The sequence below is a fragment of the Antribacter soli genome, from assembly GCF_021568775.1.
GTDB lineage: Bacteria > Actinomycetota > Actinomycetes > Actinomycetales > Cellulomonadaceae > Antribacter > Antribacter soli.
Window position 1 is genome coordinate 284,249 of record NZ_JAKGSG010000025.1, and the last position, 90,391, is coordinate 374,639.

Below are 90,391 nucleotides of genomic sequence, written 5' to 3' on the forward strand. Positions count from 1 at the left end.
GCGGGGTCGTCAGCGCCGAAGAGCTCCTGCAACGCGCCTGGGACGAGAACGCCGACCCGTTCACCAACGCCGTGCGCATCACCGTCTCGGCACTGCGCAAACGGCTCGGCGAACCCTGGCTCATCGCCACCGAGCCGGGTGTCGGCTACCGCATCGACACCCGGCCCGGCACCGGGCACGAGGGAGGAGGCCGTGGATAGAAGGCCTGGTTTGAGCGTGCGCCTCAAGCTCACCCTCAGCTACGCGGGGTTCGTCATGCTCGCGGGTGCCCTGCTGCTCGCGGCCGTGTGGGCATTCCTCCTGCGTCGCACGCCTGCCGGTCGGATCTGGGAGATCACCGACTGGTGGCCAAGCCCCCAGCTCCTGCTCGGGGGTTGGGGGCCGGCTGCCTTCGTTCCGGCAGCCGTCGCAGTGATGGCGTTCCTGCTGGTGTTCGGTCTCGTGGGCGGCTGGTTTCTCGCCGGCCGCATGCTCAGCCCGCTGACCCGCATCACCGACGCCATCCGCACAGCCGCGACCCGGTCCCTCTCCCACCGCATCCGGCTGCCGGGCCGCAGCGACGAGTTCCGCGAGCTCGCGGACGCCTTCGACGCCATGCTCGCCCAGCTCGAAGCGCACGTCGCCGAGCAACGGAGGTTCGCGGCCAACGCCTCCCACGAGCTGCGTACTCCGCTGGCGACCACCCAGGCGCTCCTCGACGTCGCGCGCAACGATCCCGGCCGCGACACCGGCGAGCTCGTCGAACGCCTGCACGCCGTCAACACCCGGGCCATCGACCTCACCGAAGCGTTGCTCCTGCTCAGCCGCGCCGACCAGCGATCCTTCACCCGAGAATCCGTCGACCTCTCCCTCCTGGCGGAAGAAGCCACCGAGACGCTCCTGCCCCTCGCCGAGAAGCGCGGCGTCACCCTCGAGACCTCCGGGGACGTCACCCCGGCCATCGGGTCGCAGGCGCTCCTTCTGCAGATGACCACGAACCTCGTGCACAACGCGATCGTCCACAACCTCCCCGCCGGCGGCACCGTGACGGTCCACACCGAGGCGCACGGCGACACGAGCGTGCTGCGGGTCGAGAGCACGGGCAGTCCGCTCCCACCGGAACTGCTACCGACCCTCACCGAACCCTTCCGGCGCGGAACGGAACGCGTACGCACCGACGAGCACGCCGCCGTCGGCCTCGGCCTGGCCATCGTGCACAGCATCGTCCGCGCCCACGACGGGACCCTCGACCTCGTCCCCCGCCCGGCCGGCGGTCTCCTCGTCATGGTCCGGCTTCCCGGTACGCCGTAGGCATCGTCCCCGAGCGAGGCCCACTGGGCCTGTGTCTGAAGTCAGCGGCGGGTGACCAGACCTTGACTTGTATGTGCCCTTTGCTCCAACCTGGCAGGGTTTGCACCGTCGGCAGTCTTGGTATCCAGGAAACTTTCTTGCAGACGCACCAAGGGGGAGCTTGTCGTGACGTCGCTGGATGAACAGAACCAACGAATCGCGCAGTGGGAGCCGCGCCGGGACCGGATCCGCCGTGCGCTCGTCTTCGCGACGGCGTTTGCCCTCACTGCCGCCGCCGTGCTTGTGCCGGTGGACGAGGTGCAGGGCGCACCGCGGTTCAACGTCCAGTGCGACGAGCTCATCGACGGGATCGAAGGCATCGCCGACCTCGAGGAGCTGCCCGGCGGAGGGTTGGACAGCGGGTACGACGAGCGGATCGACGACTACGAGTACGACAACCCGGCCGAGCAGCTCCGTCCCCGTCAGAAGCCCACCCAGGCGGAGCTCGATGCACTGCAGGGCAGCTACGAGGACTTCGAACCGGGCACCGAGGACCACATGCTCCGGCGCTGGAAGGTCTACGAGGGCGACTACGAGTGGGAGCGCTGGCGGAACACCTACATCCCCGCAGTGTCCAACGACTTCCGGGGTGACGGCTTCCACCGCAACGTCGCGCGGCGACTCAAGCTCGGCGGGGACCAGTGGATCTGCGAGGACAACAAGCTCTGGGAAGAGGAGAAGCTCGAGACGAGGCGCCGGTACGACTCGGTCAACCGCACCCTGAAGATCGCCTACGAGCTGAAGTCCGGGAACTCCCCGCTCAAGATCGAACAGCTGAGGGCCGACGCCGCGCTGCGCGCCAAGGGCTGGCGCGTCGTCTACATCTTCAGCCAGGACCCGAAGCCGGGACAGCTCCGGCTCCTGCAGCAGTACGGCGTCGAGCACACCAAGCTCCGCTCCACGGCTGTCCCGAGGAACCCGCCCCAGCCGATCAACAACGCGCTGAGCCCCAACCCGCAGCGACCGACGGGCGGTGCGGTCAAGGATCTCGCCCAGCGCTCGGGCGGGAACGCGAACGCCGCGCGGGAGGGGCAGCGGATCCAGAACCAGATCGCGGGCGACACCCGCCGACCGGGCTTCTCGCCCGGTCGCCCGGGCGGTATCGACTGGACCTCGCTCGAGCTGCGGTACGTCTCCGAGAACCCCGCGAACAAGGACTTCGAGTACGCCTTCTCGGCCGCGGAGCTCGCGGACGAGGGGGAGGCCGAGCCGTCGTACGGCGGCGAGGCGCCGCTCGATCTCTCCTCCGACGCCCTGTTCACGTGGCTGGCGCTGGACCCGAACCAGTTCTGGGTCAACCTCAACCCGGACACGCCGGAGACCATCATCGACGAGCAGTTCGCCACCACCGACGCCGGCCGGGTGCTGCTCGAGGCGGACCTCGCGTTCAAGCGCACGATCGCCGACCACATGAACCCGGAGACGGAGACGGGCCAGGCCTTCTGGGACTCGGTGGAGCGGACGGACGACGGCCTGATCTGCCATGGCTGGTACCGGTTCTGGGTCGACCCGAAGCCTGCCACGGTCCGCGAGGACGGCGACCAGCTGTACATCCTCGACGCGCCGCTGCGTGCCCAGATCGAGCCCATCGAGGTCGACTGGGAGCTGCCGGGCGAGGACCTGTGCGCGGACGCCCCCGAGGACCTCGTCGACCGCAACACCCAGCTCCTCGCCGACACCTTCGCGCCCCTTCTCGAGCAGGCGGTGAACACCGCCCCCGAGTACGCCGACCTGCGTCGCGTCTACACCGCGCGCGTCGCCGCCGAGTGGCTCAAGCAGCGCGACGCCGAGCGTCCCGGCGCCTTCCACGACGTCATCGGCTCGGGCGACGTCTCCGGTTGGCCCGCCCGGACGGAGTGGGACCCGCAGGACGTCTTCGACGCCTACCTGGAGCGGCTGCAGACGCCGCTGTACCGGTACGAGTGGACCCACGGCGACATGGAGTACTGGCTCGAGATCACCGGGGGCATCCAGTTCCCCGACGCGCCGCGGGACCCGATGCCCGCGGAGCGGTTCGAGAGCGAGCACCCCACGCTGCCGAAGACCGTGCGCAGCGCGGCCTACGAGGCAGTGAGCGTGCCGGTGGCCGCCCAGACGGGCGACGCGATCGGCACTCTCGCAGAGGACACGGAGAGCATGGCGTGGCTCGGTGGAGGCCCGGTCGTGCAGCTGCCGGGCCCGGATCCCACCGACCCACCGGACCCCGGCCCGACCGATCCGCCGAACCCCGGCCCCACCGACCCCGGCCCGGGCCCCGGGCCTGGCAACCCGCCGGACGACGGGCCGGCCGGCGGCGATCAGCCGACGGTGCCGGAGGCCGACCTCGCACGGAACGTCGTGCCCGCGTCGGGGCCACTGCCCGCCACGGGATACTCCCAGCCTTGGATCATCCCCACCGCGATAGCACTCGTCCTCGCCGGGCTGGTGCTCGTGGCGCTGCGCCACCGTTGGCCACGACGCCAGTGAGCGCGGTGAGCGCCGGCGAGGCTGGGCGCTGAACCGCGCGCACGTCTCAGGATGTCGGTGCTGCGGTGCCGTGGCCGGCCGCGGACCGGGCGATCCGTTCCTCCCCGAGGCGGACGGTCACCACGCCGGCCAGGATGAGCAGGCCGCCCAGGAGCTGGACCGGGCGGGGCAGCTCGCCGAGCAGGAGCCACGCGAATCCGATCGCCGCGACGACCTCGAGCAGCGACACGAAGGACGACAGGCGCGAGCCCAGCCGGCGCCCGGCCGCGATCCCCGCCACGTAGGCGACGCCCGCCGTGACGACGCCGAGCCCGATCATGGGGAGCCACCAGGGGACCGACGTCCCGGCGTAGACCGGCGGCACTGTCGACGCGGTGAGCGGCAGGAGGCCCGAGAGCCCGAGGAGACCCAGCACCAGGGTGCCCACGACGAGTCCGCCGGCGGCGAGTGCCAGCGGAGGCAGGCCCGTGGTCTCGTCGCCGTTGATCACGAAGTACGTTGCCGCGCCGACCATCGCGCCGAGGGACCAGGCGACGCCGACCGGGCTGAGCTGCGCACCGGACAGCAGGTCCAGCACGAGCACCAGGCCGAGGGCGGCGAGTCCCGCGCCGACGAGCGTGACGGGCCCGGGGCGCTGGCCGTGGCGCAGCCAGAACCAGACGACGACGGCCGCCGGGGCCGTGTACTCGATGAGCAGCGCGGGGCCCACCTGCATGTGCTGCACGGCGGAGAAGTAGCAGAACTGCGCGCCCGCGACGGCGAGCGTCCCGTAGGCGGCGATCAGCCCGACGTTTCGGCGCACGGCCTCCCAGCGGCCCAGCAGCGAGATGATCCCTGCGGGCAGCACCACGAGGGCGCCGATCGCGACGCGGACCAGCACCACGGCGCCCGGGCTCCAGCCGGTGTCGAACAGGCCGCTGGCCAGCGTGCCGGACAGGCTGAAGGCGACGGCCGAGAGCAGCGCGAAGGCAAGCCCTGTCACGAGGCGGCGGTCTCCGGCAGCATCCCGTGCGTCGGCGGGTACGCCCGAACCCGGTCGGGCGTGGGTGGTGTCAGGAGTCACGGCACTCATGGCTCATGACGGTACGGATCGGGAGGTAATGTGTCAACGTGATCTTCGCTCATGACACCGAGATGTCGCTCCTGGCTGCGGTGGCGCTGGTCAACTCGGCCGAGCCGCCCGAGACGCTGACGACAGTGGCCGAGCTCGACGACTTCTTCGAGCAGTACGAGTACACGGGCCGCCACGACCGGACCGTCGCGGAGCTCGTCCACGTGCGAGCGCTCCGGCCCCGCCTGCGCGCGCTGCTCACGGCCGACCGGGACATGGCGGCAGGCCTGGTCAACGACATGCTGGCCGAGTTCCGGGCGGTGCCGCGGCTGGTGCGACACGACCGCGCGGACTGGCACGTGCACGCGGTGGCGGACGACGCCCCCTGGGCCACCCGCATCGTCGTCGAGACGGCCATGGCGATGATCGACGTGATCCGCGAGGGCGAGTCCTCCCGGCTGGGCGTCTGTGCCGACGACGACTGCGCCGGGTTGGTCCTCGACCTGTCGCGCAACCGGTCACGCCGCTTCTGCTCCGTCGCGTGCACCAACCGAAATGCCGCAGCGGCCTACCGGGCGCGCCGCCGGGCCTGAGCGCCCGGCGTCAGGGCCGGTCCGACCAGCGTGAGGATGACGCCGGCGCCGGCCGCGGCGGAGGCTCCCGCGAGCCGCGCTGGACGCCGCGCTCGCGCGCGTCCCGGACGTGTTCACTAGATTGGCTCGGGTGGAGGTTGCGATCGAGGTCCGCGACCTACGGATGCGGTACGGCGACAACGACGTGCTCACCGGGGTCGACTTCGACGTCCACACCGACGAGGTGGTCTGCCTGCTGGGCCCCAACGGCGCGGGCAAGACCACCACCATCGAGATCCTGGAGGGCTTCCGGATCCGCTCCGGCGGCCAGGTGAGCGTCCTCGGCCAGGACCCGGCACACGCCGACGAGGACTGGCGGGCGCACACCGGTGTGGTGCTCCAGTCGTGGCGTGACCACCCGCGGTGGACGCCGCGCCGGCTTCTGACCCTCTTGGGCGATTACTTCGAGCCCTACTCGACGCCCGGCCACCCGAGGCCGTGGGACGTCGAGGACCTGCTGGAGACCGTCGGGCTGACCGAGCTGGCGGACCGTAAGCTCACCGCCCTCTCGGGTGGTCAGCGGCGCCGGCTTGACGTGGCCATCGGCATCGTCGGGCGCCCGGAGCTGTTGTTTCTCGATGAGCCGACCGCGGGGTTCGACCCGCAGGCCCGCCGAGAGTTCCACCGGCTCGTACACCGGCTGGTGAGCCTGGAGCACACGACGGTCCTGCTCACGACGCACGACCTGGACGAGGCCGAAAAGCTCGCCGACCGGGTGCTGATCCTGGCCGGAGGTCGCATCGTCGCCGACGATACGCCGGACGGTCTGGCGCAGCGGGTCGCGGGCGCCGCGGAAGTGCGGTGGTCGATTGACGGGGAGCGGTTCGTGCATCAGACGGACAACCCGACCGGGTTCGTCCGCGACCTGTTCGCCCAGGGCGGCGACGAGGTGAACGACCTCGACATCCGGCGGGCGAGCCTGGAGGACGCCTACCTCTCCCTGGTCCAACAGCATGAGGCGGGCCATGCCGAGGCAGCGGCCCGGTCGTTCAGGGAGGTGACCCGGTGAAGGCGCAGCACGCCGTGCGCCTCGGCTTGCGCCGCGGGTGGATCGAGTTCGTCCAGAGCGTCCGCAGCAGCCAGGATCAAGGGTTCTACCTGTTCACCGCGTTCCTCGCGGTCGGCTACCTGTTCCTGGGCCGCAACACCGAGGTCGACGGAACCGACCTGCTGTTCCCCTCGGTGGCGCTGCCGAGCATCCTCGGAGCGCTCGTCGCCTTCGGCGTCGTGGTCGGCCCGGCGTACGCCCTTGCCATGGAGAAGGAGGATGGCACCCTGTTGCGGCACAAGGCGGTGCCCCATGGGTTGGCCGGCTACTTCACCGGTCAGCTGGTCTTCCAGACCCTGAGTCTGCTTCCGCAGATGGTCGTGATCCTGCTTCCGAGCTTCTTGCTGTTCGAGAACTTGATGGCCGACAGCTCGGGCTGGCTCACCGTGGCGTGGGTGCTGCTGCTCGGCCTGCTCGCCGCCATGCCGATCGGCATGGTGATCGGGGCGCTCGTGCCCAGCGCGCAGAAGGTCGGCACCTGGGGGATGCTGCCGGTGATGGTGCTGGCCGGGATCTCCGGCATCTTCTACCCGATCCAGCAGCTGTGGGGCTGGGTGCAGGTGGTCGCCCAGCTGTTCCCGATGTACTGGCTCGGCCTGGGGATGCGGTCCGCGTTCCTCCCTGACTCGGCCGCCGCCCTCGAGCTCGGCGGGAGCTGGCGCACACTCGAGACGGTGCTGGTCCTCGGCGCCTGGGCGGTCGTGGGCGCCGTCGTGACGCCACGCGTGCTGCGTCGGATGTCGCGCCGCTCGACCGGCTCCCAGGTGCAGGCCGCACGCGAGGCCGCCGTCCAGTGGGTACGGTGAGACACATGACCGGTCACCGGATCGAGGTCGAACGCCTGGTACGGGCACCCGCCGAACGGGTGTGGGCGGTCCTCACCGACATCGCGCATGCCGACCAGACGCTGGCCGGAGTGACGAAGGTGGAGCAGGTCACCGAGGGGCCTTACCGCGTGGGCACCACGTGGCGCGAGACCCGCCGGATGTTCGGCAGGGAGGACACCCAGCAGATGGAGGTCACCCTCGCCGAGGAGCCGACACGCACCGTGGTCGAGTCGGACTCCTCGGGCGTCCACTACGTCACCGAGTTCACGCTGACCCCCACCGGGGATGCCACCCGCCTCAGGATGAGCTTCACCGCCGTCCAGGCGCGGACCAACCCGATGCAGAAGGCGCTGTGGGCCCTGTTCGGCACGCTCGGCGCCAAGGCCACCGAGAAGATGATGGCGAACGACCTGCACGACATCGCCGCGAGGGCCGAGTCCCGCTGAGCGCGGTACGCGGGCGCGTGTCAGCGATTCTGCGTGGCCAGGTCGCGCTCACACCGCAGGAGCACCGGGTGCGGCTCGAACGACGAGGTCGTCGGCCCGCCCGCCTCACGCCAGCCGTTCTTCTCGTAGAAGCGGCGGGCGCTGACTGACGCCGGAGTGGCATTCGGGGCCCGGTGGTCACAGAGTGGCCACAAGAACGCCCCTGCGCCGTGGTGCTTTCCCGTGCGAGGCGTGAGCATCGAGTCAGGCACGGAAGCAGGTCGAGCGGATGGAACCCGTCGGAGAAGGCCTCAGCACAACTGACGAGGCTGTGAGATGGTCACGCCTGGCACGCGCGACGGGAATCACAGGCCTGGTTTCGGCGGTCGTGATCTTTACCCCGATCATCGCGATCAGCTCGTTGGGCGAGCCGCCGCTCGAGGCGGACAGCGCCGACATCGCCACGTTCTTCCGTACCGCGGACGCGGGCTGGGTGGATGCGGCGGAGGCGACGGCGAGCCTGGGCATCCTGGCCTTCCTCTGGTTCGTCGTCGGGCTCGCGCTGTTGCTTCGGCGCGCCGAGGGGCAGCCGGCGTGGCGTTCGACCATCGCTCTCGTCTCGGGCGTCCTCCTTGCTGCGTACGGTGTGCTGGACGCCAGCTGGGATGCTGCGATCCACCGGGGTACCGAGATCGATGAGACGCTCGCGGCGTACGCCTTCGACCTCGGGAACATCGGGTTCGCCAACTCCTGGCTCGCCTTGGCCAGCTTGAGCCTGTCAGCCGGATCGGTCTTCATCAGCACCGGCGCCCAGCCACGCTGGACCGGCTGGAGCGCGATAGGCATCGGGATCGCCCTGGTGCTCGCGCGATACCTCTGGTTCGTCGAGGGACTCTGGTTCGTGCCCTACGGGCTGTTCTGGGTGTGGGTCATCACCGTCTGCGTGCGGCTGATCAGTGGGTCGCGTGCCTCCACGGCTCGAGGACGATGAGCGGCGACACGCGCACACGCGATGTACTCCCAGCAGCGCTGAGCGAACGTCCTCGGGCGGGGACCAGGTGACGACTGGTCCGCGCCCGAGGCGGTCACCTGAGCTGGTGGGTGTCGCTGCGGGCCACCAGCCAGACCACCCCGGCCATGACCGCCGCGGCCAGGCCGAGGACGCCCAGGGCGGGGCGCAGCCCGCCCGCGCCTGCGCCGATCGCGGCGATGAGCAGCGGTGAGAGGAACTCGCCGAGGAAGAGCGCTCCGGTCCACAGGCCGGTGCCCCGGCCGCGCTGCTCGAAGGTGAGCCGGTTGACCGCCCACAGCAGGAGCGTCGGCAGGAGCAGACCGGTGCCGAACCCGGTGATCACCGCGCCGACGACGATCACCGGAACGGCGCCGCCGCTGAGCGAGATGACCCCCAGCCCGACGGCGGCGAGGCCGAACTCGACCGGCACCAGGACACGCGGCGAGGACGACGACAGCCGCCCCATCAGACCGGCGCCGACGGCGGTGGCCAGCGACATGACCGCAGTGATGCCGCCGATCGCCGCGGTGGAGCCCATGCCCACCTCGGTGAGTACGAACGACAGCTGCACGATCAGGGCGTAGAACACCGCGCCGCCGAACAGCGTCACCAGGCACGGCCGCAGGATCTGCCGCCAGGCCAGCGGTTCGAGCCGGGCCACCGCTGTCTGCGTGTCTCCCTGCGGATCCCACAGCAGCCGTGCCATCGGCACGACGAGCACGGCGGCGACGGCGTAGACCCCGAACGGGGCGCGCCAGCCGACCTCGCCGAGCGCGCCGCCCAGGGCGAGGAACACCGTCGCGGCGATCGCGGCGACGAGGGTCTGCATGCCCAGGTAACGGGCACGCTGGTGACCGGCCCAGTAGTCGCCGATGAGGGTGGTCACGCACGTCATGATCGCCGCCTCGCACACGCCGAGCAGGACCCGGCTGCCGATGATCGCCTCGAGCGACTCGAGGTACAGCGGTGCGGTGCCTGCCACCGCATAGGCGGCCATCGCAACCAGAAGGATGCGCTTGCGGTTGATCCTGTCCGCGATGATCCCCGCGAACGGGGCGGTGATGCCGATGAGCAACGCGGGCACGGCCAGCGCCAAGGGAGTCAGCACGACGACGCCCCGAGTAGCGGCGAAGTGGCCGGCCATCTGGGGCAGGACCGGCGCGATCAGCACCGCACCGAGGACGGGGAAGCAGGACGCCGCGAGCAGGAGCACCAGCTGCGGGAGGCCCGCTGCGCGGCTCTCGGGAGCCTCGGCCGGTGAGGCCACCGGGGCCCGGGTGAGTGGAGGGTTGTCGGACACGGAACCACCTCGTCGTGGTCGGGAAGGACTGGTCGCAGAAAGCGTGCCGTTCAGCCGTAGCGTTCGAGAAGACGAGATGAGTGATGTCGGGCATCCACGGCGTCGATGCGGGAGTCAGCCGCGCACGGCGTCGGAGATGGACTTCACCCCGCCGTGGGCCGTCATGCCGCCGTCGACCGGGATCTCGGCACCGCTGACGTAGGACGATTCGTCGCTCAGCAGGAAGACGACGAGCCTGGCGACGTCGGCCGTCGTCCCGGAGCGCCCGAGCGGGGTCTCAGCCAGGTTCGCGGCGCGGAAGGCGGGAGAAGCGGACGCGGTCATCGGCGTCTCGATGTAGCCCGGGTGGACGAGGTTGACGCGGATGCCGGCTGGGCCCAGCTCGAGGCTCGCTGCCTGACTCAGCCCGCGCAGCGCCCACTTGCTGGACGTGTACGCGACCGGGAAGTGCGCGGTCCGGGCGGCGACGGACCCGATGTTGACGATCGACCCGCCCGATCTCATCAGCGGGCTCAGGTGCTGCATGCCGAGCAGCGGGCCGACGACGTTCACCGCGTGCACGAGCCGGAAGTCCTCCACGGTGACCTCCGCCAGCCGGGCGCGGCGTGTGATCCCCGCGTTGTTGACCAGCCCGTCGACCCGGCCGTGCCGGTCCCGCAGCAGGTCGGCGAGGGACCGCCACGCGGCGGCGTCCGTGACGTCCAGCGTGCGCAGCTCGAGCTCGCCGTCGTCGAGGCCAGGCGCCAGCTCCGGGCCAGGCTCGCCGACGTCGACCGCGACGACCCGTGCGCCCTCGCGCGCCGCAGCGACGGCGATCGCCGCCCCCTGACCACCCGCCGCCCCGGTGACGACGACGATCTTGCCGGCGAGGCGTCCGATCGCCTGCGGTCCCACCACGCCACTCACTGCGGGTCCCGATAGAGCAGAAGGGCCTCGCCCTGGCCTCCCCCGCCGCACAGCGCGACGGCGGCGCGGCCGGATCCACGCCGGGCCAGCGAGAGCGCCGCGTGACCGGCGAGCCGCGCCCCTGAGGCCCCGATCGGGTGGCCGAGCGCGATGGCGCCGCCGTGCACGTTCGTGCGCTCGAGCGGGTAGCCGAGCTCGGCCAAGGACTGCACCAGCACGGACGCGAAGGCCTCGTTGATCTCGACGAAGTCCAGCGAGTCCAGCTCCCAGCCGGCCCGTGCGAGCGCCGCAGCCACCGCGACGGCCGGCTGGGAGTGCAGCGAGTTGTCCGGGCCGGCGACCTGCCCGGACGCGCCCACGGCGGCCAGCCAGGGCAGGCCGTTGGTCTCGACGAACTCCCGGCTCGCCACGACGACGGCGGCTGCCCCGTCGGTGAGCGGGGAGGCGTTGCCGGCGGTGATGGTGCCGTCCGGCGCGAACACGGGACGGAGCGCCGCCAGTGACTCCACCGTCGTGCCGGCCCGGATGCCCTCGTCGGCGGTGACTGCGACGGGCCGCCCCCTGCGCTGGGGCACCTCGACGGCTGCGATCTCGTCGTCGAACAGCCCTGACGCGGCGGCGGCCGCCGCCCGCTGGTGGCTGAGGGAAGCCACCTCGTCCTGCGCCTCGCGGCTGATGCCCCGGGCGGCGTTGCCGCGCTCGGTCGCGGACCCCATCGACTCCTGGTCGAACGCGTCGGTGAGCCCGTCGTGGGCGAGCGAGTCCACCGCATGGATGTCGCCGTAGGTCCAGCCCTGCCGGGAGCCGGGCAGCACGTGCGGGGCGCGGCTCATCGACTCCTGTCCCCCGGCGACCACGACGTCGGCGTCGCCGTGCCGGATCGCCCGGGCGGCGTCGATGATCGCACTGAGGCCGCTGAGGCAGACCTTGTTGACGGTGACGGCCGGCACCCGCCACGGCAGGCCGGCCGCCACGGCGGTCTGGCGGGCGGGGTTCTGGCCCGCGCCGGCCTGCAGCACCTGGCCCATCACGACCTGGTCCACCTGCTCGGGCGCGACTCCGCCGCCCTCGAGTGCGGCCCTGACGGCGGCGGCGCCCAGGTCGACGGCGGTCAGCGTCGACAGCGCGCCGCCGAGGCGCCCGTTCGGCGTCCGCGCGAACGAGACGATCACGACGTCGCGGCCGGTCACGGCAGCACCATCTCGGGGACCTCGCCCAGGACCGTGAGCGGCGCGCCGGTCGCGCGACCGATCTCCTCGACGGTCACGCCAGGTGCTCGTTCCCGCAGCAGGAGGCCGTGCGGCGTCACGTCGACCACCGCAAGGTCGGTGATCACCCGGTCGACGACCGCCTTGCCGGTCAGCGGGAGGGTGCACTCGCGCAGGATCTTCGGGGAGCCGTCCTTCGCGACGTGTTCCATGAGCACCACGATCCGCCGCGCGCCGTGCACGAGGTCCATCGCGCCGCCCATGCCCTTGACCATCTTTCCGGGGATCATCCAGTTGGCGATGTCGCCGGAGGCGGAGACCTGCATGGCGCCCAGCACCGCGACGTCGACCTTGCCGGACCGGATCATCGCGAAGCTGGTCGCGGAGTCGAAGAAGCTCGCGCCGGGGCCTACCGTGATGGTCTCCTTGCCGGCGTTGATGAGGTCAGGGTCGACGTCGGCGTCGGCCGGGTACGCGCCGACCCCGAGCACCCCGTTCTCGGACTGCAGGACGAGCGTGACGCCGTCGGGCACGAAGCTGGGGACGAGCGTGGGCAGGCCGATGCCGAGGTTCACGTAGCTGCCGTCCTCGAGCTCGGCCGCCGCGCGGGCCGCCATCTGGTGCCGGGTCAGCCCGCCCGTCGGTGCGTCGCTGGTCATGCCGCCTCCCTCACGGTGCGCTTCTCGATCCGCTTGTCGGCCGCCTGCTCGGGTGTCAGCTCGACCACCCTGTCGACGAAGACCCCGGGCAGGTGCACGGCGTCTGGGTCGAGCGTGCCGGTCGGCACCAGGTGCTCGACCTCCGCGACTGCGACGCGCCCGGCCGCCGCGCACAGCGGGTTGAAGTTGCGCGCCGACGACCGGAACACGAGGTTGCCCGCCCGGTCGCCCTTCCAGGCCCGGACGAGGGCGACGTCGGCGGTGATCGCGTGCTCCAGCACGAACTCCCGCTCCACACCGCGCACGGTGAACCGCGCGGTCGGCTTCGGCGGGGACGCGACGGCCACCGAGCCGTCGGCGTCGTGCCGCCACGGCAGGCCGCCGTCGGCCACCTGCGTGCCGACGCCGGTCGCGGTGTAGAAGGCCGGGATGCCGCTGCCGCCCGCCCGCAGGCGCTCGGCGAGCGTGCCCTGCGGCGTGAGCTCGACCTCCAGCTCGCCGGCGAGGTACTGGCGGGCGAACTCCTTGTTCTCTCCGACGTACGAGGCGATGACCCGGCGCACCCGCCGCTCGCGCAGCAGGATCCCGAGCCCCCAGTCGTCCACGCCGCAGTTGTTGCTGACGATCTCCAGGTCCTGCGCGCCGGACTCGAGCAGCGCGGCGATGAGCGTGCTCGGGATCCCGCACAGGCCGAAGCCGCCGACGGCGACCGTCGCCCCGTCGGGGATGCCGGCCACCGCGAGCGCGGCCGACGCCATGACCTTGTCCATCCAGACCTCCTTCGGTGCGCGCGTCTGTGCGCGCTTCAGACAGTGCGGGTGCGCGTGCGGGGACGGACGCGGGCCGGTGCGGGCGCCGGGAGGTCGCGCCCGGCGACGACCGTGTTCTCGATGACGCCGATCCGCTCGACCTCCATCCGCACGGTGTCCCCGGGGGCGAGCGGCGGTGGTGTCTGGCTGCCGGCGCGCCCCCAGGCCTCGGCGAGGCAGCCGCCGGCCGAGGTGCCCGAGCCGAGCACGTCACCCGGGGCGACGCGCGAGCTCCGGGACGCGTAGGCCACCAGCTCGGCGAACGGCCAGCCCATGTTGGACAGCAGGTCGCGTCCGAAGGTGACGCCGTTGATCGCGACGGACAGCTCCAGCGCGAGGAACCCGTCGTCGTCGTGCAGGTCCTCGACCTCGTCGGCGGTGACGATCCACGGGCCCAGGGTGTTCGCGAAGTCCTTTCCCTTGCAGGGGCCCAGGCTCACTCTCATCTCCCGCCGCTGCAGGTCCCGCGCGGACCAGTCGTTGAGGATCGTGTAGCCGAAGATGTGCTCGCGCCCCGCCACCGGGTCCAGGTCGCGGCCGTCGCTGCCGTCCACCGCGCCGATGACCGCAGCCACCTCGAGCTCGAAGTCCAGGGCGTGGCTGCCCGACGGCACGGCGACGTCGTCGCCGGTAGCCACGAGCGTGTGCGGGTTGGTGAAGTAGAACGTCGGGGCCTGATACCACTCGGGTACCACGCCGGCGCCTCCGGAGACGCTCTTCACGACGCCCTCGACGTGCTCCTCGAAGGCGACGAAGTCCCGCATCGCCGGGGGCTGGATCGGCGGCAGCAGCCGCACCTCGGACAGCGGTACGCCGGTGCCGTCGGCGACGACGCGGCGTCCGGCGTCGAGGGTGCGCTCCAGGCCGTCCCTGACCAGGTCGAGCGTCGTCGCGCCGTCGGGTAGCGCGAACACGCGGCCACCGTCGACGAAGCCCGCACCGGTGCTGCCCCGGTGCTCCCAGGTGGCGATCCTCACGCCGCACCTCCCGTCCCGGAGAGGCTGGTGAGGCCCAGCCGCTCCGCGTTGCCACCCAGGACGGCGGCGACGTCGTCCGGGGCCAGGCCTGCCTCCCGAGCGCGCTCGACGGGGTCGTCGACCCCCATGTCGAACGGGTAGTCCGAGCCGAGCAGCACCCGGTCGGCGCCCGCCGCCTCGACCAGTGCCCTCAGCGCCTGCGGGGTGTGGACCAGCGAGTCGAAGTACAGCCGACGCAGGTAGGCCGACGGCGGCTCGGCGCAGCCGTGCGCCTCCGGGCGCACCTGCCACGCGTGGTCGCTGCGGCCGAGGAACGTCGGCAGGTAGCCGCCGCCGTGGGCGGCGACCAGGGTGAGGCCGGGGTGACGGTCCAGAACCCCGGAGAAGATGACGTGCGAGAGGGCCACGGCGTTCTCCGTCGGTTGCCCGACCGTGTTGGACAGGTAGAAGCGGTCCAGGCGCTCGTCCAGCGAGCAGCCGAAGGGGTGGAGGAACACGACGGCGTCGAGCTCGGCGGCTCGAGCCCAGAACGGCTCCAGCGCGGGGTCGGAGAGCTCCACCCCGCGCCCGCCGTCGGCCGCCGGGGCGAAGGACGAGATCTCCACCCCGCGGAGCCCGCACCGCACGACGGCATGGTCGAGGAGCTCCACGAGCAGGTCCGGGTGCTGCAGCGGCACCAGCCCGAGGCCGTGCAGCCGGTCGGGCGCCCCAGCGACGAGGGCCTCGATGGCGCGGTTCGCCTCCCGGGCCACGTGCGCGGCCAGGTCGCGGGCCAGGAACGGGTAGTAGTGCGACGGCGACGGGGAGACGACCTGCACGTCGACGCCCGCCGCGTCCATGTCCGCGAGCCTGCGGTCCAGCGAGGTGAGCTGCTCGAACCGAGCACCCACCATCGCGCCGGACGCCGCGAGGGACTCGGGCCCGTTGCGCCGCGCCTCGAGTCCCTGGTGCGCCGCGAACCCCTCGGGGTCGCCCGCGACGACCATGGCCTGCAGCGTGGGGAGCACCGCGTGGGCGTGGACGTCCACGGTGCGGCTGGTCACCGGGCGGCTCATGCCGGCACCGACACCAGGGCGTTGACCCGGGCCATCAGGCCGGGCACGTCGGCGTCCCGCTCGTGGTCCAGCAGCCACCGGCCGAGCTGGACCGAGGCGCCGACCACCTCCCGTGCCCGGCCGAGCCGACGTGCCGTGAACGACTCCCACAGCGCCGGCGACAGGTCGTCGACAGCGTGCAGCAGCTCGGCCAGGACGGCGGCGTCCTCGAGGGCCTGCGCGGCCCCCTGCGCGAGGGTGGGCGGGCAGGAGTGCGCGGCGTCGCCGATGATCACGACGCGACCGCGGTTCCAGGCGCCCTCGACCAGGTGGGTCTCGAAGAACGTGTAGTTCACCCCGCGGTCCTCGGTGATGTACGGGCGGATGTCGTCCCACGGCCCGTGGTAGGCCTCGCTGAGCTGCCGCATGCGGGCCACCCGTTCCGCCGCGGTGAGCTGGAAGTTGGCCACGTCGGCGTCCTCGACGAGATAGGCGTAGAGGGAGTCCTCGCCGGCCGGGCAGTACCCCGCGATGTAGCACGGACCGCCGTAGTAGAGGTCCGTCCGCGCGACGCTGGCGGGCCGGGGCGTGAACACGCGCCAGATCGCCATACCGGTCCCGGCCGGGCGCTCGGGGATCCCGATGATCTCCCGGACCCGCGAGTGCAGCCCGTCGGCGCCCACGACCAGGTCGTACCGCTCCGTCGTGCCGTCGGCGAGGTCGACGTCGACGCCGTCGTCGTCCTGGCGCAGCCCGGTCAGCTCCGTGCCCATCCGGACGTGCGCGCCCGCCGACGCCGCGCGCTCGATCAGGATGCGGGCCAGCTCCGGGCGCGGGATCCCGACCGTTGCCGGCAGGTCCGGACCGCCCGTGCGGGCGTCCGGCATCTCCACGAGCAGCGTCCCCGCCGGGTCCGGCGCTCGCAGGCCGAGCGTGGTGAACGCGAAGCCGTGCCGCTGCACGTCCTCCCCCACGCCGAGGTCATGCAGCACCCGCAACGCGTTGCCCTGCAGGGTGATGCCGGAGCCGGTGGCGGTGACCTCTCCCTTGGCGTCGATGAGGTCGACGTCGACCCCCCGCTCGGCCAGGAAGATGGCGGCAGCGGTTCCGGCGACGCCGGCACCGACGACAAGGACTCGCTGGACTGCAGGCATACGGGGCTCCTTGAGGCTCATCGAACCGCTACTTGACGGCGAGGGGGTTGACGGGTGCCCCGACGGCACCGGTGACCTGGATCGGAGCGGCCGCGAGGAAGAAGTCCCAGCGGCCGTCCGCGTGGCAGTCCCGGGCCAGCTCGTCGAGGTCCCACAGCTCCCCGACGAACAGGCCCATGTTGGGGATCGCGATCTGGTGCAGCGGCTGGAAGGCGTCGTCGAACTCGTTGGGGCGGACCTCGAAGCCCCACGTGTCGGTAGCGATCGCCGCGATCTCGCGGGAGTGCAACCACCCGGCGCTTGTGAAGGAGAGCCCGGCCGAGGGGCCGCCGGCGTAGCCGTTCCAGCCCTCGCGCCGGGCCCGCGCCAGCCGCCCGGTGCGCACGAGGACGATGTCGCCGCGCCCGACGTCGGCCGTGGCACCCTGCGCCTCGATGGTCAGGTCGAGGTGCTCCGGGGTGATGGCGAAGCCGTCCGGCAGCTCGTCTCCGGTGCCCAGCCCGGCGCCGAGCACGGCCCCGACGTCGAGCAGGACGCCGCGGCTGACGAACCGGTCACGCGTGGTCTCGATGCCCGTGACGAGGTCGCCCTCGCTGGTGACGACGTCCTGGGCACGCCGGCCGTTCCACGCCAAGCCCCGGTCGAAGATGTGCCCGAGCCCGTCCCACTGCGTCGAGGCCTGCAGCGGCATGAACACGACGTCGTCCGCTCCGCCGATGCCGTGCGGGAACCCCTGGCTGCCCAGCGCCGCGTCGACGCCCGTGTCGAGCATCGTGTGCACCGGGTTGGTACGGCGCCGCCAGCCGTTCTGCGGGCCGTGGGAGTCGAACGCCTGGGACAGGGAGAACGTCGCGCCGCGCCGGACGAGCCCCGCCGCCTGGAGCCGCTTCGCGTCGTCGACGAAGTTGAGGGTGCCCAGGACGTCGTCGTCGCCCCAGCGGCCCCAGTTCCGGTAGGCCGCTGCCGCGGACTCGATCGCGGCGACCGCGGCGGTCCGGTCGAGCGGTGCCAGGTGGGGCGCGCTCATGCGCGTGAAGCCTCGGCGACGACGCGCGTGCGCTGGGTGCCCAGCCCTGTGATCGTCGACTCCATGACGTCGCCGTCGCGCAGCAGGCGGCCCCAGTGGGCCCCGTTTCCGGCCGGGCTGCCGGTGAGCACGAGGTCCCCCGGGAGCAGGGGCGTGGTCTGCGACGCGGCGGAGACCAGCTCGGCGACGGTGAAGAGCATGTCCGCGGCGGACTCGTCCTGCATGACCTGCCCGTTGAGGGTCAGCGTCAGGTGCACGGACTGCGGGTCGGGGACGAAGGCGCTGGAGACCAGCCACGGCCCCAGCGGCAGGAAGCCGGGCGCGTTCTTCGACCGGAACCAGTCCGTGCCGATCTCGGGCATGTCCCGCCGGAACACCAGGTCCCGAGTGGTCAGGTCGTTGACGACGACGAACGCGGCGACGTGGTCGAGCGCCGCCTCCGGACCGACACGGAACGTCTCCCGGCCGATGACGGCGGCCAGCTCCAGCTCCCAGTCGTGCCGGTCGGAGTAACCGGGCAGGGTGACGTCGTCGTACGGCCCGGTGATCGCAGACGGGAGGCCGATGAAGAAGTAGGGGATCCCCTCGGCCCTGCGGGCGTCCATCATCGCCGCGGTCTGCTCGCGGACCTCGTCCTCGGTGCGGCCGTTCGCGATGTCGGCGTGCGAGACCGCGAGGTCGATGACGTGCTTGCGGTAGTTCGCGCCGGCCTGCAGGATCTGGCGCGGCTGCAGGGGGGCGAGCACGCGGAGGTCGTCGAGCGGGTGCCAGCGTCCGGTGTCGCGCTCGGTCGCCAGGTGCTCCAGCACCGGCCGGGCGGTGTCCCACGTCTCCAGCAGCCCCCGAGTGGCGGTGCGAGCCGTCAGGTCGACTCCGGGGAAGTGCTCGGCGTCGGCACGCAGGTCGCGGACCGCGGCCCCGACGACGACCCCGACGAACGAACCGTCGTCGGAGGAGAGCTGGCCGAGCGCCCAGGGCGCGAGGTCGGTCATGGGATTCGGGCTCCTTCGCCGGTGGTCCGGGCGCGCCGTCGCGCCGGTGTTGTCGATCACTGTCGCGCCCCGCGCTCTTATTCGGCAAGCGGATGATCTTGATAACCGGTATTGACGCCAGCGATACTGTGGCGCCATGCAGCTGCACAACATCGACTTCAACCTGCTGCTCCCGCTCCGGGTCCTGCTCGAGGAGCGGAGCGTCAGCCGGGCTGCCGAGCGCATGCACATGAGCCAGCCGGCGCTCTCGGCCTCGCTGGCACGGCTGCGCCGGCACTTCAACGACGAGCTGCTGGAGCGGCGCGGCAACGCCTACACCCTCACACCGCTCGCGGCGCAGCTGCTCGAGCGCTCGTACTCGGCCCTCGCAGGGCTGGAGCGGATCTTCCTCGCCCAGGCCGAGTTCGACCCGACGACCACCACGCGCGAGTTCACCGTCGTCAGCTCGGACTACGGCATCTCCGTCCTCGGCGGCCCGCTGGCCACGGTGCTCACCCAGGAGGCGCCGCGCGCACGCCTGCGGTTCCACCCCATCACGACCGCCGCCGTCAACAACGCCCCGGACTCGTTGCGCGACCTCGACGGCCTGCTCATGCCGCACGGCTTCATCACCGACGGGAGCCACGAGGACCTCTTCGCCGACCGCTGGGTGTGCGTGGTCGCCGCCGACAACACCGTGGTGGGCGACAGGCTCGAGCTCGAGCAGCTCTCGACCCTGCCGTGGGTCTACACGCTCAGCGGGCCCAGCGAGTACACGCCGGCGGCGAAGCACATGCAGCTGCTCGGCGTGGAGCCGCGCGTCGACGTGGTGACCGGGAGCTTCCTCGTCGTCCCGGCTTTGCTGCGGGGCAGCGACCGCATCGCGTTGGTGCAGGAGTCGCTGGCGACGCAGATGGGCGCGGGCGGCGGCGTCCGGATCCTCGAGGCGCCGTTCGACGTCGTCCCGCTCGTCGAGGCGTTCTGGTGGAACCCCGTGTACGACCGGGATCCCGAGCACCAGTGGTTTCGCAGCAAGCTGCACGAGGCGGTGACCCGCGCCGGCCTCCGCCCCCCGCGCGAGACATAATCGTCGTCGATATCTGTTATCGCCAGATCAGCGTTCCCAATACCTCCTGCCGTCGGCACAGTGGTCCGTGGCAATGACCCACCGTCCGGAGGATCAACGATGATCAAGCTGCTCTCACACCTGTCGCACGTGCGGCTCGCTACCCACGACGTCGAGGGAACCACCCGCTTCTACGAGGACCAGGTCGGCGTACGCACCATCCACACCGACGACGAGGGCGCGGTGTACCTGCGTACCTGGGGCGACTACTACCAGTACAGCCTCGTCCTGGAGCACGGCGACGAGCCCTCGCTCGTGAGCATGGCGTGGCGCACCACGAGCGCCGAGGCCCTCGACGAGGCCGCCCGACGCATCGAGGCGGCCGGCATCACGGGCACCTGGAAGGACTCCTCGTTCGGGCACGGGCGCTCGTACACGTTCACCGGCCCCTACGGCCACACCATGGAGCTCTTCTGGGATGTGGACAAGTACCAGGGCGAGGGCGAGCTAAGGTCGATCTACCCCGACCGTCCCGAGCGCCGCAGCCGCCACGCCGTCGCCCCGCGCCAGCTGGACCACGTCACGATCGCGGCGAGCGACGTCGTCGGGTTCGCGACCTGGTACCGGGACGTCCTGGGCTTCCGCATCATGGCCCACACCGTCCTCGAGCACGCGAACATCAACGTGTTCAGCGTGCTGACGACGAACGAGAAGTCCCACGACCTCGGCGTCGTCCTCGACAGCTCCCAGCGTCCCGGCCGGGTCAACCACTTCGCCTACTGGGTCGACACCCGCGAGGACCTGCTGCAGGCCGCGGACATCCTCATGGAGAACGGCACGCCCATCGAGTACGGGCCGAGCATCCACGGCATCGGCGAGCAGAACTTCCTGTACTTCCGCGACCCGAGCTCGATGCGCGTGGAGGTGAACACCGGCGGGTACCGCAACTACGTGCCGGACTGGGAGCCGAACACCTGGACGCCGTCGCAGGGCTCGAACAACTTCTACCGCAACAGCCAGATGCCGATGTCGATGACGGAGTGCTTCCCGCCGGACGCCAAGCCGTCCGCGACCGAAGAGGGCGTGCTGCCCGGGACCGAGGAGGACCTCCTCAATCCGTACAACAAGCACGGCCTGGGCTGAGCCGCGGGTACGGAGGCGTCCGAGCTCCGCCGAGCATGTAGGTGTTCACGCCCTGGGTTCGAGAAGATGAACACAACTACATGGTCGTGGAGCCCGGACGCCGCGTCCGTCTCGCAGCGCGTCGGCTTCATCTCCGGGAAACTTGGGTGGCGTTACGATCGGCGCCCTGTCGAGAGGGGAGAGGCCGTGGCTGAGCGCGTCGCGTTCGAGAGCACTACAGGACCGCGCCTGGCGGGCATCATCGATCTGCCCGACGGCGAGGTGCGCGGCTGGGGCTTGTTCTCCCATGGGTTCACGCTGGGCAAGGACTCGCCGGCCGCCGCGCGGATCTGCAAGCAGCTCGCGAGCGAGGGCATCGGGATGCTCCGCTTCGACAACCTGGGCCTGGGCGACTCCGAGGGCGACTGGGGCGACGGCTCGTTCACGCACAAGGTCGCGGACACCGTGCAGGCCGCCCGGTTCATGGCTGACCAAGGGCGGCCGGTGCATCTCCTGGTGGGGCACTCGTTCGGCGGTGCGGCCGTGATCGCGGCCGCCGGTGACGTCACGGGCGTGGAGGCCGTCGCCACGATCGGCGCACCTGTCCAGCCGCGGCACGCGGAGCACAACTACGACGCCATCCTCGGTCGCGTGTTCGACGAGGGCCACGCCCCGTGGATGGTGGGCGGGCGTGCGCTGACGCTGAAGCGGCACTTCGTCGAGGATGTCCGCCGGGCCGAGCTGCGGTCGAAGATCCGGGAGCTGGGGCTGCCACTGCTGGTGATGCACTCACCGACCGACAACACCGTGGACATCTCGAACGCCGGCGAGATCTTCCGGGAGGCCCGGCACCCGCGCTCGTTCGTGTCCCTCGAGGGTGCCGACCACCTGCTCACCGCGCCCGGTCAGGCCAAGCGCGCGGCCCGCATCATCAGCGCCTGGGCAGACCAGTACTTGACGGCGTGAGAGCCAGGCTTGCGCGAACCTCGCCCGCCGGGGGCACCGACCGGCTGCGGGCCACTTCGGCGTGTCGTAGAGTCGGCGTGTCAGCGTGGGAGGGGGCCCCGATCTGATGGAGCTCAAGACCGAGGTGCTCGGCAAGGACATCACGCTGGTTCACGGGAACGGACGCCTCAACATGATCCCCGCCCCGAGCCTGCGGAGCGTGGTGGCGTACGCCGTCGCCGAGACAGCGTTCGATGACTGACGCCCGGCTCGAGCTGTCCTCGCCCCCCAGCGACGTCGACGACGTGCACGACTGGCTGGAGGACGTCTGGAAGCGGCACCCCGAGGTCGACGGGGAGGCCCGGTTCGCGTTCGAGACCGCGCTCATCGAGCTCATCACGAACTCCCTGCGGCACGGCCGCACCGCCAGCGACATCAGGTGCACCGTCGAGCTCGACATCACCGACACCTCCCTGACCGCGCTGCTGACCGACACGGGAGGCCCTGTGAAGCTGCCGGCAGAGCCGTGGGTGATGCCGGACGACGAGGCCGAGGGGGGCCGTGGCCTCGCGCTCATCCACCTGCTCACCGACTCGCTGGAGTACCGGCGCGCCGGTGACCGCAACGTCTGGACGGTCCGGCGCAACACTCACGCGTAGCCGCCGTGACGCCCAGGCCGCGGTCGGCCGGCTGGGCCGCGGGGCCGTCAGCGCACGTCAGTGGAATGTCGTCGCGTAGTACGTCTGACGGTCCACGGTCTCCACGGTGACGTCCTGCGTGCGCTCAAGGCGGCGGCGCAAGTTGTCGGCGAACCGCAGCGCGTCGTCGTTGAACCGGGAGACGTCGTAGGCGCACACCACCCGGTGCTCGGCAAGGTGGGCGACGAGAGCGTCGATCATGTCCATGAAGGTGCGCGTGGAGCGCCGGCTCGGGTGCGCGAGCGTGAACCCGATGTACCAGACGGCCCCCCGCGCCGCGTGCTCGGGGTAGCGGACGGCGAAGAACTCGGGGCTCACCCACGGCACGGCGGCGAGGTCCGTCGCCAGCGTGGTCAGCCCTACCGCCTGACCCCGGTCGTCGTGGGCGAGGATCTTGGTCACCCGGGGGTCGGCCATCTCCTCGTCGAACTCGTTGCGACGCAGGACGTGCCGGGCAGCGGCCCGCGTGCGCAACGGCTCGAAGGCCTCGAGATACAGCTCCCAGAAGCGATCGGCCACGTCGCCGGCCAGGGTCCTCTCGAAGGCCACGTCAGCGCTCATGGTCGGGCTCCTCCCAGCCCACGCGCCGGAAGGTTGCGACGACCACGGCGCACACGGGCAGCGTGTCGCACCTGATGCCGACGACCCGCCGGCCTTCCGGCTCGTAGGCGCCGCCCCGTGTGGCCGAGAGGTCCTCGAGACTGTGCGTGAGATCGCTGGAGACCTGCTCGTGCGAGGGGCCTTCGTGCTCGACGAAGAGCCCCGCCCCGCTGCCGTCGTCGCGTCGCGACCAGGCGACTCCCGCCCAGGCTTCGTGCCCCGGGAGCGAGGCATGCGCCCGCGCGTACACGCAGAACAGGGCGTCCCCGTGGTCGCCCCGCAGCTGCTCTGGACCGTCCACTTCAAGGATCCGGCTGCCGGGAGGGACGATGGAGCTCAGCCGGACGAGATTGAAGTCGCTCACGCCCGCATCGGCGAGGGCGGCGTCGAAAGCGGCGAGCGTGGTCCGCCCGGTGCCGGTACCGGCGCTCACGCGAATCGTCAGGGGTTGGGTCATCAGGTCCTCGAGGACGGGAGTTCTCGGAGTTCGTCGGCGTCGTCGGTGCGACCGGCGACCGCGTCCAGGAGGTCGAGCACGGAACCCAGGACGGCGTCCGGCGCCGTGCGACCCTTGGCGAGGAAGACGGTTCTCCCCAGGCGAAGGTCCTCAAGTTCCTCCGAGCCGACATCCGCGCCAGAATAGACGACGAGAGGGACCCGCCGCAGGCGGCCGTCACGGCGCAGGTCGGCCACGAGCTCGTGGCCGGAGCCACCGGGCAGGACGAGGTCGAGGACGACAAGGTCCGGCTCGGCGCCGTGGGCGAGAGCGTCCCGCGCCTCGGCCACCGAGCGCGCCTGCGTGACGACGAACCCGCCACGTTCAAGGGTCGTCACCACCACCGTCCGCAGGTCGTCGTCGTCCTCGACGACGAGGACGCGGTCGTGGTGCGGCTGCCGCCGGATGACGTCCCGGGCGGTCGCCGCAAGGCGCGCGGGGTCCACGGGCTTGACCAGCCAGCCGTCGGCGAGCGCGGCGGTCTCCCGCGCGTCCGCCGGGCGCGCCCCTGACACGACGACGACCGGGACATCGGCGGTCGCGGCTGAGCGCCGCAGCCGAGTCAGCACCTCCGCCCCGCTGGTGCCCGGCATCGCAAGGTCGAGCACGACCGCGGCGGGGTGCTCGGCCTCGACCACCTCGATCGCCGTCCCTCCATCCGTGACGCCGACGACCACGTACCCTCGCTGCTCCAGCACCGTGCGCAGCACGTCGACGACGTGCGGGTCGTCGTCCACCACAACCACCCGCATCGTCGCGGACGTGCTCTCCTGGGGCCGTTCTGCCGCGGGAGTCGTGTGCGGGGTGACACGGCGAAGGGTGAGCCGGAAGCTCGATCCCCTGCCCTCGCCCTCGCTGACCGCCCACAGCCGCCCGCCGTGCCGCTCGACGATGCTGCGGGCGATGGCCAGCCCGAGCCCGGTGCCGCCCCGCTCGCGCGTGTCGGAGGCGTCGACCTGTTCGAACCGGCGGAAGACCGTCTCGAGCTTGTCCGCCGGGACGCCGCGGCCCTCGTCGTCGACGCGCAGCTCGACCAGGTCACCGACCGGGACGGTCGCCACACGGACGGTGCTGCCGCGGGGGGAGAACTTCACGGCGTTGCCCAGCAGATTGGTCAGTGTCTGCACGATGCGCTCACCGTCCGCACGGACGACCTCCGAGGAGCGGGCGGGCCTCAGGACGATGCCGGCCTCCTCCGCCAGGACGGAGACCTGGTCCACCGCCGCGGCCACGAGCGCATCGACCCGGTGATCTGCCAGCTCGAGCCGTGTCGTGCCTCCGTTCAAGCGCTCGATGTCGAGGATGTCATCGACGAGCCGGCCGAGCCGCTCGCTGCTCGTGAGCGCGATGCTGACCATGCGAGACCTCTGCTCGGACGAGCCGTCGAGAGCGCCGCTGTTGATGAGCCCGAGCGCGCCGCGGATCGCGGTCAGCGGGGTTCGCAGCTCGTGGCTCACCACGGACACGAACTCGTCCTTGATGCGCTCCATCTCACGCCGCTCGGTGACGTCGCGGAAGACGACGACCGCACCCTGGATCCCCTCGTCGTCGCGTACTGGGCTCGCCGTGACCTCGACGGGCACGGTCCTCCCGTCCAGGCGCCGGTAGACGTCCTGCTCGGCGGTGGCGGTGATCCCGTCCCGCAGGGCCCCGGTGATGTAGCAGAACTCCGCCGGATACGGGGTGCCGTCCTCGGCCGGCGCGTGAAAGGTAGCGTGCGCGTCGCGCCCGACGAGGTCCGCGGCGGACGCGGCGAGCGTGTGCGCCGCGGCCGCGTTGACGAAGGTGACCCGCCCTTCGGGGTCCACCCCGTAGATCCCGTCGGCCACGGACTCGAGCGTCCGCTCGCGTTCGCTCGCGAGCGAGCGCAGCTGCGTTGTGCGCTCCTCCACGCGCCGCTCCAGCCCGTGGCGCAGCGACTCGTTGTCCGCGACGACGATGATCTGGCGGACGACGACGGCGACGAGCACGGCGACCCACAGCGCGTTCGCCACCCACGGGATCCCGTGCCCGGACTGGCCGACGCGCACCAGCGCTGAGGCGAGGAACAGGCAGAACGTCACGACCGTGCCGAGCAGTGGTGTCCCGTCCCCGGGGCGGCCGACGACCGGGCTGCCGGACGCAGCCGGGTGGCGCGCGGCGAGCGCGATGGCCAGGTAGCCGCCGACCCAGCCCGCGTCGACGGGGCTGCCGAACGTGAACCCACCTCCCGCGGACAGGAGCGCGAATGCGACGTCAGCCACGGCGTACAGCACGAACCCGCTGCCCACGAGCACGAGCGGCACACGTTCGGCGGCGCTCGAGCGCGTCATGACGAGAACCGCGAGGGTGGCGAGCAGGGCATCCACCACCGGCAAGGCGTAGGCGGTGAGCGCCGGCTGCGCCTCCCAGACGTCTCCCTCCAGAACAACGGCGAACAGGGCGATGTACAGGACAGAGCCGCCGACGACGACGCTGTCCAGGAGCATGCGCACGAGCTCCTGGCCGCGTGGGCGGACAGCGGGGAAGAGCGAGAGCCCCACCACGCCGAGCAGGAGAGCTGCGATGTAGGCGGCGTCTCCCGTCTCCGGGTCGCCGACGAGCCCCGCGTAGACGTTACCGGCCAGGCCGACGACCCCACCCAGAGAGAGGATCCCCCACGCCCGCCGGCGACGGCCCGTCGACCGCGCCGCGCGCCACCCGCAGCTCGCCGCCGTGATGACGCCCGCGGCAGCGATAGCCGACATGGAGATCAGCTCACGCGTCGCCTGGTCGACCGGACCAGAAAGAGCGACGACGAACAGGAGGACCGCGATGCCGGCCACCCAGCACCAACGCACGAACCTGTCCCGTGACCGCGCAGCAGCGCGTCGCGCCCCCATATGCCCGAGCGTAGGAGACTATCGCCGTCCCCGCAGTTCAGGCCCCGATCGAGGGCCTCGGTGGCCGGCCTCGACCACGCCGGATCACCGCGTTGACGACCACGACGCACGCCCGGGGGTCACCGGCGCCATCCGAGGATGTGGGCGACCTGGTCCGGCAGGACGAGCGGGTCGAACGGCTTGGCGAGCACGCCGGCGACGGCGAGGTCGTCATATCGGCGCCGCTCCGCGGGCTGCACCTTTGCGGTCAGCAGGATCACGGGGATGCTGCGTGCGCGGGGGTCCTCCTGGAGCTGGGCGAACGTGGTGGGACCGTCCATCGCGGGCATCATGACGTCCAGCAGGATCGCGTCCGGAGGATCCGACCTGCACAAGGCGACCGCCTCGGCTCCGCCTGAGGCGACCTCCACCTTCCATCCCGCGAGGACCTCCAGGCCGGTCCGCACGACCTCCCGGACGGCATCGTCGTCGTCCACCACCAGTATCCGGCGGCTCATCGGGCCGCACCCGTGACCAGCGTCTCGAGCAGTTTCAGCATCTGCCGTTCTACCTCCTCGCGGTTGGTTCGCGGCGGAGGGCGACGACGGTCAGGTCGTCCTCCTGGGTGCCCTGGGCGGCGACGGCCTTCAGCACCCTCTCGACCACTTCGGTGGCGCTCGTGGCGGACCGGACGACCGGCTCGAGCGGGCGCAGGTCGGCGATCGAGCCGCCGGCGGCGTCCAGGACGCCGTCGGACAGGATGAGGAGTACGTCGCCGGGCGCCAGGACGGCATGCCGGGCAGTGCGGGGCACGTCGACGGCGATGCCGAGCGGAAGGCCTGTGGCGACGAGCCGGTCGGTGGTGCCGTCGGCCCGGATCAGGAAGCTCAGGCCATGGCCGGCGTCGGCGTGCGTCAGGCGCCCTGACGAGGCGTGCAGCCGGGTGCGGACGATGGTCACGAACGCCCCAGAGTTCGCAAGGTCCTCGGACAGGGCGCGCTCGGCGGCGATCACCGTGGCCACGACGTCGTCATCCTCCTGCTGGGATCGCAGCACCGAGCGCGTCGTGGCGGCCAGGATCGCTGCGCCGGTTCCTTTGCCCATGACGTCGGCGAGCGTTACCACCACCCCGCCGGCGACCTCCTGCCAGTCGTAGAAGTCGCCACCGACCGAGCCCGCGGGCACGACCTGGGCGGCGAGGTCATACCCCGGTAGGTTGGGCGGGCGGGTCGGTAGCAGGCTGGCCTGGACGAGGGCCGCGCGACGCAGCTCCTGTCGCTCGGCGGTCACGTCCCGCATCACGGTGACGGCCCCGCCACCGTACGCGTCAGGGATGCGCGTGGTCGTAAACGCGACGACCCGCGGCTCGGTCGTTCCTGGCGGCTGCACGAGCAGGTCCAGCGCGCCTCCGCCGTCGCCGCGCGGCGCACCACCGTAGAGGATCCGGTCGTCGGTGACGGGCGATCCGTCGAGGGTCCGCAGATCGGCAAGGTCGGCGAGCTGTGCTCCGGCGTCAAGTCCGTGGCCTTGGGCGGTGTTGGTCGTGCCCGTCAGCAGCCGTCGCGCCGAAGGATTGCGGATCAGGACCTGCCCGTCGATGTCCACGGCCTGCACACCCTCTGACATCGTCTCGAGGATCGCGGTGAGCAACCCGGCCTGCGCCGTCGTGCCGTCGGATGCCACGGTCAGCGCGGCGACGAGGCGGGAGCGCTCCTCCCCGGCGAGTGACAGACCGAGCCCGAGGATGCACACGAGGCCGACGTAGACGTGTGCGACGGCGACGGACTGGGTCAGCGTCGGGGACTGGACGAAGGGTCCGGCACCGAGGGTCGTCTGCGCCACGACCACGATGCTCACCAGGAGCACGTGCACGACGACCAGCCGTGAGGGCAGCCGGGTCCCGGCCCAGACCGTGAGTGTCAGCAGCAGGAAGGCGACCGCGCGCTCGTCGACCCAGGCGAACCACGCGACATAGAGGATCGGCGTGGACAGCAGGCACGCGACGCGCTCCGCGGTCGACGACGGCCTCTGGCCGGGCCCGCCGTCAGGTCTCCACCGCCGGCGTCGGACGGCCTCGCCGACCACCAACCCTGCCGACCCGAGCACGAGGACGCTCACGGTGTTGCGGACGCACCAGAGGATCGCGTCTTCCCCAGGCATGCCGGCGCCGTTCAACGTGCCGGCGAGGGCGATCACCGGCGCGGACGCGAGTGCGCCGCACAGCGCCGCCGCGACGAACCAGACGAACTCGTTCAGACGCAACGCCTGGCCGCCCCGCGCAAGCCACACACGACGGATCCGGCGGGCAACGACCACAGCACACACCACCGCCTGCAACGACGCGGCGATCCCGCTCATGGCGGCCTGTGCGAGCGGCATGGCGCTCCCGTAGGAAACCGCCACAGTCACAACGGCGATCAGGGCAGGGTCGACCCACCGCCACGGCCGGCCCGCTCGTGCGACCAGCCAGAGCACGGAGACTCCGGCGGCCGGCCAGACGACGCTCACGCCCGCCTCGTCAGGGACGCGCCCGAGATAGGCCGCCACCCCATAGGCGACGGCGAACCACAGGACCATGCGCAGGTCGCGTGAAGTCACGGCCGGCCCGCGCCCGACGACGGGCGCCGAGTCCCCTCGTGCACTCACTCCTGCACCCTCCGCCCCCTGGAGACGTTCCTTGCAGGCCCGTCTCAGCAGGCTACGGCGTTCCCGGGGGACGCGCGACGTGGCGGTGCAGGCGGATGGTTTGGCGGCTACGTTCGGTCCATGGGGGCACTGCCGACCTGCTCGTGCTGAGCGTCATCGTCCAAGCGCTTCACTACCGGGGCCACCCGGCCGGCCGGGAAGGAGCGACCTGACGTGGAGTACGAGACCCGAGTAGTAAACGGTGTGGCCGCCGTGATCGTGCCGCGGGGGCGGCTGACGATGGCGTCGGCCCCCGAGCTCAAGGCGCTCATCGAGCGGGCCGTTGGTGCCGGGCGGACGCTGGTGGTCGTAGACCTGGGCGCGACGGCCTTCATGGACTCGTCGGGGTTGGGAGCGCTCATCAGCGGCCTGCGCAGCACCCGTACCGCAGGCGGCGACCTGCGGATCGCGCGGCCCACCGAGCAGGTGTCCATGGTGCTGGAGCTGACAACCGTGGACCTTGTGCTGGGGCCATTCGGCAGCGTCGAGGAGGCGCTCATTGGCTGACGCCGTTCGATCTCCGCTTGACATCGGGCGGGAGCGCGCCCGGCCGTGGCACGATGAATGGCCAGCCGCGCTCGTGCCCGTCTCGCTGAATCCGGTGGGCAGTGGGATCCCGTTCGTCGTCGAAATCGGCCGCGGCTGTTGCCCGCGGAGTTCTCACGCCAAGGCACGAACCAACCGCGAGGAGGTAGAACGGCTGATGCTGAGTCTGCTCGAGACGGTGGTCAAGGAGGCGACCCGATGAGCCGCCGGATCCTGGTGGTCGACGACGACGACACCATCCGCGAAGTCGTGCGGACCGGCCTGGAGGTCGTGGCCGGATGGGAAGTCCAGGTCGCGTCCAACGGGGCCGAAGCGATCGACCTGTGCCGCGCCGATCCGCCCGACGCGGTCATCCTCGACGTCATGATGCCCACGATGGACGGGCCCACCACCGTCGCCCGGCTCCTCGGAGACCCGCGCACCCGCTACGTCCCCGTGGTGCTGCTTACCGCGAAAGCACAGGCTGCCGACCTGCGCCATTGGAGTGACCTCGGGGTTGCCGGCGTGATCGCCAAGCCGTTCGACCCGCTCAGACTTCCTCACCAGGTCGCCGATCTCCTGGGATGGAGCCGTTGATGAGCCGGTGGCGATGCGATTGCCGGCGGGCGACTTCGTCTTGAGCCTGTGCGCGGCCTGCAGGCGCGAGTCGCCGGCCGCCCGGGCTCACACGGCCCGGCGAAGGTGCGCTCGGACGCTTGTGAGCAAGAGGTCGCACCGGGCGACGGTCGACAGACTGTCGCCAAGCTTGCTCCGATCCAGGATCTCCTGAGTCGTCACGACGGATCCGGGCGGGAACTGCTGCCACGTGAGGTCGATCGCGATCTCACCCTGCTCGATCGGCAGTTCGTTCCAGAAGTGAACCTCATGTCGTGTGCCGGTCCAGACCGTTCCTCGGACGATCTCACTCGCTGGAAGGAAGTGCTGTACGACGCGTGCCGTGGGATAGCACTGACCGAGGGCGGGGTTGCCTTCCTCCCACACACCGCCGTACGACGTCTGTGCGCTCCACGAAGCCTCGAGTGCTTCGCGTAGTGCGATCAGGTTGATGCGGTGTGTCAGCGGCACGTCCTCATCCTCTCTGAATGCCTGGACGTTCTGGTGGGACTGGAGGGAGCCCACAGTGGTGACGCGCGGTGCCGGCGGCGGGACGATGGGCGCATGCCCTCACCTGTCCGCCCCGGTCTTGCGGTCACCCCCGCGCTGACCATCCCCCAGGCCGAGCTCAAGGAGCGGTTCTCCCGCTCCTCCGGCCCGGGAGGCCAGGGCGTGAACACGACAGACTCGCGCGTCGAGCTGTCCTGGGACGTCGGCCGGTCGACGGTCCTGAGCGACGTGCAACGTCACCGCGTCATGGAGCGGCTCGTGGACCGCCTCGTCGACGGCGCCCTCACCGTCGTCGCCTCGGAACACCGGGAGCAGCGGCGCAACCGCGACGCCGCCGCTCGGCGCCTGGCAGTCCTCGTGGCCGACGCCCTGGCCCCTCCCCCTCGGAGCCGTCGCGCCACCCGCGCCACTCGCGGTTCGCACGAGCGGCGCTTGAACGCCAAGAAGCAACGGTCCGCGACCAAGCGGCTGCGCTCGTCGAGGCAGCGGCGCGAGGACTGACCGAGCCCGCTCCCTCGTGCCAAGCGCAAGCTCGCCGTTGACAAGATTTCTTGTCAATGGCACGGTGGAGTCATGCAGGACGTCGAGGTCATCGAGAGCGCCGAGGCAGCCGCCGCCGCGTTGGATCCGGTCCGGGCCCGGCTGCTCGGCGAGCTGGCCGTCCCGGCCTCCGCCGCCGGGCTCGCCGCCCGGGTCGGCATCGCGCGCCAGAAGGTCAACTACCACCTCAAGGCGCTCGAGGCGCACGGCCTGGTGGAGCTGTCCGAGGAGCGCCGGCACGGGGGCATCACCGAGCGGGTGCTGCAGGCGTCGGCGGCGTCGTACGTCGTGTCGCCAGGGGCCGTCAGCGCGTCCGCGGCCGACCCGGACGCCAACGCCGACCACCTGTCGGCGGGCTACCTCGTCGCGCTGGCCGGCCGGCTGGTGCGCGAGGTCGGCGCCCTGGCGCGCCGGGCCGGCGCGTCCGGCAAGCGCCTGCCGACGCTGACCATCGACACGCAGATCGGCTTCCGGTCGGCAGCCGACCGGGCTGCCTTCGCGGACGACCTGACCGCCGCGGTGCTCGACCTGGCCGCTCGCTACCACCACGACGACGGGCGCCCGCACCGGCTCGTCGTCGCCGCCCACCCCCTTCCTGAGGAGAGGTCATGAGCACGACACCGAACGTCCCGTACCGCCTGGAGTTCAGCGTCGAGGTCCCCGGTACCCCGGAGCAGGTCTGGCAGGCCATCGCCACCGCCAAGGGCATGAGTGCCTGGTTCGCGCCGACCGAGATGGAGGAGCGCGAGGGCGGCTCCCTGCACTTCACCATGGGCCCCGAGATGGGCTCGGACGGCCACGTCACCGGCTGGGACCCGCCGCGCCGCCTCGTCTACGAGGAGGACTGGGCCGCCCTCATGGGCAAGGACCCGGATGCGCTCAGCCCGCTGACGTCGGAGTTCCTCGTCGAGGCGCAGTCCGGTGGCACCTGCGTCGTGCACGTGACCACCAGCGGCTTCGGGACCGGCGCCGCCTGGGAGTCGGAGTTCTGGGACGACCTGGGCCCCGGCTGGATGCCGTTCTTCGACAACCTGCGCCTCTACCTGGCGCACTTCCCGGGCCAGGAGGCCACGCAGCTGGAGGTCAGCGCCTCCCACCCCGGCGACGCGGAGACGCTCTGGTCGGCCCTGCACGACGCACTCGGGCTGGGCGACGAGGGCACGGCGGCCGAGGTGCGCGGCGCCACCGGCACGGTCGAGCGGGTCGGCGAACGGCAGACGCTGGTCCGGCTCACCGCTCCGGTGCCGGGGATGCTCAACGTCTTCGCGTGGGACGAGGGCGACGGCAAGGCGACGGCGGGCGTACGGGCGTACCTGTTCTCCGCCGACGCCGCGGACTACGTGCAGCGCGAGGCGCCGGCCTGGCAGGCCTGGCTGCAGGAACTCTCCATCCCGGCCTGATCTGCAGCGCTGCCTACCCGTCGCGGCCCCCCTGCGCACGCAGGAGGACTCCGCGAGCGGTGCCCTCCTGGGGATCGGCAGCCGGTCGGACGTGCCCTTCGGCGAAGGCACGCGACAGGGTGCCGCGCAGGAGCTCCGCACGGGTCAGGTCGCCGTCGTCGTTCGGGCGTGCGTCCAGAGCCTGCACGGGTCGCACCGCAAGGACCGCGACCTCCGCCGGGTCGGCGGGACTGTGCACCTCGACATATCCGCCGTCGGCGAGGCGCACGATCCGGCCGGTCTCGTGACCGTGCAGGGCGACCTCTCGGTCGCGGCGCTGCAGGCCGATGCAGATCCGTCGGGTGATCTCGAAGGCGAGCGGCGGGCCGACGACCAGGGCGACCTGCAGGAACCCGATGACCGACCCGAAGGTGACCCGGAACGCGGTGTCGATGACGTCGGCGCCCGCCGCGCCCCACAGCACCCCGTAGAAGACGATGCCGGCGACACCGATCCCGGTGCGGACGGGGACGTTCCGCGGGCGGTCCAGGAGCCGGGACGGACCGGCATCCTGGGTGACCCATGACTCGAGGAACGGGTAGGCGATGACGGCGAGGAAGTAGCCGCCGACCACGGCGAGCGGGACCAGGATGGCGAACGTCCACGTGTAGCCGAACCATTCGGCCTCCCAGCCAGGAGGAACGAGCCGCAGGGCCCCGTCGAGGAAGCCCATGTACCAGTCCGGCTGGCTCCCCGCAGAGACCTCGCCCACGGAGGCCGGTCCGTAGGACCAGACGGGGCTGATGGTCGACGTCGCTCCGAGCAGCACGAGCAGCCCGGCGGTGATCATGACCAGTCCGGCGGCGCGGACAGCGACGTCGGGCCACAGCCGCAGGCCGAGGGTGGGCCGCACGGGACGGGGTAGCTCGGCCGGCGGGAAGGCCACGGCCAGGGCGGCACGCACCGCGAGGAGCAGTGCGAGGAGCGTGGGGACGATCTGAACGTGCACCGGGTAGAGGTGCTCGATGATCTCGCCGGGGAAAGGTCCCCCGAAGAGCCAGCTCGCGAGGGGTCCACCGATGACGGGGATGGCCCAGGTCACACCCTCGACGATCCGCAGCCCGGTCCCCGAGAGCATGTCGTCGGGCAGCGCGTACCCGCTCCAGCCACCAACGAGGACGACGACGAACAGTGCGACGAGGACGACCCAGCTGAGCCGGCGTGGCCCTCGGAAGGCGCCGGTGAAGAACATGACGAGAATCTGCATGACGATCGCGGCCGGCATCACCAGGGCCGCCCAGTGGTGCGTCTGGCGCAGCAGCAAGCCGCCCGGCTGCTCGAACGAGATCTCCATCATCGACCGGAACGCGGCCGTGACCTGAGTTCCTTCGAGCGGCGCGTACGGCCCCCGGTAGGTGACGGGGTCGCTGGAGGGTGTGTAGGAGAACGAGAGCAGCACCCCGGTCACGGCCAGGACGAGCAGGCACGCGAAGGCGATGACGCCGAACAGGCTGGTCCAGTGCAGGTGGACGCGGCGTCGACCCAGGCCGAGGAAGGCCGCCGCGCAGGTGCGCCAGACCACGCTCCGGCCAAGGGCCCGGGCGATCCGACGTCGTCCGACGTCGTCCGCTCCATGACCGCCTCCCACGATGAGGGTCCTGCTCATGGTGTCTCCGTCCGTCTCGCGAACTGGTGTCACCACTAAGACCCCGGCAGTCGGTCAGGCGTGACACCCGACGCCCGCGTCGTCGATCACACATCCGTCCCGAGCGGCAGCTCACGTCGCCCGACGCTGTGGTTAGGTCCGTCAGGGCGGGAATCGTGAGGCGAGCCAGATCGTCAGCGTGACGGCACGGCGGGCCTACGGCGTCGTGGTCGCCGGGGGTGTCATCCGCCCTGGGCCACCGACAAGCCGGCGCGCTGAGGCGGCACGGCCGAAGCCGTGCCGCGATCCGTGGGGTCGTCAGCTGCAATATCCGTTCTCACACTCGGCACCGGGGATACCACCGGTGTACTGGGGGTGGTAGGTGATGTCGTCGCGGACCGGCGTGCGGTCCCAGTCGAGCTTCGCCGTCGCGTTCGCCGGGTCGATCAGGACGGCCGGGGCCATGTAGTCCGGGTCGACGAGGATGAGCACGGCCGGGTCCTTGACGGGATCCCCGTCCCAGTCGACGGCCGGGACCGTGCCCGGTTCGACCGTGCGCACGTTCTGTCCCTCGACCATCAGGACACGAGCGAAGTCCTCTGCCGTGATCGGGACGGTGGTCTCCTCGCCGGTAGTACGGGTCTCCTCTTCGTCCTCGTCGCCCTCCGGTTCCGTACCGGCAGATGCGCTCGGCTGTGGCTGCGCCGTCGAGCCACCGCTCGGCTGCGGCGCAGGCGTCGAACCACCGCTCGGCTGCGGCGCAGGGGTCGAGCCGGACGTCGGCTGAGGGTTCGGGTTGGTCGTCGTCGAGCTGGTCGTGGTCGTCGTCGTGGTCGTCGTCGTGGTCGTCGAGCCGTCCGGGTTGGTGGTTGTCGTAGTGGTGGTCTGGTTCCGCTTCTCGACGACGAGCGTCGTGTTCCCCACGGCGTCCTGATAGGTCGTCGTGACGGTCGTCGCGCCTGTCTTCAGGTCGGTCTGCGTGCGGGTCGTCTTCGTGCCCGTCACCCCGCCCCACGGGTCGGTCGACTTCTCCACGGTGATGCCCGTACCGGCGCTGATCCAGCTCTTGGCGATGCCCGCCACCTTCGCCTCGAACGTCGGCCCGCCCGAGGAGGACGACGGGCCGAACCCCAGGGTCAGCCCCTGCTCGGTCGACAGGCCGAAGTCGCTGAGCCGGCCGACGTCGATTCCTACCTTCTCGAGCCGGTCGACACGGCTCGGGATCGGGAACGCGAGATCCTCGGTAAGCTTCTCCAGCCCGCCGGCCAGCTTGATGTTGATCTCCACAACCTCGTCAGGCAGCAGGATCCAGGCACCGAGGCCGTACTCGGCGGACGGCAGCGCGCGACCCAGCGTGAGGTCGGCCAGCTGCGGCAGGCCCGGGTGGCTGGCGGCGTCGAACGGGTCCGTGCCGGCGGCGCGCTCGTCGGCATCGGCGTACCCGTCGTCGTCCGAGTCGACGACCCGCCACGCCACATAGCACGCGCTCGGGTCACACGCCAGCAAGCTCTTGAGCCGCGCCTCCTCGTCGCCAGCGACGACGGGGCTCACCGGCCCGGCGAGCACACCGACCAGAGCGAGAGACCCGGCCGCCGCCAGCGCCCTGGTCACGAACCTGCGACTGCGACCTCCATGAGTGTCCATGCCCGTAGCGAGGCTGCTAACGCCCGGTTCGGACACTCACGAGCCGTGCGCCGGTCAAGGTCACCCGTGCGGGCGGAGGCGTTTCTGAAGGGCCGCGACCACCATGTCGTAGGAGATGTCGACCAGCTCGCGCAGCTCCTCGGGCGGCACGACGCCATCGTCGGACCGGACGGTGATCCACCCGTGCCGGCCGATGTAGGCCATGGTGGAGACGTGGTCCGGATAGCGCTGGTACCACTCCTGGGCCTCGTCGGTGCTGCTCGCGACCTTGACGCCGAGCGTCGCCTCACCGACGAACGCGAAGATCTTGCCTCCCACCTTCATCACGCCCCCGCCCTCGTCCCACGGGTCGGTCTCCTCGGCGCCGAGCTTGGCGAGGCAGTACGTCAGCAGGTCTGCCTGTCCCATGCCCGTGACAGTAGCGCCCGGCCGCACACGGCGCAGACGCGGTAGCGGCGCAGAAGGCAGCCGTCGGCCGGGCTGTCGCGGTGCTCAACCGACACAGGTACGCGTAGAGGAAGGCTTGCTGTGCTACGTCGCGGTGCCGAGGTGTCGTTCGAGCCGGGGAGCTGTCAGTCCGGCTTTGCGCCGTGTCAGTGCCGTGTCAGGGCCGTGTTTGCGGACCGGGCCAACATCTTCGGCATGGAGAACACACACAGGCTCAGGGCCACAGAAGACACTCGAACCAACCGAATAGTCGAGCGGCTGCTCGCCGACCGGCACTCCGTGGCGCTGTCGATCGCGCTGCACCTCGTGCCCGGCGCCCTGATCGTCGCGGTCTACGCGCTGATCGGTGCACCGTTCACCCGAGCGATCGGCTACCCGATCTTCCTCGCCTGGGCGATTGCTCTGGCCGTGGTCCTCTTCCCGCTCCAGTTCGGCCTCCTGTGGCTGGGCCGCAGGCGCAACGGCCACTACTCACTGCGCGGCGTGCTGCGCTACCTGGACAAGCCGTTCTCGCGCGGGAAGGTCACCGCCATCGGCATCGGCCTCTTGGTGTACATGACCGTGGTGTCGCTCGCGCTCATCCCACTGGACAACCTCGTCTTCGACACGTTCTTCACCTGGATCCCCTACGAAGGCGCCGGCGGCTCTGCAACCACCTACCTCGACAACTACTCCCAGAAGTTCCTTGTGATCACCCTGCTGATCTGCCTGCCGTTCACCGGCTTCACCCTGCCGCTGATCGAGGAGTACTACTTCCGTGGGTTCCTGCTACCCCGCCTGCCCCAGCTGGGTCGGTGGGCACCGCTGTTCAACACGGTCCTGTTCTCCGTGTACCACTTCTGGGCGCCCTGGACGATCCTGTCGAAGATCGTCTTCCTGTTCCCGGGGGTCTGGTTCGTCTGGAGCAGGCACGACATCCGGGCATCGATCTGGATGCACCCCGGATCGGCACTCCTTGCGACCACCGTCGGCGTCATTGCCATCGCGCTGGGCGTCGTGTAGCAACACGCCAACGAAGATGGGGGCGCCGTCCATGGTCAACGACAAGGCTGCTCGCCGGCGCACCGGACACGGCACCGCTATCACCGCGTCGCCTGGTGCGTCGGGATCGCTCTCGCCGGCTACCTGTGGGCGTCGTCCATGTTCACGAAGCGAGCGTGACCGCGACCAGCTGATCCCAGCTCGTCTCGGTCCCCTCCCGAGCTGCCTCGGCGAACCCCGCGTCGCCGAGGCGGCTCCGCACTGCCTCCTCGATCCGGGCCACGTCCAGGTCGGAACGATCGGCCAGTCCGCGCATGCGGGTGCTCGCCGCGAGCAGCCGTGCGGCCTGGTCGTACTGGTCGCACCGCAGCGCCAGGTCCGCGACCCCGACGAGTGTCTGCGCGATCATGGGCGCGTGCCCCGCCTCGGCCGCCGCCCGGCAGGCCGCGGCGTGGTGTTCGCGAGCCTCGTCGAGATCGACGGCGAGACAGCCGAGCAGGTGGTGCGTCAGCGAGTCGAGGTTCGCCGCCCTGTCGCCCAGCATGGTCGTCGCGAGATCGAGCTGGCGGCGAGCTTCCTCGGCGTCGCCGCCCCAGCGAGCGAGCTCCGCCTTCGACAGGGCAACCTCCGCCAGCGCCTCCGGCCACGTGACCCGCTCCGCGAGCCGCTCCGCCTCGGCCAGCGCGGCCGCGCTCGCGTCCTGGTCGCCCAGCAGCCAGTACAGCCGCGCCTGTCCCGACCGCATCCGGATCACGTCCTCGACTGCACCGACCTCGGCCACGACAGCGATTGCCTGTTCGTAGTACTCGCACGCGGCGGCGAACTCGCCACGCGTGGCGATACGGTCCGCCAGCTCGGTCAGGGCGAAGGAGATCCCGAACCTCTCGCCGAGCGCCCGGAACTCGGCGAGCGCCTGCTCGAAGCATTCGTCCGCATCCCGCCCGGCGTGGCCGAGCATGACCCGCATCTTGCCGAGCTGCAGCCGCGCCAGTGCGCGTGCCCACGGGTCGTCGTTGTCCAGCACCGGTTCCCACGCGCTCAAGGGGTCCGACCCCTGCAGCATGTGTTCCAGCGGGACGACCAGCCCCAGCAGCGGGCTGTGGGACCGGCTGCGCCGGCTGAGCTCGTAGGCCTTGTGGATCCACTCCGCCACCTGGCGCTCGTCAGCGGCCCGCCCGGAGCTGGCGAACATCACGACGAGCGAGTACACGGCGGCCCGGATCTCGTCGTCCACCTCGCCGGGGATCTCAGCGGCCGCGGTGATCAGCTCGATGCCCTCGGCTCGGTAACCGCTGAGCCACCAGTACCAGCCGGCGGCCGCCGCGAGCCGCATGGCCGCCTGCGCTTCGCCGGTCGCGAGCGCACCGCGCATCGCGGAGCTGAGGTTGTCGCGCTCGGCATCGAGCGTGGCGAGCCTTTGCAGCTGCCCGGCGCGGCGAAGCTGCGGCTCCGCGGTCTCGGCGAGCTCGGTGAACCAGGCGAGGTGCGCGCGGCGCGCGAGGTCCAGCTCCCCCGCCTCCGCGAGGCGTTGCGCGGCGTACTCCTTGATCGTGCCGAGCATCCGGTAGCGCGGGGAACCGCCGGGCTCGGCGACCAGCAGCGACTTTTCGGTCAGCGCCGTGAGCAGGTCGAGCACCTGCTCCTGCTCGACGGCGTCGCCGGCGCAGACCCGTTCGGCCGCCTCCGCGCTCGCTCCGCCTGCGAACACCGACAGCCTGCGCAGCGTCGTCCGTTCGGCGTCGGTCAGCAGCTCCCAGCTCCAGTCGACCATCGCGCGCAGCGTGCGGTGCCGTGGCAGCGCGGTGCGGCTGCCTCCGGTCAGCAGACGAAACCTGTCGTCGAGCCGGTTGGCGAGCTGATCGATGGACATGGTGCGCAGCCTGGTCGCGGCCAGCTCGATCGCCAGCGGCATCCCGTCCAGCGCCCGGCAGATCCGCCCCATCGTCGCCAACGTGGAGGCGTCGTCCGCGAGGTCCTTGCGCACCGCGCTCGCTCGCTCTCGTAGCAGACGAACGGCCGGCGCGGACGCGATCTCGCTGAGGCTGGCATCCGCATCCGGCAGGACCAGCGGCAAAACCGGCCACAGCGCCTCACCGGTGATGCCGAGCGGTTCCCTGCTCGTCGCCAGGATCCGCAGCCGCCGGCACTCCCCGAGGAGGCGATGGGCGAACACCGCCGCCGACTCGATCACGTGCTCGCAGTTGTCCAGGATCAGGAGCATCTCCCGCTCGCGGACTGCGGCGATGAGCCGGTCCGTCGGCTCCATGTCCGGCGCCTCACCGAGCAGTGCGTCCCGCAGGCCGAGCCCGGCGAGCGTGGCCTGCGCCACGTCACCGTCGGCGCCGATGGCCGCGAGCTCGACCAGCCGGGCCCCGTCCGGCAGGTCACCGAGCAGCGTGCGCGCGGTCTCCGTGGCCAGCCTGGTCTTTCCCGCGCCGCCCGGCCCGATCAGGGTGGTCAGCCGATGCTCCCCGACGAGGTCGCGGACCGCGGCGACGTCGGCGTCCTTGCCGACGTAGCTGGTCAGCTCGGCACGCAGGTTGGTCTTGCGGTTCTCATCCCGCCGCCCCACCTCGCCCCGCAGCAGCGCGACGTGCAGTGCGGACAGCTCCGGTGAGGGGTCGACGCCCAACGCGTCGGCCAGGGCCTCTCTCGTGCGCTGGTACAGGAGCAGCGCCTCGGTGTCGCGACCGGCTGCAGCAAGGGAACGCATCAGTGCGCCGACAAGCCGTTCCCGCATCGGATGCGCGGCCACCAGGTCGGTCAGTTGCGGGACCAGCTCCGCACCGTGGCCGAGGCTGATCTCCGCGTCGAACCGGTCCTCCATGACGGTCAGGCGCAGCCCTTCGAGCCGGTTGGCCGCCGCGTCCAGCGCCGTGCTGCCCTCAAGACCGACGTCCTGCATGGCCGCACCGCGCCACAATGCGAGGGCCTCGCGCAGCAGCACCACTCGCTGTGGGCCTTCGTCGGCGCGGGCCTGCGCGATCAGGCGTTCGAACCGCACGGCGTCGACAGCGTCGGGTTCCACCAGCAACTTGTAGCCGCTCGTCTGCCCCTCGACCGACCCGTCCGGCAGCGCCTTCCGCAGCCGGGAGACCAAGCGCTGCAGGGCATTCGTCGCATCGGAAGGCGGCCGTTCACCCCAGATCCAGTCGACGAGAGTCGCCCTCTGGACCGCTCGACCGGGGTTGAGCGCGAGGGCGATCAGAAGCGCGCGCAGCCGCGCGCCCGGCACATCGGCGAAGGCGCCGTCGTCCAGCCGAACCTCGAACGGTCCGAACATCCCGATTTGCACCCGGCTGATCTTGCCACGGGCGAGCGTCACAGCATCCAACCGTCGGTTCGTGGAGACGCCACCGCCGCCCGGCTCGGTCCACTCCCCCGACGTCGCCGTCCGGCCGTGAGGACCGGCGCGGGCGCCCGGCAGCCGGCGGGCCACCACCTCCAGCCGGACGGCTGCGGAGCGCGTGACGCCCCGGTGCACCCTGGGGGTGCTCCCGGCGGGACGGACCGCGCGGACCCTGGAGAATCTCCTCATGACCACCACCGGCGCGCTCCTGCCTGACCCGCCCGCCCGGGTGCCCGACCTCGACGACCGGTTCACGGGCCCGGGGCTCCGCCGCGAACTGTGGGTGGACCACTACCTCCCGCACTGGACCACCCCCGACCGCTCCCTGGCCCGGTACGACCTCGATGGAGACGGCCTCCGGCTGCGGATCGACGGCGATCAGCCGGACTGGCGCGAGGAAGACGCGCCGCTGCGTGTGTCGAACCTCCAGACAGGGACGTACTCGGGCGGGCCGGGGTCGGTCCGCGGCACGCACCGCCACCGCCCGGACGGGCTCGTGGTCCGGACACCCACCCCGACGAAGTTGCTGTGGGCGCCCTCCGGGGGGCGGGTCGACGTCACGGTGAGCGCGAGCCGCGACCAGGGATCAATGCTGGCCGCCTGGCTGGTCGGCACCGAGCACCTCTCCGAAACCCATGCCGGCGAGGTGTGCCTGTTCGAGATCGACGCCGCGGCGATCGGCCCCGGCGGGACGCGGGCCCGGTGCGGCGTCAAGGCGCACGGCGATCCGTCGCTGACCACGGACATGGCGGAGGTCGCCGTCCCTCTCGACGCATCGCGCCCGCACACCTGGACCGCGATCTGGGGCGGCGGCGAGACGGTCATCGGGTGCGAGGGGCGGGTGGTCCGGCGCATCCCCCAGTCCCCCGGATACCCGGTGTTCCTGCTGCTCGACCTGTTCGAGGTCGAGCCCCGCGGCGGCACGTACCCGAAGACGGCCCGGGTGCACCACGTCCGCGGCTGGAGCGCGTGAGCCCACCGGGCTGGACCCGCCTCGGTGCGTCGCCCGACCGTGAAGCCGAGCATGAGGGTCGGTCTGGCCACAAGAGTGCATGGCCGCCCCGCCGGACGACTCGCGATTCGAGTACCTCGACGGCGGGCCGGCCGCCGTCGTGGACGACGCCGAGTACTTCGACCCGGCCGAGGCCAACCGGGCCCTCGCCCGGCCGTGGTTCACACTGCGGGCACGCAGCTTCTCACCGCGACTGCTGGAGCTCGTGAACGCCCTGTCGTCCCGGGACGAGGGCGCCAACCTGGGCGCCCGCCTGGCCGCTCTACCATCGGCTCCCCCGTTCTCCGACGACGATCCGCAGCTGGCCGAGGCGCTCGGCGCGTTCCTGTGGTTCCTGGACCAGGCGACCGACGACGGCATCCCGCTCACCGCTGCCGGGTGGATGCGTCCTGCGGTCGTCGAGCAGGCGGCCGAGCGGATTCCGCAGATGGCCCACCTCCGACGGGTTCTCGAGATCGGCGACGGCCTGGGTGATGCGTCCGAAGTCCTGTAAATACTTTTCGTACTACTTGTCTCCAAGGATCTCCACCTCACATACTGCAGTTGGTCTTCGAGTCGCACGACGAGCTCCTGCGCGCCGTCATCTCCACGGTCACGGAGGAGGATCCGGCCCGACCCAAGGAGTCGTCATGAAGTCTCGCTCAGCTCGCGCCGGCGCCGCACTCTTCTCCGTGGTCCTCGCCCTGATTCCCGCCATTGCTACTGGCTCGGACGAGCCCCTCGCCGCCGGCCTCCACGGAGGCTGCTATCTCCTGCGCGTCACCACGACCGGCACCACCTCCGGCACCTCCAACTACATCGAGGCGTCGACGGTGGGCTATGGCACTCGCGGCACCGCCGCGAGTGCCGAGCCGATCGCCTTCGAGGCGACGCAGCTCGGCCGCTACCGGTTGTACGACACCGTCGGCGGCATCCTCTACCAGAGCATCGCGGACTACGTGTGGGCCGGTTCCTCGTACGGGGACGCCGCGGACTGGACGATCACCCGGGCGGGCTCGGGCTACCGCATCGCCGCGACTGCGACCGGGGACGTCATCGGCAGCCGCTCCGGCACACTCACCGTCTCGGACGCGACGTTCGCGCTCGAGCCTGCGACCGGCTGCTTCGCCCCGGCGAGCGCCGCCACCGGGCTCGTGAGCGCCGCGAGCGTGCCCGCCGTCGGCGAGGACGGCGCCCTCTACGGGTTCATCGACGGGCACGCGCACCCTGTCTCGAACGCAGGGTTCGGCGGCAGGCTCTTCTGCGGCGAACCGTTCGCCGAGGGCGGCATCGAGGTGGCCCTCTCGGGGTGCGCCTCCCACGCCGTCGGCGCAGGGGCGCTGTTCGAGTCGATCATCGGCGGGACCGACGTCGACGCCTCCGACGACGGGTGGCCGACCTTCACCGACTGGCCGACGACGACGAGCCTGCTCCACCAGGGGGCGTACTTCACGGGGATCGAGCGCGCGTGGCAGTCGGGTCTGCGTGTCTTCAACGCGCTGCTCGTGGGCAACCGGGTCATCTGTGAGATCTACCCCTCTCGGGTGACGAGCTGCGACGAGATGGAGCAGGTCCGGGTGCAGGCGGAGCTGCTGTCCGAGATGCAGGACTACATCGACGCGCAGAGCGGCGGCGAGGGACGCGGCTGGTTCCGTATCGCCACCACCCCGGAGCAGGTGCGCGAGATCGCGGCTGACGGCAAGCTCGCCGTCACGATCGGCGTCGAGGTGAGCGAGCTGTTCGGCTGCCGCGAGACCAACGACGTCCCGCAGTGCGACGAGAGCGACATCGATGCCGGGCTCGACGACCTCGAAGGGCTCGGTGTCAGCGGGCTCTACCCCGTCCACAAGTTCGACAACGCCTTCGGCGGCACGCGCTTCGACGGCGGCGTCACGGGTGCAGCGCTCAATATCGGCAACTATCTGAGCACCGGGCACTGGTGGACCGCGGAGAGCTGCACCGGCCCGTCCGACAACGAGCAGGTGATCCAGAGCGACGTGATCGCCGACCTCCTCGCCGAGATCACCGAGCTCCCCGCCGGCACGGTGGCGCCCGTCTACCCGACCGGCCCCATCTGCAACACCCGCGGTCTCACCGGCCTCGGCGAGTACCTGATCGGGCAGATGATGGAGCGCGGCATGGTCATCCACATCGACCACATGGGGGTCCGTACCGCCCAGGCCGTGCTCGACCTGGCCGAGGAGGCCGGCTATGTGGGAGTCACGTCCGTCCATACCTGGTCCGACCGCGAGATCGTCGGGCAGATCGCCCGGCTCGGCGGCTTCGTCGCGAGCTTCGCGTACGCGGCCTCCGACGCCGGCCATGGCGAGCCCGACTTCCTGTCCGAGTGGGAGGCGAACCGCGCCGCGGCCGGCGAGGGCGGCCTGAGCGCGTACGGCTTCGGCTCCGACGTGAACGGACTCGCCGTGCAGCCAGGAGTACGCCTGGACGCCGCGGCGGACCCCCTCGAGTACCCCTTCACCGCACCCAACGGCGCGGTGTTCGACCGGCAGGTGCTCGGTGCGCGCACGTGGGACCTCAACACGGACGGGGTCGCGCAGTACGGGCTCTACGCCGACTGGATGGCCGACATCCTCGCGCAGGCCGGCGAGGACGGTCCCGAGCTGGAGGAAGAGCTGATGAGAGGCGCCGAAGCCTACGTGCGCATGTGGGAGGACGCGGTCGCGTGGAGTGAATGACCGAGGCCGTCACGGTGGCCGATCAGCCTCCACCGCGCGACCCGGGCCACGTCCACTCCCGAACCTGGAGGACCAGATGCCCACCGCACCCATCGCGGTCACCGGTGTCGCGGGCGGCGAACGAGCGCACCAGCCCGGTCGACGGCCAGAGCTCGAGGTCGATCACGTCGCGCATCGCCTCTTCGACGTCCACCACGGTGGTGGGCGACGGGCCCATTCCCTCAGCGGGAGGGGCCGCGACTTCCTGCCCGACGCTTCTCCAGGGTGTGGACCGAGACACCCAGCAACTCCGCGGCCTGTTGCGGCGTGAAGCAACCCATCACGGGAAGCGTGAGGTGCCGAGCAGGCTGCCGGTTCGAATGGTGCCAGCGGCTCATGCACCTCAGGTACTCAGGTCGGGCCGCAGCGGCTCGGCTCCCGCCGCCCCGTCGGGGCCATGCCCCGCACCGAGCCCGTGAAAGCGTGTCCAATTCGCGTCACCCCCAAGGGGTCACGAACCGGTTGCTGCAGGTCACGGGCTCGTTACTTGGGAACGAAGTACTCTCGGTGTGAGGTTTCTCGGCCGGATGATCACCCGCCCGAACCCCATCGTGTTGTCCGTTCAGCCGCCGTTGACGGCTCCGTCCAGTGCGGTGGTCCGGGCCTGGAGGAAGGCCTGCGAGACGACGGCCGAGGCCGGGCCGAAGCCGGCAGGCCTACTTCTCAGCCCAGGAACCTGCGGGCGTTCTGGATGCCCTGTTACTCCACGACCGGACGGATGGCGACCGATCGGCTCTCTCCGCCACGCGGTCTCCCTTGACAATTTTTCTGAGTCCGCTCATGATTGAGCCAACTCGGCTTCATCAAGCCGGACGAGACCCAGGAGAGCGACATGTCGCAGCAAGGAACGGCGCAGGGCTACGCGGAAGCACCGACGCGCACGGTCGCGGCGGCGGGCGCCCTGTTCGCCTATCGCGAGCTCGGCCCGCAGACGGGCACTGCGCTGGTCCTGCTGACGCACCTCGGGGCGAACCTCGACGGCTGGGACCCGCGCATCGTCGACGGGCTCGCACAGGATCACCGCGTCATCGCTGTCGACTACCGCGGCGTCGGCGGATCCACAGGACGAGTTCGCTCCTCGATGGAGGAGATGGCCGACGACGTCGTGGCTCTGCTCGGGGCGCTCGGCCACGACCGCGTGGACATGCTCGGCCTGGCGGTCGGCGGGATGGTCGCCCAAGCGGTCGCCGCGCGGGCACCGCGGCTGATCGCCCGGCTCATCCTCGCCAGCACAGGACCGGCAGGCGGGCCCGGCCTTGCCGCGATGACCGGCACCGCGATCACCACGGGGCTGCGCGCAGCACTCACGCTCAATGACCCGAAGACGCCGCTGTTCTTCACCTCCACGGCCACCGGGAAGAGCGCCGCCCGCGCCTACCTCGCGCGCCTGAAGGAACGCACGACGGGGCGCGACAAGGCCGTGAGCCCGGGGACGTACCACGCGCAGCTGACCGCGATCCGCCGCTGGGGGCTGCAGGCTCCCGCCGAGCTGTCGGCGGCCGTCGGCCGGGTGCTCATCGTCCACGGCGACAGCGACCGGCTGGTGCCACCCGCGAACGCCACCGAGCTGGCCCGGCTCCTACCCGCCGCGACCGTGACGGTGTACCCGGACTCCGGCCACGGCGCCGTCTTCCAGTACCACCGCGAGTTCGTCGACGCCGCGCGCGACTTCCTCCACCGCTAGCTCCCGCCGCGGCACTCATCCGCCAGCAGAACAAGCCAACAGCACACACCATCAAACCCAGAAGGAAACCCACCATGCGCGCGTTCGTCATGACCAAGTACAAGGAGCCGCTGCAGGAAGCGGACGTCCCGGAGCCCGTCGTCGGCGAGCACGACGTGCTGGTCCAGGTCCAGGCCGCCGGGCTCAACACCGTCGACGAGAAGATCCGGTCGGGAGCGTTCAAGTCGTTCCTGCCGTACGAGCTGCCGCAGGTCATGGGCAGCGACGTGGCCGGAACGGTGATCCGCGTCGGCGCGAAGGTGCGGGAGTTCGCCCTCGGCGACCAGGTGTATGCCCAGCCCCGCATGGACCGCATCGGGACCTTCGCCGAGCGCATCGCAGTGCACGAGGCCGACCTGGCGCTCAAGCCTGAGACGGCTTCGCTCGAGGAGGCGGGCTCGCTGCCGATGGTCGCTCTGACCGCGTGGCAGGCGCTCGTCGAGAGGGGCGACGTGCAGCCCGGGCAGCGGGTGCTCATCCACGGCGGCGCGGGCGGTGTCGGGAGCATAGCCATCCAGCTCGCCAAGCATCTCGGCGCCACCGTCGCGACCACGGCCAGCGCCGGCAACGCCGACTTCGTCCGGGAGCTCGGCGCGGACAGCGTCGTCGACTACCGCAACCAGGACTTCGAAGAGCTCCTGGACGGGTACGACCTGGTGCTGGACAGCGTCGGCGGTCAGAACCTCGAGAAGTCCCTGCGGGTGCTGCGCCCCGGCGGCAAGGCGATCGGGATCGTCGGACCGCCCGACGCCGCGTTCGCCCGCGAGAAGGGCCTGAACCCGGTGCTGCGCCTCGCGATGACCGCGCTCAGCAGCAAGATCCGCCGGCAGGCGCGCAAGCTCGGGGTGACCTACGAGTTCCTCTTCATGCGCGCCAGCGGCGACCAGCTCCGCCAGATCAGCGCCCTCGTCGACAAGGGCGTGCTGCGCCCCGTCGTCGGACGGGTCTTCGACTTCGACCAGACCGCGGCGGCCGTGCAGTCGCTCGGCAAGGGCGGCATCCGCGGCAAGGCCGTCATCACCAGGGCCTGACAGCCCTTCACACCATCCGCAAGACATCCGCAGGACCAGAAAGCAGGAGAACATCATGAGCAGCAACGACACCTCGAACGAACCCGTCATCACCTCGTACGCGCAGGCCCCGGCCCGCACCGTCAACGCCGGCGGCGTCACGTACGCCTACCGGGAGCTGGGGCCGAAGGGCGGGATCCCCGTCGTCTTCTTCGTGCACCTTGCCGCGACCCTGGACAACTGGGACCCGCGGATCGTCGACCCCATCGCCGCCGGCCGTCACGTCATCACGTTCGACAACCGCGGCGTCGGGGCCTCGACCGGGAAGGTCCCGGACAGCGTCGAGGCGATGGCCGACGACGCCTACACCTTCATCAAGGCCCTCGGCTTCGAGAAGGTCGACGTCTTCTCGTTCTCCCTCGGTGGCATGGTCGCCCAGGACCTCGTGGTCAAGCACCCCGAGCTGGTCCGCAAGCTGGTCCTGACCGGCACCGGCCCCAGGGGCGGCAAGGACATCGACAAGGTCGTTGCCACCACCTACTGGGACATCCTGCGCGCGACGCTGACACGGTCCGACCCGAAGGAGTTCCTCTTCTTCAACCGCAATGCCACCGGTAAGCCCGCCGCCCGTGCGTTCGTTGAGCGCCTGCAGGAACGCACCGTCGACCGCGACGCGGACATCTCGGTGAAGGCGTTCCGGACCCAGCTGACGGCGATCCAGAAGTATGGACGGTCTGCCCCGTCCGACCTGTCGAAGCTCACTCAGCCCACCCTGATCGCGAACGGTGACAACGACCGGATGGTTCCCTCGGTGCTCTCCGACGACCTGCACCGCCGCATCAAGGGCTCCGAGCTGGTCATCTACCCCGACTCCGGGCACGGCGGCATCTTCCAGTTCCACCAGGAGTTCGCCCCCGTCGCGGTCGAGTTCCTCGCCCGCTGACCCCGCCCACGATCCGACCGACCATCCGACCGACCGAAGGCAAGAAGATGACTGCCATCCGCCCCTTCGCAACGAAGCCGTTCGTCTCCTCGATCCTGCTGTGGATGCGCACCGACCAGCCACGGCAGACAGGCATGGACCACTGGAAGGGCCCGCACTCCAAGATCATCTCCGCGACCCCGGGGTTCGAGGAGTACCGCCAGATCCACCTCGCCGAGGACAACCCCGGGCTGTGGCCCGCGACCCGCGGCATCGAGACCACCATCCCCGCAGACCGCCGGATCGACGGTGTCGCCGAGGTGACGTTCCGGTCGGTGCTGTCTCCGCTCTTGGGCCGCAAGCAGACCCGTCTGGCGTTCAAGGACGAGGTGAACGTCTTCCGGCGGACCCTGCTCTACGCCGGGCCGCCGAGCTCGGCGCGCTGGTACGACGTCGCCGGGCCCGGCGAGAAGGCCGACGCCCGAGCCCTGGTCTACCTCCGACGACGGGACGGGGTCCGCACCGGCGAGTTCCGCAAGCACGTCAACGAGCTCGCCCGCACGCTCGCCGGCACGGGCCTGCTGAAGGAACTGCGGACCCAGGTCTTCATGCCCTGGAACGAGAAGCTCTGGGACACCCCGAACGTCGCGCACGACAACCCGGCCGACCAGCGGTTCCACGCCTCCCTCATCCTGGGCTTCACGGATCCGGCGGCGCGGGCGGCCTTCTTCAAGGGCCCCGAGGTCGAGAGCCTGTCGGACACGCTGGCTTCGTTTACCTCCGCCGTCCACGCCTACGAGGTCACCGACGCACTGACCTACGTGAAAGACGGCAAGGAGCTCCCGCACTACCAGCGATAACGACATCGCTCGCACTGCGGCCGGTGGATCCACCCGCCGCACGCGGCGATCCACCAGCACAGCGATCCACCAGCAGAAAGTTCATGAACATGCCGTCACTCAACGGAGCAGTCGTCCTGGTCACCGGAGCAAACGGTGGCATCGGCACCCACTTCGTCCACGATGCTCTCGCCCGCGGCGCCGCGAAGGTCTACGCCACCGCCCGCACACCCCGCACGTGGGACGACGAGCGCATCGTCCCCCTCACGCTCGATGTCACCGACCCCGCGTCGATCGACGCGGCCGTCGTCGCCGCGCCGGACGTCACCGTGCTCATCAACAACGCGGGCGCGAACCCGCCGAGCGCGAGCCTGCTGGCGGTGACCGATGCGGACATCAGGGCGAACATGGAGACCAACTTCTTCGGGCCTGTCTTCCTCGCCCGCGCCTTCGCGCCGGTCCTGGCCGCCAACCCTCGGTCGATCCTCGTGGACGTGCACTCCGTCGCGAGCTGGCTGGGCTTCGGCGGCATCTACAGCGCCGCCAAGGCCGCACTCTGGTCAGCCACCAACTCCCTGCGTCTGGAGCTCGCACCCCAGGGCGTCCACGTGACCGGGGTGCACATGGGCTACGTCGAGACCCGGATGGCCGCGCACGCCGACGGGCCCAAGATGGCGCCGGCCGACCTTGTGACGAAGGTCTACGACGCCGTCGAGGCCGACGAGTACGAGGTCATCGGCGACGAGCTGACCGCCCAGGTCAAGGCGGCGCTGAGCGCTCCGGTCGAGGCGCTCTACCCGGAGCTTCGCGACGCCGGGGCACCGCTGGCCGTCGTGGAAGAATGAGCGCCGGCAGATCCGAGCCCGCTCAGCAACGAAGGAGGCCAGCCATGCCACTCACCTCCAGGTCGCCCGCCAAGTCGCCCGGACGGCGCGAGCGGAACAAGCAGGAGAAGCTTGACCGCATCACCTCCGCCGCCAGTGAGCTGTTCGCCGAGCGCGGCGTCGACGAGGTCACCACCCAGGAGATCGCCGACAAGGCCGACATCGGCGCAGGCACCCTGTTCCTCTACGCCAAGACCAAGGGCGAGCTCCTCCTGCTCGTGCAGAACTCCACCTACGCCGACGCGCTCGAACAGGGCAGGTCGGCGGCCGAGGGCATCACCGACACGCTCGACGCGGTGATGGCGATCGTCCGCCCGGTCGTGGAGTGCAACCGCAAGCAGGTCGACAACGGGCGGACCTACCTGCGCGAGATCGTCTTCGGCGACCCCGCCGAACCCCACCACCGCGACGCCCTCACCCTGACCGTGCAGACCGAGGAAGCGATCGCCGCCGTCCTGCAGCGCGACGGGCGCACCAGCCCGCAGGACGCCGCGGCCCGGGCGCACATCGTCTCGGCCATCATGTTCATCAGCATGGCCGCGACCATCACCATCGCCAACCCGGTCGAGGACGTCGTGCAGGAGATCCGCAACCAGGTGCGGCTGGTCCTGCCGGAGTAACACCTCGGACCCAGGGTCAGGGCTCGTACGGCGCGGTCAGGGCCCTGTGGGTCGACTCCAGGATCTTCTCCGACAGCTCCGTCCCCGCCGTCGCCCGGGCAAGGAGGATCGCACCGACCAGGGTGGCCACCATCGGCAGGCCCCCGTCGGTGTCGGCGGACAGCCATGCGGCGAAGTCTTCCACTCCGGCCGCGTACGTCTCACGCACCTTCCCGGCCGTGGGCATACGAGCCATGTCCCCTGCGAATCCCGCGTTGGGACAGCCGGTGCCGGGCTGGTCGCGGTGCTCGGCAGACAGGTAGAAATCGATGAGGGCGCCGCGCGCGGTGTCGCGATCGCCGTGGGCCTCATCGAACCCCGCCAGGAGTCGGTCCAGGTCCCCGAAAGCAGCCTGGGCCGCTTCGCCCACCAGGGCCTCCTTGGAGGGGAACTGCTTGTAGAAGCCGCCCGTGGTCAGGCCGATCGACTTCATGAGATCGGCGACGCTGATGCCGTTCACGCCGCGCTCCCGGAAGAGCTGGGACGCCGCGGCGACCGCTCGCCTGCGGTTCTCGATCGCCTCTGCCTGCGAAACGCGACTCATCGGCCACCCGCCCAGTTTAGATAGTTAGTCGCATCTATCATACGGGACGCGTCAAGCGACGGTTCCGTAGCTCGATCGCCACGCTGTTGACGGCTCCGCTTTAGATACTTATCGTAATCTAACCAGGTCGGCGCTTCTCCCGGCCACGCATCCACCAGAGACGAGATCCACCCATGACCACGCAGAACAAGAGCGCCGTCGTCACCGGCGCATCCGCCGGCCTGGGCGCCGCCTACGCACAGCGCCTTGCCGACCGGGGCTACGACCTGATCCTGGTGGCCCGCAACACCGCGCGGCTGGAAGCGCTGGCGTCGGACCTCCGCAGCCGCACCGACCGCACGGTGGACGTTGTCACCGCCGACCTCACCGATGCGTCGCAGATCGCCGTGGTCGAGGAGCGGCTACGGACCGACGCGAGCATCGAGGTGCTGGTCAACAACGCCGGCGGGTCGCTGTTCGCCCCGGTGGCAGCCTCTGACGCCGCAATCTCCGAGGCGCTGATCAACCTCAACGTGACTTCGCTGACCAGGCTGACCACCGCCGTCCTGCCGGGCCTGATCGCCCGCGGGCGCGGCACCGTGGTGAACGTCTCGTCCGCCCTGGCGCTCAACATCCTGCCCGTCAGCGCCGTCTACAGCGGCACCAAGAGCTACGTCCTGACGTTCACCCAGGCCCTGCAGCAGGAGCTCGCCGAGAGTCCCGTCACGGTGCAGGCCGTGCTGCCCGGCGCTGTCCGCACGGAGTTCTGGGACGGCTCCGGCCTCGACCTCGCGGCACTTCCCGACGAGTGGATCATGAGCGCGGACGACGCCGTCGACGCAGCCCTCGCCGGCCTTGACGCCGGGGAGCCCGTCACCATCCCGTCACTGCCGGAGATCGGCGACTGGGAGTCGTTCGAGAAGGCGCGCCAGGCGCTCGTCCCGAACCTCTCGCAGCGAACCCCGGCCGCTCGCTACCGCGGCTGACCGCCGCTCCGATGCGCCGTCGAACACCCCCGACCTGCCCACCTGTACTGCCTGACAAACACCGGCGATACCGGTCCTGGCGAGCCGGCACGCCCCCATGGCCCCTGGAGGTGCCACGTGTCTGAACACACTGTTGTTGAGCTGAGCCCCGAAGCGATCGAGTTCGCGGACTTCATGGCCGGACTGGCGATTCCCGAGTCCGAGGTGGAGGCGATGCGCATCGTGACGGAGAGCGTCCATCTCACGGCCCGCGAGCCGGAAGGTGTCACCTATCGGGAGGTGGACGCGGGCGGCGTCCCGGGCATCTGGTGCGAACCCGTCGGCTCCAACACCGACCACGTCCTCCTGCACGGTCACGCCGGCGGCTCCGTCCTGTCGTCGGCGTTCGTCGACCGCAAGCTCGCCGGCCACATTGCCAAGGCCGCCGGGGCCCCCGTGCTGGTCCTGGACTTCCGGCGCGCTCCGGAACACAAGTACCCCGCTCAGGTGGACGACGCCGAGACGGCCTTCAACTGGCTGCTGTCCGAGGGGTACGAGCCTGGAAACATCATCACGACCGGGCACTCGATCGGCGGGTTCATCGCCGTCGCCCTGGCGCTTCGCCTCCGCGACAAGAAGCAGCCGCTGCCCGGTGCCATCGTGTCGATCTCTCCCTGGTGCGACCTCGAGATCGCCAACGAGACGATCGCGACGAACGCCGAGACGGACAAGATTCTCAGCAAGGATCTGCTGGAGCTCTTCCGGGACGCCTGGATCGGCGGCACGGGCATCGAGTTCACGGACACCAGGATCAACCTGAACCGGTCCGACCTGACCGGCCTGCCCCCGACCCTCGTCTCCTGGGGGACGTACGAGGTCCTGGCCGGCGAGGACGAGGAGTTCGCCGCTCGCGTCAAGGACGCCGGGATCGACACGGCGACCGTCGTGGTCCCGGGAGGCCAGCACTCGTACGTCTACGGTGCAGGCCGGGTCCCGGAGGCCGACGCCGCCATCGCACAGATCGGCGCGTGGGTCCGCGAGAAGGCGAAGACCTGACCGGTCCGGCTTCAGCGCCACCTGTGCGGCCACCGCACCTGCACCGCAGAGGGGTAGGTGCGGTGGCGCTCACCGCACCGGCGACGGCGCGGCCCGGAAGGTGCGCCGGTAGGCGAGCGGTGAGACCCCGATCGCAGCGTGCAGGTGTTCCCGTAGCGATGTGCCGCCGGCGAAGCCGACCTGGCCGGCAATCTCGTCCACCGGCTGGTCGGTGGTTTCCAGGAGGTGTCGTGCCCGGTCGACGCGCTGCTGGATCAGCCAGCGTCCCGGGCTCATGCCCACCTCTTCGGTGAAGCGGCGGGCGAAGGTGCGCAAGCTCATGTGGGAGTGCTCGGCGAGGTCCGTCAGAGTCATGGGCTCGTGGAGGTTCTCCAGGGCCCACTGGCGGGAGGCGGCCGTTCCGCTGGCCGTGATCTCGGGCACCGGGTGCTGGATGTACTGCGCCTGCCCTCCGTCGCGCCACGGGGGTACGACGCACATGCGGGCCACCTGGTTGGCGATCTCGCTGCCGTGGTCCTTGCGGAGGATGTGCAGGCAGACGTCGAGCCCGGAGGCGGCACCGGCCGAGGTCAGCACGTCCCCGTCGTCGACGAACAGGACGTCCGGGTCGAGCGCGACCTGCGGGAACCACTCGCGGAAGAGGTCCGCGACCACCCAGTGGGTGGTGGCCGGCCGGCCGTCGAGGAGCCCGGCGGCGGCGAGGACGAAGGCGCCGGTGCAGATCGACACGAGGCGTGTTCCGGGACGCACGGACCCGAGCGCCTCCAACAACACACCCGGCACCTCCCGGGTGACGGCGGTGGTGACGAAGGGCGGGATGACGACGGTGTCGGCCGTGCGCAGCGCCTCCGGACCGTGCTCGACGGTGATCGAGAAGTCGGAGTTGGTGCGGACCGGCCGGCCGTCGACCGAGCAGGTCAGAACCTCGTAGCGGCCGCCCACGTCGCCGAAGACCCGGCTGGGTATGCCCAGGTCGAAGGGATAGACCCCGTCGATGGCGAGGACGACCACTCGATGAACACGTGCCATGGCAGGATCCCGTCGAAAGTTGGCGATCCCGCCATGGTACTCGACGGCGGCGACGACGACGCTGGAGGCATGACAAACACCGCCACCATGCGCGCCATCCAGCAGGACACCCACGGTTCCCCCGAGGTGCTCAACGAGGTGGAGCTGCCCAGGCCCGTGCCGGGCATGAGCGAGATCCTGGTCGCCGTCCGCGCGGCCGGCGTCAACCCGACCGACTGGGGCAACCGGGCCCAGGTCAGGACCATCAACCGCTTGCCGCTCGTCCTTGGCTGGGACGTCTCCGGAGTCGTCGAGGCCGTCGGCGTGGGCGTCACCGTGTTCAAGCCGGGCGACGAGGTCTTCGGCATGCTGCCCTACCCGCACGGGGTCGGTTCCCACGCCGAGTACGTCACCGCCCCGGCCCGCGTCTTCGCCCACAAGCCCGCCGGGATCGACCACGTCCAGGCGGGTGCCTTGCCGCTCGCCGCCCTGACCGCCTACCAGGCGCTCGTCGACACCGCCGACGTCCAGCCCGGACAGCGGGTCTTCATCCACGCGGCGGCCGGCGGCGTCGGCCATCTCGCCGTCCAGATCGCCAAGTCCCGCGGTGCGTACGTCATCGGCACCGCCAGCGCAGCCAAGCACGACTTCCTGCGTTCCTTGGGGGTGGACGAGGCCATCGACTACCACACGGTCGACATCGCCGAGGCCGTCACGGACGTCGACGTGGTCCTCGACCCGCTCTCGTTCGACGCCGCCGGCCGCGCCCGCTCCCTTGCCGTGCTGCGCCCGGGCGGCACCCTCGTCACACTCCTTCCCGTACCCGTCGACCCCGCCGAGCTGGCCGACATCGCCGAGCGCGGCATCCGCTTCGAGGCCCTCCTCGTCGAGGCCGACGGCGCCGGCATGCAAGCCATCGCCGACCTCGCCGAGACCGGCGCCCTTCGCGCCCACATCGAGGCCACCTTCCCGCTCGCCGAGGCCGCCAAGGCCCACGCCCTCGGCGAGACCGGCCGCACGACCGGCAAGATCGTGCTGACCGTGGAGGAGACTCGGCAGGCACAGGTCGCCGTCGACGCCCTCGGGGCCGTGTTCGCCGGGGGCGACGCGACAATCGTCGACAGCGTCGTGCGGCCGGACTACATCCAGCACAACCCGCTCGCCCCCGACGGCCGCGATCTACAACGCGGTGGCCTTGCCGATCGCGGCTCGGAGTGTTAGAACCCAGCCTCGGGCTCGTGCTGCGACCGGCCTCGACCTCCATGGGATGCAGTGGTCCTGCCGCCCGAGCTGTTGCGTGCCGAGTCTCAGATCCTCTACCGGGGCCAGCGGGTCAGGGTCGAGCTCAGCCCGCGCCTGGCTCGGCTGCGGCTGCAGGTCTGCGCCGAGCAAACGGGCTCTACGAGGCCTCGCACGCGGTGTGGTTGGCCTCAACGTTGCCGTGAACTGCTGGCTCGATCGACGGTGTGCGGTCGATCACCCGTGGCGTGAGCTCGTCGGGCAAAGGGGAGAGTCCTGGTCCGCCGCGGTCGAGCCAGCGGGCCAGGGCGGTGGTTGCCTCTTCGCCCGCGAGGCGCTGGAACCAGACGGGCTTTGCGCCGCGGGCGCGGCCGGTGGTGCTGGGGCGGGCGACGACGACGTCACCGCGGTTGCACTCGTCGAGGCACTCGGACAGCGTCAGCCGTGCCGTGCCGTGTGCTTGAAGCCGCCGGAGCCGTGCGAGTTGGCCGCCAGGCAGCGGGTCGCGCTCGCCGAGGGTCTCACCGGCGCAGAGGCTGCAGGCGGTGAGGCCCGGGGTCGAGTCGGCGGAACGTTCGGCGGGATCGTGGGTACTGGTCACCGAAGAAGGATACCCCCATAGGGTATCTGGCCGTGTGTCGGGCGCCCGTGGGAACGCCCAGGGCCACCACCTCGGCCCGGTGACCCGGGGGTCGCGTATGGGAGGGTTCCTGGTGTGTCCGGCGGCGTCGGGTAGACCTGGCACTACACGTCGGTCGACGCCCCGACCAGCCAGCCGGTGATGAGCACGATCGCGATCATCAGCGCCGTCTCGGGCGTCGCGCTGCGGCGCAGCGCGTCACCGGAGGATCGGCCGTGCCGGCGTCGGGAGGTCGCAGCTGCCAGGAGCGGAACTATGTGGAAGTGGCTGTAGGCGCCGACGATCCCCACGACGGCCACGACCGCGACCTTGGCGAGCAGGGCCAGGCCCCAGTCGGTCTCCCAGAGCTGCGCGGGACGGTCCAGGATCGCGATAGCGAGAAGTGTGCCGGTCACGCCCACGACGGCCAGGGTCACCGCGCCGATCACGGAGAACCGTGCTCCCATCAGCGCGGCGTCCAGGTCGCGACCGTCCTGCTGCCGGCGGCGCAGGACGACCGAGAGCATGACCACTCCGCCGAGCCAGGTGGCGGCGGCTGCCAGGTGGGCGATGTCGGCCGTCAGCACCAGCCACCGGGGTTCCATGGTGTTGCTGTGCCCGTCGAGGACGAATCCGGCCCCGGCAGACAGCACGCCGGCCGCGGCGATCGCGGATCCGGGTACGGTGCGGCCAGTCCCGGCCAGGACGGCGAGCGCCCCGGCCGCCTGCAGGCCGATCACCCATCCCGTCGTTCCGGCGAGGGCGTCGGCGACCGCTGACGGCGCGACCGCGGCCGCGATGTCGCCGTTCACCAGCGTGACCGATCGTGCGGCGACACGCAGTGCCAGGCCGGCGAGGATCAGCGCCCCGGTCCAGCGCACGCCGGCGAGCACCACGGGGACGTCGACGAGGTCGCGCCCGCGCAGGGCCAGCCCTGCGAAGGCGAGACCGCCTGCGGCGACGAGCCATCCCCAGAGCGTCGCGGCGTTCCCGAACCGTCCGGCGGCATCGACGAAGGGTGGCGTCTCGTGGTCCTGCATCGATCCCATCACGTGCGCCGAGTGCGATGTCGGCGGGTCGGCATCGGTGCTGGCGCCCGGGGTGGCGCCAGGCTGGGTGGCGTCTTCGGCCACGGTGAATGCGAGGGTCCCCTCCAGCGGGTGACCGTCCTGGGCTGTCACGGTCCAGCTGACGGCATAGCTGCCGTCCGTCAGCGGCTGGCCCGGCGTGGCGACGACGGCGGTGCCGTCCTGTGCTTGCGTGATCTCGGCGTCGACGATTCCCTGTGGTCCTTCGATCACGACCGTGTCGCCGAGGGGTGTCACCGGCAGGGTGAAGGTCAGGGTGACGGCGGCGACTGCACCGCTGGACGTCGACCCGCCCGCGGGGTCGGACGAGGCGAGCTTGGTATGGGCGGCGGCCGGCGTCGCACAGTAGATCGAGATCATGATCGCTAGGAGCAGGGTGCGCGCGAACCTGGGCGCGAGAGCGCTTGTCATGGGCGGGAGGTCTTCCGTCTCGTAGTGGTGGGCACACAGCGTCGCGCCCCTGGGACGGCGACTCGGTCGCGGTCCTGCGGGGTTGATCGGTGTGCGTTCTACGTGCGGGAGATGCCCAGAGCGTGCAAGGACGGCTCTCTCGCCGGTCTCGCGCGGGGTTCGACCGAGAAGTTGAGCTGAGCGAGTGGGGCGATGAGCCGGTTGAGGGCACTGTCGGGGGGCGTGGCCAGGGTCGGCAGGTTCGCGACCACCATGAAGCACCTCGCCGTGGTCCCGTGGCACCCACAGCTGTCCTCGTGGTGATGCATGGGTAGTCCGGCCGTCCGGTCCGGTACGTCCTGGACGCAGCCCGCCGGATCGGTGGCCTGCTCTGTGACCGCCGTGGCCCGCGAGGCGTGGGTGCTCGGCGAGCCGCTCATGGTGTGCATCGAGATCACGCCCGCGATCACGACGGTGATCAGGAGCACGCAGATCGTTCCTCGCCGCTGTGCGGGGAGGAACGATCGAAGCGCGGTGATCACCAGCATGACTCGGGCAGCGTAGCCGCTGCGCCGACGGCGCGAAGGAGCGCGCTTGGTGCCCTACGACGACCTGGCCAGCATCACCTGCGACGACAGACCGGATGAGAGTGAATGGGTGACGGTAGAACGAGTGCACCTCCGCGGGCTGCTGCCCGTGGCCGGCGCGTTGCGGGTGCGCCGCGCTGCTCTCGTGGTACTCGTTGCGAGCCTGGCCGTCGCCTGAGGATGCCCGACGGTCGTGGGGGGGGGGGGGGGGGGGGCCGGCCGCCCGCCCCCGCCGGGCGGGGCGCCCCCCGGCGGGGGGGGGGGTGGCGCGGCCTGGTGCCGCGGGCGCTGCGGCGGCCCGCCCCCCCCCGCCCCCCCCCCCCCCCCCCCCCCCCCCCACGACCGTGTGTCAGCCGACCCGGATGAAGGTCGGGCTTGACTGCCAGATGCGACTGTACTTCACGGTGGACCCGGGGACCGGGGCCTCGATCTGCATGCCGTCGCCGGCGTAGATCGCGATGTGCCCTGGGCTCCAGATGAGGTCGCCCGGCTGGGCTTCCGAGCGGGAGATGACCGTTCCGGCGTACCGCTGCTCGGACGACGTGCGCGGCAGGTCGATACCGACCTGGGCGTAGACGTACGAGGTGAAGCCGGAGCAGTCGAATCCCTCCGGGCTGGATCCGCCCCACAGGTAGGGCACACCGAGGTAGCGAGCAGCGATGGACACCACAGCGGAGCCCGACGCGAACGCCGGCACGTCCCGCACGGTCGTGCGCGACGTCGTCGAGGTCCGCTGGGCCGCCGGGGCCGGCTCGGGCGCCGGTGTCACGCTCACGGTGGCCTGTTCGACCACCAGCTTGGCGTCGGGCGCCACGGTCACGACGGGGGCCGAACGGAGTGACTCCCGCGCTGCGCTGGTGAGCGCGTCGAGGTCCACGGTCGACAACCGCTGCGGAGTGTTCGCGGTCGTCGTCTCTGCTCCGGCGGGTGACGCCAGCGCCGAGAGCAGGACACCCGATGCGGCGACCATGATGGCGCCGCGCCGTGTCGAACCCTCGAGGCCCTGCGCCACGGTGCGGGCGACTGCCAGCGCCTCCTGTCCGGGACGGCGCACCGCCCGGTGCCGGCTGCGTCCTGTTCGTGTCATCTTGGCGCCGCTCACACGGCCTCCGTGATGCGCCTCGGGGTCACGTTCTGTGCTGCGGCCCGCCTCAGGGCAGCAGCAATCGCCAACTTGGTCAAGGTCTTGCCTTTCAGTCGGTGGGACTCGGTCTGCAGGCACGCCGGTGCGCATCCGCATGAACAGCCGATGGACATGGGCACCGGCAACCGAGACCTCTACGTCCGACTGATTCCCAGGGCGTGCAGGGATGGGCGCACGCCGGCAGCGTGCGACGCAGGCAACCACGATGCGATCCGGAGCCCGCCTAGAAGAGCGGGCGCCAGTCGCCACTTTGCGATGCCGGGAAGTCGCAGCGCGAGCAAGACCGTCAACATCATCGCGCACATCGCTTCAGCAGCTCCGTGCTCATGCCCGGCACACTCGCTCGCGCACGGCTCGTGCAAGCCGTCGCCCGCCGGCTCGATAGGACGTTCTCCCATCGACTTCGCAGCGCTGTGGGCGGGTTCGAGGACTGCCGCCGGGCCGACGTGCACCGTCACCGACCCGCTCATGGCGTGCATGACCAGCACTCCGAGCACCAGAGTCAGCACCGCCATCGCCACGGCGAGACCTCGCCGCGGCGCGGTGAGGACCGCTCTGAGCGTGCTGACCATGTCCGGCACGATACCCCAGTCGTGCGGCGACGGGACAGGATCGGGTCGTGACTCCGGCCTCAGGCTCGCGGACGCTCGAGCGTCGACGTGCCGGTGCGTTGGGGGTCAGTTGCGTGGTCGGCTCACACACGCTGTTCCTGTTTGCGGCGCCAGCCGTAGCGGGTCATCCCGCGGGGCTTGTAGATGTTCAGCGCACGTCGCGGCGCTCGTTCACGTCCTGGACGACGCGGTGCGGGACGGTCTGCTGCCGAGGAACCCACCCAAGGTCCGCGCCCGCCGCAAGCGGCCGGGGCAGGTCAAAGACGGTCGGACACGAACCCGCGTGATCTGGCGCTGCCGGACGTGGCGACGCTCAACCGGCTCGTGGCGACAGTGGTGGAGAAGGGCGGCACCAGTCGTGGGGTGACATGGTGCTTATGCTCGCGACGACGGGCATGCGGATCAGTGAGGTTGCCGGTCTCACTGTCGGTGACGTCGACCTGGAGCGCGGCCGCGCATCGGTCGCTCGCAGGGCAACGGGGTCTCCCGCACCGTGGGGCCCGGCGAACTTCACGCCACGCTCCGCACCTGCTCCGCGCAGGCCGCACACGGGGACGCAGGAAACACGAAAGTTACAGCAGAGGAACGGGACCGACACCTCCATGCATTTAGGTTCATCTGAACCTAACCAGTCGGCCCGCCCGGGCAGGCCGCCACGAACGGAGCATCCCCCATGCGTCTTCGGTCCACGTCGCCTCACGGCGCGATGCGCCTGAGCACCGTCTCACTCGCTGTCCTCTGTGTCGTCGGCCTGAGCGCCTGCGGGGCGCGGGTCGATGGCGGGAGTGACACGTCAGCCTCGGCCGAGAGCTGCGTCGACACGTCGGGCGACACGGTCAAGATCGGCTTCCTGAACTCGCTGTCCGGCACGATGGCAATCTCGGAGCAGACCGTCCACGACTCCCTCCAGCTCGCCGCGAAGGAGATCAACGCCGACGGAGGCGTGCTCGGCAAGGAGCTCGAGATCGTGTCGGAGGACGGCCAGTCCGAGCCCACCGTCTTCGCCGAGAAGGCCAGCAAGCTCATCACCAGCGACTGCGTCGCCGCCGTGTTCGGCGGCTGGACCTCGGCCTCGCGCAAGGCGATGCTGCCGGTTTTTGAGTCCCAGGACTCCCTGCTGTTCTACCCGGTGCAGTACGAGGGCCTCGAGTCCTCGCCGAACATCTTCTACACCGGCGCCACGACCAACCAGCAGATCGTGCCCGCGCTCGACTACCTCGTCGAGCAGGGCGCGAAGTCGCTGTTCCTGGTCGGCTCGGACTACGTCTTCCCCCGGACGGCGAACAAGATCATCAACGCCTACGCCGAGGCCCACGGCATCGAGATCGTCGGCGAGGAGTACGCGCCGCTCGGTCACACCGACTTCTCCACGATCGTCAACAAGGTGAGGTCCGCCGACGCCGACGCCGTGTTCAACACGCTGAACGGCGACTCCAACGTGGCGTTCTTCAAGGAGTACAACAACGCCGGGATGTCCGCCGACGACATGCCCGTCGTCTCGGTGTCGATCGCCGAGGAAGAGGTCGGCGGCATCGGCGTCGAGAACATCGAAGGCCAGCTCACCGCCTGGAACTACTACCAGACCGTGGACAGCCCCGAGAACACGGCGTTCGTCGAAGCCTTCAAGGCGGAGTACGGCGAGGACCGGCCCACGTCGGACCCGATGGAGGCCGCCTACACCTCGCTCTACCTCTGGAAGGCGATGGTCGAGAAGGCCGACTCGTTCGCCGTCGACGACGTTGTCGCCGCGGCCGACGGCATCACCTACGACGCACCTGAGGGCAAGGTCGTGGTGAACGGCGAGAACCACCACATCGCCAAGACCGCGCTGATCGGGAAGATCGGCGCGGACGGCCTGATCCACACCGAGTGGAGCTCCGAGGAGCCCATCGAGCCCGACCCGTACCTCGAGGGCTACGACTGGGCCGACGGCCTGTCCTGACCCGCGCCGAGACGAAACGGACCGAACAGGCCTTCGATGGACATCATCGCCCAGCTCTTCGCCGGACTGAGCCTCGGCTCCGTCCTCCTGCTCGCCGCCCTGGGGCTCTCTTTGACCTTCGGCCAGATGGGCGTCATCAACATGGCCCACGGCGAGTTCATGATGGCCGGCGCCTACACGGCGTTCGTCGTCCAGGGTGTTGTCGGCGATGCCGGCGTGAGCCTGCTCCTCGCGCTCCCGCTGGGGTTTGTCGTCGGCGGCCTGCTCGGCCTGCTCCTGGAGGCGACGCTCATCCACCGCATGTACCGGCGGCCGCTGGACACGCTGCTCGTCACCTGGGGTGTCGCGCTCGTGCTCCAGCAGGTCGCGCGGGACGTGTTCGGCGCGCCCAACGTGGACGTCAGGGCGCCGGCGTGGCTGTCGGGCGCCGTCCAGATCGGCGGGCTCGCCCTGCCCAGGACCCGCCTGTTCATCCTGACGCTCGCCATCGTGTGCGTGGTCGCCCTGGCGCTGGCCCTGCGCGCCACACCGCTCGGCCGGCGGATCCGCGCCGTCGTGCAGAACCGGGACCTGGCCGAAGCGTCTGGGATCTCTTCGCGCGCGACCGACCGGGTCACGTTCTTCATCGGGTCAGGGCTGGCCGGCGTCGCCGGCGTCGCGCTCACTCTGCTCGGCTCGATCGGGCCGACGCTCGGGACCAACTACATCGTCGACGCGTTCCTGGTGGTCGTGGCCGGCGGCATCGGGCAGATCAAGGGCACCGTGATCGCGGCGACGGCCCTGGGCCTGATGCAGTCGTTCTTCGAGTACTCGACCACGGCCTCGGTCGCGAAGGTGCTCGTCTTCGTCACGATCGTTGCCTTCCTGCAGCTACGACCCCAGGGGCTGGTCTCGGTCCGGACGAGGAGCCTCGCATGAACGTCTTCACCGCCCTGCTGCGACCGGGACGGGCCCGGACCCTCGCGGCGTTCGGCCTCGCCGCCGCCGTCCTGCTCCTGGCGCCCATGGTGCTCAGCCCGTTCCGCCTCGACCTGCTCGCGAAGTTCCTCTGCCTCGCGATGGTCGCCGTCGGGATCGGCCTGGCGTGGGGCCGGGGCGGGCTGCTCACCCTGGGCCAGGGCGTCTATTTCGGCCTCGGCGCCTACCTGATGGCCATGCACCTCAAGCTGGCCGACGCCGGCCCGGGCGGCGTCCCGGACTTCATGCTCCTGTACGGGACCGGTCAGGTGCCGGGCTGGTGGGAGCCGCTGCGATCACCGGTCTCGGCGATCGTTCTGATCCTGCTGGTGCCGGCGGGGCTCGCCGCGCTCCTCGGCTGGGCGGTGTTCACCCGCCGGGTGCGGGGTGCGTACTTCGCGATCCTGTCCCAGGCGCTGGCCGCGGCCTTCGCCATCCTGCTCATCGGTCAGCAGCAGACCACTGGCGGAACGAACGGGCTCAACGGGTTCCGCGCCTTCTTCGGCTATGACCTGGCCGACCCGCTCAACAAGCAGATGCTCTACCTGATCGCCGCCGGCGCCCTGCTCGTGATGGTGGCCGTCGTGCGCCAGCTCTCCGTCTCCCGGTTCGGCGAGCTGCTGGTCGCCGTTCGCGACCAGGAGGACCGCGTCCGGTTCCTCGGCTACGACCCGGCCGCTGTGAAGGTCGTCGCGTACGCCGTCGCCGCAGTGATGGCGGCGGTCGGCGGCGCGCTCTTCGTGCCGATCGCGGGGATCGTCTCCCCGGCCGACGTCGGCGTCGTGCCGTCGATCGGCTTCCTCATCGGGGTCGCGATCGGCGGGCGCGCGACGCTGCTCGGCCCGGTGCTCGGGTCGATCGCGGTGAGCTGGGCCCAGACCTCGATCTCCGAGCAGTTCCCGTCGGGGTGGATCTACTTCCAGGGGGCGCTGTTCATCCTGGTCATCGCGTTCCTGCCCGGCGGCCTCGCGTCGTTCGCCGGGAAGCTGCGCCGTCGTCGGGCCGCGGCCGCCCCCGGCGACGCGGGTGCCTCGGGCGACGCGGCGCGCGATCACGAGCTCGTTCCGGAGAGGAGCCCAGCGTGAGCGACATGTTCTCGACCCAGGAGCAGCCGCAGACCGAGATCGACCTGGCCGCGGCCGAGGCGCTGCTCGGGACCGATGCCGATCGCTTCCGGCACGACTACCTGGAGGTGCGCGGCCTGCGCGTCGAGTTCGACGGTTTCGTCGCGGTGCGCGACGTCGACCTGACGGTCACGCAGGGCGACCTGCGGTTCCTCGTCGGCCCCAACGGCGCGGGCAAGACGACGCTCATCGACGCGGTGACCGGGCTCGTCCGGGCTACCGGCTCCGTCAGCTTCGGCCGGACGGAGCTGCTAGGGCGCAGCACACACCGCATCGCCCGCGCCGGCGTCGGACGCACGTTCCAGACCGCCAGCGTCTTCGAGGAGCTGACCGTGCTGCAGAACCTCGACATCGCTGCGGGCGCACGTCGACGGCCGCTGACGTTGCTGCGGCGTCGGCAGGACACGCCGGAGGCCGTCGAGCGCGCGCTGGAGACGGTAGGGCTGACGGCGCTGCGCGACGTACCGGCCGGTGTGCTCGCGCACGGCCAGAAGCAGTGGCTGGAGATCGGGATGCTGCTGGTCCAGGACGCCCACCTGCTCCTGCTCGACGAGCCGGTGGCCGGGATGACCCAGGCCGAGCGCGAGGAGACCGGGGCCCTGCTGCGCCGCATCGGGTCCCAGCGGGTGGTCGTCGTCGTCGAGCACGACATGGAGTTCCTCCGCTCCTTCGCCGACTCCGTGACCGTGATGCACCAGGGGCGGGTGCTGGCGGAGGGCACGGTGAACGAGGTGCAGAACGACCCGGCGGTCGTCGAGGTCTACCTCGGCGCCCCGGCGGCGGAGTCGGGCGCTGCCCCGGCGAAGCCCGCCACGACAGAAGGAGACCTCCCGTGATGCTGGAGCTGAGCGGCGTGACCACGGGCTACGGGCGGACGATGGTGGTGCACGACGTCGACCTGACCGTCCCCGACGGCGCGCTGACCGCCGTGCTGGGCCACAACGGCGCGGGCAAGACGACCCTGCTGCGCGCCGTGCTGGGCCTGTTGCCCGTCCGCGGCGGGACGGTACGTCTCGCCGGTGAGGACGTCACCGCGCTCGCGCCCCACAAGCGGGTGCGGCGCGGCATCGCCTACGTGCCGCAGGGCCAGCAGTCCTTCGGCCAGCTCAGCGCGCGAGAGAACCTGCAGGTGGTCGCCGACGCGCACGGGCGGGCCGGACGGCGCAGGACGGACGAGGCGCTCGACCTCTTCCCCGCGCTGCGAGAACTGTTGGGGCGCCAGGCCGGGCTGCTGTCCGGCGGGCAGCGCCAGCAGCTCGCGATCGCCCGCGCGCTGGTCACCGGGCCGCGCCTGCTCGTCCTCGACGAGCCGGTTGAGGGCATCCAGCCCAACGTCGTCACCGAGATCTACGACGCGATCTCGACGCTCACCGCCGCGGGGAGCCTGTCGGTGCTCCTCGTCGAGCAGCACATCGGCTACGCCGTGGAGCACGCCGCCGAGTTCGCCGTGCTCACCTCTGGCCGCGTCGCCCACCGCGGGCAAGGCGGCGGGGAAGGCGCCTCCGCCGACGCCCGCAAGGCGCTTGCCCTGTGACCGCCCCGACGCCCGAGGAGTGCTCGTGCACCTGACCCCCGCCGATACCGAGAAGCTGCTCCTGGCCACTGCCGGGATGGTCGCACGCGACCGCCTTGCGCGCGGCGTGCGGCTCAACTACCCGGAGTCCGTGGCGCTGCTGTCCTGCTGGGTGATCGAGCGGGCGCGCGACGGCGCCGACGTCGCGACGCTCATGGACACAGGCCGCGAGGTCCTCGTCCGCGAGCAGGTCATGGACGGCGTCCCCGAGATGCTCGTCGACGTACAGGTCGAGGCCACGTTCCCCGACGGGCGCAAGCTCGTCACCCTGCACCACCCGGTCCAGTAGGAGGCCTCATGTCAGCTCACACGTCCACCGGGCCGGGTGCGGTCCGGGTCGCCCCCGGCCGCATCGAGATCAACGCGGACCGCGCGCCGCACGAGCGCCTGCGCCTCGTCGTCCTGAACACCGGCGACCGGCCCGTCCAGATCGGCTCCCACCTGCACCTGCCCGACGCGAACAGCGCCCTCGAGTTCGACCGGGAGGCCGCGCACGGGTTCCGCCTCGACGTGCCCGCCGGCACGTCGCAGCGGTTCGAGCCGGGCGCGAGCCGCCGGGTCGACGCCGTGGCCATCCGCGGGGCGCGGCGCGTGCCGGGGCTCCAGCGCGGCAAGATCGACGACGGCGCGCTCGGGCCGGTCGCCGAGCGCCCGGCCCTCGGCGACTCCGGCCCCCGAAGCCCGTCGTCCCACGACGAGCAGGGGGAACGCTGATGGCCTGGGTGGACCGCGAGCGGTACGCCGCCCTGTTCGGCCCGACCGTCGGCGACCAGGTCCGCCTCGGCGACACCGACCTGTGGATCGAGGTCACCGAAGACCGCACGGCCGGCGGCGAGGAAGCCGTGTTCGGCGGGGGCAAGTCGATCCGGGAGTCGATGGCGCAGTCGACCCGCACCCGCGCGCAGGGCGCCCTGGACACGGTCATCACCAACGCCGTCGTATTGGACTGGTGGGGCGTGGTCCGGGCCGACGTCGGGGTACGCGACGGGCGCATCGTCGCCCTGGGCCGGTCGGGCAACCCGGACATCGCCGACGGCGTCCACCCCGACCTGGTGATCGGGCCGTCGACCGACGTCATCTCCGGCGAGGGCAGGATCCTCACGGCCGGGGCCTTCGACGCCCACGTCCACCTGCTCTCGCCGTCGCAGCTGCACGAGGCGCTGGCCACCGGCATCACGACGGTCGCCGGCGGCGGCACGGGGCCGTCCGAGGGGTCCAAGGCCACCACCGTGACCGGGGCGGGGCACCTGCGCCACATCCTCCGCGCCCTCGACCCCGTGCCCGTCAACGTGCTGCTGCTCGGCAAGGGCAACACCGTCAGCGCCGAGGCGTTGGCGGAGCAGGCCCTGGCCGGCGCGGGCGGCTACAAGATCCACGAGGACTGGGGCGCCACCCCGGCCGCGCTGGACGCCGCCCTGCGGGGAGCGCAGGAGTGGGGCCTGCAGGTCGCCCTGCACTCGGACTCGCTCAACGAGGCGGGGTTCGTGCAGTCGACCATCGACGCCATCGGCGGCCGCTCGATCCACGCCTTCCACGTCGAGGGCGCGGGCGGCGGGCACGCGCCCGACATCCTCACGATCGCCGGCCTGCCGCACGTCATCCCGGGCTCGACGAACCCGACCCTCCCCCACACGGTCAACACCGTGGCAGAGCACCTCGACATGCTCATGGTCTGCCACCACCTGAGCCCGGCGGTCCCCGAGGACCTGGCGTTCGCCGAATCCCGGATCCGCGCGACGACCATCGCCGCCGAAGACGTGCTGCACGACATGGGCGCGCTGTCCGTCACGTCGTCCGACGCCCAGGCGATGGGCCGCATCGGTGAGGTGATCACCCGCACGTGGCAGGTGGCCCACGTCATGAAGCACCGCCGCGGCCCGCTGGGGAGCTCGGAGCCCGCGGACAACGAGCGCGCGCGCCGCTACGTCGCCAAGTACACGATCAACCCGGCGATCGGCCACGGCATCGACACCCACGTGGGCTCGGTGGAGCCCGGCAAGCTGGCGGACCTCGTCCTGTGGGACCCGCGGTTCTTCGGCGTCCGGCCCGACGTCGTGCTCAAGGGCGGGGTCATCGCGTGGGCCGCGCTCGGCGACCCGAACGCGTCCATCCCGACCCCACAGCCGGTGCTGCAGCGTCCCGCGTTCGGCGACGCGATAGCGGGCGACCTCTCGCTCGCGTTCGTGGCCCCGGCGGCGATCGAGGACGGGCTGGCGGACCGGCTAGGGCTGCGGCGCGAGCTGGCCGCGGTGACGCCCACCCGCGACATCGGGAAGGCGGACATGCGCAACAACGATGCCCTGCCACGGATCGACATCCGGCCGGACACGTTCGAGATCCGGGTCGACGGCGACCTCGTCGAGCCGGCGCCCGCCGTCCGCCTGCCGCTCGCGCAGCTCTACTCGATGTTCTAGGGGCGGCTCGTGAGCTCACCGCACGCCCTCTCCGTAGCGATGCTGCTCGCCGACGCGCGCCTGCCCAGCGGTGGGCACGCGCACTCGGCGAGCCTCGAGCCCGCCCTGCTGGGCGGCATGGCCGCCGATGCGGTGCCCGCCTGGCTGGTCGGGCGCGCGACGACCGTCAGCCTGGTGGAGGCCGGCACCGCCGTGGTGACGGCGCGGCTGCTCGGAGGATCGCGCGACGGGGCCGGCGGGCCGCCCGACGGCGTCCGGCTCGCCGACGTCGTGCGCGCGTGGGCGGCCCGGACGCCCGCGCCCGCGCTGCGCGACGCCGCCCGCCTGCTCGGCCGCGGCTACCTCCGGCTGGCGCGGAACCTGTGGCCGGACGCCCCCGCCATGCGGGTTCTCGCCGCGCACGACGCACCGCACGGGCAGCTCCCCCGCGCGGTCGTGCTGGGGGCGATCGCCGCAGCGACCGGCCTGCCCGCCGCGGACACCGTGCGCCTCACCGTGTACGACGACGCCCAGACGGCTGCGTCGGCCCTGCTCAAGCTCGAACCGCTCGACCCGCTCGCGCCCGCGCGCTGGGTCCTCGAAGCGTGCGCCGCGGCGGAACCGCACGTGCCGCGCGTCGCGTCGTGCACCACCCCGGAGGACATCCCGGCCTCCGGTTCCCCGCAGACCGAGGGCTGGGCGCAGGCCCACGCTCTCCTGAGCCAAAGGTTGTTCCGTGCCTGATTCCGCCGTTGATCCCGTGTCCGCCGCCGTGTCCGGTCTTCTGCCCGACGGCGCGCCGGCCCCCGCCGCCCGAGCCCTCCGCCTGGGGGTCGCCGGACCCGTCGGCGTGGGCAAGTCGTCACTGATCGCGACGGTGTGCCGCGCACTCGGCGCCGAGCTCCGCATCGGCGTCATCACGAACGACATCTACACCGACGAGGACGCGCGGTTCCTGCGGTCGGCGGGAGTGCTCGATCCCGAGCGCATCCGCGCCGTGGAGACAGGCGCTTGCCCGCACACCGCGATCCGCGACGACGTGACCGCGAACCTGCTGGCCGCCGAGGACCTGGAGCGCGACTTCGACCCGCTGGACCTCGTGATCATCGAGTCCGGCGGGGACAACCTCACCGCGACCTTCTCCCCCGCGCTCGTCGACGCCCAGATCTTCGTGCTCGACGTCGCGGGCGGCGGCGACGTCGCCCGCAAGGGCGGCCCGGGGATCGGCCGCGCCGACCTCCTCGTCGTCAACAAGACAGACCTGGCGCCGCACGTCGGCGTCGACGTCGCCCAGATGGTCGCCGACGCGTCCGCGGCGCGCGAGAACCGTGCCGTCGTCGCGCTCTCCCGCACAGACGACACGTCGGTCGCCGAGCTGCGCGCCTGGGTGCTCGGCATGCTGAACAGCTTCCGATCGGGCACGCACGTCGCCCAGGACCCAGGCCCGATGGCACCGCACTTCCACGCCGACGAGGACGGCGGCTACGTGCACAGCCACGACGAGGGCCAGGCGCACGACCACGCGCACACGCACTGACCCGCGATGCTGCGCACAGCCCTCCCGGCCTCGTCGGGCTCGCCAGAACCGAAGGTCCCGCAGGCCAGCCGGGTGACCCGGGTGACGGTCGAACGACCGGCCAGGTTCGGCGCGCCCGTACGCGTCCGGACGTCCGACGGCCTGCTGGCCGTGCGGCTCGTCGCACGCGACGGTGCGCACGCGGAGGTGGCGCTCCTCGCGAGCGGCGCCATGCTGCTCGGCGGTGACCACGTTGTCGTCATCGTGCGGGTGGACCCCGGGTGCGCGCTCACGCTGACCGACGTCGGTGGGACCGTCGCGTACGACGGCGACGGGGAGGGCTGCCGGTGGGACGCCGACATCCACCTCGGGCCCGGTGCGGGCCTCGCCTGGGCGGGGCTGCCGTTCGTCGTGGCCGCCGGCGCCGACGTGCGCCGGACCACCACAGCGCGGCTCGGCGCCGGGGCTCACCTCTCCCTGCGGGAGACCGTGGTGCTGGGGCGGTCCGGCGAGCGCGGCGGCCGCATCGTGGTGCGCACCGACGTCGTCGACGACGTCGGCCCGATCCTGGTCGAGGAGCTGTCCGTCGCCGGCGAGCACCCCGTTCCCGGTGTGCTCGGCGGCCACTCCGTGCTCGACACCGTCACCGACGTGCGCGGGTGCCCCGACGACGGCGTCGTCGACCCGACCGGCCCTGCGCCGGAGCGCACCCCCGCGCCGGACCCGGGCGACGCGGTCACGCTCCGCCTGGAACGCGGCGGGACCCTCACCCGCTGGCTCGGGCCTGCCACTCACCTCAGTCCGCTCGAACCCCCGGCGCTCGCCGCTCCCGCCCCGACGAACCCCTCGGAGGTCGCATGACCCGCACCACGCCGACCGAGCGGCACAGCGGCCGCCCGGTCCGCAGCGAACGCCGGAGCGCGACGGTCCCCGTCGTCGTCGCGCTGCACGTCGTCGGGATCGGCGGTATGGCCGTGGCCCTGCTCGTGGACGGTGGCGCCGGGGCCATCACCGCGGCCATGGGACTGGCCGCCTACGCGCTCGGGCTCCGCCACGCCTTCGACGCCGACCACATCGCGACCATCGACAACACCACCCGCCGGCTGGTCCGCGCCGACCGGGACGCGCGCGGCGTCGGGCTCTGGTTCTCGCTGGGGCACTCGACAGTGGTCCTCGGCGCGGCACTGCTCCTCGCCCTCGGCGTGAACGCCCTGGCTCCGATGCTCGACGACGAGTCGTCGGTGCTGCGCAGTGCCGCCGACATCTGGGGGCCGCTCGTCTCCGGCACGTTTCTGCTCGCGATCGCCGTGGTCAACCTCGTCATGCTGCGCCGCGCGCTGCGCGAGCGGGGCGGCGACGCCTCGGGGGCGCACTCCCACCAGCACGCCGGCGGGCCTGTCACCTGGGCGCTGCGTCGGTTCGGGTGGTCCACGGAGAGGCCGGCCCGGATGTACCTCGTCGGGCTGGTGTTCGGGCTCGGGTTCGACACGGCAACGGAGATCGGGCTGCTGGCGATCACGGCGTCCGCTGCCCTCGGCCAGGTCGCGTGGTACTCGGCCCTTCCGCTCGCGGTCCTCTTCGCCGCGGGGATGTCGATGCTGGACTCTGCTCAGGGCGCGGTGGCCAGGCGAGTCTATGCGCGGGCGGGGACCGGTGGCGCCGGCGGCGCGGGCGTCCGGGCGCGCACCCGGGTGCGCTACGACGTCGTCGTGACGGGCGTGTCGGCGCTGGCAGCGCTGGGCATCGGCACGGTGACGCTGGTGCAGGTCGCCGTCGAGCACGCCCCGTGGCCCGGCCGGGTCCCGGCAGCTTCGGTCAGCCTCGAGCCCTACGGGGTGGTGCTCACGGTGGTGCTGCTGGTGGTCTGGGGGGTCGGGCTGCTAGCCCTGCGCCAGTCGCGCCGTGAGGCGTGAGAGGACGTCGCTGCCACGGGGCGAGAGAAAGACCCGGATCACGCGGCGGTCGAGGCCGTCGACCTCGCGGTAGACGAGGGCCTTGGTGATGAGGTCGTCGACCCGGCGGCCAAGCGTCGCCTTGTCGGCGAGCACGGCCTCGCGCAGCTGGGACATCGTGAGGCCGTCGCCCGCGCCCAGGACGTCGAGGACCAGCCACTCGTCGAGCGTGTAGCCCTCAGGGCCGAGTATGTCTGCGGCGTTTCTGGCGGCGCGCCGCGCGGCCAGTACGGACTCGCGGAGCATCGCCACGGACTTCGCGCCATCCACGTCGCCGACGTGGGGCATAGCGGTGACCGTCTCACTCCCAGTGCGCATGATCGCGTGCCCTTCCTGTGTGCTCGTACACTACCGGCCAACACAGGCCGAGCCCAGGAAGAGGGGCCCATCACGGGACGGGGCGTCATGTCGGACTTCGTCATCGGTGCCCTCCTGCACTTCCAGGGCCCCGGGGGTATCTACGGCCCGTCGTGCCAGGCCGTGACGGAGCTGGCCGTCGCCGAGATGAACGCCTCGGGCGGGATCCTCAGCCGCCCCGTGCGCGCCGAGTTCCTCGACGCGGGCCAGCCGCTCCCGGTTCTGCGGCGTCAGGTGGCCCGGACGCTGACGGCGGGCAGCATCCACGCGCTGACCGGGTGGCACACGTCGGCGGTGCGCAACGCCCTCGTGCCGCTGGTGCAGCGCCGTGTGCCCTACGTCTACCCGGCCGCCTACGAGGGCGCCGAGACGCGGCCCGGCCTCTACGTGACCGGGGAGATTCCATCGGCCCAGCTCTTCCCCGCCATCTCCCGGCTCCGGGCGGAGCTCGGGGTGCGGAGCTGGTACGTCGTCGGCGACGACTACGCCTGGCCGCGGCGCACGTTCCAGGTGCTGTCCACGCAGGTCGCGTCCCTCGGGGTCCAGTTCGCCGGCGCCCGGTTCCTGAACGAGCAGGGCGCGAGCGGCGCCCAGCTCGGCGGCGTCATGCACGACATCGAGGCCTCGGGCGCTGACGGCGTGCTGATGCTGATGGTCGGGCAGAACGCGGTCCGGTTCAACCGGGCGTTCGCCCGGCAGGGCCTGGACGAGCGCATCGTCCGCCTGAGCACACTCATGGAAGAGAACATGCTCATGGGCAGCGGCGCGGGCAGCACCGCCAACCTCTACTCGACAGGCGGCTGGTTCCGGAGCCTGGCGACAGGCGAGGCTCTCGACCTCATCGGGCGCTACACCGCCCATCACGGCGTGCACGCCCCTGCCGTCGGGGCGGCGGCGGAGGCCTGCTACGAGGGCATCTTCGCCCTGCGCACCATCGTCGAGCGGGCGGGCAGCGCGGCGGTGGCCGCGACCGACCGCTCGGTCGACGGCGTCGTGTACGAAGGGCCGCGCGGCCCCATGCGGTTCCACGGCAACCACGCCGAACACCGGCTCTACATCGCGCGCGCCGAGGGATTCGACTTCGACCTCATTGGCGAGCTGTGAGAGCCAGCGCCTGTGGCAGCTCCTGGCCGCGACCGACGACGGCTGGGGCGACCTCGGCGACGCGCACGCGAGACCCCGTCGTCGTGCTGGACCCCACGCCGTAGCTTCTCGCTTCGCGTCGTCCTGCTGAGTCGTGTGGACGGCGAAGACGTACGCATCCGCCACGTGAGCGACGGTGGTGGTGTTGGTCTCCACGTGCCACGACGTCTTGCCGGCTCGTCCGGGAAGCCCGGAGAAGGCGATGACCGCCGCACCAACCGTGTCCGGGAAACCGGGTCAGGCTCCCACGGGCACATCCTGCGATCTGTACCCACCAATCGGCTCGCACAGCACCTGGACCGATCCTCGGGGTCCCGTCAAGGCCGCTTCCAGGCTCTGGAGCCTCTCGGCGAGGAAGTCGTACGCGGTGGTGCGGGCCGACCACGACGTCGTCCGATCTCGCGACGGTCTCGCCGAGCTTTCCGGACCCGATGGTCAGGCTGGCGACCAGCACGACCGCAGGAGCCTGCCCGTTGTCCGGGTGGGGGACCTCGCGGGCCCGATCCTCGGTTCGCGACACATCGACGACCGTCACGCGGCGTCGACCCGTACAAGTGCGCGGGGATTAGAGTCACGTCGTGGTGTTCCTCGAACCGAACGGCCCTGTTCTGATCACCGATGGCGGCCTGGCGACCGAACTCGAGGCGCGCGGGCATGACCTCTCGGACCATTTGTGGTCAGCGCGGTTGCTGGTCGACGCCCCCGACGAGATCAAGGCCGCTCACCTGGCCTTCTTCCGGGCTGGCGCGGTGATCGCGACGACGGCGAGCTACCAGGCGTCGTTCGACGGGTTCGAGGCGCGCGGCATCGGTCGGGACGATGCCGTACAGCTGCTGCGGCGCAGTGTCGAACTGGCCCAGGCTGCCCGCGATGAGATGGCCGGGGACGGGCGGGACCGCTGGGTGGCGGCGTCGGTCGGCCCCTACGGTGCGGCGCTGGCCGACGGATCGGAGTATCGAGGCCGATACGGGTTGAGCGTGGCCGACCTGGCAGCCTGGCATCGACCCCGCCTGGAGGTGCTGGTCGACGCGGGGCCGGACCTGCTTGCGCTCGAAACCATCCCGGACATGGACGAGGCCGAAGCGCTCATGACCGTGATCTCCGGGATCGGGATCCCCGTGTGGCTGACATTCAGCATCGTCGGCGACCGCACACGCGCCGGGCAACCGCTGGCCGAGGCATTCGCACTCGTACGGGATGCGCCCGAGGTCGTGGCGGTGGGTGTCAACTGCTGCGCCCCGTCCGACGTGTCGGCGGCGATCGCCACCGCCCGCGACGTCACCGGGAAGCCGGTGATCGTCTACCCGAACAGCGGCGAGGCATGGGACGCCCAGCAGCGCACCTGGGTGGGCACGTCGCAGCACTCCGCGCAGCAAGCACAACTGTGGGTCGCCGACGGGGCGCGGATCGTGGGCGGATGCTGCCGAGTACGCCCAGCCGACATCGACAACATCGCTCGTGCCGTGGCCGGCGCGGGCTAGCGGCCCCTGCCAGGCAGGCCGTCGAGCGCGGCATGGGCGAGCAGGCGCGCACATCGACGAGGCATGGGGGTCGGATGGAGCGCGGGTCGGGCGCATCCGGGCGCCGGTCGCGCGCCGAGCCGCACCGCGACGTCCCGGCGTGACCAGCCCGGCCAGCGTGTGAGCCAAAGCGTCTCCAATTCGTGTCCCGGAGGGTTCACGAACGGTGCTGTCGCAGGTCAGACCGTTATCACCCGGAAGCGAAGTACTTCTCGGTGTGACTTCAGGGGGTGGTCCCTGCGGGAAAGGCCTACTCCTCCCGAGCGATCCGGCGGGCGCCGCGGGCACGCGGCATCAGGGCCGTCATCCCTGGGCACTCGTGTCATACGGTGGGCGGCGACGGGTCTCCTCGCTGCGCCAGGCATGCTGTACCCATGCCGAAGACCTTGCCCTCGGGCCCCACCGTGATCGACGACGACAGCGAGGTGCGCTTCGTCGCCGGGACCGACCAGTTCGCGATCCGTCTCAAGGACGGGCACCTGCACGTGCGCGCTATCGACACAAGCGGCGGCGAGGCCCAGCTCGCCGTGATCCCGACGTCGCGCAACACCCTCAACCTGCAGATCGAGCACCCCGTCGCACCCGGGCCGGTGGCCGTGGAAGGGCCGGCGTTGCGCTGAGCGTCCCGACCCGGCCGGCCAGTCGGGCTACCGGTGCCGCGACACCGGCAGAGCCCAGCTCAGGATGCCCGCCAGGACCGTGCGCGCCGGTGTCGCGGCACGACCGATGAGGGTCTGGAGGGCAGGATCCGTGACGGCGTTCTCGCCGGCGCGTGAAGCACGGAACATCCCGAGCGTGAACTCGGCGACGCTCTCCGGCATACCGCCGTCCACGGCCTCGGCCTTCCACGCGTCGTCGTCGACCACGACGCGCTCGACCGGGCTGCCGGTCTGCTCGCTGACGATCCGGGCGACGTCTGCGAAGTCGAGCAGCTCGGGGCCTACGAGTGGAGAGGTAGCGCCGCTGAGCTCTCGGTGCTCGGTCAGCACCGCTGCGGCCGCCTCGGCCAGGTCGTCGTGCGCCGTCCAGGAGACCGGGCCGTCCGCGGGCAGACGCAGCTCGCCCGACCGCAGCGCGGCGGGCACGAAGAGCTCGAACGCGCCTGCGTAGAAGCCGTGGCGCAGCGACGTCCAGGCGACGCCGTGCGCCGACGCCCGCTCGGCGAGGTAGGCCTCGGACTCGGCGTGGTTGCGCCCCGGCGTGAAGGAGGAGGACGGCGAGGCCATCTGGTGGCTCGTGTACAGCACCCGCCGGGCTCCCGACCGCACGGCTGCGTCCAGCCCTGCCCGAGTGGCCCGGACGAACTCCCGCGGGTCCCGGATGCTGGGTGACACGACGAGCACCTGGTCAGCGCCTTGGAGCGCGTGGTCCAGCTCAGCACGGTCTGTGAAGTCACCGGCACGGACACGGACCCCGCGTTCGGCGAGGTGGGCCGCCTTGGCGACGTCTCGCACGCTCACACCGACAGTGTCGGCGGGAACGCGCTCGAGCAGCCTGTCGACGATGCGGGCGCCGAGGCGGCCCGTGGCTCCGGTCACGATGATCATGGTCGTCCTTTGCGGTGGATCAATGGTTCGACAAATACGCTACCACTGGTCGGATCATCGGAAACACTCTCCTGATATCGTTGATCCGTGCCGCGCCGACCAACACCCACCCGGACCGACAGCCGCTCCGCGGTCATCGAGGCCGCCGCTCGCCTCCTGCACGACCAGGGCGCGGGCGCGGTCACCACACGCGCCGTCGCGCAGGCCGCCGGCGTGCAGCCGCCCACGATCTTCCGGCTGTTCGGCGACAAGGACGGGCTTCTCGAAGCCGTCGCCGAACACGTGCTGGCGGGCTACGTGGCGGACAAGACCGTGGCCGTCACCACCGAGGACGGCGACCCTGTCGAGCACCTCCGCGCCGCGTGGCACACGAACATCGACTTCGGCCTCGCCAACCCCGACCTGTACGGCCTGCTCGTCACGCCCGGACGGCTCCAGCAGTCGCCGGCGATGGCCACGGGCAACGACGTGTTCCGCACCAGGGTCGCCCGCGTCGCCGCCGCCGGACTCCTCCGGGTCTCCGAGGCCCGCGCCGTCGACATGCTCCGCGCCGCCGGCAACGGCGTCGTGCTCACCCTCCTGACCCAGCCCGAAGCGGGACGCGACCCCGCGCTCGCCGACGCCCTGCTCGATGCGGTCATGGCCCGGATCCTCACGACCGCACCCGCGCCTCCGACATCGGACGCCGCGACGCTGGCCGTCGCGCTCCGCGCGGCCGTGCCGGAGCTTCCGGCGCTGACCGAGGCCGAGCGCGGGCTCATGTCCGAATGGCTCGCGCGCGCGATCGAGCGCCTCCAGGGCTGAGCGGCGGACGACCGAGAGCGAGAGGCGCCCCGGCCGGCTCAACGGTTCGGGCCGTCCGTCGAGCGGGCCTTTCGGTGGCCCTCCCTAACGGGCGAAGCTCGGTTCCGCCGCCTCCAGTCGCGGTGCCGCGACGCCCAGCCGGCGCGCTTCCGCGAGAGTGTCCCGGCAGACCTCCCGTGGCTCCTCGGCCTCGGGGTCGGAGTGCATCTCGAGGCTCAAGCGCGCCGGCGCGACATGAGCGGTCAGCCAGGCGAGCACTGAGGCCGTCAGCCAGGTCGGTGCGCGCATGGGCAGCACGCTGCCTCGATGGCGCCGCAGGTCGACACCGCGCGCCTCGAGGAGCGGCAGCAGCTCACGGCTGGCCAGCAGCGCTTCGCGCAGGTCGCGCCGCGCTCCGGCCAGGTCGGCCAGCGAACCCAGCCTCAGGCCCTGCGAGTGCACGCCGGCATCCGCCGCGAAATGGATCCACAACCAGCCGCGGAGGTCGGGCTGCTCCAGGATCCGGAACCCGGCCTCGCGAAACAGTTGGCGCACGGTCCGCTCGCGTTCGGTCGGGGGCGTGCCGAAGGTGCCGAGGATGACCGACGGCAGTATTACCGCGCGGAGCACGCCGTTCTCGCCGAAGCCGCCACCGGATTGCGGAAAGCCCCAGGCGACCTGGTCGGGGGGAAGCGTGCCGATCGCGTCCAGTGGCTCGGCCCAGACGTTGCTGAAGACCAGCACCAAAGCCTTGCCGATGCGCGGCGCCAGGAAGGCCGCCGCCTCCGCGAGGCGGTAGTGCTGCACGCTCAGCACGATCAGGTCGAAGTCGTGGTCCGGTTCCAGCTCCTCGCGGTAGCGCACCGGCCACTTCTCGACAACGCGCTGCCTCCACACCGGCCGCCGGGTGTCGAGCAGATCGAGGTCGACCGCCTCCCCGTACGCCGCCGCGCGGCCCGGCCGGACGTAGAACTCGACGTCGTGCCCGGCCCGTTCCAGGGCCCAGCCGTTCACGGTGGCGATCACGCCTCGTCCGAACATCAGGATCTTCATGCTGCACCTCGATGGGTTAGGCTCAAACTGGAGATCATCTCCAGTTCTAAAATATGGAGATTATCTCCATTTGTCAACGAGAGGTATCGCATGAACGCCGCCAAGCCGCTGCGGGCCGACGCCCGGCGCAACCGCGAGGCCCTGCTCGCCGCGGCCCGGGAGGTTCTCGACGCCGGGGACTTCTTCGACCTGCGCTTCGACGACTTCGCCGGGCTGGCCGGCGTGGGCACCGGCACGCTGTACCGCCACTTCCCCACTCGGGAGGCGCTGGCCGAGGCGGTCTACCACGAGGAGGTCGCCACGCTGAGCGACCGCGCCCGCGACCTGCGGGCCACGCTGCCCGCGGAGGAGGCCCTGGCGGCCTTCCTGCGCGGCATGGTCGACCACATGGATGCCTACCAGGGCCTCGCCCGGACGCTGGCCACGCTCATGGCCACCCGCTCGGGTGCGCTCGCCGACGGCGGTCAGGCACTGGAGGAGGCTGTCGGAGACCTGGTGGCCGACGCCGTGCGAGACGGTACCGTCCGCGCCGACGTGGACGCCGGTGCCGTCATGATGGTGCTGCACGGCATCGGCGCGGCCCACGACCACCGCCCCGACTGGCGAGCCGAGGCCGACGGAGTCATCACCCTCCTGCTGGACGGGCTGCGCCGGCAGCCTTCACCGAAATGCATCGAGGGCACCGCCTGAACGCAGAGTCAAGGTTGGGGCGCCGCATAGGTGCAGACGTGGTCGGTGGGTGGCGGAACTTGTCACGATGTAGCGGTCATGGCTAGTGCTCCGCCCCCGATACGTCGGCTCGGTAAGGCGGTTCAACGATGCCGATCAGGGTCATTGCCCGCCCGAAGCTTCATCTGGAGATGGTGGGGCGTGTCCGGCTCCAGGCGTCGTCGGTGGTGCAGCTGATGGCGAAGTCGGCGACGTCTTGCCGTGGGACGGCGATCCCGCCCGGTGGGTTGGAGCCGTCTTCGACTCGGAAGGTGCCGGTTGCGTCGTCGTCGGTGAGCCGTGCGGGGCGTACGAAGGTCCAGTCCAGGTCGCTGGCCTCGATGACTGCTTCCATGCGGCTCATGTCGTCATAGGTGTCCCGCATCACCGGGACGAGAAACGTGCGGTACCACCAGGGGTGGTTCGGGTCGTCGTCCCGCACACCGCTCGAGGTGATGCCGATGAACCGTCGTGGACCGGTTGTCGCGGTCGCGGTGACGATAGCGGTGCCGACGCTCTCGTACAGACCATTCGATGTGCGTCCGGACGGGCCGATCGCCGAGATGATGACGTCGCCAGGGCGAAGGATCCGCTGGAGGGATGCGGAGTCGCGGGCATCCGCGGCGGTGATGTCGAGGCCGGGGCGGGGTTCGATGCCTGCTCGCGCGGGTGACCGGACGACAGCAAGTGTCTTGTGGCCGGCGCGGAGGGCGGCGTCGAGGATGAGGCGGCCTGTGCGACCGCCGGCGCCGAGGACGGCGATACGCAAGGGTCCGTTCGACATGGGTGGGTTCTCCTTGTCTGTGATGGGCCTGTGGGTGGGTCTGTGATGTGGTTGGGTGCGTGGATCCTGGGTTTGCAGCTCGGGCCTTCCGGCGCTATTCCTCGATGTCGGCCGCCTTGCGCGGGAGCAGAGGGACGGCCAGGAGGCAGAGCGCGACGATGGCCAGGACGACGATCAAGGTGATGGTCATCGCCGAGATGCTTCCGGAGGCGACGATCAGATCCATGACATCGGCCAGGAGCACAACCATCAGGGTCAGCCAGAGTCCTCGCGTTCCCGTTGTCGGGGCGGGTGATGCGATGTGGGTCATGGCGGGGCTCCTCGATGACGATGGTGAACGAACACGATCGTAGCGAACATGTTCGTTACGATTGTGTTCGACGTTGCTATGATCTGGTTCATGCCTCGAACAGAACCCGTCAGCCGGCGGGAGCGGCCCGCCAAACCAGCACTCTCACGTGCGGCCATCGTGGATGCCGCGCTCCGCGTCATCGAGCGCGAGGGGGCTCACAAACTGACGATGCGCCGACTCGCCACCGAGCTGGACACCGGACCCGCCTCTCTGTACGTGTATGTGAAGAACACGACAGAGCTGAACGCGCAGCTCATCGACCGACTCCTCGCGGAGCTCGATCTGTCCTGGGACGGGGCCGAGTCGTGGCGCGAACGCTTGCACCGGGTCCTCTCGGACTACTCGGCCCTCCTGGCACGTCGCGCGGAACTGGCGAATGCAGCGCTGCATGTGTGGCCAGACGGCCCAAACTATCTCGACCTGGTCGAGCTGGTAGTGCGGCTGCTTCTCTCCGCCGGGGTGTCCGAGCAGACCGCGGCCCGCTCAGTCGACCTGCTCCTTCAGCATGCGACCGCCTCTGCGGCGGAGTGGACCGCCCATGCGCGCGAGGAGGGACAAGACATCGCCGACCTCACCGGCACGCTCGCCGGCGCGGACCCGACCAGGCACCCCACCCTGACAGCTCTCGGGGCATCCATCTTCACCGAAGGCAGCCACCTCGAGCGCAGCCGCTGGGCAATCGATACGTTGATCGACGGCATCCTCGCCGGCCCTGGTCGCCGGAGAGCGACAAAGCCCTGAGGGCCATGCCCGGCACCGAGCCCGTAAAGGCGTGTCCAATTCGTGTCACCCCAAGGGGTCACGAACTCGTTCCCTCTGGCACCGTTCACCATCCCCGAAGAAAAGCACGACCAGTGGCTGTGGGCCGTGCACGGCGAGCGCCTCGCCGACCAGTACACCGGCCTGGTCGGGGACATCGCGCACCTGGTCATCACCCACGCCCTACGGGGCCGCGACCTTCCGCTCGCCCGCCGGGCCTGCGAGACCTGGCGCGCCGCGGACCCGGGCTGCGAGGCCCTCGCCAAGGACCAGGCGCTCCTGGAGGTCGCCGACGACCACCCCGAGAAGGCCAAGGAGATCGCCGAGGAGCTCTGGACCCGGTTCGATGACGAGATCGCGCCCACCGAGCCCGGCGCACGGTCGGCGGCGATCGACGCCGCACATGCAGCCGCGAAGAAGGCGGCCTTGGCGGCGCAGAGCCACCAGGAATGACCTCCGTCAGCGCTGCCCGAGAAGGTCTCTCAGCCACGCGCGAATCGGCAACTGCCTGGCCTCGATGCTTCGCAAGTGAGGTGACCAAAGACATGGGAAAGGTGCTCTGACCTGCAAGGATGCTGTTGTCGAGACAGCATACGGAGCGCAGGATCGGAGCACCTTTCTGGTGGGCGAGGATGTCGCGTCGGACAACCGTTTGGTCGTCAGCCCGCCACGCGACCGGCCGAGCCCGTGATCGGCCGACTCCCGCCGGGCCGGGCCGTGCGGCGGCTCGGCCTGAGCGTCGGGGTCGCGGCGGGCACCGGGACCGCGTGCTGGTGAGCGCGGCGACTGTCGAATCCACGCTCAGCCCCCAGTCAATCAGGCCCGCACCGTCGGCCTGCGTGCGCAGCCGGTCGGCCAGCACGTCCCACGAACCGTCCAGCTGCCAGTCCCGGAACCGGGAATCCACGCTCGGCCAAGTCCGGTACTCGACCGGCACTGTCCCGCACGGGCAACCGGCGCCCTGGCCCTGGGAGACCGCCTGGGCCGACCTGTCCACCCGGGTCTGCGGACCGCCGCTCGCACCGACGTCCTGACCACCCCGCCGGAAACGGCACGACGCACCAACACCTGGAACGACCTGGCAGCGAGGCGAGGGACTCACCCATGCCCCTGCAATCGGCGATCCACCATCAGCGAACCCGCGGACTCAGACCCTGCCCATTCGTGGATCGAGGCATAGTTCCCCTACTCAAGCGAGAACCCGCCATCTCCAGTCGCGAGTGTGTACGCGACAGCTGCGACGACCGCGAGCACAGCAAGGATCAGCAACAATCCGAGGCCCTTGACGATGAATACGCTGAGATTCCACCTGCGCGCGCGGACGACTGTTCCCGCTGTCAGGTTCTTCGCCTTATCAACCGTCACCAGCCCATTGCGTGATTGTCGACCGGTCACTTCTACGACATCGCCGTTGTTGATCGAGCCGCCGCGGTAGTACTTAGCTCGCATCTCGACGGCCACCCTCGGCAGGGGTTTGCCTCCAGGACCGTAGCGTTCCAACCTGAAGTTCCAGACGAGTGTCTGTCGCTTCCTGAAGACGCCGGATTCGGTCCTTGGGACGTATCCAGAGACCTTCCCTTTGTATGTGGGCATTGAGATATCTCCTATAGCCGGGTTAGCGGTGAGCAGCAGCTCCTGCCGTGTCATGCGCAGCTGCGCCCGGGTCGTGGGTTCCCGGGTCGTGGGCGCCGGGGTCCTGTGACATGCCCGGGTCGTGGGTTCCTGGGTCGTGGGTTCCCGGGTCGTGGGCGCCGGGGTCCTGTGACATGCCCGGGTCGTGGGTTCCCGGGTCGTGAGCGCCGGGGTCCTGTGACATGCCCGGGTCGTGGGTTCCCGGGTCGTGAGCGCCGGGGTCCTGTGACATGCCCGGGTCGCCCGCCGGGTCGTGAGCGCCGGGGTCCTGTGACATGCCCGGGTCGCCCGCCGGGTCCGCGAGACTTTGAATGAATCCCTGGGCTGCATGTGCCGCGAGGTCTTGCTGAAAATGTGCCTGTTCCGCAGCAGTCGACACGGCGTCCTGCTCGGACGAGGCTGAAGATCGACGCATCGTGATCCCCTCTCCCATGGCCTAATGCGGGTGGAAACTCGCAGCACCCGGGTCGTGAGAGGCGTTCGGCTCCGACACGCTGGGATCGTGGGACGCGTTCGGCTCCGACACGCTGGGATCGTGGGACGCGTTCGGCTCCGACACGCTGGGATCGTGGGACGCGTTCGGCTCCGACACGCTGGGATCGTGGGACGCGTTCGGCTCCGAAATGCTGGGATCGTGGGACGCGTTCGGCCCCTGCGGGTATGCGGTGCTCGCCGTTACGACATGGTCAGCATCGACTGACGCGCCCTGAGGGAGAGACATGCCCGCACCCGACTCGGGAGTGCTCATTCCGCCGTCCCCGCCCGGGGTGTAATACCCGAACATGGTGTCGGCCACCGACCCAAGAGTGCCACCTATCATTCGGCCGAACTCTGAGCCGACCTGGCCGAGCACTTCCTCCCCTGCAGGCCCGAGCGCATAATGGCCGACGAGCTGGCCCACGGCATCCCCGGCATACTTGCCAAACTCTGCCCCAGTTTTCTCGAGACCGGGATCTTGGTACGTGGCGCCGGGCTCTGGCGGTTCACCGCGGCCGGTCGACGCTGCACCGTGGTTCTCGGCCTTGGGGCCCACACCGGGGAGAGGGCCCTGTGGCTGCACACTGGTCTGAGGCGGCTCGACCGATTTGTTTGGTTCTGCCATTGGTATGCCTCCCTCTTGTGGTTAGCGGAAGATCCTTAATTTGCCCTTCTCACAAGACGACCCTCACTGAAAGCTGAGTCGACCGCATTGAAGAACGGGGAGTCGCCTGGCCCCGGCTCGCTCAGGGCAAGACGGAGCCGGTCACGACCACGGAGTCGGCAGGTTGTTGGCGAATGCGCGCCGGGTCGCGACCAGCGGGGACGGGAACGTCACCACGAGGGTCGAGGCACCGCTGACGAGCGCGTTGTACACGTAGTCGCCCAGCGTCACGCCGCACCCCGTCCCGCTGGTGTTCAGGTTGCGGATCGTGACAACCGCCGCACCGGCGCCCGGGTTCGTGAACGACAGGCTGGTGATCATGACCTTGCCCGAGGTCAGCCCGGGCTTGATCAGCCCCGGGGTGAAGATCATGCGCGAGAACGCCGCGCCGGGGTTATAGGGAAGCACCGATCCGTCGACGGTCGGGGCGCCGGCGCCGGCACGCCGACCGTTGACGGATCGGTGCTTGCCGGTGTCGGCTGAGGCACACGAGTCGTTGTCACACGTGCCGGTGGTCAGTCGGCCCTGGGCCGTCACGTGCGCAACCCGGATGGAAATAGGTGGAGTCGGCCACACTGACCTTGGCCAGGCCGGCGGCGAAGCTGCCGACGGGGAAGGCGAGCACTGCGAGCCAGACAGCCACGACCATGGTCGTGATCTGACGGCCTGTCAGACGTCGGGACGTGGCGAACTCCTTGGGAGGCGATGGTGCACAGCATCATGGGCCAGTTGGCGAGTGAGCGCTTCGACCGATCAGGTGCGCTCTCAGCCCCAGTCTTGGGGGTTCCGAGTGAGGGGCCAAGCGGGCGTGTCACTGAGTGACACGTGTTAGGGCGAACGGGGTGCCAGCGCTGCGGCCGTGGGAACGTCCGCCGCGTTGCGCCGAACGGGCATGGCGTCGGCGACACGCAGCGCTGCGCGGATCAGGCTCTTGAGGTCGCCGCGCTGGACAGGGACAGTGACGCCGACCGCGGCTGGCTGTCCTTGTGGCCCGGTCAGGCGTACGGCGACGCAGCGCCAGCCAATCATGCTCTGTTCGGACTCGACGGCCGCCCCGAGGTCACGGGCCTGCCGGAGGATTCCGTCAAGCTCCGCCCGGGTGGCGGGAGAGTTCGGGGTCCAGCGCGGCAGACCGTTCCGGGTGGCCCGTTCGAGCAGGTCTGGACGGTCAAGCAGGAAGAGCCGGCCACCGGCGGTGTTGACCAGGCTTTCCAGCGACGGCGGCGGCCATCGGTCGAGGAACCGCGCGACCTCGTCGCTGCAGACGAGGTCGAACGGCTCTAGGGTCTTCACCTGCTCGCCCGCCAGGAGCCAAGCCACGCCCCCGAAAGTTGCGTTGAGTTCCACCAGGCTCTCGTGGACCTCGGCGAAGGCTTGGTGCAAGGCAGCCTTGCGTCCGAGCAGTTCGAGTGTGGGGCCTAACGTGTAGACGTTGTCCCGGCGCACCAGCACGCCGCGCGCGACCAGGTCCATGGCGATGCGGCGGACGGTCGGTTTGGGGATACCGGTCCCCTCCGCGAGCCTAGCCAGCGAGAGCCCGCAGCCGGTGGCCGCGACGCAATGAACGATGTCCAGCGCCCGACCAACCACTGCGCCGTCGTACATGCCGGTCCCCCTGCCGCCATGTCACCAAGTGACCCGAGAGGGCGGCTTCCGCCGCTGGTCGTCCCTAGCATGGCCAGCCGACCAAGTCGACCGCAACCGCGATCGGCAAGAGCCGTTCCGGCTACTCCTTCTTGGTCACCAGCTCCGAACCGAGGAAGGTCACGGTGCCGTCCGGCGTCTCGATCCACCAGTCCTTCCAGTGCTCCACGATCGTGCCACCCGGGCCGACCCAGCCTCCGCCACCCGGGAGCGTGCCATCCGGTACTCGCGTCGTCGGCGTGATGATGTCGACAGGAGACCCTCCCGTGACCGGCCCTGGTGTCGGCGGTGTGGGGACCTTGCTCATCGGCGGGCCGGGATCCGGCGCCGGTTGCGGGTGCACGGTTGTCGTGTCCTCACGAATGAGCTGACCGTTGTGATCCCAGACCTTGATGGTGGTCGTCATGGTGCCGTCAGGCGCTCGTCGCGTCTGAACCTGCGTTTGCTCGCCGGTCTGGGAGTCAGTGAGCTCCTCGAGATCCCACACGTCCCCGGACGGTGAGCCGTCCGGCATGACCGTCCAGGTAAGGAGCGCGATGCCAGTGCTCTGCCCGAGATCGATCTGCCGGCGAAGCTCCACCGTGCCCGATCCGTCACGCTCGTACTTCCATGTCGTCGTCTCCTGCGAGCTCGGGTGCAGGTGCACCACGTCAAACCGCCCGTCGGTGTGAAAGCGCGTGGACACGTGCGTGTCGTCCGGGTATCGGAGCTGCCCCTCGGTCGTCACGTCCCCATTCGGGAGCACCCTGATCACCTGCGCTGACACCGTGGTTCCGTCGTTCCACTTGACGACGATCTGCGACTCGACCGGCTTCCCGTTCGCGTCGTGGTAGACGTGTCTCGACTCCATGTACCCGTCGCCGGGGATCTGGATCGTCCATTCGTGCAGCTGTTCGCGCCCCATCGGGCACCTCCGATCGGCCGCGACGTCGCGCCCTGTTGTCGCCGACGTCGGGGCTGTTGGTCCGGCGGTTTGAGAGCCGGTCGCCGAGGCCGACGACGGCTCGGAGGCGTGCCTCGGCCGACCCCGGCGAGCACGCGTGTTACGGCAGGCCGAGCAATGGATCCTGAGCCGCCAGTCGCAATGAACTTCGGTGTGTGTCGATGCTCGCGCCCCTCCGGTGCGGGAACGAGCTGTGACCCTTATAGGGAGGGACGCCGACACCGGTTAGTACGCGCCATCGCGCTGAATCGGCCTGGGTCTGATGGAGGCATGATCTGAACCGTGGACGAGGGCGTCATGCCTGCATTCGGCGGCAGTAGGTGGCTCGTTTAGCGTAGCGGGTGGCGAGGGCGCAGAACTGCTCACCACTGCCGGCGTGGACCTATTCAACCCCGCGAAGGTACCCACCCAGCGGTACCGCTACCGCGGTGGCGCGATCCCGACGCCGTGGACCCAGCGACCCGAGACGGCCACCGCCTGAGGGACTCGTGGAGAGCCCGGTGCCGGGAAACTGGCACGCCGGGTTCGGGCGAGCGGCCAGGGGAAACGACCGACCGGAAACGGCGGAACCGCGCCCCTGGCCGACTCGTACAACCGGCTCCACTGGGTCCGCGACGTCACCTTCGACGAAGACCGTTCTCAGGCACGCGCCGGCAACCGACCCCGCGTCATGGCCTCGATCCGAAACGCCGCGATCGGAAATCCAACCCGGCCCGCCGACCTCATCCCCGACCCATGACTTTGCCGGAGCTCTGGCCGCCTGCCTGCCCGGCGGTGTGGTGCTTCTTCTCCGTCGTGGTGCTTGTCGGAGCTGGACGCCGGGCGGGTCACCGACTGTCAGTCGAGGCCTTCGACGATGCGGAAGTCGCGCTCGACGCCGTCAGCAAGTGTGGCCAGCGCCTCCTGGTATGCCTCGCTCTCGCGTGCCGCGAGGGCCTGTTCGAAGCTGTCGAACTCGATCAGGACGGTGAACTCGGCGATTCCGGCGTCGTGTGCGACGACCCGGCCGCCTCGGCTGAGGAGCCGCCCGCCCCCGGCCCGGACGGCCGGACCGGCCAGTTTGGTGTAGGCAGCCAGCTTCTCAGGGTCTGAAATGGTGCGGTAGACGCTGACCCAGTAGCCCTTGGGCACGAAACCTCCAGTATTCGATTCGCAATTCAGTACATTCGTACCCGACGGCGGGTCGCCGGGATGATCCGGAGCACGAGCTGGTCGGCTCCGACCCTGCGGTCGGATCCTAAGATCTGAACGCGTCCACCCCGGTGAGCTCTGCCGACAGCTCCCACAGGCGTGCCGCCTCCGCGGAGTCGATCGCGTGGGCATGCACGCCGCCAGCTTCGGTCGCTGGCCCGGCAATGTCGCAGTCCTCGCAGTACACGCCACCCATGCCGGCGAGCTGCGGCGAGGTCGCCGCCCACACCTGCGTCGCCGCGCCTTGCTCGAGGGTCTTGAATGTTGGGTCGGCCAGGTTGCCGTCGTCGTCGATCCAGCCCGCAGCAACCATCTCGTCCTTGGACAAGTGCCGTTGCAGGGGGGTGAGGATGGTACCGGGGTGTAGCGCGAACGCCCGCACGCCAGCGTCGCGGCCGAGCTTGTCGAGGTGCACGGCGAAGAGCACGTTAGCCGCCTTGGCCTGCCCGTACGCCTGCCAGCGGTCGTAATCCCTCGTGAACTGTACGTCGTGCCACCGGATGCCGGTAATGCCGTGGGCACCGGAGGACACGGCGACGACCCGGCCACGGGCGCGGGCGATCGCGGGCCAGAGCCGGTTGATCAGCGCGTAGTGGCCGAGGTGGTTGACGGCGAACTGCGCCTCCCAGCCTGGGCCGACCCGGGTCTCGGGGCAGGCCATGATGCCCGCGTTGTTGATGACGATGTCGGCCTCGCGGCCGGAGGCGACAAAGCGCTCGGCGAACCGGCGGACGCTGTCGAGGTCGGCCAGGTCGAGTGCGTCGATCTCGATGCCGCCGATGCCGCCGAGCTCGTGGCCTGCGAACTCGGGTCTCTTGGCGAGGACGACGACGCGAGCGCCGGCGCGGGCCAGTGCACGTGTCGTCACCAGGCCGAGGCCGGAGTATCCGCCGGTCACGATGGCCGTCTTGCCGGTCAGGTCGATCCCTCTGAGAACGTCATCGGTGGTGCTACGGGCGCCGAAACCCGAGCCGATCCCACGCTGCGGTGTGGTCATGGACCCGAAGCTAGATGCTCGACCGAGGTCTAGGTCAACGGCATACGCTCGGCGCATGACTGCAGCATCCAGCGAGCTGACTATCGGCCAGGTCTCCGCACGAACCGGCCTTGGTGTGCACACCTTGCGCCTGTACGAGCGCGAGGGCCTCTTGGCGGGCGAGGTGCGGCGCGACGGACGCGGCCGCCGCGTCTACTCGGCGTGGGACGTCGAGTGGCTGGAGTACTGCACGAGGTTCCGTGCATCGGGAATGCCGCTGGTGACGATCCGGCGCTTTGCCGAGCTGGTGCGGCAAGGGCCGGGCAACGAGCACATCCGGCTCGGGCTGCTGCACGAGCACAGGGACCTGGTGGTGGAGCGGATCGCGGAGCTGACCACCTGCCTCGAGGTGATCGGCTTCAAGATCGATATGTACGAGAAGCACCTGGCGCAAGACGGTACGGGCGACCTATGGAGCCCGCCTTGACGGTGCGCGTCCGACCGCGTCAGAGGACGGGCGCCTCCGCATCAGCCAGCAGCTCCGGGATGCGCGACGTCGTAGGCGCGGGAAACCTTCTGGGGCACGACCATGCGCCACGCGTCGACGACGAGCTCACGCGCCTCTTCTCGATCCAGCACGGCGAGGTCGGCGTGCACCCAGTTGAAGCGCATGTCCGACGCGGAGGGCAGCTGGAACTTGCGCGGGTCGCTCGCGACGAAGTCGGCCCGCTCCTCCTTGGGGAACGCGAAGTCCGACGAACCGTCAGCCACGATGACGGTTCGTCACCGCGTGTCGCGCACACGACGAACCTGCAACCACGAGGGAAAACAGGTCAGTGCGGCCGAGAGCGGGCGGATCGAACATCAATGCCTGGAGATTCTTTCCGGTGAGTTCACGAATTCTGACGGGCGTCTTGGCGGGAACTCGCGGTGGTAGGGCGCGTTGATCGTCGTTTCTTGTGTGGGTTCGGCCAACCCACCGCTGGCGGACGGATTGCCGTCAGGTGCAGAAGCCGTCCGGCAGCGTGGCTACCGCGGCTGTCATCTGCTCGATCGTGAGGCTGTCGACGACGATGAGCCGCGTGATCGTGACCGCGTAGTCCGGAGCGACCTCGGCCTGCAGGTCCTGCAGCAGGCGCGTCGTGTTGTAGAACGTGACCGGGACCGTGCGTGCTCCGTCGGAGACCTGGGCATCCCAGAAGACACTTTTGGGCTTCGACCTCCCAGGCGTACTGGGGGAAGTCGGTTGGTAGGCGAAGCTCGTGTGGCATGTCATCTCCGATCCGGTGCGGCGGGTCAGGGCCGCGACCGGGGCCGGGGCCGCTCCGGGGCGGGGGGTCGTTCGATGGTGGTGGCGTAGCGCAGTGCGGTGTCGATGGAGATGCCGAACAGGTCGCAGAGTCGTCGCACGGCGCCGCCGCTGGCGTGAGCCTCCGCGAGGATCCTGTCCTCGCGCAGCGCTCGAAGGTCGAGGTTGGTCTTGTGCCAGGGGAAGCTCTCGCTCGGGAGACGAGCCGTCCGGCGGTGAACTGGGTGGTGAGGAACAGGCGCGTGTTGTGCGAGTGCGGCCAGCGCCGGGCGCGGTGGTCGAGCCAGGGGGCCAGGCGGACCTTGACCGGTCTGCCCCTCGATACCGCTGCGGTCCGCGAAGCACTCAACTCCGAAGACCCAGCGATCGCCTTGGCGGTCGCGCTGGTCGCGTTCCACGCCCTCATCGGGCATCAGGTCCGCGACCTTCAGCTCACGGACATCGATCACAGCCGGGCCTTGGGTCAGTTCGAGGTCGGCCAGCACGTTCCGCACTCGCCTCCTCAGCGCGGGTGACCGCCCATGTGCATGTCGATGTCAGGGTCGGATAGATCGTCGCCCGTCCCGAGGTCGACGGTGGTGTCGGGCTCGATGTAGTTCTCAGGCGGCTCCGTCGGGTCGAGCTCGATGTACGTGCCGGTCTCGGTCGGTGGGTCGTCGAGCTCGATGTAGTTCTCAGGCGGCTCCGTCAGATCGTCGAGCTCGATGTAGGTAGCGTGCTCCTGGCTGGCGTCGTTCTCAGCCTCCACACGCAGCGGAGCGAGCCGGTCGAGAGCGTTGTGGTCGGACTTGTCCGTCGCACCGTCGTAGCGGGCGCCCGCCTCTTGTCCGGTTGGCGTCCCCTTGAGGATTGTGTTGTACACAGCGGGATCATGGGCGGTCAGCCTCGCTGCCTCGAAGTCGTGGGCGGTCAGGGGCGCTTCCGGTGGGACCACCTCGATGCCCCGCGGAAGTGAAGGCACCTCGATGCCGGCCCGCGTCATGAGATCGTGCGCCACGGTCAGGCAATGTCGCCCCAGTTCGTGTCGGCTCTTCGGGCGTCCCACGCTGTCCCGGGTCCGGCGTCCGGGACGTCCCGCTCGGCACCGCGTTCAGAGACGCACGCCGGTGAGCGGGCTTGGCCACGATCAGCTCGGCGAGGGTGTGCGTGGTGAGCAGCACCGAGACCGGCGCCA

At 70.8% G+C, this 90,391-nt stretch carries 95 protein-coding genes (1 of these 95 only partly in view); 51 read left to right on the plus strand and 44 right to left on the minus strand.

The genetic code is table 11. From position 1 onward, the window contains the following. From L1785_RS08745 to L1785_RS08755, 3 genes are all read left to right on the plus strand, one after another. Window positions 1-200, plus strand: partial view of a response regulator transcription factor gene (locus tag L1785_RS08745; protein ID WP_236088837.1) — the final stretch only. Its footprint begins 496 nt before the window's first position; the window shows 200 of its 696 coding nt (coding positions 497-696); its start codon lies beyond the left edge, outside the window; its stop codon occupies window positions 198-200. A gap of 10 nt (window positions 201-210) precedes the next feature. Further along, on the plus strand, window positions 211-1,290 hold the full coding sequence (locus L1785_RS08750; protein WP_268914998.1) for a sensor histidine kinase: 1,080 nt from the start codon (window positions 211-213) through the stop codon (window positions 1,288-1,290). A gap of 165 nt (window positions 1,291-1,455) precedes the next feature. Continuing rightward, a complete protein-coding gene (locus L1785_RS08755; protein ID WP_236088839.1) occupies window positions 1,456-3,795 on the plus strand; it encodes a hypothetical protein in 2,340 nt (779 codons plus the stop codon). 46 nt (window positions 3,796-3,841) lie between these two features. Here the strand turns inward: L1785_RS08755 and L1785_RS08760 are convergent, their stop codons facing one another. Then, window positions 3,842-4,867, minus strand: coding sequence for an EamA family transporter (locus tag L1785_RS08760; protein ID WP_236088840.1), 1,026 nt, complete (start codon window positions 4,865-4,867; stop codon window positions 3,842-3,844). Between the two features lie 38 nt (window positions 4,868-4,905). Here L1785_RS08760 and L1785_RS08765 point away from each other — a divergent pair, with 38 nt between their 5' ends. The 5 genes from L1785_RS08765 (at window position 4,906) to L1785_RS08785 (ending at window position 8,769) form a co-directional block, all read left to right on the plus strand. Continuing rightward, the gene (locus L1785_RS08765; RefSeq protein WP_236088841.1) at window positions 4,906-5,439 is read left to right on the plus strand and encodes a CGNR zinc finger domain-containing protein; all 534 of its coding nucleotides are present in this window, start codon (window positions 4,906-4,908) and stop codon (window positions 5,437-5,439) included. Between the two features lie 130 nt (window positions 5,440-5,569). Next, window positions 5,570-6,487 carry an ABC transporter ATP-binding protein gene (locus L1785_RS08770; protein ID WP_236088843.1) on the plus strand — a complete coding sequence of 306 codons (918 nt, stop codon included), beginning with the start codon at window positions 5,570-5,572 and terminating at the stop codon, window positions 6,485-6,487. Continuing rightward, window positions 6,484-7,332, plus strand: coding sequence for an ABC transporter permease (locus L1785_RS08775; protein WP_236088844.1), 849 nt, complete (start codon window positions 6,484-6,486; stop codon window positions 7,330-7,332). Before L1785_RS08770 ends, L1785_RS08775 begins: the two co-directional genes overlap by 4 nt. A gap of 5 nt (window positions 7,333-7,337) precedes the next feature. Further along, a complete protein-coding gene (locus L1785_RS08780; RefSeq protein ID WP_236088845.1) occupies window positions 7,338-7,799 on the plus strand; it encodes an SRPBCC family protein in 462 nt (153 codons plus the stop codon). 367 nt (window positions 7,800-8,166) lie between these two features. Beyond that, window positions 8,167-8,769, plus strand: coding sequence for a hypothetical protein (locus L1785_RS08785; protein WP_236088846.1), 603 nt, complete (start codon window positions 8,167-8,169; stop codon window positions 8,767-8,769). 94 nt (window positions 8,770-8,863) lie between these two features. Here L1785_RS08785 and L1785_RS08790 read toward each other — a convergent pair whose 3' ends face one another. The 10 genes from L1785_RS08790 to L1785_RS08835 all read right to left on the minus strand — a co-directional run bounded on the left by L1785_RS08790 (window position 8,864) and on the right by L1785_RS08835 (window position 18,856). Further along, on the minus strand, window positions 8,864-10,090 hold the full coding sequence (locus tag L1785_RS08790; protein WP_236088847.1) for an MFS transporter: 1,227 nt from the start codon (window positions 10,088-10,090) through the stop codon (window positions 8,864-8,866). Window positions 10,091-10,204: 114 nt separating this feature from the next. Next, the gene (locus tag L1785_RS08795) at window positions 10,205-10,987 is read right to left on the minus strand and encodes an SDR family NAD(P)-dependent oxidoreductase (protein ID WP_236088848.1); all 783 of its coding nucleotides are present in this window, start codon (window positions 10,985-10,987) and stop codon (window positions 10,205-10,207) included. A gap of 5 nt (window positions 10,988-10,992) precedes the next feature. Then, window positions 10,993-12,186 carry an acetyl-CoA C-acetyltransferase gene (locus L1785_RS08800; RefSeq protein ID WP_236088850.1) on the minus strand — a complete coding sequence of 398 codons (1,194 nt, stop codon included), beginning with the start codon at window positions 12,184-12,186 and terminating at the stop codon, window positions 10,993-10,995. Beyond that, window positions 12,183-12,863, minus strand: a complete 681-nt coding sequence (locus tag L1785_RS08805; protein ID WP_236088851.1) for a 3-oxoacid CoA-transferase subunit B — start codon at window positions 12,861-12,863, stop codon at window positions 12,183-12,185. The genes L1785_RS08800 and L1785_RS08805 overlap by 4 nt, the downstream gene beginning before the upstream one ends. Next, entirely contained in the window at window positions 12,860-13,633 is a 774-nt protein-coding gene (locus L1785_RS08810; RefSeq protein WP_236088852.1) for a CoA transferase subunit A, read from the minus strand. Before L1785_RS08810 ends, L1785_RS08805 begins: the two co-directional genes overlap by 4 nt. Window positions 13,634-13,668: 35 nt before the next feature. Continuing rightward, on the minus strand, window positions 13,669-14,649 hold the full coding sequence (locus L1785_RS08815) for a fumarylacetoacetate hydrolase family protein (RefSeq protein WP_236088854.1): 981 nt from the start codon (window positions 14,647-14,649) through the stop codon (window positions 13,669-13,671). Beyond that, window positions 14,646-15,704, minus strand: coding sequence for an amidohydrolase family protein (locus L1785_RS08820; RefSeq protein ID WP_236088855.1), 1,059 nt, complete (start codon window positions 15,702-15,704; stop codon window positions 14,646-14,648). Before L1785_RS08820 ends, L1785_RS08815 begins: the two co-directional genes overlap by 4 nt. After that, window positions 15,701-16,837 (minus strand): FAD-dependent monooxygenase, encoded by a 1,137-nt coding sequence (locus L1785_RS08825; protein ID WP_236088856.1) that lies wholly within the window; start codon window positions 16,835-16,837, stop codon window positions 15,701-15,703. Before L1785_RS08825 ends, L1785_RS08820 begins: the two co-directional genes overlap by 4 nt. 28 nt (window positions 16,838-16,865) lie before the next feature. Beyond that, window positions 16,866-17,864 (minus strand): cyclase family protein, encoded by a 999-nt coding sequence (locus L1785_RS08830; RefSeq protein WP_236088857.1) that lies wholly within the window; start codon window positions 17,862-17,864, stop codon window positions 16,866-16,868. Next, complete coding sequence (locus tag L1785_RS08835; RefSeq protein ID WP_236088858.1) at window positions 17,861-18,856, minus strand: fumarylacetoacetate hydrolase family protein; 996 nt, start codon at window positions 18,854-18,856, stop codon at window positions 17,861-17,863. The genes L1785_RS08830 and L1785_RS08835 overlap by 4 nt, the downstream gene beginning before the upstream one ends. Before the next feature lie 136 nt (window positions 18,857-18,992). Between L1785_RS08835 and L1785_RS08840 the strand changes: the two genes are divergently transcribed. The 5 genes from L1785_RS08840 (at window position 18,993) to L1785_RS08855 (ending at window position 22,627) form a co-directional block, all read left to right on the plus strand. After that, window positions 18,993-19,922 carry a LysR family transcriptional regulator gene (locus tag L1785_RS08840; RefSeq protein WP_236088860.1) on the plus strand — a complete coding sequence of 310 codons (930 nt, stop codon included), beginning with the start codon at window positions 18,993-18,995 and terminating at the stop codon, window positions 19,920-19,922. Window positions 19,923-20,021: 99 nt separating this feature from the next. Further along, a complete protein-coding gene (locus L1785_RS08845) occupies window positions 20,022-21,044 on the plus strand; it encodes a VOC family protein (RefSeq protein ID WP_236088862.1) in 1,023 nt (340 codons plus the stop codon). A 186-nt stretch (window positions 21,045-21,230) separates the two neighbouring features. Continuing rightward, window positions 21,231-21,989 carry an alpha/beta hydrolase family protein gene (locus tag L1785_RS08850; RefSeq protein ID WP_236088864.1) on the plus strand — a complete coding sequence of 253 codons (759 nt, stop codon included), beginning with the start codon at window positions 21,231-21,233 and terminating at the stop codon, window positions 21,987-21,989. Between the two features lie 106 nt (window positions 21,990-22,095). Then, window positions 22,096-22,230, plus strand: coding sequence for a hypothetical protein (locus L1785_RS22795; protein ID WP_268914999.1), 135 nt, complete (start codon window positions 22,096-22,098; stop codon window positions 22,228-22,230). After that, window positions 22,223-22,627, plus strand: a complete 405-nt coding sequence (locus tag L1785_RS08855) for an ATP-binding protein (protein WP_236088869.1) — start codon at window positions 22,223-22,225, stop codon at window positions 22,625-22,627. Before L1785_RS22795 ends, L1785_RS08855 begins: the two co-directional genes overlap by 8 nt. A 57-nt stretch (window positions 22,628-22,684) precedes the next feature. Here the strand turns inward: L1785_RS08855 and L1785_RS08860 are convergent, their stop codons facing one another. From L1785_RS08860 to L1785_RS08880, 5 genes are all read right to left on the minus strand, one after another. Further along, entirely contained in the window at window positions 22,685-23,227 is a 543-nt protein-coding gene (locus L1785_RS08860) for a hypothetical protein (RefSeq protein WP_236088870.1), read from the minus strand. Beyond that, window positions 23,217-23,699 (minus strand): pyruvoyl-dependent arginine decarboxylase, encoded by a 483-nt coding sequence (locus tag L1785_RS08865; RefSeq protein WP_236088872.1) that lies wholly within the window; start codon window positions 23,697-23,699, stop codon window positions 23,217-23,219. The genes L1785_RS08860 and L1785_RS08865 overlap by 11 nt, the downstream gene beginning before the upstream one ends. Before the next feature lie 23 nt (window positions 23,700-23,722). Further along, window positions 23,723-26,566, minus strand: a complete 2,844-nt coding sequence (locus L1785_RS08870) for a response regulator (RefSeq protein ID WP_236088873.1) — start codon at window positions 26,564-26,566, stop codon at window positions 23,723-23,725. A gap of 176 nt (window positions 26,567-26,742) precedes the next feature. Then, window positions 26,743-27,120: a response regulator gene (locus tag L1785_RS08875; protein ID WP_236088874.1), complete on the minus strand. Its 378-nt coding sequence runs from the start codon at window positions 27,118-27,120 to the stop codon at window positions 26,743-26,745. Between the two features lie 49 nt (window positions 27,121-27,169). After that, on the minus strand, window positions 27,170-29,248 hold the full coding sequence (locus L1785_RS08880) for a SpoIIE family protein phosphatase (RefSeq protein WP_236088875.1): 2,079 nt from the start codon (window positions 29,246-29,248) through the stop codon (window positions 27,170-27,172). 213 nt (window positions 29,249-29,461) lie between these two features. Here L1785_RS08880 and L1785_RS08885 point away from each other — a divergent pair, with 213 nt between their 5' ends. Beyond that, entirely contained in the window at window positions 29,462-29,794 is a 333-nt protein-coding gene (locus L1785_RS08885; protein ID WP_236088876.1) for an STAS domain-containing protein, read from the plus strand. Window positions 29,795-30,031: 237 nt separating this feature from the next. Next, window positions 30,032-30,409 (plus strand): response regulator, encoded by a 378-nt coding sequence (locus L1785_RS08890; protein WP_236088877.1) that lies wholly within the window; start codon window positions 30,032-30,034, stop codon window positions 30,407-30,409. An 87-nt stretch (window positions 30,410-30,496) separates the two neighbouring features. Here the strand turns inward: L1785_RS08890 and L1785_RS08895 are convergent, their stop codons facing one another. Then, a complete protein-coding gene (locus L1785_RS08895; protein WP_236088878.1) occupies window positions 30,497-30,898 on the minus strand; it encodes a YunG family protein in 402 nt (133 codons plus the stop codon). A 93-nt stretch (window positions 30,899-30,991) separates the two neighbouring features. Here L1785_RS08895 and arfB point away from each other — a divergent pair, with 93 nt between their 5' ends. The 3 genes from arfB to L1785_RS08910 all read left to right on the plus strand — a co-directional run bounded on the left by arfB (window position 30,992) and on the right by L1785_RS08910 (window position 32,877). Next, window positions 30,992-31,438 carry an alternative ribosome rescue aminoacyl-tRNA hydrolase ArfB gene (gene arfB, locus L1785_RS08900; protein ID WP_236088879.1) on the plus strand — a complete coding sequence of 149 codons (447 nt, stop codon included), beginning with the start codon at window positions 30,992-30,994 and terminating at the stop codon, window positions 31,436-31,438. A gap of 72 nt (window positions 31,439-31,510) precedes the next feature. Continuing rightward, window positions 31,511-32,089 carry an ArsR/SmtB family transcription factor gene (locus tag L1785_RS08905; protein ID WP_236088880.1) on the plus strand — a complete coding sequence of 193 codons (579 nt, stop codon included), beginning with the start codon at window positions 31,511-31,513 and terminating at the stop codon, window positions 32,087-32,089. Further along, window positions 32,086-32,877: an SRPBCC family protein gene (locus L1785_RS08910; protein ID WP_236088881.1), complete on the plus strand. Its 792-nt coding sequence runs from the start codon at window positions 32,086-32,088 to the stop codon at window positions 32,875-32,877. The genes L1785_RS08905 and L1785_RS08910 overlap by 4 nt, the downstream gene beginning before the upstream one ends. A gap of 13 nt (window positions 32,878-32,890) precedes the next feature. Here L1785_RS08910 and L1785_RS08915 read toward each other — a convergent pair whose 3' ends face one another. From L1785_RS08915 to L1785_RS08925, 3 genes are all read right to left on the minus strand, one after another. Further along, entirely contained in the window at window positions 32,891-34,522 is a 1,632-nt protein-coding gene (locus L1785_RS08915) for a cytochrome b (protein ID WP_236088882.1), read from the minus strand. Window positions 34,523-34,819: 297 nt separating this feature from the next. Further along, window positions 34,820-36,112 (minus strand): thrombospondin type 3 repeat-containing protein, encoded by a 1,293-nt coding sequence (locus L1785_RS08920; protein ID WP_236088884.1) that lies wholly within the window; start codon window positions 36,110-36,112, stop codon window positions 34,820-34,822. Between the two features lie 93 nt (window positions 36,113-36,205). After that, window positions 36,206-36,553, minus strand: a complete 348-nt coding sequence (locus L1785_RS08925; protein WP_236088885.1) for an MmcQ/YjbR family DNA-binding protein — start codon at window positions 36,551-36,553, stop codon at window positions 36,206-36,208. Window positions 36,554-36,787: 234 nt separating this feature from the next. On the opposite strand from L1785_RS08925, the gene L1785_RS08930 reads away from it, so the two are divergent. Next, window positions 36,788-37,594 (plus strand): CPBP family intramembrane glutamic endopeptidase, encoded by an 807-nt coding sequence (locus L1785_RS08930; RefSeq protein WP_236088886.1) that lies wholly within the window; start codon window positions 36,788-36,790, stop codon window positions 37,592-37,594. Between the two features lie 142 nt (window positions 37,595-37,736). On the opposite strand, the gene L1785_RS08935 is transcribed toward L1785_RS08930, so the two are convergent. Next, window positions 37,737-41,111 carry an ATP-binding protein gene (locus L1785_RS08935; protein WP_236088887.1) on the minus strand — a complete coding sequence of 1,125 codons (3,375 nt, stop codon included), beginning with the start codon at window positions 41,109-41,111 and terminating at the stop codon, window positions 37,737-37,739. Here L1785_RS08935 and L1785_RS08940 point away from each other — a divergent pair. The 3 genes from L1785_RS08940 to L1785_RS08950 all read left to right on the plus strand — a co-directional run bounded on the left by L1785_RS08940 (window position 41,110) and on the right by L1785_RS08950 (window position 44,612). Further along, the gene (locus L1785_RS08940) at window positions 41,110-41,895 is read left to right on the plus strand and encodes a LamG domain-containing protein (protein ID WP_236088889.1); all 786 of its coding nucleotides are present in this window, start codon (window positions 41,110-41,112) and stop codon (window positions 41,893-41,895) included. The genes L1785_RS08935 and L1785_RS08940 overlap by 2 nt on opposite strands. A 79-nt stretch (window positions 41,896-41,974) precedes the next feature. Continuing rightward, on the plus strand, window positions 41,975-42,427 hold the full coding sequence (locus tag L1785_RS08945) for a hypothetical protein (RefSeq protein WP_236088890.1): 453 nt from the start codon (window positions 41,975-41,977) through the stop codon (window positions 42,425-42,427). 136 nt (window positions 42,428-42,563) lie between these two features. Beyond that, window positions 42,564-44,612, plus strand: a complete 2,049-nt coding sequence (locus L1785_RS08950) for a hypothetical protein (protein WP_236088891.1) — start codon at window positions 42,564-42,566, stop codon at window positions 44,610-44,612. 22 nt (window positions 44,613-44,634) lie between these two features. On the opposite strand, the gene L1785_RS08955 is transcribed toward L1785_RS08950, so the two are convergent. Further along, on the minus strand, window positions 44,635-44,829 hold the full coding sequence (locus L1785_RS08955; RefSeq protein ID WP_236088892.1) for a hypothetical protein: 195 nt from the start codon (window positions 44,827-44,829) through the stop codon (window positions 44,635-44,637). Window positions 44,830-45,483: 654 nt separating this feature from the next. On the opposite strand from L1785_RS08955, the gene L1785_RS08960 reads away from it, so the two are divergent. From L1785_RS08960 to L1785_RS08985, 6 genes are all read left to right on the plus strand, one after another. After that, the gene (locus L1785_RS08960; RefSeq protein ID WP_236088893.1) at window positions 45,484-46,335 is read left to right on the plus strand and encodes an alpha/beta fold hydrolase; all 852 of its coding nucleotides are present in this window, start codon (window positions 45,484-45,486) and stop codon (window positions 46,333-46,335) included. 74 nt (window positions 46,336-46,409) lie between these two features. After that, complete coding sequence (locus L1785_RS08965; protein ID WP_236088894.1) at window positions 46,410-47,405, plus strand: NADP-dependent oxidoreductase; 996 nt, start codon at window positions 46,410-46,412, stop codon at window positions 47,403-47,405. 55 nt (window positions 47,406-47,460) lie between these two features. Then, on the plus strand, window positions 47,461-48,327 hold the full coding sequence (locus L1785_RS08970) for an alpha/beta fold hydrolase (RefSeq protein WP_236088895.1): 867 nt from the start codon (window positions 47,461-47,463) through the stop codon (window positions 48,325-48,327). A gap of 47 nt (window positions 48,328-48,374) precedes the next feature. Then, window positions 48,375-49,166 (plus strand): strictosidine synthase, encoded by a 792-nt coding sequence (locus tag L1785_RS08975; RefSeq protein WP_236088896.1) that lies wholly within the window; start codon window positions 48,375-48,377, stop codon window positions 49,164-49,166. Window positions 49,167-49,255: 89 nt separating this feature from the next. Continuing rightward, window positions 49,256-49,990, plus strand: coding sequence for an SDR family oxidoreductase (locus L1785_RS08980; RefSeq protein WP_236088959.1), 735 nt, complete (start codon window positions 49,256-49,258; stop codon window positions 49,988-49,990). Between the two features lie 44 nt (window positions 49,991-50,034). Continuing rightward, on the plus strand, window positions 50,035-50,649 hold the full coding sequence (locus L1785_RS08985; RefSeq protein ID WP_236088897.1) for a TetR/AcrR family transcriptional regulator: 615 nt from the start codon (window positions 50,035-50,037) through the stop codon (window positions 50,647-50,649). Between the two features lie 16 nt (window positions 50,650-50,665). Here L1785_RS08985 and L1785_RS08990 read toward each other — a convergent pair whose 3' ends face one another. Continuing rightward, window positions 50,666-51,232 carry a TetR/AcrR family transcriptional regulator gene (locus L1785_RS08990; protein WP_236088898.1) on the minus strand — a complete coding sequence of 189 codons (567 nt, stop codon included), beginning with the start codon at window positions 51,230-51,232 and terminating at the stop codon, window positions 50,666-50,668. 173 nt (window positions 51,233-51,405) lie between these two features. Between L1785_RS08990 and L1785_RS08995 the strand changes: the two genes are divergently transcribed. Further along, entirely contained in the window at window positions 51,406-52,197 is a 792-nt protein-coding gene (locus L1785_RS08995) for an SDR family NAD(P)-dependent oxidoreductase (RefSeq protein WP_236088900.1), read from the plus strand. Between the two features lie 117 nt (window positions 52,198-52,314). Then, window positions 52,315-53,232: an alpha/beta hydrolase gene (locus L1785_RS09000; RefSeq protein ID WP_236088901.1), complete on the plus strand. Its 918-nt coding sequence runs from the start codon at window positions 52,315-52,317 to the stop codon at window positions 53,230-53,232. A 69-nt stretch (window positions 53,233-53,301) separates the two neighbouring features. Here L1785_RS09000 and L1785_RS09005 read toward each other — a convergent pair whose 3' ends face one another. After that, the gene (locus tag L1785_RS09005) at window positions 53,302-54,261 is read right to left on the minus strand and encodes a GlxA family transcriptional regulator (RefSeq protein ID WP_236088903.1); all 960 of its coding nucleotides are present in this window, start codon (window positions 54,259-54,261) and stop codon (window positions 53,302-53,304) included. Window positions 54,262-54,330: 69 nt separating this feature from the next. On the opposite strand from L1785_RS09005, the gene L1785_RS09010 reads away from it, so the two are divergent. Next, entirely contained in the window at window positions 54,331-55,461 is a 1,131-nt protein-coding gene (locus L1785_RS09010) for a zinc-binding dehydrogenase (protein ID WP_236088905.1), read from the plus strand. Window positions 55,462-55,639: 178 nt separating this feature from the next. Here the strand turns inward: L1785_RS09010 and L1785_RS09015 are convergent, their stop codons facing one another. From L1785_RS09015 to L1785_RS09035, 5 genes are all read right to left on the minus strand, one after another. Next, window positions 55,640-56,080 (minus strand): hypothetical protein, encoded by a 441-nt coding sequence (locus L1785_RS09015; protein WP_236088906.1) that lies wholly within the window; start codon window positions 56,078-56,080, stop codon window positions 55,640-55,642. Between the two features lie 143 nt (window positions 56,081-56,223). Next, on the minus strand, window positions 56,224-57,597 hold the full coding sequence (locus tag L1785_RS09020) for a copper resistance CopC/CopD family protein (RefSeq protein ID WP_236088907.1): 1,374 nt from the start codon (window positions 57,595-57,597) through the stop codon (window positions 56,224-56,226). Between the two features lie 98 nt (window positions 57,598-57,695). Continuing rightward, complete coding sequence (locus L1785_RS09025) at window positions 57,696-58,064, minus strand: DUF6153 family protein (protein WP_236088908.1); 369 nt, start codon at window positions 58,062-58,064, stop codon at window positions 57,696-57,698. 448 nt (window positions 58,065-58,512) lie between these two features. Further along, window positions 58,513-59,250 (minus strand): C40 family peptidase, encoded by a 738-nt coding sequence (locus tag L1785_RS09030; protein ID WP_236088909.1) that lies wholly within the window; start codon window positions 59,248-59,250, stop codon window positions 58,513-58,515. Window positions 59,251-59,441: 191 nt separating this feature from the next. Beyond that, window positions 59,442-59,879 carry a hypothetical protein gene (locus L1785_RS09035; protein WP_236088910.1) on the minus strand — a complete coding sequence of 146 codons (438 nt, stop codon included), beginning with the start codon at window positions 59,877-59,879 and terminating at the stop codon, window positions 59,442-59,444. 712 nt (window positions 59,880-60,591) lie between these two features. Between L1785_RS09035 and urtA the strand changes: the two genes are divergently transcribed. From urtA to L1785_RS09095, 12 genes are read left to right on the plus strand one after another with little or no spacing between them, the layout of a single operon-like run. Next, window positions 60,592-61,860 carry an urea ABC transporter substrate-binding protein gene (urtA, locus tag L1785_RS09040; RefSeq protein ID WP_236088911.1) on the plus strand — a complete coding sequence of 423 codons (1,269 nt, stop codon included), beginning with the start codon at window positions 60,592-60,594 and terminating at the stop codon, window positions 61,858-61,860. 36 nt (window positions 61,861-61,896) lie between these two features. Next, a complete protein-coding gene (gene urtB, locus L1785_RS09045) occupies window positions 61,897-62,778 on the plus strand; it encodes an urea ABC transporter permease subunit UrtB (protein ID WP_236088912.1) in 882 nt (293 codons plus the stop codon). Further along, complete coding sequence (gene urtC, locus L1785_RS09050; RefSeq protein WP_236088913.1) at window positions 62,775-63,902, plus strand: urea ABC transporter permease subunit UrtC; 1,128 nt, start codon at window positions 62,775-62,777, stop codon at window positions 63,900-63,902. The genes urtB and urtC overlap by 4 nt, the downstream gene beginning before the upstream one ends. Before the next feature lie 5 nt (window positions 63,903-63,907). Next, window positions 63,908-64,777: an urea ABC transporter ATP-binding protein UrtD gene (urtD, locus tag L1785_RS09055; RefSeq protein WP_236088960.1), complete on the plus strand. Its 870-nt coding sequence runs from the start codon at window positions 63,908-63,910 to the stop codon at window positions 64,775-64,777. Then, entirely contained in the window at window positions 64,777-65,475 is a 699-nt protein-coding gene (locus L1785_RS09060; protein ID WP_236088961.1) for an ATP-binding cassette domain-containing protein, read from the plus strand. Before urtD ends, L1785_RS09060 begins: the two co-directional genes overlap by 1 nt. Before the next feature lie 25 nt (window positions 65,476-65,500). Next, window positions 65,501-65,803: an urease subunit gamma gene (locus L1785_RS09065; RefSeq protein WP_236088914.1), complete on the plus strand. Its 303-nt coding sequence runs from the start codon at window positions 65,501-65,503 to the stop codon at window positions 65,801-65,803. Between the two features lie 8 nt (window positions 65,804-65,811). Continuing rightward, the gene (gene ureB, locus L1785_RS09070; RefSeq protein ID WP_236088915.1) at window positions 65,812-66,228 is read left to right on the plus strand and encodes an urease subunit beta; all 417 of its coding nucleotides are present in this window, start codon (window positions 65,812-65,814) and stop codon (window positions 66,226-66,228) included. Further along, entirely contained in the window at window positions 66,228-67,928 is a 1,701-nt protein-coding gene (locus L1785_RS09075) for an urease subunit alpha (RefSeq protein WP_236088916.1), read from the plus strand. Before ureB ends, L1785_RS09075 begins: the two co-directional genes overlap by 1 nt. 9 nt (window positions 67,929-67,937) lie before the next feature. Next, complete coding sequence (locus L1785_RS09080) at window positions 67,938-68,651, plus strand: urease accessory protein UreF (protein ID WP_236088917.1); 714 nt, start codon at window positions 67,938-67,940, stop codon at window positions 68,649-68,651. A 40-nt stretch (window positions 68,652-68,691) separates the two neighbouring features. Beyond that, a complete protein-coding gene (gene ureG, locus L1785_RS09085; RefSeq protein ID WP_236088962.1) occupies window positions 68,692-69,444 on the plus strand; it encodes an urease accessory protein UreG in 753 nt (250 codons plus the stop codon). Between the two features lie 6 nt (window positions 69,445-69,450). Next, window positions 69,451-70,284, plus strand: coding sequence for an urease accessory protein UreD (locus L1785_RS09090; protein ID WP_236088918.1), 834 nt, complete (start codon window positions 69,451-69,453; stop codon window positions 70,282-70,284). Continuing rightward, window positions 70,281-71,336 (plus strand): HoxN/HupN/NixA family nickel/cobalt transporter, encoded by a 1,056-nt coding sequence (locus L1785_RS09095; RefSeq protein ID WP_236088919.1) that lies wholly within the window; start codon window positions 70,281-70,283, stop codon window positions 71,334-71,336. The genes L1785_RS09090 and L1785_RS09095 overlap by 4 nt, the downstream gene beginning before the upstream one ends. Here the strand turns inward: L1785_RS09095 and L1785_RS09100 are convergent. Then, the gene (locus tag L1785_RS09100) at window positions 71,304-71,663 is read right to left on the minus strand and encodes a MarR family winged helix-turn-helix transcriptional regulator (protein ID WP_236088920.1); all 360 of its coding nucleotides are present in this window, start codon (window positions 71,661-71,663) and stop codon (window positions 71,304-71,306) included. The two genes, L1785_RS09095 and L1785_RS09100, sit on opposite strands and share 33 nt — an antisense overlap. Before the next feature lie 117 nt (window positions 71,664-71,780). Between L1785_RS09100 and L1785_RS09105 the strand changes: the two genes are divergently transcribed. The 3 genes from L1785_RS09105 to L1785_RS09115 all read left to right on the plus strand — a co-directional run bounded on the left by L1785_RS09105 (window position 71,781) and on the right by L1785_RS09115 (window position 75,015). Beyond that, window positions 71,781-72,836: a substrate-binding domain-containing protein gene (locus tag L1785_RS09105; protein ID WP_236088921.1), complete on the plus strand. Its 1,056-nt coding sequence runs from the start codon at window positions 71,781-71,783 to the stop codon at window positions 72,834-72,836. Window positions 72,837-73,453: 617 nt separating this feature from the next. Continuing rightward, entirely contained in the window at window positions 73,454-74,356 is a 903-nt protein-coding gene (gene mmuM / locus L1785_RS09110) for a homocysteine S-methyltransferase (RefSeq protein ID WP_236088922.1), read from the plus strand. Between the two features lie 413 nt (window positions 74,357-74,769). Next, entirely contained in the window at window positions 74,770-75,015 is a 246-nt protein-coding gene (locus L1785_RS09115; protein ID WP_236088923.1) for a hypothetical protein, read from the plus strand. Between the two features lie 27 nt (window positions 75,016-75,042). Here L1785_RS09115 and L1785_RS09120 read toward each other — a convergent pair whose 3' ends face one another. Beyond that, complete coding sequence (locus L1785_RS09120) at window positions 75,043-75,942, minus strand: NmrA family NAD(P)-binding protein (protein ID WP_236088924.1); 900 nt, start codon at window positions 75,940-75,942, stop codon at window positions 75,043-75,045. A gap of 87 nt (window positions 75,943-76,029) precedes the next feature. Here L1785_RS09120 and L1785_RS09125 point away from each other — a divergent pair, with 87 nt between their 5' ends. Next, window positions 76,030-76,746 carry a TetR/AcrR family transcriptional regulator gene (locus L1785_RS09125; RefSeq protein ID WP_236088925.1) on the plus strand — a complete coding sequence of 239 codons (717 nt, stop codon included), beginning with the start codon at window positions 76,030-76,032 and terminating at the stop codon, window positions 76,744-76,746. A gap of 84 nt (window positions 76,747-76,830) precedes the next feature. Here L1785_RS09125 and L1785_RS09130 read toward each other — a convergent pair whose 3' ends face one another. Continuing rightward, complete coding sequence (locus L1785_RS09130; RefSeq protein WP_236088926.1) at window positions 76,831-77,778, minus strand: ketopantoate reductase family protein; 948 nt, start codon at window positions 77,776-77,778, stop codon at window positions 76,831-76,833. 90 nt (window positions 77,779-77,868) lie between these two features. Between L1785_RS09130 and L1785_RS09135 the strand changes: the two genes are divergently transcribed. Next, complete coding sequence (locus L1785_RS09135) at window positions 77,869-78,468, plus strand: TetR/AcrR family transcriptional regulator (protein WP_236088927.1); 600 nt, start codon at window positions 77,869-77,871, stop codon at window positions 78,466-78,468. A 160-nt stretch (window positions 78,469-78,628) separates the two neighbouring features. Here L1785_RS09135 and L1785_RS09140 read toward each other — a convergent pair whose 3' ends face one another. Together L1785_RS09140 and L1785_RS09145 are read right to left on the minus strand one after the other, a co-directional pair. Then, window positions 78,629-79,270, minus strand: a complete 642-nt coding sequence (locus tag L1785_RS09140; protein ID WP_236088928.1) for an NAD(P)-dependent oxidoreductase — start codon at window positions 79,268-79,270, stop codon at window positions 78,629-78,631. Window positions 79,271-79,364: 94 nt separating this feature from the next. Next, the gene (locus L1785_RS09145; RefSeq protein ID WP_236088929.1) at window positions 79,365-79,580 is read right to left on the minus strand and encodes a hypothetical protein; all 216 of its coding nucleotides are present in this window, start codon (window positions 79,578-79,580) and stop codon (window positions 79,365-79,367) included. Between the two features lie 48 nt (window positions 79,581-79,628). Between L1785_RS09145 and L1785_RS09150 the strand changes: the two genes are divergently transcribed. Further along, entirely contained in the window at window positions 79,629-80,363 is a 735-nt protein-coding gene (locus tag L1785_RS09150) for a TetR/AcrR family transcriptional regulator (protein ID WP_236088930.1), read from the plus strand. A gap of 42 nt (window positions 80,364-80,405) precedes the next feature. Further along, window positions 80,406-80,834, plus strand: a complete 429-nt coding sequence (locus L1785_RS09155; RefSeq protein ID WP_236088931.1) for a hypothetical protein — start codon at window positions 80,406-80,408, stop codon at window positions 80,832-80,834. Between the two features lie 732 nt (window positions 80,835-81,566). Here L1785_RS09155 and L1785_RS09160 read toward each other — a convergent pair. The 6 genes from L1785_RS09160 to L1785_RS09190 all read right to left on the minus strand — a co-directional run bounded on the left by L1785_RS09160 (window position 81,567) and on the right by L1785_RS09190 (window position 87,929). Then, on the minus strand, window positions 81,567-82,028 hold the full coding sequence (locus tag L1785_RS09160) for a hypothetical protein (RefSeq protein ID WP_236088932.1): 462 nt from the start codon (window positions 82,026-82,028) through the stop codon (window positions 81,567-81,569). A gap of 1,228 nt (window positions 82,029-83,256) precedes the next feature. Continuing rightward, entirely contained in the window at window positions 83,257-83,562 is a 306-nt protein-coding gene (locus L1785_RS09165; RefSeq protein WP_236088933.1) for a hypothetical protein, read from the minus strand. A 420-nt stretch (window positions 83,563-83,982) separates the two neighbouring features. Continuing rightward, window positions 83,983-84,759, minus strand: coding sequence for an IclR family transcriptional regulator (locus L1785_RS09170; RefSeq protein ID WP_236088934.1), 777 nt, complete (start codon window positions 84,757-84,759; stop codon window positions 83,983-83,985). 121 nt (window positions 84,760-84,880) lie between these two features. Beyond that, entirely contained in the window at window positions 84,881-85,702 is an 822-nt protein-coding gene (locus tag L1785_RS09175) for a hypothetical protein (protein WP_236088935.1), read from the minus strand. Between the two features lie 876 nt (window positions 85,703-86,578). Next, complete coding sequence (locus L1785_RS23205; RefSeq protein WP_236088936.1) at window positions 86,579-86,872, minus strand: DUF1330 domain-containing protein; 294 nt, start codon at window positions 86,870-86,872, stop codon at window positions 86,579-86,581. A 106-nt stretch (window positions 86,873-86,978) separates the two neighbouring features. Then, a complete protein-coding gene (locus L1785_RS09190; RefSeq protein WP_236088937.1) occupies window positions 86,979-87,929 on the minus strand; it encodes an SDR family NAD(P)-dependent oxidoreductase in 951 nt (316 codons plus the stop codon). A 55-nt stretch (window positions 87,930-87,984) separates the two neighbouring features. On the opposite strand from L1785_RS09190, the gene L1785_RS09195 reads away from it, so the two are divergent. Further along, a complete protein-coding gene (locus L1785_RS09195; RefSeq protein WP_236088938.1) occupies window positions 87,985-88,395 on the plus strand; it encodes a MerR family transcriptional regulator in 411 nt (136 codons plus the stop codon). 41 nt (window positions 88,396-88,436) lie between these two features. Here L1785_RS09195 and L1785_RS09200 read toward each other — a convergent pair whose 3' ends face one another. The 4 genes from L1785_RS09200 to L1785_RS09215 form a co-directional block, all read right to left on the minus strand. Continuing rightward, window positions 88,437-88,679 (minus strand): hypothetical protein, encoded by a 243-nt coding sequence (locus tag L1785_RS09200; protein ID WP_236088939.1) that lies wholly within the window; start codon window positions 88,677-88,679, stop codon window positions 88,437-88,439. Window positions 88,680-88,908: 229 nt separating this feature from the next. Further along, entirely contained in the window at window positions 88,909-89,184 is a 276-nt protein-coding gene (locus tag L1785_RS09205) for a hypothetical protein (RefSeq protein ID WP_236088940.1), read from the minus strand. A 20-nt stretch (window positions 89,185-89,204) separates the two neighbouring features. Further along, window positions 89,205-89,711 (minus strand): hypothetical protein, encoded by a 507-nt coding sequence (locus L1785_RS09210; protein ID WP_236088941.1) that lies wholly within the window; start codon window positions 89,709-89,711, stop codon window positions 89,205-89,207. 8 nt (window positions 89,712-89,719) lie between these two features. Beyond that, window positions 89,720-90,079, minus strand: coding sequence for a hypothetical protein (locus L1785_RS09215; RefSeq protein ID WP_236088942.1), 360 nt, complete (start codon window positions 90,077-90,079; stop codon window positions 89,720-89,722). Window positions 90,080-90,391 lie beyond the last annotated feature (312 nt).

Excerpts from the sequence above, each read along its gene's own strand:
- L1785_RS08760 (WP_236088840.1), bottom strand. The coding sequence starts at position 4,867 with ATGAGTGCCGTGACTCCTGACACCACCCACGCCCGACCGGGTTCGGGC.
- L1785_RS08780 (WP_236088845.1), top strand. The coding sequence starts at position 7,338 with ATGACCGGTCACCGGATCGAGGTCGAACGCCTGGTACGGGCACCCGCC.
- L1785_RS08805 (WP_236088851.1), bottom strand. The coding sequence starts at position 12,863 with ATGACCAGCGACGCACCGACGGGCGGGCTGACCCGGCACCAGATGGCG.
- L1785_RS08810 (WP_236088852.1), bottom strand. The coding sequence starts at position 13,633 with ATGGACAAGGTCATGGCGTCGGCCGCGCTCGCGGTGGCCGGCATCCCC.
- L1785_RS08820 (WP_236088855.1), bottom strand. The coding sequence starts at position 15,704 with ATGAGCCGCCCGGTGACCAGCCGCACCGTGGACGTCCACGCCCACGCG.
- L1785_RS08825 (WP_236088856.1), bottom strand. The coding sequence starts at position 16,837 with ATGCCTGCAGTCCAGCGAGTCCTTGTCGTCGGTGCCGGCGTCGCCGGA.
- L1785_RS08830 (WP_236088857.1), bottom strand. The coding sequence starts at position 17,864 with ATGAGCGCGCCCCACCTGGCACCGCTCGACCGGACCGCCGCGGTCGCC.
- L1785_RS08835 (WP_236088858.1), bottom strand. The coding sequence starts at position 18,856 with ATGACCGACCTCGCGCCCTGGGCGCTCGGCCAGCTCTCCTCCGACGAC.
- L1785_RS08840 (WP_236088860.1), top strand. The coding sequence starts at position 18,993 with ATGCAGCTGCACAACATCGACTTCAACCTGCTGCTCCCGCTCCGGGTC.
- L1785_RS08845 (WP_236088862.1), top strand. The coding sequence starts at position 20,022 with ATGATCAAGCTGCTCTCACACCTGTCGCACGTGCGGCTCGCTACCCAC.
- L1785_RS22795 (WP_268914999.1), top strand. The coding sequence starts at position 22,096 with ATGGAGCTCAAGACCGAGGTGCTCGGCAAGGACATCACGCTGGTTCAC.
- L1785_RS08855 (WP_236088869.1), top strand. The coding sequence starts at position 22,223 with ATGACTGACGCCCGGCTCGAGCTGTCCTCGCCCCCCAGCGACGTCGAC.
- L1785_RS08860 (WP_236088870.1), bottom strand. The coding sequence starts at position 23,227 with ATGAGCGCTGACGTGGCCTTCGAGAGGACCCTGGCCGGCGACGTGGCC.
- L1785_RS08875 (WP_236088874.1), bottom strand. The coding sequence starts at position 27,120 with ATGAGCCGCCGGATACTGGTGGTGGACGACGACGATGCCGTCCGGGAG.
- L1785_RS08890 (WP_236088877.1), top strand. The coding sequence starts at position 30,032 with ATGAGCCGCCGGATCCTGGTGGTCGACGACGACGACACCATCCGCGAA.
- arfB (WP_236088879.1), top strand. The coding sequence starts at position 30,992 with ATGCCCTCACCTGTCCGCCCCGGTCTTGCGGTCACCCCCGCGCTGACC.
- L1785_RS08905 (WP_236088880.1), top strand. The coding sequence starts at position 31,511 with ATGCAGGACGTCGAGGTCATCGAGAGCGCCGAGGCAGCCGCCGCCGCG.
- L1785_RS08910 (WP_236088881.1), top strand. The coding sequence starts at position 32,086 with ATGAGCACGACACCGAACGTCCCGTACCGCCTGGAGTTCAGCGTCGAG.
- L1785_RS08915 (WP_236088882.1), bottom strand. The coding sequence starts at position 34,522 with ATGAGCAGGACCCTCATCGTGGGAGGCGGTCATGGAGCGGACGACGTC.
- L1785_RS08925 (WP_236088885.1), bottom strand. The coding sequence starts at position 36,553 with ATGGGACAGGCAGACCTGCTGACGTACTGCCTCGCCAAGCTCGGCGCC.
- L1785_RS08930 (WP_236088886.1), top strand. The coding sequence starts at position 36,788 with ATGGAGAACACACACAGGCTCAGGGCCACAGAAGACACTCGAACCAAC.
- L1785_RS08940 (WP_236088889.1), top strand. The coding sequence starts at position 41,110 with ATGACCACCACCGGCGCGCTCCTGCCTGACCCGCCCGCCCGGGTGCCC.
- L1785_RS08935 (WP_236088887.1), bottom strand. The coding sequence starts at position 41,111 with ATGAGGAGATTCTCCAGGGTCCGCGCGGTCCGTCCCGCCGGGAGCACC.
- L1785_RS08945 (WP_236088890.1), top strand. The coding sequence starts at position 41,975 with ATGGCCGCCCCGCCGGACGACTCGCGATTCGAGTACCTCGACGGCGGG.
- L1785_RS08950 (WP_236088891.1), top strand. The coding sequence starts at position 42,564 with ATGAAGTCTCGCTCAGCTCGCGCCGGCGCCGCACTCTTCTCCGTGGTC.
- L1785_RS08955 (WP_236088892.1), bottom strand. The coding sequence starts at position 44,829 with ATGGGCCCGTCGCCCACCACCGTGGTGGACGTCGAAGAGGCGATGCGC.
- L1785_RS08960 (WP_236088893.1), top strand. The coding sequence starts at position 45,484 with ATGTCGCAGCAAGGAACGGCGCAGGGCTACGCGGAAGCACCGACGCGC.
- L1785_RS08965 (WP_236088894.1), top strand. The coding sequence starts at position 46,410 with ATGCGCGCGTTCGTCATGACCAAGTACAAGGAGCCGCTGCAGGAAGCG.
- L1785_RS08970 (WP_236088895.1), top strand. The coding sequence starts at position 47,461 with ATGAGCAGCAACGACACCTCGAACGAACCCGTCATCACCTCGTACGCG.
- L1785_RS08975 (WP_236088896.1), top strand. The coding sequence starts at position 48,375 with ATGACTGCCATCCGCCCCTTCGCAACGAAGCCGTTCGTCTCCTCGATC.
- L1785_RS08980 (WP_236088959.1), top strand. The coding sequence starts at position 49,256 with ATGCCGTCACTCAACGGAGCAGTCGTCCTGGTCACCGGAGCAAACGGT.
- L1785_RS08985 (WP_236088897.1), top strand. The coding sequence starts at position 50,035 with ATGCCACTCACCTCCAGGTCGCCCGCCAAGTCGCCCGGACGGCGCGAG.
- L1785_RS08990 (WP_236088898.1), bottom strand. The coding sequence starts at position 51,232 with ATGAGTCGCGTTTCGCAGGCAGAGGCGATCGAGAACCGCAGGCGAGCG.
- L1785_RS08995 (WP_236088900.1), top strand. The coding sequence starts at position 51,406 with ATGACCACGCAGAACAAGAGCGCCGTCGTCACCGGCGCATCCGCCGGC.
- L1785_RS09005 (WP_236088903.1), bottom strand. The coding sequence starts at position 54,261 with ATGGCACGTGTTCATCGAGTGGTCGTCCTCGCCATCGACGGGGTCTAT.
- L1785_RS09010 (WP_236088905.1), top strand. The coding sequence starts at position 54,331 with ATGACAAACACCGCCACCATGCGCGCCATCCAGCAGGACACCCACGGT.
- L1785_RS09020 (WP_236088907.1), bottom strand. The coding sequence starts at position 57,597 with ATGACAAGCGCTCTCGCGCCCAGGTTCGCGCGCACCCTGCTCCTAGCG.
- L1785_RS09030 (WP_236088909.1), bottom strand. The coding sequence starts at position 59,250 with ATGACACGAACAGGACGCAGCCGGCACCGGGCGGTGCGCCGTCCCGGA.
- L1785_RS09035 (WP_236088910.1), bottom strand. The coding sequence starts at position 59,879 with ATGGTCAGCACGCTCAGAGCGGTCCTCACCGCGCCGCGGCGAGGTCTC.
- urtA (WP_236088911.1), top strand. The coding sequence starts at position 60,592 with ATGCGTCTTCGGTCCACGTCGCCTCACGGCGCGATGCGCCTGAGCACC.
- urtB (WP_236088912.1), top strand. The coding sequence starts at position 61,897 with ATGGACATCATCGCCCAGCTCTTCGCCGGACTGAGCCTCGGCTCCGTC.
- urtC (WP_236088913.1), top strand. The coding sequence starts at position 62,775 with ATGAACGTCTTCACCGCCCTGCTGCGACCGGGACGGGCCCGGACCCTC.
- urtD (WP_236088960.1), top strand. The coding sequence starts at position 63,908 with ATGTTCTCGACCCAGGAGCAGCCGCAGACCGAGATCGACCTGGCCGCG.
- L1785_RS09060 (WP_236088961.1), top strand. The coding sequence starts at position 64,777 with ATGCTGGAGCTGAGCGGCGTGACCACGGGCTACGGGCGGACGATGGTG.
- ureB (WP_236088915.1), top strand. The coding sequence starts at position 65,812 with ATGTCAGCTCACACGTCCACCGGGCCGGGTGCGGTCCGGGTCGCCCCC.
- L1785_RS09075 (WP_236088916.1), top strand. The coding sequence starts at position 66,228 with ATGGCCTGGGTGGACCGCGAGCGGTACGCCGCCCTGTTCGGCCCGACC.
- L1785_RS09090 (WP_236088918.1), top strand. The coding sequence starts at position 69,451 with ATGCTGCGCACAGCCCTCCCGGCCTCGTCGGGCTCGCCAGAACCGAAG.
- L1785_RS09095 (WP_236088919.1), top strand. The coding sequence starts at position 70,281 with ATGACCCGCACCACGCCGACCGAGCGGCACAGCGGCCGCCCGGTCCGC.
- L1785_RS09100 (WP_236088920.1), bottom strand. The coding sequence starts at position 71,663 with ATGCCCCACGTCGGCGACGTGGATGGCGCGAAGTCCGTGGCGATGCTC.
- L1785_RS09105 (WP_236088921.1), top strand. The coding sequence starts at position 71,781 with ATGTCGGACTTCGTCATCGGTGCCCTCCTGCACTTCCAGGGCCCCGGG.
- L1785_RS09115 (WP_236088923.1), top strand. The coding sequence starts at position 74,770 with ATGCCGAAGACCTTGCCCTCGGGCCCCACCGTGATCGACGACGACAGC.
- L1785_RS09120 (WP_236088924.1), bottom strand. The coding sequence starts at position 75,942 with ATGATCATCGTGACCGGAGCCACGGGCCGCCTCGGCGCCCGCATCGTC.
- L1785_RS09130 (WP_236088926.1), bottom strand. The coding sequence starts at position 77,778 with ATGAAGATCCTGATGTTCGGACGAGGCGTGATCGCCACCGTGAACGGC.
- L1785_RS09135 (WP_236088927.1), top strand. The coding sequence starts at position 77,869 with ATGAACGCCGCCAAGCCGCTGCGGGCCGACGCCCGGCGCAACCGCGAG.
- L1785_RS09140 (WP_236088928.1), bottom strand. The coding sequence starts at position 79,270 with ATGTCGAACGGACCCTTGCGTATCGCCGTCCTCGGCGCCGGCGGTCGC.
- L1785_RS09145 (WP_236088929.1), bottom strand. The coding sequence starts at position 79,580 with ATGACCCACATCGCATCACCCGCCCCGACAACGGGAACGCGAGGACTC.
- L1785_RS09150 (WP_236088930.1), top strand. The coding sequence starts at position 79,629 with ATGTTCGTTACGATTGTGTTCGACGTTGCTATGATCTGGTTCATGCCT.
- L1785_RS09160 (WP_236088932.1), bottom strand. The coding sequence starts at position 82,028 with ATGACACGGCAGGAGCTGCTGCTCACCGCTAACCCGGCTATAGGAGAT.
- L1785_RS09170 (WP_236088934.1), bottom strand. The coding sequence starts at position 84,759 with ATGTACGACGGCGCAGTGGTTGGTCGGGCGCTGGACATCGTTCATTGC.
- L1785_RS09175 (WP_236088935.1), bottom strand. The coding sequence starts at position 85,702 with ATGGGGCGCGAACAGCTGCACGAATGGACGATCCAGATCCCCGGCGAC.
- L1785_RS09190 (WP_236088937.1), bottom strand. The coding sequence starts at position 87,929 with ATGACCACACCGCAGCGTGGGATCGGCTCGGGTTTCGGCGCCCGTAGC.
- L1785_RS09195 (WP_236088938.1), top strand. The coding sequence starts at position 87,985 with ATGACTGCAGCATCCAGCGAGCTGACTATCGGCCAGGTCTCCGCACGA.
- L1785_RS09205 (WP_236088940.1), bottom strand. The coding sequence starts at position 89,184 with ATGACATGCCACACGAGCTTCGCCTACCAACCGACTTCCCCCAGTACG.